This is a genomic window from Mycobacterium sp. NGS69 (genome assembly GCF_059812165.1).
The window spans coordinates 113983-222920 of the sequence record NZ_JCALCD010000007.1 but is presented as its reverse complement, the minus strand read 5'-3'; the positions used below and the strand labels follow the sequence as shown (position 1 = coordinate 222920).

Below are 108938 nucleotides of genomic sequence, written 5' to 3'. Positions count from 1 at the left end.
CCTACGGCTGGGAGCGGGCCGACGTCGGGATCCCGCCCGGTTCAACCACCGTCGAGATCGACCTCATCGCGCAGCCCGATGGCACAACACTTGTCAAGCTGGTGCACCGCGGTCTCGAGGATGGCGCCGCCGACGCCCACGACGGGGGTTGGGCTCACTACTTCGACCGGCTTCGCCGCACTGCCGAGGGGCAAGACGTCGGCGCCGACCCATGGGCCGACCGGCGGGTGCCAAGTCGCGCGGAGCTACGCCGGTGACCGACAACCTAACCGAGGCTGACTTCTGGGCGGTCGCCGAACCGTTGTTGACCGGCGCCACGGTCACGCGGTCGACCATGATGGGCCTCCCCTGCCTGCGGGTCGGCGGGCGATTCTTCGCTTCTTTCGACCGGCGCAGCACTGCGCTCGTCGTGAAGCTGGCCACGGCCAGGGTCGACCAACTCGTCCAATCCGGCGCGGCCGAGTCCTTCGCGCCGTCCGGTCGTCGCTTTCGCGAATGGGCCTCAATCGGCGCGGACTCCTGGGAAGCCTGGCCGTCGCTGCTCCGCGAGGCGCTGGCATTCGTTGCAGCCCAGCGGGTTTCAGGTGTCGATAAACAGACGCCGGACGGGCGCTCACGCGCGGGCGGTGGCGACAAGGACCTGGGAGGGAACGCCCCAGGACTCGATGACGACGTCCTCTTCGACATTCCAGCTGGCCGAATCGAAGAGGCGTCGCAAATCGATGGGGCGGCATCCGCCAACGAGCCGGGGGGCGACTCGCGAAATTCCGTGCCAGCCGCGCGATATCAGTCGTGAACGGGTCGACCGTCCATTCGTCAGGCTCGTCAGACAGGCCAGTCCGCCGGGGACAAGCAGACGGTGGGCCTCATCGATGACCTGTGCTGCGTAGTCGCGTCGGAGCAAATCGAAGACGTAGGCAGCGATGAACCTGTCGGCCGAGCGGTCAGGCGCGGGCAGCGGCAGGGTTCCGTCGCTGTGAATGACCTTGGCCCGATGGGTGAAGGCGGCGAGGCGGTGGCGGGCGAGTTCGACCATCCGCGAGCTGACGTCCACGCCGAGGTATGCGCACGTTGGCGTGAGGTGGTCGTTGAGCAGCCGCCGGGCCAAACTTCCGGTCCCAGGGCCCAACTCGAAGACCGAGGTCGCGGTCTCGAAACGCGCAGTGGCTATCAGCCGGTCAAGCGCGGATCGTTCGAACGCGTTTTGGGTGTCTTGGAGCCGTCCGATTCTGTCGTAGACTCGCGCTGCGATTTGCGGCGAAAGCCCGCCGCGGTGATGATTCGCTGGCTCCCAGTTCATCAACTCAACCCCGATCGGGTGTTGCGGGTTCACGCGATCGGCTGTGATCGAGCCAGTAATAAGCAGCGAGCTTGATCCGGTCATTTAATAGGAACCATGCCACCGCGTACGCCCACACCAGGCCGGCCCACCGCCACCCGAGTGGGGTCATCGCCACCCCGTAAACGGCGATCAGGGTCGCGATGACTTGCGCTACCGCGACCGCGCCGAGCATCAGCGGTGCGGGTGCGGGCCGCGACCAGAACGGGCCCCGGGTGCGGGTCAGGAAGATGGTCAGCTGGCCGGCGACCGACAGTTTGAGGTAGATCAGGGTGCGGATCATGTCGTGGCTCAGCCCAAATACCTTGTCGGCGAGGAAGAAAAGCACGAAAGTCGCAACGACGCCGATGAGGCCCAGCACGGTGGCGATGGTGAGCACGCTGCGCATGTCCCACTTCACCGGCTTGGGCGATCCGCGCACATGGTCGTAGGCGATGGACAGGATCGCGCCGTCGTTGAGTACCGCTAGAAACACGATCATCGCGGCGGTGACCGGGAAGAAGTTCATCAACACCGCCGCCACGGTGATCAGCAGCAGCACCCGGATGGTTTCTGCGATGCGGTAGGTGGCATAGCTGGTCAGCCGGGCGAAGATTTCACGGGCCTGGCCGATCGCGGCCACGATCACCGACAACCCCGGCGCCATCAACACCACGTCGGCGGCGGCACGGGCCGCGTCGGTGGCTCCGGCCACCGCGATGCCGGCGTCGGCCTGCTTGAGCGCAGGCGCGTCGTTGACACCGTCACCGGTCATCCCGACGATGTGCCCGCGCGCCTGCAACAGCCGCACGATGCGGTATTTGTGTTCGGGAAACACCTGCGCGAACCCGTCGGTGGCCTCCACCCGGGCGCCCAAATCGCCGTCGTCAGCGCCGTCGTCGAGCACAGCGGCGTCGAGTATCTGCTCACCCAGGCCGACCTGGCGGGCGATCTCGCGACCGATGGCGACCTGGTCACCGGTGACCATCTTGACGTCGATGCCGAGGTCTTTCGCAGCGGTGATGGTGGCCGCGGAGTCCTCGCGAGGCGGGTCGGCCAAGGCGAGCACACCCATCAGCCGCCAGGAACCGTCGCCGTCGGTCCTGGCCACACCCAGGGACCGGTGCCCGTGGCCGGCGAACCGTTCGACGACGTCAGCGACCTGGGAGGCCGCGACGTCGTCGCACAATGCGGCGATGACCTGCGGGGCGCCCTTGCTGACCCTAAACGTCTGATCGTCGGCGTCGCGCACGAGCGCTTCGGTTCGTTTGCTTACCGGGTCGAAGGGAATGAATTCCTCCACCTGCACCGGCGGTCGTCGGCCCGCGGCCGCTATCACGGCCAGGTCGATGAGGTCGTTGTCTTCGGCGCGCGAGGCCAATGCGGCGACCGTCAGCAGCTCGTCGTCGGAGGAACCGTGGACGGCCCAGCGGGCGGCCACCGCCAAACGGTTTTGGGTCAGGGTGCCGGTTTTGTCCGAGCACAACAGGTCGATGCCGCCGAGTTCCTCGACCGCGGGCAGGTGGCTGACCACGGCCTGTTGGCGCGCCAGCTGGCGCGCGCCGATGGCCATGGTCACCGACAGCACCGCCGGCAACGCCACCGGGATCGACGCGATCGTGACCACCAGAGCGAACTCGAGGGTCTGCAGCACGGGATTGCCCCGGACCAGCGAGACCGCAACCACCAACGTCACCAACGAAACCGCGATCACGATCAGATAATTGGCAATGCGCAATACCGCGCGCTGAAAATGGCTGACCGTCCCCGCGGTCTCCACCAGCGCGGTGGTCTTTCCCATGTACGAGGCCGCGCCGGTGGTACACACCAGCGCGTCGGCCTCACCGCGCACCAGCACTGAGCCGGAATACAGGCTCTCCCCCAGCGCGCGACTCACAGCCAGCGACTCGCCGGTCAGCGCTGACTGATCCACCTCGAGCGTGACGTCGTCGAGCACCCGCAGATCGGCGGGCACCACATCACCGAGCCGCACTCGCACCACGTCGCCGGGCACCAACTCGCGTGCCGCGACCGTCACCCACGCGCCGTCGCGCAACACCCGCGCCGAGGTAGCCAGCCGCTGCTTGAGCGCGGCGATCGCGTTGGCCGCCTGGTGCTCCTCGGAGAAAGCCACCAGCCCGTTCATCGCCAAGAGCACCCCGATGATCACCGCGTCGGTCCAATGCCGAGCGGCCACCGACAATGCCAGCGCGACCTCGATCATCCACGGGATCGGCGCCCAGAAATAACCCAAGAACTCCAGCACCGGATTGCGGTGGCGCTCAACGATCTCATTGGGCCCGTAGCGTTGCAGCCGCGACCGCGCCTGCGCCGACGTCAATCCCTGCGCCGAGCTGCCCAGTTCACCCAACGCCTGCGGCAGCGGCATGCTCGCCAAATCCTCATTGGTCTGCACGGCGAACTCCTTCGGCTCCGGTACGCCGATTCCACTCTGGTACCAAGCGCGGAAGTTGGCGAGCCGGATCGTCGCCCGATGTGTGAAAGCCGTTCGAGGCCATGCTGATTACCGCCGCTTGATCGCTACGTCGCCGCGACCGTCCTGGCGACGTCGCGATTCACCTCAAACTTCTGCCCGAGGGACGAACCGGACGAAGGGCAGGTTCTCGCCGACGGCGCGGAAGTCCGCGTCCGATCCGTCGACGGAGAATCCGAGCACGCGCGGGAGCACGAACTTGGCCGCCGCGCGATGCCGGGACGCATAGCGGACAAAGACTCGCGCCCCTTCCTCCGTGTCGAGCGGTGTGGCGGTGACGGGTATCGTTCGCGTCCCCACTTGGATGCTGACGTCGGGGTTGCGCAGGATGTTGCGGTACCACGCGGCCCCAGGCCCCCAGCCCGAGGCGACGACATAGTTGTCGCCCTCGCGCTCGGCGACCTCGAGGACGGTCTGGCGGGGCTTGCCCGAGACGCGCCCGGTGTGGTTGAGCAGCAGCAGGCGGCTGCCGAACAGCCACCCGAACCCGAGCCGATAAAGGTGGATCGGCACCCGGAAAAGGAACCGGGTCAGTCCCGTCGGTGACTGAATGTTCTTGACGATCTTCATGATTGGCCACCTCCACGGCGCGCACTACAATAGATAACTGCAATTATTGCATATTGCAATTGTCGTGAGTAGGTGCGTCTCGCGCTACGCGTTGGGCTGCAGGAACTCCGTGGAGGCCAGCTGACCGCCGGCCTGCAGCCACGCCCCCACCACGCCGGGGGCATCGCGGTTGGGGTTGTAGATGTCTTCCTCGCTGGAGAACAGGCCGTTGCCGGCGTACACGAGCCGAGTCCAGTTGGGGAACCAGAACGGCTCGCCGTCCGGGTCGGTCGGGTGGTCGAGCAGGTTCTTGATCATGATGACAACGGCGTCGTTGTCGTCGTCGTAGGCGATCCAGTCGCTGGGAAAGCGCATGTGCGGGAACGGGGCCATCACCGCGACGATCCAGTCGCGCACCGCCTCGCGGCCGTGAAAGACGCCGTAGTGATGCTCGGTGTAGACGACGTCCTCGGTGAAGAGATCGGCGAACGGCCGCCAGTCGCCCGAGGCGCTGCAACCCTCGGCGACTTTCGTGTAGTTGTCGACGGCTCGCTCGATTTCTGCCCTGGTGAATTTGCCCATGTCGGACACACTAGAACGTGTTTTTGTTGAAGGCGACGCTTTGAATGGGGATATGCGATGAGTGTGCTGGACCTGTTTGACTTGCGCGGCAAGAGAGCTCTGGTGACCGGGGGGTCCAGCGGCATCGGCAAGGAGGTGGCGCTTGCCTACGTTCAGGCCGGGGCCGAAGTGGCAATCGCGGCAAGGCATTCCGACGTCTTGACCGAGGTCGCCCAAGAGCTCACCGCGGGGGGCGGCCGGGTCGTGCCCATCGGTTGCGACGTGACGCGGCCCGAGCAGGTCGACGCGATGCTGGACCGGGCGACCGCGGAGTTGGGCGGCCTCGACATAGCTGTCTGCAACGCCGGAATCGTCTCCGACACCCCGATGCTCGAGATGCCGCCGGAAGAATTCCAGCGCATCCAGGACACCAATGTGACCGGCGTCTTCCTCACCGCCCAGGCGGCGGCCCGGGCGATGGTGCGGCAAGGGCAGGGCGGGTCCATCATCACCACCGCGTCGATGTCGGGCCACATCATCAACATCCCGCAGCGGGTGGGCCACTACTGCGCCTCCAAGGCGGCGGTCATTCACCTGACCAAGGCCATGGCCGTCGAGTTCGCGCCGCACAAGATCCGGGTCAACAGCGTCAGCCCGGGCTACATCCTCACCGAGCTTGTCGAACCGCTCGCGCACTATCACGCGCAGTGGGAACCGAAAATACCGCTGGGCCGCTTGGGCCGGCCCGAAGAACTCGCCGGCCTGTACCTGTACCTGGCCAGCGAGGCGTCCAGCTACATGACCGGTTCGGACGTCGTGATCGACGGCGGCTACTGCTGCCCCTGAGGCGGGCTCAACCGACGGCGAACGGGCGACCGAACCGGGTCCGCACACCGGGCGAAAACAGTGGGCGCAGGCGCTCGCCGGCGGGGCGCACCCCGCTCGCGCCGAGCAGGTCGTCGCTGAGCTCGACGATCTCGGCGCGGCGAAACGGCCACGGCTCGTGCTCGTTCGGCACCCACCAGGTCCGGCCGGCCTTGCGGGTATGCGCGCCCCAGCGGGCGGTCAGCCACACCTCCAGCGGCGTCGGCTCGACCGCCTCCCCGACGGCGACCGTCAGCCGGCTGCGCAGGCCGCGCCGCGGCCGGCGGCGCACGCTGTCGTAGGTGATCTGCTCGCCACGCCGCGTCACCCGCATCCGCGACCAGACGTAGGGCACGCCGAGCGCCATCCGGATTACCGGCACGACGGCCAGGCGGGACGTTTCCAGCGACCGGAACAAAACGCCGTGCCGCCCGGCGTCGTCGATCGAGTACAGCCGGACGTTAGTTTCTGCGAAGCCGCCGAAATACGGCAACGGGAACGCGGTGCCGATCTTGGTGCTGGTCAACACGAACGGGATCAGCCCGACGTAGGTCATCCCGTCGGCGAACACGTCCGGCCTGGTTCCGGGCGGGTAGAAGCGTTCGACGCTCCCGGGGCGCACCGGCCAATGGACGAACGTCAGGTCGTCCCAGCGCTGCTCGAACGTGACGGGGCCGGGCAACGGGGGCGGCGCGATCGGGTACCCGACGAGACCTGATTGCGCGTCCGGCAGGTCCGGTATGGCGGCCATTCGATCATCGTTGCATGGGTTCGCCGACAGCAATGCCCGAATCGGCGACGACGGGTCCGCCGACCAATTTTCTGGAAACATTTTGTCATTTGCGGCCTAAAGTGTCCATTACGCGGCCGACTTCATATGGCCGGTCGCCCAAATGGGTAATGGAGCGCAAATGAAGATCACCACGTTGATAACGACCGCAGTGGCGATCGTTGGGATGGCGACGATCGCTTTCATCAGTGCACCGATTGCGAAGTCGGCCTACCCCGTCACCGGCAAACTCGGTAGCGAATTGACGATGACCGACTCCGTGGGTCAGGTGCAGCTCGGCTGGACGGTCGGCGACCTAAAATCCAGCACCGACACCATTCCGAGCTATCCGGTGGCGGGCCAGCTCTGGGAAGCCACCGCGACCGTCAAGGCGATCAGCGGCCCGGTCACCCCCGCCATTTCGCAGTTCAATGCGCGGACCGCCAGCGGCGTTAACTACCGGGTCCTGTGGCAAGCCGCCGGTCCGAATACCATCAGCGGAGCGACTATCCCGCAGGGCGCACAAGCGACCGGCAAAATCTATTTCGACGTCACGGGCCCGTCGCCGACCATAGTCGCGATGAACAATGGCATGGAAGATCTGCTGGTCTGGGGTCCGTAATAGATTAGACCGGCGGCCTACGAGCCGCTGATAATCCACTGTCGGGCTTGCTCGACCTGCCCGGCGGGGAAATGCCGGATCTCGGCCGAGACGAAGTGTGAGCCGAGGTGCTCGGCAACGTCCGCGACGTGCGAGTCGGTGACGACCGCGACCTTCTTGATGTGCTTTTGGTGATCCCGCACGAAGCGGAAGTGGGTGACCATCGCCCCGAAACTGTTCCAGCCCGGGAACGACGGCGCGCTGATGATGAGACCGGAAAGGTCGCCGTTGGCCTCGATCTGGGGGTCGACGGCCTGGGCGAGCTCGACGAAGTCGTCCTTGTCGAGCGCGGATTCCGGGTGCACCAGCAGGATGTTGTGCTCGCTGTCCAACTCGTGATCGATCATGCAGTCATGATCGCCTCGGCGGCGCGCATCGATAAGAGCAGAAAGTCATCCCTCCAGCTGACCGGAGATCCCGCGCTCGATGCTGGCCCGCGTCGTGGACGGCAAGACGAGGAGACCGTCGAGCTCTTTGCCGGCCAGGTCGAACGCCTTCTGGCGTTCCTGCGGCGACGCGGCGGGGTCCGACGCCACCCGTAACAGGCTCTGGGCGCGCGCGATCCGCTGCTGGGCTTCCCGGGAGAAGTCGCTGCGGCGTTTGCGGATCGCCTCGGCCTCGGCGACGTTGAACGCGGTCACGTAGTCCTCGACCGCGGTTTGATACTGCGTCGCCGCCTCCCGGTCATCCAGGAGGTCTTCGGCTTTGACGGGGCGTAAGAAGTCCGCCCGCAGCTTGGCTTTGTGGAAGCCGACCGTGAGCGGGTCGCGCATGTCGGTCATCAGCGGGAAGTCGAGGAGCTTGGCGACGTCGAGTTCGTACTCGAGCCATCGGGCGTCGGTGCGGCCGTGCTCCTCAATGATGCGTCGTAGCGAACGCCATTGCGCCGCTTGGTTATTGACGATGCGGTCGGCCGGCATGCTCGCGGCCTCGGCCGGTCGATCGAGTTCGTGGCGCTGTTCGGCGCGGCGCCTGTTGGCGCCGAACGCCCGCACCGCCGCGATGACCATGCCCGTCAGCGGCAGGATCACGATCAGGAGCTCGGCCAGGCGGATTAGCAAACCCACACCGCCAGGATGCCAGCTAGCGCACGCCTAGTGTGCCGCCGAGGTATTCGGCGCGGCAGGCCCGCCGGGCCAGTTTTCCGCTGGTGGTGCGCGGGATGGCGCCGGCCGGCAGGAAACGCACGTCGGAGACCGCCACGCCATGACGACGTGCCACCGCGTCCTGGATCGCCTCGATCGCCGGCTGCGGATCGTCGCGGCTGGTGCCGGCGGCGCGTTCGGCGATCAGGACGAGGCGTTCGTCGCCGTCCGCCGGGACGGCGAACGCGGCGACGTATCCGCGCCGCACCATCGGCGAGGTTTCGGCGGCGGTGGCCTCGATGTCTTGCGGATAGTGGTTGCGCCCCGCGATGGTGATCAGGTCCGCGATGCGGCCGGTCACGTAGATCTCGCCGTCGAGGTAGACGGCCAGATCCCCCGTCCGCAACCAGGTTCGTTCGGCCGACGAGCCCTCCGCGTGGCTGCCCTCGGCCAGCCGCGATTGCAGCTTGGCGCCAAAGGCCAGCTGGGTTTCCTCGGGCTGCCCCCAGTAGCCGCGACCGACGTTGTCGCCCTGCAGCCAGACCTCGCCGACCTCACCGTCGGGCAGCTCGGATCCGCTGTCGGGGTCGACGATCACCGCCCACAGGCTGCGGGCGACCCGGCCGCAGGACACCTGCGCCACGGCGTTCGGGGCGTCCGCGTCGACGCGCACCGCGTGACCGGCGCTCAATTGTTCGCGGTCGAGATACGCGACGGATGCCTCGGCGGAGGCATCGATGGTGGCGATGAGCAGCGTCGCCTCCGCGATGCCGTAGGAGGGCTTGAACGCCGTGCGCGGCAATCCGTACGGGGCGAAGGCCTTGTTGAACGTCCGGATCGCGTCGATGCTGACCGGTTCGGAACCGATGATCATCACCACGTTGCGCAGGTCGACGTCGTCGCCGGGCGCGGGCAGGCCGCGCTGCGCGGTCCACTCGTAGGCGAAGTTCGGCGCCGCGGTCACCACCCGGCCCTGCTTCGACCCGGCGGACAGGGCGTGGATCCAGCGCAGCGGCCTGCGGACGAAGGCGGTCGGCGCCATCAGCGTCGAGTGCCCGCCGTACACCGCGGGAAAGCCGATCATCGACAGACCCATGTCGTGGTAGAGGGGTAACCAACTGACGCCGTGGGTGTTTCGGTCCAGCAGGTCGATCGAGAGGATCATCTGCACGAGGTTGGTGCCGACCGCCCGGTGGGTGATCTCCACGCCGACCGGTGGCCGCGTCGAACCCGAGGTGTACTGCAGGTGCGACACGCGGTCCGTGTCCAGCTCGACGGGGACGAACAGCTCCCCCGCCGAGTCGGCGATCTCGTCGATGACGATCAGGTGCGGCTTGCGCAGGTCCGGCAGGCTTTCCAGAAATTTCTCGACCGCCTCTTTCGCCGCCGCCGTCGTGAGCACCGCGGCGGGTTGGGAGTCGCGAAGCGCGGTCTGCAGCCGTTCGGCGTGCCCCGGCAGCTCGGGTGCGAACAGCGGCACCGCGATGGCGCCGGCTTTGATCGCGGCGTAGAAGCCGGCGACGTAATCGATGCCCTGCGGCGCCAGAATCGCCACCCGATCGCCCTCGGCGGCGAATTGCTGCACCCGCGCGGCGATGGCCTGCAGCCGGACCCCCAGTTGGGTCCAGGTCACTTCGAAGGTGTGGCCCTCGGAGCGGGCATAGTCCAGGTAGCGATATGCCACGGCGTCACCGACATTGGCGATGTTGCGATCGATGAGCGATATCAGGGTGGTGCCCGGCGGCAACGCGACGCCGCCGTCGGCGTCCAGGCAGTCCTCTATCAGGAGCAGGCCTTTCGGAGCCGCGGCGTCGTGGCGGGTACCGCAATCCATAAGCGCAGTCTAGGGGCCCGGCCGGGCGGACCCGGGATGCCGGGTCGGCCACGGGCGGGGCGCCGCGCGGCGCCGCCGCGAACCCCGTTCGCGTCTAACCGAGGCCGGCTCGGCGGCCGAACAGGGCGAGTAGCTGGTCACTTGGGGTGGCGTTCGGGGGCGCCGCCAGCGGCGCGGCGAACACGCGCCCGGCCAGTCCCGCCTCGGCGAGGGGTGGCGAAACCCACAGCAGCGCCGAGGCGACTTCCGGGGGAATGGGCCGATCGGTGTTGCACGCCTGGGCGATATCCCACGCGTGCAGCACCATCTCGATCGCCCCCACGTAGACAACGACTTTGGCGGGAATCGCGCGGCCGCGGATTACGCACGGCCGGCCCGCGGTCCGTGTCGTGGTGCACGCGAGCAGAAGGTCGACGATGCCGACCCGCAACGCGGCGACGGGGTCGGACGCATCCGCGTCGGCGGCCGCCCGCTCGGACCCCCGGTCGGGGTCGCGCGCCGCCAGCACGTCGGCGACGTCGGCCAGCGAGGTGCGCACGTGCCAGAGCAGGCGACGCAGGTCCCAGTCCGCGCAGGGCGTCGGCGCCGACAGGTCGGCGTCGCGAACCAAGAGGAGGTTGCCGAACAGATACCGGGTCGCCTCGGCCAGGACGGGCAGTTCATCGGACACGGCCCGGGCCCTCACCCCGCGAGCGTCTCGGGCAGCCCGAACTTGGCGACCAGCGTTGCGTCGTTGAAGGCGACGATGCGTGAGATGCGACCGTCGACCAGCGACAGCACGTCCAGGCCGTGAGCCTGGAAGGAACCGTCCGGCCCCCGCCGGTACATGGCGAATGCCGGGGCGCCGTTGGCGCGGGTGTAGGTCAGCCGCCACTGATCCGGCGTGTGCAGCACCACCCGGGCCAGGAAGTCGCGCACCACATCCCGCCCGCTGAACCACGTTGGGATGGGCGGCATTTCGAGCTCGACGTCGGCGCGGAGCAGTTCGGCCAGCCCGTCGACGTCGGCGTGCTCGAAGGCGGCCATGTAGCGGTTGAGCACGCCGCGCAGCTCGGGTTCGGCGGGTTCGCCGAGCTCGTCCAGCGTCGGGCCGGCCTCGGCCAGGCGAGCACGGGCGCGTTGCAGGGCGCTGTTGACCGCCGCCGTGGACGTCTCCAATATCTCGGCGACTTCGCTGGCCTGCCAACCCAATACGTCGCGCAGCACCAGAACGGCGCGCTGCAACGACGACAGATGTTGCAGCGCGGCGACGAACGCCAACCGGACGCTGCTGCGCAACGACACGACCGCGGCGGGATCGTCGGTGGCGCCGTACAGCAGGCTATCCGGCGCGGGTTGCAACCATGGGATGTCCGATTTCGCCGGGGCCAGCACGGTCGTCGCACTGTCGGCCGGGGCGCCCAGCCCGGACGGCAGCGGACGCCGCTGGCGCGTCTGCAACGCGTTCAGGTAGGTGTTCGTCGCAATCTTGTAGAGCCACAACCGAACCGACGAGCGGCCCTCGAACCTCTCGTAGGCCTGCCACGCGCGAAGGTAGGTGTCCTGCACCAGATCCTCGCACTCGTCGACGGATCCGATCATGCGATAGCAATACGCCCGCAACTCAGGCCGATACTGTTCGGCGACTTGCGCGAAATCGTCGACGCTGGCGTCCGGCACGGCCGACAGCCTTTCAGGACTCCCGGCGCGACGGCCGGGGATCGCTGGGATCGTGCTCGCCCGGCTCGGGGTCTTCCCACCATTGGGCCGGCTGATCGCCGTACGCGTCGTGCCAGTTCCACCACGCGTACGCGGGTCCCTGCGGATAGCCTTCCGGGGAGTCCTCCCAATCCTCCTGGCGCCCAAGGGCGGTCATGTCCAGATAACTCCAGGTAGTACCCAGCGCCTCGTCGCCGCGGTTGTTGATGAAGTACGTGCGGAACACCCGCTCGCCGTCGCGGATGAACGCGTTGGTGCCGTGCCACTCGTCGACCCCGAAGTCGCGGTCGAAGTCGTCGGTGATCGTGTACCACGGCATCCGCCACCCCATCCGAGCCTTCACCCGCTCGATGTCCGGTTGGCCGGCGCGGGAGGCGAACACCAGGGTGGTGCTGCGGGCGTTGAGATGCGCCAGGTTGCCGATGTGATCGGCGATCATCGAACAGCCGCGGCACGCGTGCTCGGGCCAGCCGTCCACCCCCGGCTCCAGGAACGCCCGGTAGACAACCAGCTGCCGCCGGCCCGCGAACAGGTCCAGCAGGCTCACCCTGCCTTCCGGGCCGTCGAACCGGTACGGCTTGTCCACCTCCAGCCACGGCATCCGCCGGCGCTGGGCGGCCAGCGCGTCGCGCGCCCGGACCACCTCTTTCTCCTTGACCAGCAGCCGCTGCCGCGCGGCCTCCCAGTCCTGCGCCGATACGATCGGGGGCGTCTGCATGTTCATGTCCGGCCTTTCGGTTGTCGTTTAACGGTTTTCAGGCGATCTTCTGCAGGCCGGCGCCGGTCAGCAGATAGCCCGCGGCGACGGCGTCGGTGTCGGACTGCACCAGCTCCACGACGGCCGCGCCGGCCGCCTGCGGGCTGACCAGCTCGCCGAGCTGCTTGACGTACTCCTCCTCGGACTGGCCCTCGCGGGCCGCGTACGCCTGAACGGCGGGGCGGCCGAGTCCGGTCAGCGGGGTGATGCGCGGCATCAGTGCGGTGAAGGTGATGCCCAGACCGGCGCGGTTCGCCTCGTCCTGGGCATAGCCGGTGATAAAGCGTTGCGTCGCTTTGGCGCCGGCGTACCCGCCGCTGAGCGGTGATCCCGCCAGGGCGGCACCGCTGCTGAAAACCACCACCCGACTGCCGGGCCGCAGCGGCCGCAACAGGGCCTCGCGCAGCCAATGAAAGGCGATGCGCACGTCGGTGTTCCAATTGGCCGAGAACGTCTCCCAGGTGTGGTGCTGAAGCGGGCGGGGCAACGGGCTTGCCCCGGCCACCAGCACCAGAACCTGTGGGTCGTATCGATCCAGCAGGGTGCCGGCCGCCGACGCATCGGTGCCGTCGGCGACGACCGCTTCGATGCTGCCGGCGCCATTGGCCGGGTTGGGGAACGTCGTTGCGGTGCGGGACACGGCGACGACCGAGGCGCCGGCTTCGGCCGCGGCCGTCGCGATGCCGCGGCCCAGGCCCCGGCTTGCGCCCACGATGAGTGCGGTCTGGCCGGATAGGTTGTTCATCTTGTCCTCCTGGTGATGGTGTTATGCGGGGGTCGCTGTCGCAAGCAGTTGGGCGTACTGGCGTTCCAATTCCTTGGCGGGCGTGCTGTCCCAGCCCCGGGCGATGGATTGCGAGATCGGATCGGGGAAGATGTCCAGTTCGCCGCGGTGCAGCGCGTCGAAGACGGCCGCCGCGACCGAGCGCGGGGTGGCCTTCGGGATGTCGAGTTCGCGACTCATGTCGGTGTCCACCGGGCCGGTGAAGACCGCGAAAACCCGCACGCCCTGGGGGCCCAGGACGGCCCGCAGCGACTGGGTGAGGTTCAACGCGGCCGCCTTGGACACCGAGTACGCCGGAATGATCGGCAACGGCGCCAGCGCGTTGACCGACAGGTTGTTGATCACCGCTCCCCCGGAACGAATCAGCGCCGGCAGGAACGCCCGGGTCACCGCATGGGTGCCGAACAGGTTCACGGCGAGGTGCCGTTCCAGTATCGCGGGATCGGTCAGGTCGTCGTATTGCGCGATGCCGGCGTTGTTGATCAGCACGTCGAGCGATTCCACCGTCGCGGCGGCCGCGCGGATCTGTTCGGCGTCGGTCACGTCGAGCGCGACCGGGACCACCCGCTCGTCGGGAAAGGAGGAACCGTCTCGCGTGCCCGCGTACACCCGGCGGGCCCCCCGGCGGAGGGCCTCCTCCACGAGGGCCCTACCGATGCCGCGGTTGGCGCCCGTGACCAAGACCGATTTGTCCGCGACTGTGTCCTCTGCCGTGTCCACTGCCAACCCCATGACAAACCCCTCTCAAGTGAAAAGCCCCCGCACGAGGTGCGGGGGCGTCGATGGTGAGCCGATCGAATCCGATCGAACTACAGATATAGACAGGTTCCGTCGCCGAAACTCATCGCAATGTCGGACCCAGATTTCGGCGCCGGGCACGCGGGCGGCCGGCGGCTTCTGGCAATCGCGGTTGTCATCGCCGACGGGGTTCGGTTAATTCACCCGGCGGCAACAAAATTGGGGTTGCCTTAGGCGGGGTTTTGCGAACGGGGAGATTTAGGGGAACCAGATGACCACAACACAGCGTCGACCGGTGCAACGACGCGGCTTGATCCAGGGCCTGACGGAGTTGTGCGTCCGTTATGTCGAACGCCTGATGCCCGACCCCTATCTGTTCGCGGTCATCCTCACGCTCATCGTCGTCGCGCTCGTCGCGGTGCTCGTCCGGGGAGCGACGGCCTCCGGCATTCTCAAGGCGTGGTACGGCGGAGTGTGGGGACCGCAGAACATCTTCACCTTCGCGTTCCAGATGGTGCTCGTGCTGGTGACGGGGTACACGCTGGCCGAGGCGCCCGCGCTCAAGCGAGCCATCGTCCGTCTCGCGAGCAAGCCGACCAACCAGGTCCAGGGTGCGCTGCTGTGCTTTGCGGTCAGCACCGTCTTCTCCCTGCTCAACTGGGGACTCGGCCTGGTGGCGGGCGCTCTGGTGGCGCGCCAGGTCGCGAAGCGCCTGCGGGGGGCGCATTTCGGCTACCTGATCGCGACCGGGTTCATGGGCTACCTCGTCTGGACGCAGGGGCTGTCGTCGTCGATCGCGCTCGCCAACACCGACACGACGAGCCCGATCAACGTCATCCACAAGATCACCGGCAGGACCGTGCCGTTGGCGCTGACGGTTTTCCAGCCCTACAACTGGATCGCCGTGATCACCGTGGTCGCGCTGCTCGCCGTCGCGATCTGGCGGATGGAGCCCAGGCAGGGTCTCGAGCCCGATCCGGCGGTCTTCGACGAGGAGCCGGAGCCGCCCGCGCCCAGCGGCAAGCAGACGGTCGCCGAGTGGTTGGAAAACCTGTGGATTCTCAACGTCATCGTCTTCGTCGCGGGCATCGCGTACTTCGTGCTGAGCGGGTTCGCGCTGAACATCTCGTCGATGATCATGCTGTTCACCATCACCAGCGCCCTGCTGCACCGGACGCCGATCCGTTTCATCCGCGCGTTTTCCGGCGCCGCGAAGGTGTCCGGCCCGCTGCTGCTGCAGTATCCCCTGTATGGCGGGATCGTCGGCCTGTTGGGTTATCTGCCCACCGGATCGGGCAAGGCGCTGCAGACGGTGCTGGCCGAGGCGCTGGTGCGCGGCGCCGATCAGTACACGCTGCCGTTCCTGACGTTCGTGGGGTCGGTCATCATCTCGTTGTTCGTGCCGTCCGGCGGCGGGCACTGGGCGGTGCAGGGACCGATCGCCGTCGACTCGGCGTTGGCCATCGGTCAACACTCGCCGGCATACCTCGGGCTGACCTCGATGTCGGTCGCGGTCGGCGAGGGTGTCGCGAACATGATTCAGCCGTTCTGGCTGCTGCCGGTGCTCGCCATCGCCAAGCTGAATGTCCGTCAGGTGATGGGCTTTACGGTGATCGCCTTCCTCGTCGGCTTCGCGGTCGCCAGCGCCATGGTCCTCATCGCGCCATATGTCATCTGACGCGCCCGCCGGATCCCCCACGGCGCGGGTCCGCGCCGCGTATCGGCGCCTAGCACAGGCCGACCGCCCCGAAATCTGGATCACGTTGCGCGAACAGGACGACGTCCTCGCCGACGCCCGCGCGGTCGAGCGACGGCTCGCCGCGGGCGAGAGCCTGGCCCTGGCGGGACTGGTGGTCGCAGTCAAGGACAACATCGACGTGGCGGGCCTGCCGACCACGGCCGCGTGCCCCGGATTCGCCTACCTGCCCGCAGCCACCGCGGCCGCCGTGGATCGGCTCCGCGGCGCCGGGGCTGTCGTGCTGGGCAAGACGAACCTCGACCAATTCGGGACCGGCCTGGTCGGCACCCGGACTCCCCATGGCGCGGTGCGCAATTCGCGCCATCCCCACCTGGTCGCCGGGGGCTCCAGTTCGGGTTCCGCCGTCGCGGTCGCGCTGGGCATCGCCGACGTCGGCATCGGCACCGACACCGCGGGCTCCGTCCGGGTACCGGCCGCGCTCAACGGGATCGTCGGCATCAAACCCACGCTCGGCATCATCCCCACCCACGGGGTCGTTCCGGCCTGCCCGAGCTTCGACGCCGTCTCGGTGCTCGCGGCGGACCTCCACGTGGCGACCGCTGCGGCGGCGGTGATGGCCGGGTCCGACCGCCGCGATCCCCGCAGCCGCGCCTGGCCGCCCGACGTTCGCCTGGCCGCGCCCGACGCACCTCGCGTGGCGATCCCCGAAGTCGCGAACCTCACCGCGCTCAGCGATGCCTACCGAGACGCGTTCGAGCGCAGCGTGATTCGCGCCGCCGAGGCCGGATTGGGCATCGAACCGGTTGACATCTCGGTCCTGCTAAAGGCGGCCCTACTGCTGTATGACGGCGCGTTCGTCGCCGAACGATACGCCGCCGTGGGCGAATTCCTCGACACTGCGCCCGCGGGCGCGGACCCCCACGTCGCCGCGATCATCACCGCGGGGCGCGCGATCACCGGCCCCGCGTTTGCCGCGGACCTCGACGCGCTGGCCCGCGCACGGGTCGCCGCCGCGGAGCTCCTCACCGGATTTGATGCGCTGCTGCTCCCGACCACCACCGAACACCCCGCACTGGCCGACGTTGCCGCCGAACCGTTCTCGATCAACCGGCGAATGGGCACCTACACCAATTTCTGCAACCTGCTCGACATGGCCGCGGTGGCCGTCCCCGGCGTACCGACGGCCACGGGCGGTCCGTTCGGCGTGACGATCGTCGTGCCCGCGTTCCACGACCAAATCGCCGTCGACATCGCCGCCCGCTTCGGCGGAGTGCCACCCCCGCTTCTGATCGAAAGCGGCTGCGAGGTAGCACTGTTCGATTCGGTACCCTTGCGCCGCCAACTCGAACTGCTGGGCGCCCGCCACGTCGGTCATGCCACCCCCAAGCCCGGACGTGGTGCGCCGTCGCGCGCCGAGGTGTGGCGGGCGTCCGAGGCCGGGCTCGGGCGCCTGCTGGCCGACCTTCGGGCACCCGTAATGCTGAGCGCGATCGAACTCGAGGACGGCCGGACGGTCACTGGGCTCACCGAAAGGAGCTGACCGCCGGCTACATCCACAGTTTGGCCAGCGAGTCGGCCAGGGTTTCGGGGTCTTGCCTGTCGGTGTTGCAGCTGATGGCCAGGGACGTGTTTCGGTCCTTGCTCACACGGAATGCCGTCACGAACCCGGCCCATGCGCCGTCATGATCGAGCGTGCCGTTGCCCATCAAGTAGATTCCGGCTCCGTACCGGTCGGCGCCGCCCGGTTCGGTGGGCACCGCGCCGGCGAGCTGCGCATCCAGGAGCGCGGCGCCGCCCACCCGGCCGGTCCGGTAGTTGTCGGCCCACCCGACCAATTGGCCTGGCGTGGTTTGAATTCCGCCGTCACCGACCTGCTCCCAACGGGGGTCGGTCTCCCGGTACCCGTTACCGCTCTTCTCGTATGAGACGGCCTTCTCGGCAATCGGACCGGTGGGGTCGAGGACCATGGCCAGGCCGAGCGGACCGAAGATCTGTTCGGCGAGGAACTGCGGCAGCGGTTCCCGCGCGACGCGGCGGACGATCTCGCCGAGCAGCAGGTAGTTGGAGTTGGAGTACTCGAATTGGGAACCGGGCTGAAATTCCAGCTTCGGCACGGCGACCAGCGCCCGCATGGCCTCGTCCTCGGTGGTGCGGTCGCCGAGCTGATAACCCTGCGCCTCGAGCAGCCCGACATATTCGGGGATTCCGCTCGTCTGGTGCATCAGCTGCCCGACGGTGACGGTGGTGGACCACGTCGGCAGCTCGGGGATGTAGCGGGACACGGGGTCGCCGAGGGCCGGTTTGCCGGCGGCGACGAGCAAGAGGAGCCCGGTCGCGGTGAACTGTTTGGACACCGAGGCGATGTCGAACACCGTGTGCGCGGTGATGGCCGCACCGTTCGACATGTCGGCGACGCCGCGAACGCCCGTCCACACCACCTTTCCCTTGACGCCGACCGCGGCCGAGCACCCCGGCGCGCGGGCCTCGATAGCGTCGTCCAGCACGCTCTGGCTGCGGGCCGCCGCGTCGCCGTGATCGGTTGTCGGCGTGGTGGTGGGCGCGGGTCCGCGTCCCCCGGCGCAGGCACCGACCAGCAGCAACACCGCGAGAAACGCGAACCGCCGAGCCATACCGTGAATGATTGCGCTCGGCGCGAGGCCCCGCAGAGAAACGGCGCTTCGAGGTGGTCGAGGTAGGGCTGTCAGCTGTTGCGGCTTGAGTGGTCATTGGTTTGTCGGTGGTTTGCTGTAGGAACGGTGGTGTGAATCTGGCGGGCAACGCGAGGCGGCGTGATGGCAAAGTTCGAGATCGCTGAGGGTTGCACGCTGCAGGCGTTCCGATTCACGCTGGACCCGACCGATGATCAATCGCGGATGTTGGCGCGACATTTCGGTGCCCGGCGTAAGGCGTACAACTGGACTGTCGCGGCCCTGAAAGCCGACATCGAGGCGTGGCACGCCAGCGGGGTAGAGACGGCGAAACCATCGCTTCGGGTATTGCGGAAGCGCTGGAATTCAGTCAAGAACGAGGTGTGCGTCGACGCCGACACTGGCACGGTGTGGTGGAGCGAATGTTCCAAAGAGGCCTATGCCGACGGTATCGGTGGGGCGGTCGACGCCTACTGGAACTGGCAGAGCTCCCGATCAGGCAAACGCGACGGCAAAACAATGGGGTTTCCCCGGTTCAAGAAGAAGGGATGCGACGAGGACCGCGTGACGTTCACGACCGGAGCGATGCGCGTCGAACTTGATCGCCGCCACCTGACGCTTCCGGTAATCGGGACCGTCCGTACGCACGAGAACACGCGCCGGATTGAGCGGCTCATCGCCAAAGGTCGGGCGCGGGTGCTGGCGATCACGGTGCGCCGTAGCGGCACCCGGCTGGACGCGAGTGTTCGGGTCCTCGTGCAGCGTCCGCAGCAACCGAAGGTGGCACACCCCGGTTCACGGGTTGGTGTTGATGTCGGGGTGCGGCGCCTTGCTACGGTAGCCAACGAGGATGGCATGGTGCTTGAACGAGTGCCGAATCCACGGCCACTCGATGCGGCGCTCAAAGAGCTGCGGCACGTCAGCCGTGCCCGTTCGCGCTGCACGAAAGGCTCGCGGCGCTACCGTGAGCGCACCGCGAGGATTTCTCGGCTGCATCGCCGGGTGCATGATGTCCGTACCCACCATCTCCACTGTCTGACAACGCGTTTGGCTAAAACTCACGGCCGCATCGTTGTCGAAGGGCTGGATGCGGCGGGGATGCTGCGGCAGAAGGGATTACCGGGTGCCCGTGCACGTAGGCGGGGCCTGTCAGATGCATCGTTGGGCACACCGCGGCGGCACCTCGCCTATAAGACGGGCTGGTACGGGTCGATACTGCTGGTCGCCGACCGGTGGTTCCCGTCGTCGAAGACGTGTCACTCTTGCGGCCATGTGCAGGACATCGGCTGGGAAGGAAAGTGGCAATGTGGCGGCTGTTCGATGACGCACCAGCGTGATGACAATGCCGCCGTGAACCTTGCACGCTACGAGGAAACACCTAGCGTCGTCGGCCTAGTTGGGGCCGCCGTCAAGCGTGGAGCCGACCATAAGACCGGGCGCCGCCCGGCCGGTGGCCGTGAAGCGCGGAAGGGACGCAGCCGCAAGGCTGCCGAACAACCCCGAGACGGGGTGCAAGTCGCGTGACCACTAAAATCACTGACTTGCAACGGTACGCGGCAGTGCCATCCGGGTCACTCAGCGATCTTCAGGGAGTCGGGATGTCGGGTCGTAAGTTCTCGTTCGAGATCAACCGGACCAGCAGCGCGCCCGCGGCCACCTTGTTCCGGCTGGTGGCCGACGGTGCCAACTGGTCAAAGTGGGCCAAGCCGATCGTCCTTCAGTCGAGTTGGGCGCGTCAGGGGGATCCCGCGCCGGGCGGCGTCGGATCCATCCGCAAGGTGGGCATGTGGCCCTTGCTCGTGCAGGAGGAAACCGTCGCCTACGAGCAGGATCACCGCCACGCCTACAAGCTGGTCGGCCCGCCCAGCCCCGCCAAGGATTACTCCGGTGAGGTCATCTTCACCCCGAATCCTGCCGGTGGCACCGACATTCGCTGGACCGGCGAGTTCGTCGAGGGAGTTCCCGGGACGGGTCCGATGATGCGGGCGGCCATGGGCGGCGCGGTCCGGTTCTTCGCGGGCCGGCTGGTGAAGGCGGCCGAGCGCGAATCGCACGGCGGACGATAGCGATTGCCATGGCGCGCAAGGCCTTTCGATCTGGTTAGGGATTGTTGGCCTGCTGCTCGGTGAGCTGGGCCTGCTGCATGTCCTGTAGGAACTGCTGCTGGGCCGCTTCGTTTTGCTGCTCGGCCTGCTGCATGGACTGTTGCATCTGCTGCAGCGCGAGCTGTTCCTGTTCCTGAGCCCAGTCGTCGTCGCCGTCGGTGGCGAAGCCCCCGAAGGGACCGCTGGCGGGGGCCGGCAGGACCAGGTCCGTCAGGCGCACGGACGCGGGCGCCGTGTGCGTATCGGGGCGCGCGGCGTCGAACAATGCGATCATCGCCAGGATCGCGGCCCCGGCCAATACCAGCCGCACCATTCGTAGTCGCCGGCGCCGATCGGGGGCGGTGGTTGCCATCCCTCAGGTATCTGCCCTGTCGCTAGCCGCAGGCTGAGAAGGGGCTGTCGCTCGCATATGAGATCGAGCTGGACATCGAAAAGGTTTAAAACGAGACACGGGGGGCCAAATACTAAGGGCGTCGTGTTTGGTTTTGCCCTGCACGTCGGTCGCTTCGATGAGGTGAACGAATGAAACGATTCGTTATTTTCGGCATAGCGGCCGCCGCCTGGCTAGTTCTGAGCGTTCCCGTGGCCCAGGCGGATATCGGCGGAAACGTCCCCGGCCCCGGCTTGTGCGACTACCCCGGTGTGGGCGGATCGGGCATGGACATGGGGGCCTATCACTACTGGTGCGACTTCCCGGTGGAGGAGAACGGTAGTCACTGGCACTGCGAGTACGGCGGCGGCGCCGTGCAGGGGGTCGGCGGCGTCAACATCCTCATCTTCAGCGCCTCGGTCATCACTCCGCTGGGCGTTCTGGAGGGTTCGTGTTCGTTCCGCTGCCCGGACGGCGCGCTGTCGGCCGCGCCGAACCCGCCCGGCGCCTGGAAAAACGCGCTTCACCCGAAGAAATGCGTTCCGGTGGAAGTGGCGCCGACGTCCGAACCGAACACCGGGCTGCCGCCCTGGCCGGGCCAGCTTCCCGGGGTAACGAACCCGGCGACCCCCAACCCGGTGACGACGGAAAACCCTTAGCCGCTTTTCTCGCTTTCATACTTCTTGGTCATGTGCTCGACGGCCTGCAGCTGAGACTGCGCGAGGCCCTCGCGCACCTGCCCGGCGCGCGCGGCGGCGTCCAGCGTCGGCTGCGCCTGACCCTGGAAGTGTGGAATCACCTCGGCGGCGAACAGCTCGGCGGACCGCTTGGTGGCGGCGGGGTTGGCCCACTCGTGGCCCATCTGCAGGAAGCAGCCGAATCCACCGGATTGGTCCCAGAGCCGCTGCACCTGGGCCCGCGCCCGTTCGGGCGTGCCGATCACGCCGGCCCCGCTCTCGTTGATGATGTCGATCATCTCGTCGAGCTGCTCCCCCGGCATGGTCATCTGCGGGAAGGCCGCTACCTTCTGGAAGTAGTTGAACCACGACTCGATGCCGAATTTCACGTCGGCGCGGGCCTGCTCGTCCGTCTCGGCGATGTGCATCGGCCCGACCAGGCTCCAGTCCTTGCGGTCGACCTGCGTGCCGAAGGCCGCGGCGCGCTCCTCGACGATGCCCCAGTGGTAGGACAGCGCGTCGAAGCCTTCGACGATCAGCGTCGCCCCGATGGACAGCAGCCCGATGCCGTGCTTGCCGGCCAGCCGCGCCCCGGTCGGCGAGGCGACCGCGGCGACCGCCAGCGGGATCCCGCCGTCGGAGTACGGGGCGAGCTGCAACTTGGCGTCATAGAGCTGGTGCGTAGCGGTTTTCGCGCTCACCGTCTCCCCCGCCAGCAACCGCACGACGATGTCGAGGTTGGTCTCCAGCAGCTCGCGCGTGTCGGTGGGGTTCAGCCCGATCATCCCGGAATCCGTCGGGAGGGAGCCGGGTCCCATCCCGCCGATCACGCGCCCGTGCGTGAGGTGATCCAGCAGCATCAACCGGTCGGCGACCCAGAGCGGGTTGTGATACGCGAGCGAAATGACCCCGGTGCCAAAGCGAATCCGCTTGGCGCGTTCGGCGGCCGCGGCGATGAAGACTTCCGGGGAGCTGATGATCTCGCTGCCCGCCGAGTGATGCTCGCCGATCCAGGCCTCGTCGAAGCCGACCGCGTCGAGGTGCTCGACGAACTCGAGATCGCGCTGCAAAGCCAGCGTCGGATTCGTGCCGGCCCGGTGGAACGGGGCGATGAAATATCCGAACCTGAGCTTGGCCATTGGCGTCCCCTTGCGTCGAGTTGCCCGAACCATAACCCAAGCCGCCGTTGGTTACCGCAAAAGGGCGGACCCCAGATATTGCTCAGCCGGCGGGGCCAGATTCACATGGCCCCACCGGCTTGGGAGCAAGTCCTCGCCGTGGCGATGTTTTAGCCGCCGCCGCAGATGTTGCCGATGCAACCTCCGCCGCCGCCCGGCCCTCCGCCGCCGCCACCGACGCCGGGGATGCTGCCGCTCCCGCCGCCGGGGCCGCCGCCGCCGGTCGGGCCACCGGGAATGCTGCCACCGCCGCCGCCGGGGCCGCCGCCGCCGGTCGGGCCACCGGGGACACCGCCGCCCCCGCCGCCAGGACCACCGCCGCCGGTCGGTCCGCCCGGCGCCGTGGACGGCGCGGGCGCCACGCTGGACGACGGAGTGGTGGTGGTGGATGGCGTCGTGCTGCTGCTGCTCGGCCCCTTACCGCCGCCGCCACATCCGACGGCCAGCACGAGCATCGCCGTGCCGCCGAAAAGCGCGACGGCATTCCTAGCTCCAGATCTCATCGCCAACTCCCCACTCGCGCCACTCTCATGCGGTCCACTTCTCCGTACCCCGGCATTCGCCGTCGCAAACGGGTCGGCCGGCTCAGCAGTCGAGGCCGGACACGCAGGAGGCGAGGGTGGCGGTGTGCACGACGGTGTGGGCCGCGGGCGCGGTTTCGTCGGGTTGTGCCGCCGTCGCAGCGGGCGTACGAATGCGAGCCGAAGCGCATTCCGCGGATGGCGGGCCTGGGCGCCGGGCACGCCGCGACGGCACGGCGCCGCCAGCAAATGCCCGACGGCGCCGCCGCGAGTCGCCCTAGTCTTCCTTGGTGATCAGCTTCCGCAGCGCCACGCGGTCGGCAGCCAGCAGCTCGGCGATGCGTGGGCGGTTCACCTCGGCGACGATGATCTCGCCGACCTCCTGGTAAACCTCGCTGAAGATGCCGTGGGACTTCATCTTCGAGGTCTGATAGAGGTTGTCCTCGGTCGGGGTGACGTAGATGACGGCGTCGGCCTTGAAGCGGTGCACCAGCCAGAGGTGGATCAGGGTCATCAGCCGCTTCTGGCGCAGCTTCTCGGCGAACGTGTTCTGGTCGCGGACCTGAAGGATGCTGCGGCCGTGGCGATCCTTGATGGGGTCGACGACGACGTTGGCCAACTGCTCATCCCCGTTGCCGTAGATGCCGAGTTCCAGCACATCCGAGCCGGCGCGACGCGGCCGCAACTGCACGCGGAGCTTCTCGCCCAGCTGGTAGTGGTCGCTCCAGAGCGTCAACCATTCCTCCAGCAGCTTCTTCGGCACCTCGGTCTGCACCAGGTGCTGATGCTGGGTCGAGCCCTTCCCCATGGCCTTGGTGGTCGCGGTGCGGCCCGAGGAGGCGGCCAGCGCCGCGTCGCTGCGCGGGCCACCCACCAGGGTTTGCGGCGTCCGGTAAGGAGACTCGACCAGGCGCATCTTGCGCTGCAGGCGCGCCAGCGCCAGCATGCCGTCCTGCCGCAGCGCCGTGGCGAACTCCTCGGCGGCGACGCCATCGATCTGGTGGCCGCCGTAGGTGATGAAGTTGAAGACGAAGCCCATCTTGCCGAGCTCGACGGGAAACTGCTTCATCTCCTCATCGGTCATCCCGGTGGTGTCCCAGTTGAACGATGGCGAGAGGTTGTAGGCCAGCATCTGGTCCGGGAACTCGGCGTGGATCGCCTCGGCGAACTGCCGGGCGTCGGCCAGATCCGCTGTCTTGGTTTCCATCCAGAGGATGTCGGCGAACGGCGCCGCCGCGAGCGACTTGGCGATCGCGTACGGAATGCCGCCCCGGACCTGGTAATAGCCCTCGGGAGTCCGCGCAAGCTCTGGGCTCCAGTCGGGCGCGGCGCCCAACTCCCTCGCCTTCTCCCGGGCGGCGTAGTGGGACGTCCGCGCGGCGAACGTCCGCCACTGGTCGGGGGTCATGGTCGCCGGCTCGTCTTCGCGTTCGCCGAAGGCCAGTACTTCGGCAACGGCGTCGCTGTAGGTCATCAGCCCGGCGTCGTCCTCCCAGGCGGCGATGAACCGCGACTCGACCTGATCGAAGAGGTCGTCGATCGAGTCCTTCCCGTTCTCCCGCCAGGTGTTGACGGCGTCGGAGACCACGCCGAGGATCCCTTGCCGTTCCAGCCACGCGTTGGCGATGCCGTACTCGCTGTCGGCGAGGGCATACAAGAGGTGACCGTTCAGCTCCTTGACGCCTAGCTCGTAGAAGCGGCGCATCAGCGCCAGGAAACAGGCCTTGTAGGACGGAATGCCCAGGTTGGTGGCTCCGAGCAGGAACGCCTGGTCGCGCTCGTCGGAGTTGCTGTCGATCAGGTTGGCCGCCTCTGCGTCGGTACGCGCGACGATGATGCCCGGCACCCGCATGACGTCGAGCTGGAAGCGGGCGGCGTTGAGCCGCTTGATCTGTTCGTCGGACGGCACCAGAACCTTGCCGCCCTGATGACCGCACTTCTTGGTGCCCGGACGCTGATCCTCGATGTGGTAACCCGGCACGCCGACCTCGACGAACCGGCGGATCAGGTTGCGCACGTGCGGATCTCCGCCGTGACCGGTGTCGGCGTCGGCAATGATGAACGGCCGGTAGTCATACTGTCTGGCTGTGGCGCGCTGCCGCTTGCTCATCTGTTGCAGCTGGTACTGCTGATTGCGGTCCGCGGTGAGAAGCGCGCGCACCAGGACCGCGGCGTCTTCGGGCACCTGGCTCAGCGGGTAACTGGCGAGGTCCGGCCCGGGGTCTTCGGTGGTGGAGCCCTTGGCCGAGGTCGCCCAGCCGCCGAGGTAGATGCCCTCGATTCCCATCCGTTTCATGCTGACCGCCTGGCCCGGCGAGTACGGGCCGAACGTCGTGATGCTCTTCTTCGCCGCGAAGAGTTCGCGCAGCCGGTCGTAAAACGCCGCCGCCGCTTCCCGGGCCACGGTGTAGTCGGTCGGAATGGTGCCGCGCTGCTCGGCGACTTGGCGGGCCGTGTACAGGCGGGTGATCCTGGCAAAGCGCGAACCCTCGAAGTATCGCTGCGTAGCCTCGACGTCCTGCTCGAACGGCGTGCGGACCTCGGTGTCCGTTTCGATGATGGCCATGGGATGACGCTCCTCTTCAGCGCGAATCGGCTGACCGTGAGTTTATCCCCGGACACGGCGGTTCAATCAGGGGGCAATGGTCCCGAATCGGAACTGTTGCCGGGCCGTACTCCGGCCGACCGGACCCGCCGCGCTCGGCGGCTTCCCCGCGCAATATCCAGCAAAGTGGGTCAGCGATCGGTAGTCTCCGTATCGTGCAGACGAGCTTGCGCTTTGAGCGTTGGTATCTTCCGTTGGCGATTCCGGTCGGACTTGGCCCCCGCCACAGCGAGATCCGGTTGGACGAAGGGGTGCTGCACGTCAAGATGGGCTGGGCTTTCGAGGCCGACATCCCCCTGACATCCATCACCAAGGCCGAAGCGGCCGACGAGCGCGTCTTCACCTGGGGCGTGCATTACTCGGGAGGCCGCTGGTTGGTCAACGGTTCGGGCAAGGGGCTGGTGGCGTTGACGATCGAGCCCCCGGTGCAGGCGAAAGTCTGGATCAGATCGGTGACGCTGCGATCCTTGTGGGTCAGCGTTACCGATCCCGACGCGCTCATCGCGGCCTGCACAACCGCCGGCGCCTAGCCGGGCGCCGAGCGCCCGCGTTTCTTCAGCCAATCCCGCTGCCGGCGGACGAATTCGGCGTCGACGGTCTTCCCGTGGCCCGGGACGTAGACAGCCTGGGGACCACCTATCTCGAGCAATCGATCAAGGGTTGCCGGCCAGGCCGCCAGATCCGAATCGGCGTCGACGTACGGGTCGGCGGACTCCTCGACGAGATCACCGGTGAACACCACGACCGGCTCACCCGCATCGTCGCGGGCGGGCACCACCACGACCAGGTCCGCGTTCGTGTGGCCGCGCCCCGGGTAGGTCACTGTCACCGTGCGGTCGCCGAGGTCGATCTCGGTTTCGTACAGACCGCACCGGGGTGGCCGCAGCGCCGAAATCGCGCGATCGACCTCGGCGGCGTTCGCCCCGTAGCTCAGCGCGTGTTCGCGAAGGTGTCCGGTGCGCGACGTGAGATATTCGACTACCTCAGGCGCGCAATGGATTTCGGCGCCGCCGAACGCCGAGCAACCCAGGACATGGTCGAAGTGCTTGTGCGTCAGCACAACGTGAGTCACGTGGCGCCCGGTGAGCCGTCGCGCATCGGCGTCGATGGCGGCCGCTTCGGCGAGGGTGGTTCCGGTGTCGACGATCAGCGCTCCGCCGGCGCCCTGCACCAGCCCGACCGTGACGTCGCAGAACGCCAGCCGGCAGCGATGCACCGTGTCGGTCAGTCGTTCCCAAGCCAACTGCACAAGGAGGACGGTAGCCCGGTTCGTGCCGCGGCGGCAGGGGCCTGTGATCGCGTCCTTCCCGCCCTGGCGAACCCGCGGCGTGTGCGACCATCACACGATGCGCGCAGTCGTCATCACCAAGCACGGCGACCCGTCTGTGCTGCGGGTGCAGGAGCGGCCGGACCCGCCGCCACCGGGCCCCGGGCAGTTGCGGGTCGCGGTGCGGGCGGCCGGCGTCAACTTCGCCGACCACCTGGCCCGCGTCGGCCTGTATCCCGATGCGCCGAAGCTCCCGGCGGTGGTCGGCTACGAGGTCGCCGGGACGGTCGAGGCCGTCGGCGACGGTGTCGACCCCGACCGCGTCGGCGAACGCGTGTTGGCGGGCACGCGATTCGGCGGCTACTCGGAGGTGGTCAACGTGGCGGCGAACGATTCCGTCGCGCTTCCCGACGCGTTGAGCTTCGAGCAGGGCGCCGCCGTCCCGGTGAACTACGCGACCGCCTGGGCGGCGCTGCACGGTTACGGGTCGCTGCGCGCCGGCGAGCGGGTGCTGGTGCACGCCGCGGCCGGCGGGGTGGGCATCGCCGCCGTCCAATTCGCGAAGGCCGCCGGGGCCGAGGTGCACGGCACCGCGTCGCCCGCAAAGCACGCGAAGCTGGCCGATCTGGGCGTCGACCGGTGCATCGATTACCGCCGCGGCGGCTGGTGGAAGGGCCTGGGACCGTACGATCTGGTGCTCGATGCGCTGGGCGGCACGTCGCTGCGGCGGTCCTATGCCTTGCTCCGTCCGGGCGGAAGGCTTGTGGGCTATGGCATTTCGAACATGCAACATGGTGAGAAGCGGTCGCTGCGTGTGGCCGCGCCGCATGCCTTGGCGATGCTGCGCGGTTTCAACCTGCTCGATCAGCTCTCGGAGTCGAAGGCCGTGATCGGCATCAACATGCTGCGGCTGTGGGACGACCGCGGCACGCTCGAGCCGTGGATCACTCCCCTGGCGGAGGCGCTCGGCGACGGCACGATCGCCCCCGTCGTCCATGCGGCGGTCCCGTTCGCCGAGGCGCCGGAAGCGCACCGGATCCTGGCGGCCCGGGAGAACGTCGGCAAGGTCGTGCTGGTGCCATGAGTTTTAGCGCCGCGACATTGGCTATCTAATCCGTCATGGCTATCACCGATTCCCGCGAAGTTGTCATCGACGCGACGCCCGACGAAATCATGGACGTGCTGTTCGACCTCGAGTCCTTGACCGAGTGGTCCTCGTTTCACAAGAAGGTCGAAATCCTGGAACGCGACGCGGACGGCCATCCGAGCAAATCGCGGCAGACGGTGAAGATCGTGGGCGTCAGCGACGAGCAGGTGCTCGATTATTCGGTTCACGACGACGGCGTGGGCTGGACGCTGGAGAGCTCCAAACAGCAGCGCGCGCAGGAGGGCCGTTACACCCTGACGCCCGACGGCGATTCCACCCGGGTGCGTTTCGACCTGACCGTGGACCTGTCCGTTCCGGTCCCCGGATTTCTGGTCAAAAGGGGGACCAAGGGCCTGATGGAGACCGCGACCGACGGCCTGCGTAAGCGCGTGCTCGAAGTCAAGGCCGGCAGGTAGGTTCCGAAACGGGTCCTTCCCGACCAACCGTCGGCGCGCGACACTATCGGGTATGGAATCACTTCACCGCACCGCGCCGGTCGCCGCCGGGCTGGCGCTCCTCGTCGCGCTTGCCGGCTGCGGCGGCCAGGGTGGCAGCCGGACGACGGGCCCGCAGACACCGAAAGTGACGACCCTGGCCCGGACCGTCGCCCAAGCGCCCGGCACCGGACCGGTGACGTTCAGTAGTCCGGCGTTCGCCGACGGCGCGCCGATCCCCGCGCAGTACACCTGCAAGGGAGCCAACGTCGCGCCGCCCTTGACGTGGTCGGCGCCGTTGGGCGGGGCGCTCGTCGTCGACGACCCCGATGCGCCGCGCGGGCTCTACGTCCACTGGATTGTTGTCGGGATCCCGCCCGGCCCGGGAAGCACCGGCGACGGCCAGAGCCCCGCCGGCGGCAGCAGCCTGCCGAACTCGGCGGGCCAGGCCGGCTACACCGGCCCCTGCCCGCCCGCGGGCACCGGGGTGCACCACTATCGGTTCACCCTCTACCAGCTCCCCGCTAACTACCAACTCCCCGCGGGACTGGCGGGCGTGCAAGCGGCACAGGCGATAACGCAGGCCACCACCGGACACGGACAGGCGCAGTTCACCGGAACCTTCGAAGGCTGATGATCCGAGCGGGGGCGCCATGCCGGCACAACCGACCTTAGATGCAACGCGGGCAATACAATTCGGCCAGCTCGTCAACGCCACCTACGCGACACCGCCCGGCGATTTGACGAACCGGGCCGGTCACGCGTTGAGCGCCGGCGGCGTCGACTACACGATCGTCACGACGATCTACGCGAACGACCTGGCGACCGACATGAACCCGGCCCGGGCCGACGACGAGGTCTCCATCGGGCTGATCTGCCAGGAGACCAAGACCGGCGACGTGGCGATCGCGATCCGTGGCACCGAAGGGTGGCTGGAATGGATTCACGACGCCGAGTTCGGCCTGGTGCCATGCCCGTTCCTGGTCGGCGCCGGCAACACCGAGGACGGCTTCACCGACATGTACGAATCCCTGCGGACGGGACCCACGCAGGATTCGCCGAAGGTGGTCGACGCGCTCGCAAAGCTTACTTTCCCGAAAGCCGTTGGCGCACTGACGATCTGCGGCCACAGCCTGGGCGGGGCCCTGGCGACGCTGCTGGCCCTCGATGTGGCGGCGAACACGGCGTTCACCACGCCGGCCGTCTACACCTATGGCAGCCCGCGTACCGGCGATTCGCTGTTCGCCGCCACCTTCGACCAGGTGGTGAAGGACTCGTCCCGCATCGCGAACCGCCTGGACATCGTCACCGCGTTGCCTCCCCCGGTGGACTACGAACACGTGCTGAACCCGTACTGGTTCAACCCGGTTCGGCTGTTGCCGCTTCCGCCGAAGGTTCTGGTCAAATACTCGGTGTCCTGCGAACATTCGCTCGCGACCTACCTGTACCTGGTGTCCCTGCAGTCCGGCGGCGCGGTGCTGCCCCTGGAACCCGCCTGCAAACCCTGAACCCAGCGGCCCCCTAGTCCGCGGGTGTCCGGGTGGCGAGCCGAAGCAAACCCCGGCGCAGCTGCTTGTCGCGCTTACCGGCGGCGAGCTCTATCAGGGCGATTTCCGCGACCGCCGCAACGAGCAGCGCCGCGACCGGTTCCGGGTTCGACCATCCGAGCGCGACCAGGTCGGGCACGATCTGCGCGGCCGCGCTCTCGTTGCGCGCGGCGACCAAGTCGGTCAGCCCGGCTTCGGTGCGCGACTGGACGAGCAGCGCCTTGGTGGCCGGCTCGGCCAGGCAGCCGTCGAGGTAGGCGTTCATCCCCGCCTCCAGTCGCTCGCGGCCGGGCGGCAGGTCGCCGCCGGCGGCGGCGATCGAGTCCTGCAGGTCGTCATGGAACCGGGCGTGCAAGGCCCGCACGTATTCCGCGCGGCTGGGCCAATGCTGGTAGAAGCTGCCTTTCGCCATGCCGGCCTCGGCGACGATCGCGTTGACCGAGATCCGCGCCAGGTCGGCCGATCCCAGCAGCCGCTGCCCCGCGTCCAGCAGCGCATTTCGTCCCGGCTCGGGCGGCCTCACCGCGCGTCCGCCCTGCGCTGGCTTCGCCGGGCCAGCATGTCGCCGTACTGTTCGCACACGTCGATTACCCCAGTGAGCTGGTAAGTGAGCCACCCTTTGTGGGTCGACGGGAGGTTCTTCTCGAATACTCGGTGACCGAGGATGTTCATGGCCCAGCCACCGACGAACATGGTGGCACCGACCTTCGGCCTGGCGAACAACAGCGGCAGTCCGGCCGCGATGATCGGGATGCCGACGCGGTGCACCGCCCGTACCCCCTTCGAGGTGTGCTGCGTTCGGTAATAGGTCATCTTCTCCGCGAACGGTGCTTCGGGAGGCGGGGCTTGTTCCATCTCGATTCCCTCCTTGTCAAGGCGTTCCTCTCGTTGTAGCGTACGCCATGACCGACCAGTCGGTCAATCGTACGAGAGGACTCTCCATGCCAACCATCCAAACCCGGGCGGGACGCGTTGCCTACCACGAATCCGGAAGTGGCCCAACTCTTTTGCTGCTCCACGCCTCACTGCATGACCGGCACGACTTCGACCCGATCGTCGACGCGCTCGCCCGGAACTACCGCACCATCGCGCTGGACTGGCCCGGGCACGGCGAATCCGATCCGGTCAGCCCCCCCATGGAGGCCAGCGCACCGCTCTTCGCAGACGTGCTCGAAGACGTCGTCGACGCCTTGGACCTGTCCGGGGTCGTGGTGATCGGGAACTCGGTCGGCGGGTTCGCGGCCGCGCGGCTGGCGATCACCCGCCCCGGCTGCGTCGCGGGTCTGGTGCTGGTCAACACGGGCGGGTTCGTGCCGTTGACCCCCGCGGTCCGGGGCTTTTGCCGAATGCTCGGCACGCCGGCGGTCTTCCGCCGGGCCGCTCCCCTATTTGTCCGCGGTTACATGAAGGCCAGGACCGACAACGACCGGCGGATCGTCGAGCGTGCGACCGCGGTGGCGAAAACTCCCGAGGGCATCCGCACCGGAGCGGCGCTGTGGCGAAGCTTCGCCACGCCCGAGCACGACCTGCGCGACCGCGCCGCCGAGCTGTCCGTGCCCACCCTCATCGTGTGGGGCAAGAAGGACATCGCGATACCGCTGCGGGCCGGCCGCGCGACGCACGACGCCATCGCCGGCTCCCGCCTGGAGATCCTCGACACCGGTCACGTGGTGTTCTCGTCGGATCCCGCCGGCTTTCTCGCCGTCGCCGAGCCGTTCCTGGAATCGGTCAGCCTGCGGCGGTGATTGTTGCGTGGTGGCGCCGCGACACCGCAATGGCTGCCACGACACGCCGAAAAGCGTCGCACCCGTTTAAGTTTCGCGAAGAAGGCCCATCATGACCCTTGCGCGCTCTCGACGGCCGCCTCGACGAAGCGGCGCAGCACGGCGTTGCGGCCGCGCGGCAGAAACGCCAGCGCGACGGGGCTCTGCGGCGCTCCGTGCAGCGGGATGAACCGCACCCCGGGGTGGATGTTGCGCCTGACGGCGACGTCGGGGATCACGCCGATGCCGCGGTCGGCGGCGACGGACTCGATCCATTCGTCGAAATTCGCTGTCTCCACGATCGTTTCCGGTCCGGCGCCCGCGGGCCAGGACCACGGGCCGGTGGTGCCGCTGGCGGTGTTGACGACCAGCGGCCAGCGCGGCACCTCGGCCCAATCCAGCTCCGATCGCCCCGCCAGCGCCGAGTGCACAGCACACACCGCCACACGAGATTCGTCGAACAGGTGGACGACCCGCACGGCCGTCGCGGTCACCTGTCCGCGCACGACGGCGACGTCAACCTTCCCCTGCTGCACCGCGTTGAGCGCATCGTCGGTGCGAATCAGCCTGACCGTCGTCCCGGTGGCAAGTTCGAAGCGGGCGACGGTGTCCTGCGCCCACGGGTCGGGCAGCAACCAGCTGAACCCGAGGCGGATGCTTGCCTGCCGGCGAACGGCTGCGAGGCCGCGTTCCAGCTCGGCGAGGACCCGTTCGACGTGGTCGAGGAATGTCCGGCCGGCCTGCGTCGTCTCGACGTGCCGCGAACTGCGGTCCAGCAGCGTCACGCCAAGCGCGTCTTCCAGCTGTTGAATGGTGCGGCTCAGGGCGGGCTGGGTGATGCTGAGCTCCTCCGCGGCCTGCGTGTATGACTTCATTCGCGCCACCGCCTCGAACGCCCTCAGGTGGCGCAGCTCGACCCGGCCGCTATCCAGACCGCCCATGTCTGACAAGCATAGATCGATTACAGCAGGCATTTCACAGCGGACGTCGGTGGACCTAGCGTCGTACGCAGGAGACAAACCCAAGGAGACAAAATGCCGTTGCTGTACATCGACGTCATCGAGGGCCGCACGCCGTCGGAGGCGCGGGCGCTGCTGGACGCCGTCCACGAGGCCGTGGTCGAAGCGTTCGGGGTGCCGCCGCGCGACCGCTACCAGGTGGTGCGCACCCACCCCGCCCACGAGATCGTCGCGTGGGACACCGGCCTCGGGATCACGCGTTCGGACCGGCAGGTGATCGTGCACGTGGTGAGCCGGCGGCGCACGCGGGCGATGAAGGAGAAGTTCTATGAACTGCTGGCGACTATTCTGTCCGAGCGGTGCGGGATCGACCCGGCCGATCTGATCGTCTCGATCACCGAAAACGGCGACGAGGACTGGTCTTTCGGACATGGCCGGGCCCAGTTCCTAACCGGAGAACTGAAATGAACCTCAGCACCCGCCTAACCGAATACTTCGGGATCCGATACCCGATCCTGCTCGCGCCGATGGCGGGAGTCGCAGGCGGTCGGCTCGCGGCGGCGGTTACATCGGCCGGCGGCCTGGGCCTCATCGGCGGCGGCTACGGCGACGCGGCGTGGCTGCGGCGCGAACTCGACCAGGCCGGCGGGGCGCGGGTCGGAACCGGGTTCATCACGTGGAGCCTGGCCCGCACCCCCGAGTTGCTCGACGAGGTCCTGGCGCGGCGACCGGCCACGATCATGTTGTCGTTCGGTGAACTGCAGCCGTTCGCCGACCGCATCCACGCGGCCGGCATACCGCTCACCGCCCAGGTGCAGACCCTCGACCACGCGCGCCGGGCGCTCGACGGCGGCGCCGAGATCGTCGTGGCCCAGGGCGGCGAGGCGGGCGGGCACGGAATGACCGTCCGCTCCACCTTCACGCTGGTGCCCGACGTCGTCGACCTGGTAGCCGAGCGTTCGCCCGGAACGCTTGTGGTGGCCGCGGGCGGTGTCGCCGACGGTCGGGGGCTGGCCGCAGCGCTGGCGCTCGGCGCCGACGGCGCCCTGGTGGGCACCAGGTTCTGGGCGACCCCGGAGGCGCTGATATCGCCGCGCGCCCAGCGGCGCGCCATCGGCGCAAGCGGGGACGAAACCGTTCGCACCCGGGTCTATGACGTTGTGCGGCGGTTGGATTGGCCCGCCGAATACACCGTGCGGGCGCTGGGCAATTCCTTTCTCGACGCCTGGCATGGCAACGAGGACCAATTGTCGGGTTGGGTCGCCGAGGCGGTGGAAGCATTCGAAACGGCAACGGCTGAAGAGGATTTCGACACGGCGGCCATAATCATCGGCGAGGCGATCGGGCGCATTCGACACGTCCAGCCCGCCGCCGACGTCGTCGCCGGCATGGTCGGTGACGCCGCCAGGATCCTGAATCGGACGCGGGCGCCAAGCTCAGTACAGGGGTGACCACTCCGACGTGCGCAGCAGGCGGCTCTCCCACTGATCGCGGAACTTCAGGGCCTCCACCATGTAGCTGCCCGGCCTCCGGTGCTCGGCCGGGACCTCCTTGGTGAGCAGGTGAACCAGGGCCGCGTAGTTGTTGGCGTCGTCAATCTTCTGCCACAGCATGGCTTCTCGCCGCCGATAGCTGCCATGGGCGACCTGGAAGCACGCCTGGATGTCGAGGATCCGCATACCGGCCGGCGCCTTGGACAGCGGCCGGTAGTAGATCTCGTCCCAGGACCGGATGTAGTCGTCCAGCGGCGCGTGGGGCCAGCCGGTGTCCTCCATGAACATGGTCGGCGGGTGGGTCTCGCCGCTGGTGGGCACGCTCGCCAGGTCGACCGTCTGCAGCGGTGACCAGTAGACGGGCAGCAGCAGCTTGCCCGTCACGTCGTGGCGCAGGTTGTCCAGCTCGCGCATCCACGGGCGAAGGTCCCCGGTCTGGGCGCGGTGGACCAGGCTTTCCCACGCCGCGCCGTCGCTGATCGCGGTGATGGTGACGACGTTGTAGGACACCCCGGACCCGTGGGCGTGGTTGGTGTACCAGAGCAGCCGGGCGTTGTCTTCGTTGGCCAGCGTGGGCATCCAGCCTTCGCGGTAGGCGGCCTCGAATTCCTCCTCCCGCGCGCCCACCACCTTGTGGGTCTCGTGAAGAAACAGCACTGGCACTCCCTGATTTCAGGCGCTATCCGCGATGAGCGCGGCGATCTGGCGGCGGCTGACCTTGCCGGTCGCGTTGTACGGGATCTGATCGACGACCGCCAAGCGCTCGGGCAGCTTGAAGTACGCGATCAAGTCGCTGCAGTGCGATCGCAACTGCTCGAGTGTCACTGGGGCGCAAGCCACTACGGCGGCCCCGACCCGCTGGCCGAGCTCGTCGTCGGCCACGCCGGCGACCGCGACGTCGCTCACCGCCGGATGCGAACGCAATGCCTCCTCGATTTCGACCGGTCCGAATTTTTCTCCCCCGCGGTTGATCGTGTCACTCAGCCGGCCGCACGGGAAGATGTAGCCGTCGGGATCCCGGCGGGCGAGATCACCGGTGCGCAGCCAGCCTTCGGTGACGTTCTGGGTGGTGTTCACCCACAGCTCCCCGACGGTTCCGGGCGCGACGTCCTCGCCGCTGGCTGGGTCCACCACCCGCACGTCCACCCCGGGTAGCGGCCGGCCGACCGAACCGGCACGGGCCGGATCGCGGTGATCCTGAGGCAGCAGCGTCGTGTACGCCCCGAGCGTCTCCGTCTGACCGAACACGTTGGCGAACGCGACGTGCGGAAGCGCGGCCGTTGCCCTGCGCACCAACGCAATTGGCGCGGCGGCGGCCCCGTACGCGATGGCGACCAGGGACGTCAGGTCGCTGGTCGCAAAGTCGGGGTGATCGAGGATGCGCTGCAGCATCGTCGGCACCATGAAGGTGGCCGTCACCCGATGCTCCGCCACCAGCCGCAGCCACTCGCCGGCATCGAAGCGCGGCTGCACCACCGAGGTGTTTCCCGAGTACAAACTGCCGAGCGTGCCGAGCGAGCCGCCGACGTGAAAGAACGGGACACACATCATGCCCACCGCGGGCGCGGCGTCCGCCCGGAACGGCGCGGCCATCCCGGTGATCCGCGCGGTGAGCTGCCGGGCGGAGATGCCGACGGCCTTGGGGAGTCCGGTCGTGCCGCTGGTGAACAGGACCAGGGCTTCCCCGTCGTCGACGGGCGGCGCGGGCTCGGGCCCGTCATCGGTGAGATCGGCGAGCGTCAAGACCGTCGATGCGCCCGCGTCGCGCACCCGCCCGACGTACTGCTCCCCCGCGACCGCCACGTCCGCACAGCCGGCGTTTTTGAGGAGTCCCTGCAGCTCCGAGGGAGTCAGCGCGGGATTCATCAGCGCGGCGGCAGCGCCGATTCGCGCCGCCCCGAGCAAGGTCGCGATCGACAACAGGCTGCCGTTGTCGACGACCGCGACCCGCCGCCCGGCCACCACGCCCCGGGCGGCCAGGGCCGTGGCGCACCGTCGCACCGTCGCCGCGAGTTCGCCGTAGCTGATGGTGCGCCCGTCGATGATCAGGGCGGCGCGGGTGGGATCGCCGGTCGCGGCGGCCTCGTGGATCGTCCCGGTGTTCATCCGCGGTCCTAATAAAGCGGCGACCACTCGGAGGTGCGCAGCAACCGGCTGGTCCACTGGTCGCGCAGGTCCAGAGCGTCGTACATCCACGTCCCGGGGGCGCGGTACTCGGCGGGAATGTGGGTGCGGAGCAGATCGAGCAACGCCTCCGGCCGACTGATGCGTTGCATGAGGATCACTTCACGGCGCAGATGGCTGCCGAGCGCGGGCTGGAAGGCCGCGTGCATCGTCAGCATGGACGAAGGCTGGCCGAGGCTCTTCGCGTAGACCTCGCCGCATCTGACGATGTATTCCTCGAACTTGTCCTCGTAAGGCCACATCGTGTCTTCCATGTAGAGGCTCATCTCGTGCTCTCGCCCGTCGACCGGCACCTCGTCGAGGGCCACCTCCTGCAGCGGCGACCACGGCAGCGGGACCAGCAGCTTGGCGTCGACCTCGTGGCGGAGCTCGTCGAGGTGGCGCATCCAGTCCTGCAGATCGCCCTTCTGGACCCGCGTGGTCAGGCGCTCCCACGCCGCGCCGTCGCGGACGGCGGTCACGGTGACCACCGTGTAGGCCGGTCCACTGCCATGGGCCTGGTTCGCGTACCAGAGCAATCGCGCGTCGCTCCCGGCGCCGAGTATGGGCATCCAGCCCTGTCGAAACGCTGCCTCGAAGTCATCCTCGCTGCGGCCCCGCACCTTGTGCACTTCGTGCATGAACAGCACGCACAGACCTCCACATTCGGGACGCCCGCCCGATGAGCGCCCTCAATCAACGGACCGTAGCCAACCAGATTTTCGGGTCCGCGCCGGGTATACGTATGCACAATTGCATGCGAGCGCCGACCTAGACAGCCGAGTTGAGAATCTGGTTTGCTCCACTAGGTAACGATCTTTCCCGGGCAGGAGTTCACGGATGGCCCGAGTCAATGTCCCGGATGGCCCCGGTGGCGAAGCCGCCATGATCTGGTCGCTACGGCCGCCGCTCGGCTCCATGGTCGAGCGGATGATTCGGGGCGCATACCAGCAGAGCATCCTGCCGGCCGAGGAGCGCGAGCTGGCCCGGATGCGAATCGCCCAGATCAACGACTGCGTCGCCTGCTCGGACTTCCGGGCGCAGTCGGTGCTGGACGCCGGGGTAGCTCCCGAGCTGTACGACAATGTCGCGGCGTACGCCAGCTACCCGGGATACACCACGCGCCAGCGCCTGGCCATCGAGTATGCGGACCGCTTCGCCACGGACCACGCGTCGATGGGCGACGCGTTCTTCGATCGGCTGCGGGAGTCGTTCTCCGACGAGGAGATCCTCGATCTCACGCTGTGCGTCGCGGTATTCCTGGGCCTGGGGCGTTCGCTGACCGTCCTGGGTGTCGACCAGTCCTGTGCGATCGACCTCTGATGGACCTCGCCTCGGTCGACGAATTGCTGACCACCACCCGGGCGGTGCGCAGACGCCTTGACCTGAGCAGGCCGGTCGGTCGCGATGTGATCCTCGAGTGCATCCGGCTGGCGATGCAGGCGCCGACCGCGAGCAACGCGCAGGACTGGCGATGGCTGGTGGTCACCGATCCCGACAAGCGCGCCGCGATCGGCGACATTTACCGCGGCGTCGGCGCCGAGTACCTCGCGTACGCGGCCAAGGAGGCTTCCGATCCGCAGACCCAGCGCGTGTACGCCGGCGCGCTGGCCCTGACCGACACGCTGGCCCGGGTGCCCGTCCACGTCATCCCCTGTCTGGACAACCGCATCGACAACTCGAATCTGCTGACCGCGGCGTCGGCCTGGGCGTCGATCATCCCGGCGGGCTGGAGCTTCCTGCTGGCCCTGCGGTCGCGTGGGCTGGGATCGGTGTGGACGACGATGCACCTGGCCAAGGAAAAGGAGGTGGCCGAGTTGCTCGGCATTCCGCCGACGGCCACCCAGGCCGCGCTGTTCCCGGTCGCCTACACCATCGGTACCGATTTCCGGCCGGCCGCGCGGCCGCCCGCGGAGACGATCACCTATTGGGATAGCTGGGGGGAGAGCTGATGCAGTCCTACACCGTGCGATTCCACGTCGACGCGCCGCCGCGGAAGGTGTGGCGGGTGCTGCACCCACCTGTGCCGCCGAACGCGCCGCGGCCGCGGGTGCTCACGTGGCCCACCGGCAGCATGGAAATCCTCAACGAAGGCAATGAGGCCGGCGAGGGCCTGGTGCGCACCTGCATCTTCCCGGTACCCAAGTACCTGCTCTCCGGCGGCAAGGGGCGGTCGTGGGAGAGCGTGACCGAGGCCGAGATCAATAAGTTGTCGCGGTATGTGGCGGTCGGTGCGCCGCTGTGGTCCCGCGCGGAGGGCTATCACGAACTCGAGGAGCAGCCCGACGGCACCACCGTGCTGACGTTCCACGAGACCTACCACGCCTACAACCCGGTGCTGCGCTTCTTCCTGGAGCGCCCCGTGCACGCGAGGATTTCTCGCGACAACCTCGACACGTACGAGCACGCGCTGGGCTACGCGGGCAAGGTGCGCCGGCTGACGTAAATCCGTTCTCGCGGCGGGTCTCGCTACGCATTTCGGCGTGCACCGGGCCGTTCGTCGTGCCAAACATGTCAGACCTCGGGTGCATCGTGGCGGCAACCGCGAATCACACGGTCGCTGGCCGTGGGCTGCAAGCTTCAACCAATTGTCGAGGCATTCAACCGGTGCTGGGTGTGCGGACAGTACCCGGTGCCACCGAAGCGTCATAGCCGCCCTGCAAACCGGAAGGCAAATGACCGGCGGTACGTTCCGGGCGTAAGTTACGGTCTACTGGAATGCCTTTGCGTCCAGGGGAATACACGCGTCGCCGACGGTCAGCACCCATGTTAAAAACCCGGAACGATTTGTGCGAAAACGCACAATCTGAGGCGCAAGCCACCTAGCCTTGGCCCCGCCGTGAAAAGATCGTTCCCATGCGGTCGTCACGGGCGGCGTAACAGCGGAGAGTTTCCCGGCGCGACGGAAGGGGGCAGAGGCTTGATCGATTCCACGAAAAACAACAGTTCCAGAAATGGTTTGCATTTCGTGCAGGTGTCCCTGTTGGCGAGTTACACCGAACGCCTGCGCAACGCCGACCTCCGCGTGACCCGCCCGCGGATCGCGGTGCTCCATTCCGTGCAACTCAATCCGCACGCCGACACGGAAACCATCATCGGGGCGGTGCGCGCCAGCCTCCCCGATGTGTCGCGGCAGGCCGTGTACGACATCCTGCACGCACTGACCGACGTGGGTCTGTTGCGACGGGTTCAGCCGCCGGGCTCGGTCGCCCGCTACGAAACCCGAGTGGGCGACAACCACCATCACACGGTCTGCAGGACCTGCGGGGCGATCGAAGACGTCGACTGCGTGACCGGTGCGGCGCCCTGCTTATCCGTTCCGGACCCCAACGGCTTCCACCTCGACGGGGCCGAGATCATCTATTGGGGCTTTTGTCCCGGCTGTTGGGCTTCGGACGGATCGCCAGCCAACGACGCCCACCACCCCACCACCCACATCCCGGATCAAACGCCGTGCCCGAGCGACGACCGTCCAGTGCCGAACGACCGTCCAGTGCCCAACGACATCGGCCAACCGGTGCTGGCGCCATCCACGCCGGCTGCGGGGTGGCTTGGCCCCGGCCCGCTCACGCCGATTACCGTCTTGAAGGCGGCCGGAATTGGAACAGGCGGGCTGGGAGCCAACGCCGGGTGGGCTCGCTACGACATCGCTGATGCCACGGTGGCCAGCAACGGGCCGCGCGAGGAGACTTCCTCTCCGCGCTCGGTCAACATCGATGTGAAATGAGTTGCTCACGCCGGTAAGCTGCTGGTTCATGGGGTCCAAGGTGAAAGCATCCGTGGTGGGGCTGCTCCTCGCGTGCTGGGCCGTGTCCGCGGGAGTCGCCGGCGCCGATCCGGAGCCGACGCCGCCGCCCTCACCCGCACCCTCACCCGGGCCGTCACCTTCACCGGGCGCCTCACCTGCATCGGCACCGAAGACGGCGATCGACCACGACGGCACGTATGCGGTCGGCACCGACATCGCGCCGGGCATCTACAGCTCGGCGGGTCCCGTCGGCGACGGCACCTGCTACTGGAAGCGGTCGGGCAACCCCGACGGCAACCTCATCGACAACGCCCTGAGCAAGAAGCCACAGGTCGTGCAGATCGATCCGACCGACAAGTCCTTCAAGACAACGGGCTGCCAGCCGTGGCAGCTGACCCCGGACGCCGCCGTGCCGCCCAGTGCGCCGCCCGCGGGTGTGCAAGGCACCCTCGGCATTCTCAACGGGCTGCTCGGCGGCCAGAACGGCCAGCAACCCCCCCATTCCTGACGGGAGCTTGCTGCCATTGGCAAGTGACGCGGGTGACCAGCAGCACATCGTCGTCGTCGGCGCCGGCGTCAGCGGTTTGACGTCGGCCGTGTGCCTGGCCGAAGCGGGTTGGCCGGTGCGGGTGTGGGCGGCCGAGCTGCCGCAACAGACGACCTCGGCGGTAGCGGGCGCGGTATGGGCTCCCCCGCGACCCGCCGAACGCGCCGCGGCGACCCTGCGTTGGAGCGAGCACTCCCTGGAAGTGTTCACCAAGCTGGCCGACGAGCCCGGCACCGGCGTTCGCATGGCACCGGCGCTGGCGGTCGGGGAATTCGTCGAAGCGCAGGCGGCCTCGCCCGCCGCCGAGCTCATCCCAGACCTGCGCCGAGCCGACCCGGGCGACGTCCCGGAGGGCTTCGGCGCCGGGTTCCGCGCCACCATGCCGATGATCGACATGCCGCACTACCTCGACTACCTGACCCGGCGCCTCGCCGCGGCCGGCTGCGAAATCGAGGCGCGCCCGGTCGGGTCGTTGGCCGAGGTCGCCGACGCCGCACCGATCGTCGTCAACTGCGCCGGGCTCGGCGCGGGGACGTTGGTAGGCGATGACACCGTGCGGCCGCTGTTCGGCCAGCACGTCGTCCTGGCCAATCCCGGCCTGCGGCAACTGTTTATCGAGCTGAACGAGGGTCCGGAATGGACCTGCTTCTTCCCGCACCCCCAGCGCGTGGTGTGCGGCGGCATCAGCATCCCCGACCGCTGGGACACCACCCCGGATCCCGAGGTGACCGACCGCATCCTGCAACGGTGCCGCCGGATCGAGCCACGACTCGGCGAGGCCGAGGTGCTCGAGACGATCACCGCACTCCGTCCGGACCGGCCGTCGGTGCGGGTGGAAGCCGAGCCGCTCGGGCGGGCCCGGTGCGTCCACAACTACGGCCACGGCGGCAACGGTGTGACCTTGTCGTGGGGGTGCGCGCGCGACGTGGTGCGTCTGGTCGACGGAGTTGCACGGTGAGCATCGACTACCGGCTGGACGATCACGTCGCCACTATCACGATCAACCGTCCCGAGACGCGAAACTCGTTGGACATGGCCCACTTTCGCGACTTGGCCCACACCTGGGCGGCGTTCCGCGACGACGAACGGGCCTGGGTCGTGGTGATCACCGGCGTCGGCCGGGACTTCTGCACGGGCGCCGACCTCAAGAAGTTCATCCCCGAGCTCACCGGCGACCTGCCCAGGCCCGAGGGGTGGAACAAGGACGACGCCATCCACGCGGTGCTGCACCGGTTCCCGGTTTACAAGCCGATCGTCGCCGCGGTGAACGGGACGTGCGTCGCGGGCGGCTTCGAGATGCTGACCTCCACCGACATCCGGATCGCCGTCCCCGAGGCGCGCTTCGCGGTGATGGAGCCCAAGCGCGGCCTCTTCGCCGGCGGCGGGAGCACCGTGCGGCTGCCGCGTCAGATGCCCTACCCGTTGGCGATGGAGCTGCTGTTGACGGCCGACATGGTGGACGCGGAACGGGCCCTGGCCATGGGACTGATCAACCGGGTGGTCCCGGCGGATCGGCTGATGGACACCGCCTACGACTTCGCCGAGCGCATCGTTGCCAACGCCCCCTTGGCGGTCTTCGCGACGAAGCAGTCCGCCGTCGAAGGTTTGGCCCTCGACCTCAAGGCTGCCTACGACAACGAAACCCGGCACAGCGACCGCGTTTTCGAGACCGAGGACGCCAGGGAGGGGCCGCGCGCGTTCGCCGAGAAGCGACCGCCGCGTTGGCGGGCACGCTGAGCCTCAGGCGCGCGTGACGTCCCGAATGACCAGCGACAGCACCCAGCTCACGATGGACAGCATGATCGCGGCCCAGATCGCCGTCCACCAGAAGTGATCGATCTCCAGTCCCCAGTGGGTGGTGTGCACCGTGATCCACGAGGTGATCCACAACATCAACGCGTTGATGACGATATGGAAGAGGCCGAGCGTCACGATGTACAGCGGGATCGACAGGATCTGAACGACGGGCTTGATGAACGCGTTGACCAGACCGAAGATCACGGCGACGACGAAGATGATGCCGATCGTCTGCAACGTGGTGTTGCCGCCGACGAATCTCATGCCGTGCACGAAAAGGGTGACGATCCACATGGCGAGTCCGCTCAATGTGGCGCGAAGCAGAAAAGGGCCCATGCGGGAAATCCTCCCACTCGCCGGGGCGGTTTAGTTGAGGTTGTAGAAACGCTGCGCGTTCAGTGCGCCGATCTTCTCGCGTGCCTCCTCGCTGATGTCGGCGCGGGTCCGCAGGTGCTTGGTGCTCTCCGGCCATTCGCCGTCCCAGTGCGGGTAATCGCTGGCGAACATGATGAAGTCGGCGCCCAGCACGTCGATCACTCCGGGGAGGATCGGTTCCTCCGGCTCGCACGTCACGAAGATGTTGCCCGCGGCCAGGTACTCGTGCGGATCGCGGCGCCAGCCACGCTCGACCCAGTCGCCCCGCTTCTCGTAATGCTCGTGCAGGCGATCGATGAAGAACGGGACCCACCCCGCGCCCGCCTCGAGGAACGCGACCCGCAACTGGGGATGCCGCTCGAAGACGCCGCCGGAGACCATCGCGGTCATCGCCGTCATCTGGTCGAAGGGAAAGCTGATGCAGTGCACCTGAATGTAATTGGTGAATCGGTCCACGCCGATCTTCGGAAGGTGGATGCCGGGCGCGCCGTGCACGCCCAGCGGCATCTGAAGCTCGACGGCGGCGGCGTAGAACGGATCGAGGTCGGGGTGGTCGAGGTTGCGGGTCTTGAGCGCCGGCGGGATCAGCGTCGCCACCAGCCCCAGCTCTTTGGCCTCGGTCATCACGTCGACGGCCGCCTGGCCGTGTTCGATCGGGGTGACCGCCACGCCGCGCAGCCGGCCCCCCGAGGAGGCGCAGTAATCCGCGATCCACTGGTTGTAGAGCCGCGAGAACCCCGCGGCGAATTCCGGGTCCTCCAGGCTGGGCGCGCACAGTCCCATGCTCGGATACAGCACCATGGTGTCGATGTGATCGCGGTCGGCGTCGCCCAGCACGCCCTCGGGTGAGCGGCAATTGATGTCGGGTGCCTTGCTGATCCCGTGCTCGGGTGGGCAACCGGCGCCGGGCCCCTGGTCCTCCGGATAATTGCGGCCTTCCAGGGTCAACCGCAGCCGCCCGTCGGTGCTTGGCCTGACGTGATCCGGCCAGCGCTTGATCGCTTCGATCGCCAGCGAAGAGTTCTCGGCAACGTGTCCATCCGCGTCGATGATTCGCATGTATCCGGAACTTACTCTCGCGCATCGCCGCCCGGTACTGCACGATGCTGAAGTGACCACACAAAGCCCTCGAAAGAAGTTGACCGCCGACCAGCGAAACTCGTTCGTCGCGGCGCTGCTGGGCTGGACGATGGACGCGTTCGACTACTTCATCGTCGTGCTCGTCTACGCCGACATCGCCAAGACGTTCCATATCAGCAAGGCGGAGGTCGCGTTCGTCACGACGGCAACCCTGATCATGCGCCCCGTCGGCGCGCTGCTGTTCGGGCTGTGGGCCGACCGCGTCGGGCGGCGGCTCCCCCTGATGGTCGACGTGATGTTCTACTCGGTGGTGGGGTTCCTGTGCGCGTTCGCGCCCAATTTCACCGTTCTGGTGGTGCTGCGGCTGCTGTATGGCATCGGCATGGGCGGTGAGTGGGGGTTGGGGGCCGCGCTGGCCATGGAGAAGGTTCCGGTGGAGCGGCGCGGGTTCTTCTCGGGGCTACTGCAGGAGGGTTACGCGTTCGGCTATCTGCTGGCGAGCGTCGCGTCGCTGGTGGTGATGAACTGGCTGGGGTTGTCGTGGCGCTGGCTGTTCGCCCTGAGCATCATCCCGGCACTGATCAGCCTCATCATCCGGTACCGCGTGGAGGAGTCCGAGGTGTGGGAGGCCGCGCAGGACCGGATGCGGCTCACCAGCACCAGGATCCGCGACGTGCTGCGCGACGCGGCGATCATCCGCCGATTCTTCTACCTGGTGCTGCTGATGACCGCCTTCAACTGGATGAGCCACGGCACCCAGGACGTCTACCCCACGTTTTTGGGGGCCACGGGCAATCACGGCGCCGGCCTGCCTAGCGCGACCGTCAAGGTGATCGTCATCGTCTACAACATCGGCGCCATCATCGGCGGCCTGTTCTTCGGCACGATGTCGCAGCGGTTCGGCCGCCGCTACACGATCATCTTCTGCGCGTTGTTGGGCCTGCCGATCGTGCCGCTGTTCGCCTACTCGCACAGCGCGGCGATGCTGTGCCTCGGCTCGTTTCTGATGCAGCTCTGCGTGCAGGGCGCGTGGGGCGTCATCCCCGCGCATCTCACCGAGATGTCCCCGGACGCCATCCGCGGCCTCTACCCCGGCGTGACCTACCAGCTCGGCAACCTGTTGGCCGCGTTCAACCTGCCCATCCAGGAGCGCCTGGCCGAGTCGCACGGCTACCCCTTCGCGCTGGCGGCGACGATTGTACCGGTGTTGATCGCCGTGGCGTTCCTCACGCTGATCGGCAAGGATGCCACGGGGATTCGCTTCGGCACCTCCGAAAGCGCTTTCTTGCCAACCGAAATGACGTGAGGCTATTCGGGGGCGCCGAGCATGCGCAGCAGCAGGTGCATCGCGACCGTCGTCGACCGCTCGCGGACGTCGGAGCGGTTCCCGGGCAGCCGCAGCGTTCGGGTATCGGTGCGGCCGTCACCCAGCATCACGGTGAAACACACTGTGCCGACAGGCTTTTCCGGGGTGCCTCCACCCGGGCCGGCGATCCCGGTGATCGCGACGGCGGTGTCGGCGCCGAAGCGCTTCAGCGCGCCGACCGCCATGGCCTCGGCCACCGGCTCGGACACCGCGCCGTGGTTTTCGATCAGCGCCGGGTCGACACCCAGTAGTTGGGCCTTCGCCTCGTTGGAATAGGACACGACGCCGCCCGCCACGTAGTCCGAGGACCCGGCCCGATCGGTCAGCCGCGCCGCCAGCAGGCCCGCGGTGCAGGACTCCGCGGTCGCGATCCAGCGGCCTTGCAGCAACCGCGCAACCAGGTCGTCCACCTTCGAGCCGTCTTCGGAGTAGATCTGGTTTCCGTGGCGCTCGCGCAGCACCTCGGTCAGGCGCGCGTAGGCGTCCGCGGCGTCGGGTTCGTAGCGCGTGACCATTTCGATCTCCCCGCGGCGCAGGCAGGTGGTGATCTCCAGGCGCTCAAAGCCGGGGACGGATTTCTCGGCGTCCCGCAGCGTCTCGGCCAGCCCCGACTCGGGCAGGCCGAACATCCGGATCGTGTCCTGCCGGTAGGACGTTCGGCCGGCTATCGCCTCCTGCGCGGCGGGCGTCTCAATTGCCGTGTGCCACATGGGTTGTAGCTCGCGCGGCGGTCCCGGAAGCACAATCACCGTGGGCTTGCCGGGCACCACCACGCCCGGTGCGGTGCCGACGGGGTCGAGCACCTGCGCGCCTTCGGGGACCATCGCCTGTTTGCGGTTGGCGGCCCTGATCGACTCGAAAGCGCCGGGGTCAAGAGCGGATTGGAACGCCGGATTGCGGCTCATCAATCTCTTGAGGATCTCGGCGATCTTGTGCTCGGTTTTCTCGTCGAGGACGAGCTCGCGGCCGCAGAAGCGCGCCACCACCTCGACGGTCATGTCGTCGGCCGTCGGGCCGAGCCCACCGCTGGTCACGATCAGGTCGACGCCCTGCTCCGCCATGAAACGCAGCTGCGCCTCGATGTCGGCCGGCCGGTCACCGCAGATGGTGATGTGCGCCAGCTCGACGCCCAGCTCCAGCAGGCGGTCGGCGATCCAGGGACCGTTCGCGTCTTGAACGCGCCCGGTGAGGACTTCGGTTCCGGTGACGACGATGCCTGCGCGTGCGCTCACCGGCATGAGCCTACTGGCGTGTCTTGTGTCGGTTGACTGCACTAGCCTGAGGCGGTGGCCGGGACGTCTGCGCCGCGGATTCGCTACGCCAAATGCGGTGATATCGACATCGCCTACCAGGTCTTCGGCGAAGGCCCGGTCGACCTGGTCTTGCTGGCGGGACCGTCGATACCGATCGACTCGATCGACTCCGAGCCCTCCCTGTACCGCTTCTACCGGCGCCTGGCGTCGTTCAGCCGCGTGATCCGCTTCGATTTTCGCGGAATGGGCCTGTCGTCGCGGGTGGCCTCGCTGAAGATGATCGGGCCGAAGTTCTGGGCGGAGGACGCGATCGCCGTGATGGATGCGGTCGGCAGCGAGCAGGCGGCCATCCTCGCGACGAGCTACAACGCGATGAGTGGGCTGGTGCTTGCCGCCGACTACGCCGAACGGGTGCGCAGCCTGGTGATCGTCAATGGCACGGCGCGGGTGCTGTGGGCGCCCGACTACCCCGTCGGCGCCCAGCCCAGCGCCACCGACCCGTTCACGTCCGTCGCGATCGAGCCCGATGCGGTTGAACAGGGGTTCGACGTGCTGGGAATCATCGCGCCCAGCGTCGCCCGCGACGACGCGTTTCGGGCGTGGTGGGACATCGCCGGCAACCGCGCGGCGTCACCGAGCATGGCGCGCGCCGTGAGCAAAGTCGTAACCGAGAGCGACGTGCGCGACACACTCCCCCGCATCGGCGTGAAAACACTTGTCCTGCATCGTGATAACGTCAAGTTCATCTTGGTGGACAATGGTCGTTACCTGGCGCAGCACATCGCCGGCGCACGCTATGTCGAACTGCCGGGCGAAGATTCGCTGTACTGGGTCGGCGATGCCGGGCCGATGCTCGGGGAAATCGAGGAGTTCATCACCGGCGTTCGCGGGGGCTCCGACAGCGAGCGCGTGCTCACCACGATCGTGTTCACCGACATCGTCGGCGGTACCCAGCGCGCCGCCGAACTCGGCGACCTACGTTGGCGAGATCTGCTCGACCGGCACGACAACGCGGTCCGCCGGGAGATCAGGCGATTCGGTGGGACCGAAAGAAACAGGGCCGGTGACGGATTCCTCGCGACGTTTGTGAGTCCCAGCGCCGCAATTTCGTTCGCCGACGCCGTCGTCGAGGCGGTGCGTGTGCTCGGCGTCGAGGTGCGGGTCGGCGTTCACGCGGGCGAGATCGAGGTTCGCGGCAACGACGTTGCCGGGCTGTCGGTACACATCGGTGCGCGCGTTTCGGCGCTGGCCGGGCCGAGCGAGGTGCTGGTGTCCTCGACCTTGCGCGACATCGTTGCCGGCTCCGGGCGCGACTTCGCGCCACGCGGTGAGTACGAGCTCAAAGGCGTGCCGGACATGTGGCGGCTCTACGCGCTGGTCCGCGAGACGGCGAGCGTCAGGCCTTAGCCGCCGGGTGCGCCGGGCTGACCGGGCTGGCCGGGTTGTCCGGGTTGGCCAGGCTGGCCACCGGGGCCGGGCGCCCCGCCTGCGCCGCCGTCGCCGCCGCGGCCGCCGTCGCCGCCCCGGCCGCCGTCGCCGCCCCGGCCACCGTCGCCGCCTCGGCCGCCATCGCCGCCTCGGCCGCCGTCGCCACCGGCACCTCCAGCTCCGCCGGCGCCGCCGGCACCTCCAGCTCCGCCGGCGCCGCCGGCCCCGCCGCGTCCGCCGTTCGCGGGTGTTTCGCTAGTCATGGCTTCACCTGCCTCCCTGGAAGCCAGACCAGCCTATTTCGCCACGCGTTGCGCGACAATGAGCCGATGATCGAGCTCGAGGTTTTGCAGGCGGACGTGACGAAGCTCGACGTCGAGGCGATCACCAACGCGGCCAACACCCAGCTGCGGCACGCTGGCGGCGTCGCCGCGGCCATCGCCCGCGCCGGCGGGCCCGAGGTGCAACGTGAGTCCACGGAGAAAGCGCCGATCGGGCTCGGGGATGCGGTCGAAACCACAGCCGGCGACATGCCGTCGCGCTACGTGATCCACGCGGCGACGATGGAGCTGGGCGGCCCGACATCCGCCGAGATCATCACGCGCGCAACGGCGTCCACGTTACGGAAGGCCGACGAACTCGGCTGCCGCTCGCTCGCGCTGGTGGCGTTCGGCACCGGCGTCGGCGGCTTCCCGCTCGAAGATGCGGCACGGCTGATGGTCGACGTCGTCCGGCAACACCCCCCGAGCTCGCTGGAAAAGGTCGTGTTCGCGGTCCACGGCGACGCGGCCGAGCGGGCGTTCCGGGACGCGGTACGCGGCTAACCGCCGGCCAGATAACGCTCGACGGTGGCGACCTTCTGCGTCATCGCGTCGTGGGCCCCGGCTCGCCAGTCCACCTTGATCACCGTGCTGACCCGGGGCGCCCGGGCGGCCACCGCCTCGACGGCGCGCTGGACGACGCCCATCACCTGCTCCCAGCTGTCGCCCTCGATCACGGTGAACATGGAATCCGTCTTGTTGGGCAGGCCGGACTCGCGCACCACGCGAACCGCGTCGGCAACGATCTCGCCGACGCCCTCGCCGACGCCCAGCGGGGTGACCGAAAACGCGACGAGCACCGACACGTGACGAGCCTACCCAACCTTCTCCCGGCGAACCTGGCAGCATCGAGGGCCATGCGGGTTCTGGTGCAACGGGTCTCGTCGGCGTCGGTGTCGGTCGACGGCCAGGTGGTGGGCGCCATCCGGCCGGACCCCCAGGGCTTGTTGGCGTTCGTCGGTGTCACCCACGGTGACGATCCCGACAAGGCGCGGCGGCTGGCCGAAAAGCTGTGGACTCTGCGCATTCTCACCGACGAACGGTCCGCGTCCGATGTCAACGCGCCCATCCTGGTGGTCAGCCAGTTCACCCTCTACGCCGACACCGCCAAGGGCCGGCGTCCGTCCTGGAACGCCGCCGCGCCGGGTGCGGTCGCCGAACCGCTGGTCACCGCGTTCGCGGAGGCGCTGCGGGGCCTGGGCGCCGAGGTGCAGACCGGAGTGTTCGGTGCGCACATGGACGTGGAATTGGTGAACGACGGCCCGGTGACGGTGCTGCTGGAGCTGTGACGGCAGCGGCGCGGGTACGTTGGTTTTTCATGAGCGGTTTTTCATGAGCACCACGCCGGAATTCGGTTCGCTTCGTTCCGACGACGACCAGTGGGACATCGTCAGTGGTGTGGGCTACACCGCGCTGCTGGTGGCGGGATGGCGGGCGCTGCACGCGGTGGGCCCGCAACCGCTGGTCCGCGACGATTACGCGAAGCTCTTCATCGCCGCCTCGCAGGACCCGTACCTGGCCGGTGCGCTCGCCAATCCCGGAACCTCCGAGGACGAGACGGCCTTTCCGCGCCTCTACGGCGTGCAAACCCGGTTCTTCGACGACTTCTTCACGTCCGCCGGCGCCACGGGCATCCGGCAAGCGGTGATCGTCGCCGCCGGATTGGATTCGAGGGCCTATCGCCTCGAATGGCCCGCCGGCACAACGATTTTCGAGGTCGATTTGCCCAAAGTCCTGGAATTCAAGGCCCGCGTGCTGCGTGAGCACGGCGCGACGCCCAAGGCCCGCCGCGTCGAGGTCGGAGCCGATCTGCGCACCGAGTGGTCGCGCGCGTTGGAAGCGGCCGGCTTCGACACGGAAGCGCCCAGCGCCTGGTCGGTGGAGGGGGTGCTGCCCTATCTGACCGACGAAGCCCAAAACGCGCTCTTGACCCGCATCAGCGGGCTCAGCGCGCCCGGCAGCCGAATCGCCATCGGCGCGCTGGGCTCGCGGTTGGACCGCCAGCAGCTCGCCGCCCTCGAAGCCGACCACCCCGGGGTCAACATGTCCGGCGACGTGGACTTCTCCGCCCTCACCTACGAACCCAGGTCCGACCCGGCGGAGTCGCTCGCCGCGCACGGCTGGGCGGTCGAACCGGTCCGTAACACGCTGGACCTGCAGGCCGGCTACGGGATGACTCCGCCGGAGGTCGACGTCAAGATCGATGCTTTCATGCACTCGCAATACATCACGGCGACGCGCTCGGGCTGAGCCGAGTTAAGGCGTCAGCAGGACCTTCACCTGGTCGCCGGAGCGCGCCTCGGCGGTCGCGTAGCCTTTGGCCGCCTCGTCCAGCGGCAGTGTGGTGGTGAAGATTCCGTCGACGTCGAGGCGGCCGGAGCGTAGCAGCGGGATCAACTCCGGCCACGTCCGCTGGACCGGCGCCGTGGTCATCCGCAGTGTGATGCTGCGAATCAGGCAGCCCAGGGCGTTGAGCGGATACGGATTCATATCGTGCACACCCACCACCGAAACGGTGCCTCCCGCCCGCACCGCATTGAGAGCGTCGGTCAGGGACGCGTCCGTTGCCACGGCGTCGATCACGGCGTCGGCGCCACGGCCCCCCGTCGCCGCGAGGATGGCCTCGACCGCCGGCGCCTTGATCGGCGTGGCTCCCCACCGGGCGGCGCGGTCCAGCCGGCCATCGACCTGATCAACGGCGAAAACCGTTGCGGCGCCCTGGAAAAGCGCGCTGCGCAGCGAGCACAGCCCGACGGCGCCCAGTCCGATCACGGCCACCGTGCCGCCGAGCGGAATATCGGCGCGCTGCGCGGCGGCCCAGCCGGTGGCCAGGTTGTCGGTCAACAGCAGCGCCTGCTCGGTGCTGATCCCCTCGGGGGTCTTCAGCAGCTGAAAATCGGCGGCGGGCACGGCGAGCAGATCGGCCTGCGCACCGCCGAGCAGACCCCCGCCGAAGATCTGAAACCCGGAGTAACACTGGACCGGATCGCGGGTGGCACACCCCGGACAGTGGCCGCAGCCGGTCACCGAGGACACCATGACCTGGTCGCCGGCCTTGACTGTGCGCACCTCGGGTCCGACTTCCACGACGGTGCCGACGGCTTCGTGGCCCAGCGCGATCGGATCGGGCATCGGGAAATCGGCCTCGTAGAAGTGCAGATCGGATCCGCAGATGCCCGCGGCGGTGACTTCGACGATTGCCCCGTCCGGGCCGGGCAGCGCGGGATCCGGGCGGGTCTCGACTCGAATGTTGCGGGGTCCGTCGACGACTACCGTGCGCATGCTGATGTGCTCACTTTCGCTCTCGCACTCACTCTTTTTGTCGCACAAGAAATTGCGACCAGTCGGGCTCGCGCACCGCGGCCCAGTACTCGTTGAGGCGCCACGGGCTGACGGTGTGGATCTCGCCGTCGGCGTTCTTGAAGTACGAATGTTTGACGGCCGGGTGCGACCAGACCATCTTCTTTATCTGCGTTTGTGTCCGTTCGTGCCATGCGGTGGCGGCCTCGGCCTTGGGCTCGATCGAATGCAACTTCTCCTCCGCAAGCCGCCGCAGGCACTGGTCGACATAGCGCATCTGCAGTTCGGATTGAAAGATCAGGCTGCCGCCGTGGGCGAGGTGGGTTCCGGGTCCGTAGATGATGAAGAAGTTCGGGAATCCCGGCACGGTGATGCCCAGGTGGGCGTACGGGCGACTCCCCCACATCTCGTGCAGGTCAATCCCGTTGCGGCCCCGCACTTTCAGCGGCCACAGCACATCGGTGTGCCGGAAACCGGTGGCGTAGACAATGACGTCCACGTCGTGCGTAACGCCGTCCTCGGTAACGACGCCGTGGGGCGTGATCTTTTGGATCGGCGTGCGCACCAGCTCGACGTTGTCCCGTTGCAGCGTCCGCAACCAGCTGCCGTTGTCCTGCAAGGTCCGCTTGCCCGTGGCGGGGTAGTCGGGCAGCACCTTGTCCAACAGCTCTTGGGAGTCCGGGCCCTCGCCGACCTGGCTGGTGATCCACTGCGAGAACATCATTCGCGCGGCCGCGTTGATGTCGCTGACGGCGTAGTCCTGATCGGCGTAATTCGGGTCGCCCTCCGCCGCGTCGAGGCCCTTGTCGGCGCCGGGCCACAGCACGAGGAACCGATACCACCGCCCGTAGAACGGCAGGTGGCGCATCGCCCAGCGCACGCCGTCGCCGACCTCGTCGTGGTACATGGCGTTCGGAAACATCCATTGCGCGGTCCGCTGGAACACCGTCAGCCGCTCGACTTGGTCGGCGATCGCGGGCGCGATCTGAAATCCGCTGGCGCCGGCACCGATCAGCGCGACCCGCTTGCCCGTCAGGTCGACCGAGTGATCCCAGGCGGCGGAGTGAAACGACGGTCCTTCGAAACTGTCGGCCCCGTCGAATTCGGGGATATTCGGCCGGTTCAGCTGCCCGACCGCGGTGACGACGGCACGCGCGGTGATCGTGCTCGTCTCACCGTCGGCGCTGCGCAGGGAGACCGTCCACGCCCCATCTGGGTCGTTCCACTCGGCCGCGACCACCTCGGTGTTCCACCGGACGTGCTGGGCCAGGTCGTGCTTGTTCATCACCTCGGTGAAATAGTCCTGCAGCTCGTGCTGCTCGGCGAAGAAGTGAGTCCATTTGTTGTTGGGTTCGAAGCTGTAGCAGTAGAAATGGTTCGCGACATCGACACGGGCGCCGGGATAGCTGTTCTCCCACCACGTTCCGCCGGGCCCGGCGTTCTTTTCGACGATGGTGAACGGGATGTTGGCTTGCGTGAGGCGGATTCCGGCCAGAATGCCCGATTCGCCGCACCCGACCACCAGGACCGGTAGCTCGGCGACGGCTTCGGCCGGCAGCGCGGCCGGGCGACGGGGGTCGACGCCCTCGAGATCCATCTCCTCGAGGACCAGCGGCAGGTAATCGTCGGTCACGTGTTCGCAGGCGGCCCAGTCCATCATCTCGCGGATGAGTTCTGCGCTCAGCGGCTCGGGTTCGGGACAACCGCGATCCCGGTAGTCGGTGATCACCGGCAGCGCCGCCGCGCGGGCCCGGGCCTTGTCCTCCTCGGACATGAACCCCTGGACCTCGTTGAGGAAGATCCCCATGGGCTTGAAGTCCCGGATGAACCGCGGGTCGCCGGTGATATGGACGAGCGACAGCAGCAGGGTCGGGATGCTGACATCCTCGAGCGCGGCAGCGATTTCGGCGGTCGGGGTGGTGAACGGATGGCCGGCATAGCGGCTGCGCATCAAACCGATCCTTCTGGTAGGCGGGGCTCTCCAATTACGCTACGCATGGTTTCGTAATTGGCAGGACCACGCTACCGCGTGACGGCGGAGCCGATCAAGAGCCGCTACGGGTCGTCATCGTCATCGTCATCGTCGTCGTCGTCGGCGTTGCGGTGGAACCGTTCGGGGTGGTGGAAGGGGTTGGTTCGTGGTTGTCCGCGATCGAGGTGTGGGGGTGGTATCCATTCCGTCTCGCCGCGGGCGTTGGTGCGGGTGGTCCAGCCGTGTTCCGCGAGGCGGTTGTCGGGGCCGCAGGCCAGGGTCAGGTCGTCGATGTCGGTGCGGCGCGTCGCCGCCCAGCCCCGAACGTGGTGGACCTGGCTGTGATAAGCGGGGGCATCGCAGCCGGGTTTGGTGCAGCCACGATCCTTCGCGTGCAGCACGATTCGTTGTGCGGGTGAGGCCAGCCGCTTCGTGTGATGCAGCGCCAGCGCCTTACTGCCTTCGAAGATCGCTAGGTAGTGGTGCGCGTGGCTGGCCCAGCGGATCACATCCGACATCGGCACCAGGGTGCCGCCGCCGGTCAACGCTTTGCCGGTGGCGGCCTCGAGGTCTTTGAGTGTGGTGGTCACGATGATCGAGACGGGCAGCCCATTGTGCTGGCCCAGCTCGCCTGAGGCGAACAGGGCGCGCAGCCCGGCGAGCAATCCGTCGTGGTTGCGTTGGGCTTGAGATCGGCTGTCGCGGCGCACCGCATCTTCGTCGGGTGTCTGATCGACGGACGGGGTTTCGTCGTCGGGGTTGCACGCGCCGGGGGCGGCCAGCTTAGCCAGTATGGCTTCGATCGCGGCCCGCAATTCGGGAGTGATCAACCCGGTGAGGCGCGACATCCCGTCGAGTTCCTGGGCGCCCAGCGTGATGCCGCGCCGGCGGGCCCGCTGCGTGTCGCTGTATTCGCCGTCCGGGTGCAGCCAGTCCATGATCCGCTGGGCGTATTTGGCGAGCTCATCAGGCCGATAGCCGCGGGCCTTGCCGGCCAGATCGGCCTCGGCGGCCTCCCGGGTGTCCGGGTCGACGTCGTCTGTCAGGTGGGCGAAAAAGCTGCGGATGACCTTCACGTGCCCGTCGCCGATGCAGCCGTCGCGTTGGGCGGCCGCGGTCGCGGCCAACTGTGGTGCCAGCGGCTCCCCGGTCAGCGCCCGGCGCTCTCCCAGATCCTCGGCCTCGGCGATACGCCGGCCGGCCTCGGCCTTGGTGATACGCAATCGATCCGCCACCGCCCACCCCAGGCTGCCACCCAATTCCTCCGGAGTGGCCTGGGCGTCGAGCTGATTGATCAACGTGTGCTGCGGGGCGCGCAGCCGACGCGCCGCGGCTTCCATGCGCTCGAGAGCCCGCAACCGTTCCGGGGTGGTGAGCATGTCAAAAGACAAGTCGCACAGGCGCTTCAGGTCGTGATCGAGCGCGTCGAAAACGTCGACGATCTCCTCACGACTGCTCGCATCCATACCCCGAATCGTACGAACGGTCACCGACAACAAACGCCGATATGTGACCCCTGAAGCCAAAGTGACACAAGGGATTTCAGCGACTAGGGAGTTCCGTGCTTGCCGGGCGCGCCGAAGTGACCGCCGAGGCCACCGGTGCCGCCGTGCCCGGTGCCGAAACCGTTGCCGCCGTTGCCGCCGACGCCGAAGATCGATGGGTTGTAGGTGCCCATGTCGATGATCCCGGCGTTGCCCCCGTTGCCGCCGTTGGCCGGGCCGCCGCCGGTGCCGGCGTCGCCGCCGACGCCGCCGGCACCGAAGAACCCAAGGCCCGCGCCGCCGTCGCCGCCGTTGTTGCCGCCGGTACCGGCCGGAGCGGCGCCGCCGTGCCCGCCGGCTCCGCCAATGGCGCCGCCCAGCGCGGCGGCCAGGCCACCGGCCCCGCCTGTGCCGCCGTTGCCGCCGGCCGAGGCGCCGCCGGCCCCGCCCGCACCGCCACCGGCGATGCCATTCACAGTGGCGGCTTCGCCGCCGGCCCCGCCGGCGCCGCCGGTCGCGATGCCACTGGCGGCCCCGCCGGCCCCACCGTTGCCGCCGACGGAAGCGCCCCACCCGAAGAAGTCGGGGGCGGCGGCGGCGCCGCCGGCCCCGCCGGCCCCGGCGGTGCTCCCGAGGCCGGCAGCGGCGCCGCCGGCTCCGCCAAGGCCGCCCTGGGCCAGGTCGATTCCGAAGAAGCCGGACGAACCGCTGTTCCCGCCGGCGCCGCCTGCGCCGCCGGTGCCGCCGAGGCCGGTGGCGTCGCCGCCGATTCCGCCGTTCCCGCCGAGGCTCAAGTCAATCCCGAAGGGGAGGCGGGCGAAGCCCTGGCCGCCGTTGCCGCCGGCCCCGCCAATACCGACGGTGGCGGCGCCGCCGTGCCCGCCGGCGCCACCGAAGCCAAGGAAGAGGCCGGTCTGGTTGCCGCCATCCCCGCCGGCCCCACCGTTCCCGGTGCCGGTGGCGTCGCCGCCGGTCCCGCCGGCCCCGCCGATGCCTGAGAAGAAGCCGGCGTTGCCGCCGGCACCGCCGGCCCCGCCGTTCAAGGCGCCGCCCGCGGACGCGCCGGGCCCGCCGGCGCCGCCAAAGCCGAACAGCAGCGCGTTGCCGCCTGCCCCGCCGGCCCCGCCGCCGGTTCCGCCGGCACCGCCGATACCGCCACTGCCCACGAGCCACCCGCCGGTGCCGCCACGACCGCCCGCCATGCCGGCACCCCCCGTGCCGCCTGTTCCGCCGGCGCCGATGAGGCCGGCGGGTCCGCCGGCACCGCCGTTCATACCGGCGCCACCTGAGCCGCCGTTGCCGCCGTTACCCCAGATGAGCCCGCCCGGCCCGCCGGCCGCCCCGGTGCCGGCCGCGCCGTCGGTGCCGTTGCCGATCAGCGGGCGCCCCAACAGCAGTTCGGTGGGGGTGTTGATCGCGCCCAGCGCGTCCTGCGCAGCGGTCTGCAGTGGGTTCGCGCTGGCCGCCTCGGTCGCCGCGTAGGCGCTGCCGGCACCCTGCAGAAGCTGGACGAATTGGGCGTGAAAGGCCGCCGCCTGGGCGCTGACGTACTGGTATTGGGCGGCGTGGCTGGAGAATAATGAAGCGATCGTCGTCGACACCTCATCGCTTGCCGCGGCCAGAACGCCGGTGGTGTTGGCCGCCGCGGCCGAATGGGCCGCGTTCAGCGTCGAACCGATATTCGCCACATTCTCTGCCGCCGCCGCCACTGCCTCCGGCACCGCAACCACAAACGACATCCGACAACCTCCAGATCACCCGCCCTGAGCGGATGTTAGGCATCCCCGGCCGCTAATTCGACATGTTCACAACAATTCAAAGCTGGTTCCCAGCGGCGGCTAAGCGCAGAACAATAAACCGATCTCGCATTTGTGGCGCCTAGGCGAACCGGAGGCAACGAACGTCATGGCCCCTTTACTCACGGCGTGCGGCGGATTTCTGCTCGCCGTTCTATGGATGGACCTGATTTTCGACGTTCAGGTTCTCCAAAACCGAAGCGCGGGTGAGGAATTGCCCGAGCCCGTGCTTGCTTCGATCGCGGGCTATTACCACCGCGCGACGACAACGTCGCGACCGATGAGCCGGCTGATCGCCCTGGTCATGCTGATCTTGTTGGCCGCGTTGGGGATTCAGGCCGCTAAAGGCCGCGACCCCGGGTGGCTGCTGGCGACATCGGCGGCACTCGCGGGTGTCCCGATGGCGCTGGCGCTGACGCGCACGGTGCCCGCCGCGGTTCGGCTCGGGCACCGGACGGACGGGCCGGCCGAACAAACCCGGCTGGCGCGGGCGATCTGCCGCGACCACCTGGTCTGCTTCGGCGGCATGCTGGCGTTCGTGGTCCTATGGACCACCTGATGCGCCGCGACACGTCCGCGACACGTCGTAGTGGCTGAGCGCTGGTCGGGGGCGGCTGGCCACGTCAGCCGGGTCCGTACTAAACTAGAACACGTTTCAGTTCTTTTCGCATCTCTTTACAACAGGGTCAAGCTTCCAGGAGTAGGCATGCACACCGCGATCTGCGACGAACTCGGCATCGAGTTCCCGATCTTCGCCTTTACCCACTGCCGCGATGTCGTGGTGGCTGTCAGCAAGGCCGGGGGTTTCGGCGTGCTGGGCGCCGTCGGCTTCACGCCCGAGCAGCTGGAGATCGAGCTCAACTGGATCGACGAGAACATCGGCGACCACCCCTACGGCGTCGACATCGTGATCCCGAACAAATACGAGGGCATGGACTCGCACCTGTCGGCCGAGGAGCTGGCCGAGACGCTGCGCAAGATGGTGCCGCAGGAGCACCTCGACTTCGGCAAGAAGATCCTCGCGGACCACGGGGTGCCGGTGGAAGACAGTGACGGGGACACCCTGCAGTTGCTGGGTTGGACGGAGGCGACAGCCACCCCGCAGGTCGAGGTGGCGTTGAAGCACCCCAAGGTGAAGATGATCGCCAACGCGCTGGGCACCCCGCCGGCCGACATGATCAAGCACATTCATGAGGCCGGGCTCAAGGTGGCCGCGCTGTGCGGCTCGCCGTCGCAGGCGCGCAAGCACGCCGATGCGGGCGTCGACATCATCATCGCCCAGGGCGGCGAGGCCGGCGGGCACTGCGGCGAGGTGGGCTCAATCGTGTTGTGGCCTCAGGTCGTTAAGGAGGTCGCGCCCGTGCCGGTGCTGGCGGCCGGAGGCATCGGGAGCGGCCAGCAGATCGCGGCCGCCCTGGCGCTGGGCGCCCAGGGCGCCTGGACCGGCTCGCAGTGGCTGATGGTCGAGGAGTCCTCGAACACGCCGGTGCAGCAGCAGGCGTACGTCAAGGCGGGCAGCCGCGACACCGTCCGGAGCCGTTCGTTCACGGGCAAGCCGGCCCGGATGCTGCGCAACGACTGGACCGAGGCGTGGGAGCAGCCCGATAACCCCAAGCCGCTCGGAATGCCGTTGCAGTACATGGTTTCCGGCATGGCGGTGCGGGCCACGAACAGGTACCCCAACGAGTCCGTGGACGTGGCGTTCAACCCCGTCGGTCAGGTGGTCGGGCAGTTCACCAAGGTGGAGAAGACGGCGACGGTCATCGAGCGGTGGGTGCAGGAGTACCTGGAAGCGACCAACCGGCTGGACGAGCTGAACGAGGCCGCCACCGTCTGACGACGGCTATTCGTCGGCTTCGTCCACTCCGTCGACTTCGACTTCGTCCGCGGGGCCGGTGAAGACCTCCTTCGTCCGGTCCACCGCGTACGTGCCGATGTCGATCGAGTTCTGCACGATGCCGCTGGCGCCACCGGCGATGTCGCCCCGGATGATGTCGCTGGCGTGCTCGACGATGTCCGACGCCTTCTCGACGGCGTTGGTGGCGATGTCGCGGGCCGCGTCGACGGCGTCTTTCGGATTGAAGCCCATCGGAATCTCCTTTTGTCGCAGGACCTTTGGTACGACTCTAGTGGCTCTAGTAGTTCACCAGGGTGCGCCGGTAATCCTCGGGGATCTCGGCGCCGGACCGCAATATCCGGGCCAGCCCGACGGCCATCGCGATACCGAGTAGGCCCAACCACAGTCCGGTGACCGCGATGAACCCCCAGAGCACGGCGGTGACCGCCGGCCACGGCGACAGCACGGCGAGCACCGGAGCGAAGAAGAAGCCGGTCCCGACGTACCAGGCCGAGCCCGCGCGATCCGACGCGAGCACGAACCGCAGCCAACGCGGCACGGGCGCTTCGCGGGGCTGGGCCTGGCTCATCGCGTCAGCCGGTCATCCCGACGGGGGGAAGAACCCCGCACCGGTGAACCATCCCTCTTGCCACCCCTTGTCTCCCAGGCAAAGCATGGGCAGGCCCCGCTCGGACTGCGCCGCCGCCTGCGGGCCCGGGCACTTCGCGCCGGCCTGCTGCACGCCGTACAGCGGATAGGAGATGACCCAGTAGCCGGTGGTGGCGGCGGGGAACTGGTTCGGCGGCGGGAAGTGGCACGCCTCCGCCTGGCCGCTGGGGCCCCGTCCGAAAATGAAGCTCTCGTAGTTGTCGCAGGGCGCGCCCAGCGACGCCTGATAGTTCATCCCCGGCACGTCGCCGTCGTAATGCGGATCGGCGGCGGCGCACGGCGCCACACCGATCGTGATGCCCGCTATGGAAGCGGCGCTGAGCAGTTCGCGAATCATGTTCCACCCCGCCTGTCGCCTGTGACCTGCATCAGAGCATATGGGACCGTCAACGGCGCCGGTAGGTGCAGATCAGTACCCCGGTGCCCGTTGGCGTCGCGGACACCAGCTCCAGCGCGCGGGCCCGGCCGTCGTCGGGGAACACCCGCTTGCCGCCGCCGAGCAGGATCGGCTCGAGCATCAGCCGGTATTCGTCGACCAGGTCGTGCTCGATCAGCTGCGCGGACAGCGACGCGCTGCCCATCACCTGTAGCGCCTGACCGTCGCGTGCGCGCAGCTCGCGTATCGCGCCGATCGCGTCGTCGGCGGGCAGCAGGGTCGAGCCGGGCCAATCGAGATCGTCCTGGCCGAGCGTCCGGGAAGCCACGTACTTGGGGATCTCGTTCATCCGGTCCGCGAACGCGTCGCCGGCGCGATCCGGCCAGGCCGCCGCCATCGACTGCCAGGTGCGGCGGCCGAACAGCAGCGCCTCGGTCCCGGCCAACAACTCGGAGACCGCGGGTCCCATGGTCTCGGGTTCGAAGTACGGCATCGACCAGCCGCCGTGTGCGAATCCCCCGTCGGTGTCCTCGCCCTGGCCGCCGGGGGCTTGGACGACTCCGTCCAGGCTCATGAAGTGGCTGGCAACGATGCGCATGTGCTTCCTTTCGGTCGGCGGGTCTGTCGTACCGATACAGACCGGCCGCCCACGCGAAACTCATCGCCACATGAACACGTTGCAATTCGGCCCGGCGATCTTGCCGCAATCCTTCCCAACCACGGTGTAGCAGTGGTTTATTTGGCACAAAGAAGACGACTAGACGACTTCGTATGAAGGAGCGGACCTTGTCAGCATCGAAGACGACCACCGAGCCGAATCTGCCGCCCGGATTCGATTTCACCGACCCGGACATCCACGCCGAGCGGCTCCCGGTGGAAGAGCTGGCCGAGTTGCGCCGGACCGCGCCGATCTGGTGGAACGAGCAGCCGATCGGGGCGGGCGGGTTCGACGACGGCGGCTTCTGGGTGGTGTCCAAGCACAAGGACGTCAAAGAGGTTTCGTTGCGCAGCGACGTCTTCTCCAGCCTGCAGAAGACGGCGCTGCCGCGGTACAAGGACGGCACCGTCGGCGAGCAGGTCGAACGGGGCAAGTTCGTGCTGCTCAACATGGACGCGCCGCAACACACCCGGCTGCGCAAGATCATCTCGCGGGCTTTCACTCCCCGATCCATCGAACGACTGCGCGGCGACCTGGCCGAGCGCGCGCGGCACATCGTCGAAGAAGCGGCGGCGGAGGGTCGCGGTGACTTCGTCGAGCAGGTCTCGTGCGAGCTGCCGTTGCAGGCCATCGCGGGGTTGATGGGCGTTCCCCAGGACGAGCGCAAGAAGCTCTTCCACTGGTCGAATGAGATGGTGGGCGATCAGGACCCCGAGTTCGCCAACAACGACGCCATCACCGCGTCCGTCGAACTCATCACGTACGGCATGCAGATGGCCGCCGACCGGGCGAAGAACCCGGGCGACGACCTGGTCACCAAGCTGGTGCAGGCCGACATCGATGGCCACAAGCTCTCCGACGACGAGTTCGGCTTTTTCGTGATCCTGCTGGCGGTGGCCGGCAACGAGACCACCCGTAACTCCATCACCCAGGGCATGATGGCGTTCACCGATTTCCCCGACCAGTGGGAGCTGTTCAAAAAGGAACGCCCCGGTACCGCGGCCGACGAGATCGTGCGGTGGGCCACCCCGGTGACGTCATTCCAGCGCACCGCACTCGAGGACTACGAACTGTCCGGCGTGCAGATCAAGAAGGGCCAGCGGGTGGTAATGGTCTACCGCTCGGCCAATTTCGACGAGGACGTGTTCGACGACCCGTTCACCTTCAACATCCTGCGCGACCCCAACCCGCACGTGGGATTCGGTGGCACCGGCGCGCATTACTGCATCGGGGCCAACCTCGCCCGGATGACGATCGACCTGATGTTCAACGCGATCGCCGACGGCATCCCGAACCTGGAATCGATCGGGAAGCCCGAGCGGCTGCGCTCGGGCTGGCTCAACGGCATCAAGCACTGGCAGGTCGACTACCACACCGACGGCGCGAAAGCACCTGCCGCGCACTAGCCTCAAGCTCATGGCTACCCATCGAGCTGTTCACGTAAGGTCGGCCGGGGCACCGCTGGAACTGGTCGATGTAGAAACCAGGCCGCCGGGCCGGGACGAGGCGCGGCTGACGGTCACCGCCTGTGGGATCTGCGGCACGGACGCACACTTTGTCGCGGGTGGTTTCCCGGGCATGACGTGGCCGTTGACCCCCGGGCACGAAATCGCCGGAACGATCGCCGAACTCGGTGCCGGCGTCGAGGGTTTCGCGGTCGGCGATCGCGTCGCGGTCGGCTGGTTCGGCGGGTGCTGCTACCACTGCGACCAGTGCCGAAGAGGGCACTTCATTCATTGCGAGAACGGGAAGGTGCCCAGTTATCAATATCCGGGCGGGTACGCGGAGTCGGTGACCGTCCCGGCGAGCGCGCTCGCCCGGATACCGGCGGGGCTGTCCGACGCCGAGGCCGCGCCGATGGGCTGCGCCGGCGTCACCACCTACAACGCCTTGCGGCATACGAAGGCGGTGCCGGGCGACCGGGTCGCCGTCCTCGGCGTCGGCGGGCTCGGCCACCTCGGGGTGCAGTTCGCGCGGGCGATGGGTTTCGAGACCATCGCGATCAACCGGGGTAGCGGCAAGGAGGAGGACGCCCGGAAATTGGGCGCCCACCACTACATTGACTCCACCGCCGCCGATCCTGCGGAAGCGCTGAAGGCCCTCGGTGGCGCGGCGGTGGTGCTCGCGACCGCGGGCAACTCGCCGGCGATGGCCGCGACGGTCGGCGGGATATCGCCGCAAGGCGAGCTCGTCACCATCGGCGTGACGCCCGAACCGTTGCCGATCAGCCCCATCCAGCTCATCACCCCGGGGGTCAGCATCGTCGGCCATCCCTCCGGCACGGCCAAAGACGTCGAGGACACCATGCATTTCGCGGTCCTGTCCGGTGTGCGGGCGTGGATCGAGGAGCTGCCGCTGGCGCAGGCGGCCGAGGGCTTTGCGGCGTTGGAGCAGGGCCGAGCGCACTACCGCACCGTTTTGACGATGTGACGACGGCCGCGCTGTGACCGACCTGTGGACCCTGACCGCCTCCGACGGTGAGTTGCTGATCCGCACCGGAGTCGCGGGCCGGGCGGCGCGGATGGGCCATCGGCTCACCATCGCGATGACGCGCTGGGAGGCCACGGTGGCCTGGGCCGCCGCTGAGCCCGTCACCGCGGAGCTGACCGTCGACGTCGAGTCGTTCGAGGTGCTGCGCGGCGAGGGCGGTGTCAAGGCGTTGTCCGGGCCGGAAAAGGCCCTGGTGAAATCGAACGCGCTGAAGTCGTTGGGCGCCAACCGCTATCCCGAGATCCGATTCATGGCGGACACGATCGATAAGACCCGCGACGGGTACCGTCTCGCCGGAAAGCTACACATCAACGGACAGTCCCGAAAGCACGTAATCGACTTGCGCACAGAGGATCTAGGCGACCGGTGGCAAATGACCGCCGAATCGCGGGTTCGCCAAACCGATTTCGGTGTCAAGCCATACTCACTGCTGATGGGCTCGCTGCGGGTCGGCGACGAGGTGACGGTGTCGTTCAGCGCCGCTCACGCCAAGGACGGCTGAGCTCCTGCGCTAGGGCGTCGGCGCGTGGGGCGGCGCGGGTTCACCCGTGTCCCCGGGGATGTGCTCGAGCACCCGGGTCAAGTACGGCTGACGGTCGTTCGAGTCCGGCTGTTGCTCGGCGGCGGCGGCTTGCTGCTCCCCTCCGGACCCCGGTTCCGGGGCCGGTACCCCCGCGGGCGCCTTCGACTGCGCGGCGGGCGGCACCGCTTCCGGCGGCGGTGCGGGAGCGGGCGCGACGGCCTCGGCGATCTGCGGCGGCGGCGCGTGCACGACCCGTTTGCCCGGAGCGGACTCGCTGGCGGGCGCCAGTTGAATGCCCAGGGCGAGTGAGAGCGACGAGACGAAGGTGATCGCACCCGCGGCCAGCGCGGTCACGGCGCCGGCGTAAGACAGCTTGCGGGGGCGCGCCTCGGGCGCGGCGGCGGGCTCACCTAAATGCGACACGAGTTGGTCGTCGGTGAACTCGGTGCTGCGCGCCGCGGCCAGCGCCGCGCCGCGCGCGATCGTCACCTGGGCCATCGTCTGCGCGAAAACCGGTACGGGCAAGGTCTTTTCGAGCTGCCACGAGAATCCATCGACGTCGTTGCCCGCGCCGACGACAACCACCCCGCCGGGCCGCCAGCCCGTCCGTCGTTCGAACATCCCGCTCAGCCAGGACGTCAGCCCGTCGAAGCCGCCGCGCACGTGCTTGACGGCCGTTTGGGTCTGGCCGTCATGGGTGTCGACCATGACGACAGTGGCCCACTCGTGGTCGAGGATGCAGACGGCCGTCTGCTCATATCCGATGACCGGTGCGATCGCGAGTGCCAGGGTCTCGACCGCCTCCAGCAACCGGACGGGCACCACGTTGTCGAAGCCGGCGTCGGTCAAGGCCTCCAACAGCAGCGCCGCCTGCGCAGACGCGTCGTCGTTCCAGGTCAGCCCGATCACGCGCACCCGGCGCTCGCCGGCGGACGCCATCGCATCCACCCGCAACACCTCGTCCGCCACTTGCTCCGCGGTGTTCAGGGCGCGCGCGCCGCGCCCTGCGAGCAGGCTCAGCTCGCGGTGGTCCAGGATCGTGCCGTCTGCGCCGTGCCCTTCAGCCAGGACCCACCCGACCGTGGTCGGCGTCAGCGATAGCCCCAGTACCGTGTCCAAGTCTGCACCTCAATCGGTCCCGGACCTCCTACGCCCTCAGCCGCACTCACGCACCAAAAAAGGCTGGCGCGGCAGTTCTATGAGGGCCGGAACGGACCGGGATTGTGTGGTCTCCATCGGCTTGCTCCGTGAGAGCCTACGCGGTCCGCGCGAGTTCGGCTCCCTCGGTTCCAAATCTCCCCCATACGCGCAGGCGAACGGGTCGAATCCGAGAATCGCTGCCGGACGGTCGACGCAAAACGGCTGGTGAGGCGCTACACGATTTCAACCGGCCGGGCATTTACGGCCGCGAAAAATTGCCGCGCTCGCCGGCGCCAATCGAACGCGTGGGCGACCAACTCCGACACTCCCGGCGGGACCCGACTATGTCGCGCGCCGCGCGATGGAAATCGGCCGCCATTTGGATCGGAAGTGGTCGTCCCCTTAAGTCGGATGCGGCGGGCTCCCCCGGCCTCCCGCGCGCGATACGGCCTGCTGCCTCGTGCTTTCCGGCGGAAAGGTCGCCTGCCCGGGGCCCGCCGCGGTCGCACTCGCGCCGTCGCCATCGACTTAATCCACACTGCGAAATTCGGCCCGAAACCGATATGAAACTGAGACACCAACGCGTCCCGATCGACATTTTGATCAATGACCCGGTAAATTCCTGCCTGAGACCGCGATCACACGGACGGACAAGGGGCAGGTATGACAGACGTGAGCGAGAAGATCCGGGCCTGGGGGCGCCGGCTTTTGGTCGGTGCGGCGGCGGCTGTCACCATGCCGGGCCTGATCGGTCTTGCGGGGGGCGGGCCGACCGCAGGGGCGTTCTCGCGCCCCGGGTTGCCGGTCGAGTACCTGCAAGTTCCGTCCGCTTCGATGGGCCGCGACATCAAGGTCCAGTTCCAAAGCGGCGGAAGCGGCTCCCCGGCGGTGTACCTGCTCGACGGCCTGCGTGCCCAGGACGACTACAACGGCTGGGACATCAACACGCCCGCGTTCGAGTGGTACTACAAGTCGGGCCTGTCCGTCGTCATGCCGGTCGGTGGGCAGTCCAGCTTCTACACCGACTGGTACCGCCCGGCGTGTGGGAAGGCCGGCTGCTCGACCTACAAGTGGGAGACGTTCCTGACCAGCGAGCTGCCGGGCTACCTGTCGTCGCAGCGGAGCGTCAAGCCGAACGGCAGCGCCGCGATCGGCATCTCGATGGCGGGTGCGTCGGCGATGAACCTGGCGAATTACCACCCGGGCCAGTTCGTCTACGCCGGCTCGCTGTCCGGCTACCTCAGCCCGTCCACCGGGCAGGGCTGGATAGGCCTGGCGATGGGCGATGCCGGCGGCTACAAGAAGGAAGACATGTGGGGACCGGACAACGACCCCGCGTGGCAACGTAACGACCCCTTGGTCAACGTCAACCTGCTCGTCGAACACAACACCCGGCTCTGGGTGTACTGCGGCAACGGGACTCCGAACGAACTGGGCGGTGCCAACTTGCCGGCCACGTTCCTGGAGAGCAACTTCATGATCGGCGTCAACAAGAAGTTCCAGGACGCCTACAACGCCGCGGGCGGCCACAACGCCGTGTTCAACTTCCCCGCCTACGGAACCCACAGCTGGGAGTACTGGGGAGCGCAGCTCAACGCCATGAAGGGCGACCTGCAGAGCAGCCTGGGAGCTACCCCCGGCGGCGGTGGATAACACCTGACCTGCCGGAGGTTCCGCTACTGCGCTTGACGACGAGGTCAGGCGCAGTAGCGCGTTAGGGGGCCTTCAACCGATCGGTGACGTCGGTCCACGCGGCCGCGTCGGTGCGGTGGTTGTTCATGTTCCGGCACTGGCCGTAGACGCGCAGGACCCCCACGTTCGGCGCGTCGGTCTCCCGGTACACGATCGCCGTGACGGCGTCCTTGGTGAGGGACCTGGCGAACAGGTGATCGTTGGGCGGCAGGCCCTCGGTCCAGCCGTGGCCGGCGAGCGTCGCGGCGAGGGTCGGGAAGTAGGCCTCGGGCCGCGCATCGGTGGGCAGCGCGAAGGTCAGGTAGATCGCGCCCTGGTAGGGCGGATCTTCGCGGTTTTTACACGACATGAACGTGTAGCCCGCCGACGCCGTCCGCAGCCCGGTCAGGGTGACGATCTGTCGGGCCGACTCGACCGCCTGGGCCTCGGACTGGTCGTCGCTGACCGGGTTGGCGGGATGGTCGAGGACGTCGGAGGTCGTGGTATGCAGCCTGTCCACCAAGACGATGGTTCCGCCCAGGACCAGCGAGGCCGTCAGCGCGGCGGCGATCAGCGCGCGAACCTGCGTCGAGCGCAACCAATCTCCGGAAGACACCTGCGACATCAGTGCCCAGGCTAACTCGGCGGAACGTCGGAGTCGGGCGAGAATCATGGTCATGACCGGCAGTTGCGGGCGGTTCTGCCGCCCGGTGGTGCGCCTCGCGTTGGCCGGGTTGCTTGGGGCCCTGGTGTGTGCGGCACCGCCCACGCCGGCGCGCGGCGACACCGACAGCCCGCTGATCGGGTTGGTCGACGCGGCCGCGCAGCGGCTGCAGGTCGCCGAGCCGGTGGCCGCCTTCAAATGGAACACGCGTGGCGCCATCGAGGACCCGGTCCGGGTCCAGCAGCAGCTCGCCGAACTGGGCGCCGAGGCGAGCGCCGCGCGGGTCGACCCCGATTACGTCACCCGGGTCTTCGGCGATCAGATAAGCGCCACCGAGGCAATCGAATACAGCCGGTTCGCCGACTGGAAGCTGAACCCGGCGGATGCACCAACCGCGGCGCCGGATCTGTCGGAGTCGCGGTCGACGATCGATGGCCTCAACCACACGATGCTGGCCCAGATCGTGGCCGGCTGGGACCTGTTGCACTCGCCGGGCTGCGCCACCGGCCTGGACGCCGCCAGGAGCGACGTCGTACGCGCCCGCCAACTCGACGGCCTTTACCAACAAGCCCTTTCGCGTGCGACCCAGGCGTATTGCCAGGGCTAATTTATCCATTTCTCACGATTCTCTAAGGCTCTGAGTTCGCTGGTCAGCGGTCCAATTTCCCTGCTAGGCGGCTTATCTCGCGACCTTTTCGAATCGGTAACGCTTCGGACACGCCCGTCGAAATGTTTGGCATGAGAAAACTCTGCAAGCCTCTCGTCACGTCCGTCATGATCGGCGGGTTCGTTGCAGCATCGCTGAGTTCCTCCGGCGTCGCAGGCGCCGCTCCCGGCGCCCCCAACTGGGACGCGGTCGCGCAATGCGAGTCCGGCGGCAACTGGCACGCCAACACCGGAAACGGCGAATACGGTGGGCTGCAATTCAAGCCGGGCACCTGGGCCGCCTACGGTGGCGTCGGCAATCCGGCGGCCGCATCCAGGGAAGACCAGATCGCCGTCGCCAACCGGGTTTTCGCGCAAGACGGACTCGACCCGTGGCCGAAGTGTGGCTCGGCGTCCGGCCTCCCGATCGCGATGTACACGCACCCCGCCCAGGGCATCAAACAGATCATCAACGGGCTCATCCAGGCCGCCATCCCGCACTGACAGTTCTCGCGCCCTATGAGCCGGGGCGAAGCTGTGTTTGGATCAGCCCATGGAAGGTTCGGCGACGGTTCACATGGCGGCGCCCGCGGACAAGATCTGGGATCTCATTGCGGACGTTCGCAACACGGGACGGTTCTCCCCGGAGGTGTTCGAGGCGGAGTGGCTGGGCGACGCGACCGGCCCCGCGCTCGGCGCCAAGTTTCGCGGCCACGTACGGCGAAACGAGATGGGACCCGTCTACTGGACGACGTGCAAGGTCACCGCGTGCGAACCCGGCCGCGAATTCGGGTTCGCGGTGATGCTCGGCGACCGGGCGGTGAACAACTGGCACTACCGGTTGGCGCCCAGCGGCGGCGGCACCGACGTGACCGAGTCGTTCCGGCTGAATCCCGCGCCGTGGCTCGGCGTCTATTGGTTGTTGGGCGGATTCCTGCGCAGGCGACGCAACGTCCGCGACATGACCAAGACCCTCAACCGGATCAAAGACGTGGTCGAAGCGGGCTGACGCGACGTGAAATCGGTCTTCATCACCGGCGCGGGCAGTGGCATGGGCCGCGAGGGAGCCAAGCTGTTCCACGCCAACGGTTGGCGCGTCGGCGCGGTCGACCGCAACGAGGACGGGCTGACGACGCTGCGCGCAGAGCTGGGTGACGACCGGCTGTGGACGCGCGCCGTCGACGTGACCGACAAGGCCGCGCTGGAGGGCGCGCTGGCCGACTTCTGCGCCGGCAACGCCGACGGCGGGCTCGACATGATGTGGAACAACGCCGGCATCGGCGAATCGGGCTGGTTCGAGGACGTGCCCTACGAAGCCGCGATGCGCGTCGTGGAGGTGAACTACAAGGCGGTGCTGACCGGCGCCTACGTCGCGCTGCCCTACCTGAAGAAGACCCCCGGCAGCCTGATGTTCTCGACGTCGTCCTCGGCGGGCACCTACGGGATGCCGCGCATCGCGGTGTATTCGTCGACCAAGCACGCGGTCAAGGGGTTGACCGAGGCGCTGAGCGTGGAATGGCAACGCCACGGTGTGCGCGTCGCGGACGTGTTGCCGGGTCTGATCGACACCGCCATCCTCACCACGACGACCAACCACTCGGACGACGGCGGGGCGGCGATGTCCGGCGAGGAGCTCCGCGCGAGCGCGCCGAAGAAGGGCATGATGCGGCTGATGCCCGCGAGCAGCGTCGCGGAGGCCGCCTGGCAGGCTTACCACAATCCGAGGCGGCTGCACTGGTACGTGCCCAAGAGCATTCGCGTGATCGATCTGCTCAAGGGTCTGAGCCCGGAGTTGGTGCGGGGCCGCATCGTCAAGGCCCTGCCCGCGCTGATGCCGAAGCGGCAATAAGGGAGGGTGCCCTGGTGCGAAACCGTTGGATCGTAGCCGTTTTCGTCCTGATCGCCGGGGCCGGCGTCGTGGGGTGTGGTCACGCGCAGACGGTGCCCCGGAAAGCCGCCCGGGTGACCATCGGCGGCGCCACCCAGACGACGCGTCCCGCCGCGTGCAGCCAGAACCAGTCGTATCGGACCCTCGACATCGGCGATCACGATGCGCACGTCGAGGCGGTGGTGATGCTCAGCGGCTACCGTGCCATCCCGCAGTGGGTGAAGATCCGCAACTTCGCCGGCTTCACCGGCAGCTTCTGGCAAGGCGGGGTCGGAGACGCGCGTGTCGAGCTGACCAACAACGCCTACACCATTACCGGCAGCGCATACGGCATCAGTAGCAGCAATCCCAACGAGACGGTGACCACCGACTTCAAGATCACCGCCGAGTGCTGAGCGCTCAGGCGAATTCGGCCTACGCTGGGTCCAGACCACCCGAGCTGATGGAGGCCCCGTGAAGGAGAGATTGCACTGGCTCGTGATGCACGGGTTTATTCGGGGCGTCGCGGCGATCGGCATGCGGCGGGGCGACCTGCAGGCCAGATTGATCGCCGACCCGACGGTGGCCAAGGATCCGGTTCCGTTCTACGAGCGACTGCGCGCCCAGGGACCGCTGGTGAAGGGCCGCGTCAACTACCTGACCACCGACCACGCCCTGGCCCACGAGCTGCTGCGGTCCGACGACTTCCGCGTGGTGAACATGGGCTCGAACCTGCCGGCCCCGCTGCGCTGGCTGGAGCGCCGCACCAACGACGATCTCATGCATCCGCTGCGCGCGCCGTCGCTGCTGGCCGTCGAGCCACCGGACCACACCCGCTACCGCAAGACGGTGTCGGCCGTGTTCACGCCCAGGGCGGTCGCCGCCTTGCGCGACGGCGTTCAGCAGACCGCGACCGACCTGCTGGATCAGCTGACCGGCCAGTCCGGCGTGGTCGATATCGTCGGGAGCTACTGCTCGCAGCTTCCGGTCGCGATCATCAGCGACATCTTGGGAGTCCCCGAGCGGGACCGGCCGCGCGTCCTGGAGTTCGGGGAGCTCGGCGCGCCGAGCCTCGACATCGGCCTGCCCTGGTGGCAATACCGCACGGTGCAGCAAGGGATCGTCGGATTCAACGCCTGGCTCTCTGGTCACCTGCGCGAATTGCGGCGCGCCCCGAGCGACAACCTGATGAGCCAGCTGATCCAAACCGCTGAAAGTGGCTCCGCCGAAACACATCTCAACCCGGACGAACTGCAGGCGATCGCCGGCCTGGTGCTGGCCGCGGGCTTCGAGACCACGGTGAACCTGCTGGGCAACGGGATCCGGATGCTGCTGGACACACCCGAGCATCTGGACACGTTGCGTCGCCGCCCCGAGTTGTGGCCGAACGCCGTCGAGGAGATTTTGCGGCTCGACTCGCCGGTGCAGCTCACCGCGCGGGTGGCGCTGCGGGACGTCGAAGTGGCCGGCATGCGGATCAAACGGGACGACTTGGTGGTGATATATCTGGCGGCCGCCAACCGCGATCCGTCGGTATTCCCGGATCCCAACCGCTTCGACATCGAAAGGCCAAACGCGGGAAGGCATCTCGCGTTCTCCGGGGGACGCCACTTCTGCCTGGGGGCCGCCCTCGCCCGCGCCGAGGGGGAAGTCGGGCTGCGGACGTTCTTCGACCGGTTCCCGCAGGTGCGGGCGGCCGGCACCGGAAGCCGGCGGGACACGCGGGTGCTGCGCGGCTGGTCGACGTTGCCGGTGGTGCTGGGGCCGGCGCGGGCGATGGCTCCCGTCGACGCCTAACGGCGACGCCGCCGCCGCCGGCCGGGCCAGCTTCTGTTGCCGGAACAGGCCGCGACGAGGGTGCTTGGGGCCGCCGTGACGGCGACGAGCGCCAGTCGTCGGATGGCGTCGCGCCGGGTCAGCACGCCGTCGACCGGATCGGCCCCCGTCTCCTCGGAGGTATCGCGATGCGATGTCACGTCGCCAAGTATGCGGCAAAGCCGCACTCGGCGACTGCATTTATGCGCGGTTGGTCGACGCTCAAGGGTCCTGGCCCGAGGCTCCGCTCCGCCAGCGGAGCGCACCCGACGCGACGATGATCACCGCGGGCAACGTGCCGGCCGCGAAAATCCCGAATTGCCAAGCCCATCCGATCGCCGTATCGCGGAATTCCTCGTCGTGATAGAGCTCCGCGCCCGCGGGTGTCCTGGCGACGCAGCCGTGCGTCTTGGCCCACCAGTCGTCGCGCACCAATTGGTAGTCGTGGGTGTTGACCCAGTCGTGGCAATCGTCGCTGGTCCCCCAGAACCCGCGAGCGAGCGCCTCGCCCCGCCGCAGGGTTTCGCGGCGCGTCAGCAGGCCATCGACGTGGTCGGTCGCGATCTCCTCGGCGAGATAGCGCCACAGCGTGGTCACGCTGGCGAGTACGCGCCGAAAGCCGATGGTTGACACGTGTGGGGTAACCCGGTTTATTTGCCGCTATGACACAGGTTTCTGAAGTCGCGGTCGAGGATGTCGTCGTCGGCATGTGGCAGGCGCTCTCGCGACGTGACTGGGATGCGGTCAAGACGTTCCTCCGCGACGACTGCCTCTACGTCGACATGCCCGTCCCCGCCCTGGCCGCGCGCGGCCCCGAAGACATCGTGAAACGGCTCAAGATTGGCCTCGAGCCGTTGGCGGCCTACGAGAACCACGACGGCGTGCTGGTGTCCAACGGCTCCGACGTCATCTACGAGCATTCGGAGACTTGGACTTTCGCGTCGGGCGAGCGGGGCGTGCTCAGGTTCGTAACCGTCCACAAGGTCGAGAACGGCAAGATCACCGTGTGGAAAGACTATTGGGACATGAACAGCCTCGTGGCCTTCGCGCCGCCCAACCACTTCGAGAATCTTGCGAATGCGGACACTAGCTGGGTATTTGATGCCACAGCGTTAGTCTGACACTACCCGCTTTGAGGGCGATGTTCGAGTGATGTTCGACTAGCACAACGCTATATGTCACACGATTGACGTGTCAGACCCTTTGCTAGATCTCGCCGCCGAGGTGCCGTCGTGGAATCGCGCCATGCGCGCGGCCGGTAAATCCGACACGACAATCACCACCTACACGATGGGAGTGTCCCGGTTTCTGCGCTGGTGTGCCGAGACCGGCACGCCCCCGGAGCTGACGGGATTCCGTGGGACCGTGGCGGCATCGCCCGCACGCTGGGGCATGGGTGGGGCCGCAATGGTGACCGCGGGCCTAAGCAATTCTCACAACTAGTTCTGAGAGTCACTGAAGCCAGATCACCGACGAGGCCACGCGGAGGCCAATTTGTGGCTTTCGTGAACGAGAATGCCCGGAGAACGACTCGATCCACGCCTGATCCTAGGGCTCGCCGGGGCGGCCGTGGTACCGCTCGACGGCGGAGGGGCCCGTTCAGGTGCCGGTGGCCGCCAACTCGGCCGGCCCGATGTACCCCGGCGACTCGCTCGTCCCGAACATGTCGTCGAAGACCCGGAACCGATCGAAGGTCAGAGCGTGCTGCCGCGCTCTCATCTCCATCGCGTGTCGCTCGGACTCCGGCAACGAGATCGCCCGGTCGATGGTTTCCGCGAGCGCCGCCCGGTCGCTGTGCGGCACGATGAACGCGGTATCGCCCACCGCTTCCCCGGTCCCACCGGTCAGGCAGGTGATGACGGGGCCACCGCCCGCGAGCATCTTCTCGGTCAGGGCGATCCCGAAGGTCTCGACGAACTCCGGTTCCGGCCGCGTCGGCAGGGCGTAGGCCGCGCAGCCGCGCATCAGCAGCGGCTTCTCGTCGTCGTCCACGTCACTCAGGAAGACGATGCGGTCGTCGCCCGCCGCCAGGTCCTTGTACTCCTGCAGTTGCGGTCCGGTGCCGGCGACGACGAGCTTGACCTTCTCCGCCGCAGCGGAATCGCGGTAGGCGTGGATCAGGTCGTCCACGCCCTTGGCCCGGGCGACCCGGGACAGGAACAGGACGTAGCCGTTGCGCTCGAGCCCTCGACTGGCCAGGGCCGCGTCGACCGCGTCCTCGTCGAGGTCGAGGAACGCCCCGGTGTTGATCGCCGGGTAGCTGATCTCGATCCGATCGCGGCATTCCTGCGCGAACCGGGTCCCGGCGCGTTCGTCGAGTTCGGTTGCCGCGGCGACGATCTCGTCCTTCGTGTATTCCGACACGGCGACGACCCGGTCGCTGCCGAAGTAGCGGGCCATCAACGCGATCGCGGCACCGACCCTCCCGTCGAGCAGGCAGTTACGAATCACATTCGTGACATCCGACCCGACCGCCTTCGCGATCGTGGTGACATCCGTGTCGAAACCTGCTGCGGCGGCGGCGGTCACCGCGTCCCCGACCACCATGGTGTGCGGCATCAGGTACATCGACAGGCAGGTCGTCGGAACACCGTCGGTGAGCAGTTCCACCAGGCGCCCGGTGAGGCCGGCCATGTAGCGACCGTCCGGGACGCGGTAGTCACCGACCGGTTCGGGCCGCTCGACGGTGATGCCGGGACTGTACTCCTGCAGGCGATCCAAGGGTTTCAGCGGGAGTCCCGCACCTTCCAATACGGGAATCGGCCACGTCAACAGTCGAACGTCGTCGAATCCGCGCTTCAGCGCGACCTCGGCGAGGTTACGGGCCTCGCCGCTGTGGCCGCAGATGACCGGGTCGGCTCGGACGACGATGACGAGACGACGAAGAGGACGGTTCATGGTGCACCCTGGGTCGTCGGGACAGGGCCTCGGGCCGACGGCGGTCTCTCCGACCGGCCCCACGAACTGGGTTCCGGACCCAGCTCGATGTGCAGCGTTCCTGCTGCGTGCAACTCCCCGGCAGAGATGTGGGTTCCCTGAAGCGGTGTGCCGTTGAACGTTGCGGCTTGCACGTACTGCACCGACGGAGTCGAGTCGATGCCGTCGGACCCGATCGGCTGCTCGACGAATCCGCTGGTAGTGATGGTCAACTCTTTGCCCCGGATCAGTAAGCGGGAACGCTCGAAAGCCGGAGTGTTCACCAAGAAGAGGCCTTGGCCGGCCACCGGGAAGAGCCCCAGCGACGCCCACACGTACCAGGCGGACAGGCCGCCGCTGTCGTCGTTACCGGGCAGGCCACCGGGGCCAGTGCCGAACTGCCACGTCAGCGCCGCGTGCACCACCTCGGCCGTCCGGTCGGGTCGGCCGGCATAGTGGTAGGCCCACGGGGCCTCCATGTCCGGTTCGTTGTTCAATCCCTCGAACCGGTTGAGCGCGTAGCCGATCTCCATCTCGGCGGGCTTCGGTTCGATGCCCGGCTGGGTCACCGGTTCGGCGCAGTAGCCGAAGAATGCGTCGAGCATGCCGACGAAGGCCTCGTCCCCGCCGGCGAGAGCGATCCGGCCGGCCATGTCGTGCATCAACCGGAACGAGTAGTTCCACTTACCGCCCTCGTAGTACTCCGAGTCCTTCAACAGGCCGTTCGAGGCGTCGAACGCGTTCACCCAACCCGCGCTGCGCTCCTCGGACTCCGCGGCGAGCCGGGTGTCCCCGACCGCGCGGGCGACCTTGGCGGTGCAGTAGTAGGCGTAAGCGAGGTCGAGGGTGTGGGTGATGGGGTGGACGATGCCCTTCTCGATGAAGTCCTCGCCGTACATCCGCCGCAGGTCGTCGACCATGTGGACCAGGGCCCAACTCCAGTCGATCTCCCGCAGGTTCAGTTCCTGCGCGTCGGCAAGGGCGGTGTGGGCCAACGCGCTCGCCTGCCGGAAGAACCGGTCCGCCCCGCGGGCCATCCGGTAGCCGACCGGGAAGTTGCCCTCTTCCTCGCAGACCCGGATCAACGACTCCAGGAGGTCCGCGGCCCGTTCCGGCACGATCGCCATGAGCAGTGGGATCTGGGTCTTGTAGATGTCCCACATGGTGCAGACGTCGAACGCGAACGGCCCGCTGTTGGGCCAGAACGGGGACTCGTCGTCACCGAAACAGGGCTTGATCAGGGAGTGGTAGAGCGCGGTCCCGAAGACCTGACGGCGCGCCTCGGAGCCACCTTCGACCTGGATCAGGTCGAGGTGTTCCTTCCACTTCTTCCGGGTCCGGGCGCGGACGACGTCGAAGGTGTGCTTGCCGCTATCGCACTCGGTGCGCAGGTTGTCGGTTGCCTGCTCGGTGCCGCGCAGGGAGAACCCGATCCGGACCTCGATCACGGTCCCCGCCTGGGCCGGCCCCATGAACAACAGCCCGAACGGCCGCAGGGTGGTCGGGCGGATGTAGTCGAAGTCGAGCCGGGTGCCCCCGTCGATCAGTCGCTTGTCATGCCAGAGCATCTGGCGCCAACCGGGGGCCTCGACCTCGACGGCGACCGAGAGCGGCACCCCCTCCATGACCACGGTGCCCTGCGCCTTGCCGCGGCCGAGGTTCTCGACCTGCGCGCGCAGCGGCACCGTCCGACCGTGCTCGATCACCAGGCCGCCGCACGACAGGTCGAGCACGACGCGGGCGTTGCGGTGCTCGGGGAACGCGTAGCGGTGAACCGCCACCTTGTCCCCCACGGTGATCTCGCACCGGATGCCGTTGTCGAGGGTCGCCGCGTAGTACCCCGGCGACGACGTCTCGGCGTGGAGCGCCCACGCCGTCCCGAGGTTGTCCAGCGGGTCCAGCATCGGCGTCACGCGGGCGTAGTTGTAGTACTTGCGGATCGCCCCGGTGCCGGACTGCTGGAAGTGCGTGAACCCCGACGCCTGGGTCTCCGCGAAGATCTCCGGCGGCAGTCCCTCGGTGATCTTGGGGTACCGGCCGTAACCGGTCGGGTAGGCGCCGGAGTACGCGCAGGCGGACACCATGCCGAAGGGGGAGACCGCTCCGGGGTGGGTGTTGCCCACCTGCGGCTTCGGCCACCACCAGGTCGCGGCGAGGTCCCGCGGCGACGGTAGCTGCGTCGCGGCGGTTCCGATGAAGGGATCAATGTGTTCGAGGATGGAGGCAGGCTACGCAGTCACACGGCGATCATGGGTTTCCGCCGTGTGAACTCCGCGGGTCGGGCGGACCACGTCGCGGCCCGCGGCTCAGGTTTCCTCGGCCAACCACCGGCCACAGACGCGGGTAGAAGATGCCCAGGGAAGCCTCGTGGCCTTCGCGCCGCCCAACCACTTCGAGAACTTGGCGACCGCCGACACCAGCTGGGTTTTCGACGCAACGGCGTTGGTTTGACGACGGTGTCGCCGAGAGTTACTTGAAGAAGTTGCTCAGGCCAAACAAGCCCGATATGAGATTGCCGGCGTTGAGTAAGCCCGAGACCTGACCGGATATGCCGGGATTGGAGGCGCTCGGGACCCCGGTGTTGAAGAAGCCCGAGACCAGGCCGTTCACCGTGCTGCCGTAGGCGTTGTTTCCAAATCCCGACATAAAGCCGTCGGCCGTGGTGCCACCGCTGGCGGTGTTTCCAAAGCCCGAAACGTCGAAGCCGGTATTGCCGAAGCCCGACGTGGTCAGCCCGCTGTCACCGCTCAGGCCCAGGCCCGTGTTCACGTTGCCGGAATTCCAGATGCCGGTGTTGACGTTGCCGGAATTCCCCCAGCCCGTGTTCGTGTTGCCCGAATTCCAGAAGCCCGTGTTGCCGCCGGTATCCAGCGTGCCGCCCGCATTCCCGAAGCCGGTGTCCAACTGCCCCGAGTTGAAGAACCCGGTGTCCAGCACGCCGGAATTGCCGTAGCCGAAGTTGGCCGTGCCGGAGTTCCCGAACCCGATGTTCCCCAGGCCGGAGTTCCCGATGCCGAAGTTGCCATGGCCGCCCGGCGTGTTGATGGCCGCGTTGAGGATGCCGATGTTGCCGTTGCCGGAGTTGAAGAAACCGATGTTGCCGGTGCCGGAGTTGCCGATGCCGATGTTGCCGCTGCCCGAGTTCAGGCCGCCCAAGTGGAATTGGCCGGTTGAGTAGTTGTAGTAGGTCTCACCGATGCCGATCTCGTTGTCGCCGGTGAGCCCGAAGCCGATGTTGGCGTTGCCGTTGTTGCCGGCGCCCGTGTTGCCGAAGCCGTTGTTCCCGCCGCCGACGTTCGAGTCGCCATGGTTTCCGATGCCCCAGTTGGCGTTGCCGGTGTTGCCAAAGCCGATGTTGCTCAAGGGGCTGCCAGGCGGCGTGGTGAAGTCAGAGTTGGTGTTCCCGAAGCCGACATTGAGGCTGCCGGTGTTTCCGCTCCCGAAATTGAGGTTGCCGGTGTTTCCGCTGCCGACGTTTCCGACGCTGGGGTGCAGGGCGTTTCCGTTGCCGGCGCCGATGTTCCGCTCGCCGGTGTTTCCCGTACCGAGGTTGGAGCTGCCGGTGTTTCCGTTACCCACGTTGTTGGTGCCCCGGTTGCCCAGACCCAAGTCGAAGGTCGGGGCCGCGGCCACCAGGCCTTGCCGGACTGCCTGCAACGGCGACGCGTTGGTCGCCTCGGCCATCGCGTAGGTGATCCCGGCCCCGTTCACGGCCTGCGCAAACTCGGCGTGGAACGCCGCCGCCCGAGCGCTCACTGCCTGAAAGCCCTGACCGTGGGCGGAGAACAGCGCCGCGATGGCGGCCGACACCTCATCCTGCGCCGCGGCCAGTACCCCGCTGATGGGGGCGGCGGCCGCCGCACTCGCTGCGGTGACCGCCGAGCCGATGTTGGACAAGTCCGTCGCCGCCGACGCCAAGAATTCCGGGGCCGCCACCAGATACGACATCGCTGTGCTCCTGCTCGATATCCAACCCCCGGCGGACGGTCACTTTATCGCCATCACGCACCGGCAATCGGCGTTTCAACCAAACGTTCACCCGCTCGCCAGGACCTGGAAGGCAGTTGCAGTTGGTGTTGAAGGTCGGATGCGCTCCGCTGCCGCGCACAATCGGGCGGAGGCCGTCGAAAACGGTTACCGCGCAGAATGATTCAGAGTTGCTCCATCAGGCGGGACATCAGCTCGTCCTCGAAAAATCGGGGCTCGTGCAGCGGGTAGGTCCGCGGCTCGGGCAGCCCGATGTGAATGTGCCCGATCGCCGCGATAACCGAGGCGCCGGGCCAGTGGTGGTGGGCCTCGGCGTCGGGCGACACGGAATCGGATGGGGAGTGAGATTTGGGCAGTAAATGCAGCATGGCGGATGCCTTCGGATCGTCGCTGGCCCCTACCAGTAGTCAAGGCTATTAAACACATGTTAGACAGGCATCATGGCGTCGGCAACGCCGACCGTCGAGCTGGAACCAACCCGACCTCGATCGGAAGGGGTGTGCGGATCCGATGATCACCCGGCGATGGAACGAGTCCGACGAGGCCAAGAGCAGCTACGTCAAGGAGCTGTTTTCGGCGCTCGCGACGCGCTACAACGTGATGACCGATCTGTGGACCCTCGGGCTGCATCGCTTGTGGAAGCGCCAGGCCATGGAGCTTTGCGCCCTGCGGCCGGGCGAACGGGTGCTGGACGTGGCGACCGGAACCGGCGACCTCGCGTTCCTGGAACAGGCGGCGGTCGGGCCGAACGGCCGGGTCGTCGGCGTTGACTCCTGTGCGGCGATGCTTGCGGTCGCCCGGGGGCGACAGCGCGGCGGCGTCGAGTTCGAGGAGGGCGACGCCATGGACCTGCGCTTCCCGGATGCGTCGTTCGACGTCGTGACGATCAGCTTCGGGCTGCGCAACGTCGCGGACCGCGGCCGGGCGCTGCGCGAATTCCGGCGCGTCCTGCGGCCGGGCGGCCGGTTGATGGTCCTCGATTTCAGCAAGCCGAACTCGAAGACGCTGACGCTCCTGCACGACGCGCTGTACTTCGTCCTGATGCCGGCGGTGGGCTGGGCCGTGGCCTGGCATCGCGACGCCCACCACTACACCTCCGATTCGATCCGCACCTGGCTGTCGCCGGACGGGCTGACCAAGACGATGCTGGAATCGGGCTTCGTCGACGCCGGCTACGTCTCGTTGAGCAACGGGTTCGCGACCGTTCATTTCGGTTCGCGCGACGCCGCCTGACTGCACTTGGACGGAGCTAATAGCCTCGGCAGCAACGGATTTGGTAGTGCGACCGCCGGGGCGTCGCTCCTTGGCAGCGGAAAGCTGCGGCGGTCCATACCGCTCTAACGCTGCTCCGACCACGGCACCGAAAAGCACTTACCCCAAGGTCGATTGACCGCCACTGGAGCGCAGCTGCGGCTCTTCAGCTGCCTGTTCCCTGGCATAGCCCAGCATCCGCTCGCTCAGGTGGATCAGCGGGTCCTCGTGCCCGCTCGGCATCGTGTAGGCCAACCGGCGCAACTCGATGGCGAACTCACCCAGGCGCTGGCTCAGGGACGCGACAGTCATGAGACGGCTACAACTGGTGTGGTGCGGGACAACATCGCCCCCAAACCTCCCCATTGCTCCTGATCTTGCCTGCGACGCGGCCCGATTCGTCAATGAAAGCGTAGATGCTGCTGCGGCTTATTCACAATAGCAATTGTGAAAATCCCGTTCTCCGGCGAGTCTAGGACTCGGCCAGGCTCTTGAGGCACTTGAGGGTTGCGGACAGGTTGCGGCCCACCTGACGCACCGCGATGCGGTCGGCGATGTAGCCGATCAATCCGCCGGGCGCCTGATACGACAGCCGGAACGTCACCTTGGTCTTGCCGTCGGTGCCGTCGCGCAGCCGGATGCGCCCACGCAGGTTGACCCCGGTGATGCCCACCCACGCCACGTCGCGGCGGTCGTCGAACTCGACCACCTCGATCAGCCCGCCGACCGGCACCGAGCCGATCTTCCAGTGCACGGTGTAGCGGGCCCCGAGGCCGCGGTCGATGTCGTTGGACGACTCCCACCGCTCGAGGCTGGTCATGAAGGACGGGTAGCAGTCCGGGTCGCTGACGATCTTCCAGACCGCGTCGCGGTCGGAGTTGATGACACAGCGGCGTTCGACGCGCATCAGCCGATCACCGGGAATCGACGCTCGGCGGCCAGGCGGTCGACGCCGCCCTGCAGGCTGGCCATCACCTTGTCGTGCACGGCTTGGTCTTCGAATTCCGAGCCGTCGACGTCGATCGGGTGCTGCACCTCGATGACGATCTTCGTCGGCAGCGGGATGTGGCCCGCGAGGTCGCTGATGTTGAGGCCCCAGGGCAGCGCCAGCGATATCGGGATGCTCTTGAGCCGCAGCAACTTGTCCGCCATCAGCAGCTTGGCCAGCCACTGTCCGCGGTTGAGGAACAGCGCGCTCTCCTGGCCGCCCACGCTGGCGACGGGGACGATCGGCACGCCCGTTTCGCGCGCCAGCCGCACGTAGCCCATGCGGCCGCCGAAGTCGACCTTGTGGCGTTCCCACGACGGGCGGAAGACCTCGTAGTCGCCGCCGGGATAGACCAGCAGCGCCGCGCCGGATTCCAGTGCCAGGCGGGCGTTTTCGGGGTTGGCGGCGACGGTGCCGAACTTGCGCAGCCAGCCCAGCGGCGGCGCCGACACGACGAGGTTGTGGGCCAGCTGATAGAAGGGCCGCTCGACGCCGAAGTAGGAGCAGAACGCGAGCGTGAACACGAACGTGTCCGGGGGCACGTTGCCGCCGCTGTGGTTACCGACCAACAGCACCGGCCCGTCGACCGGAATCCGGTCCAGGCCGCGCACGTCCGCCCGGAAGTACAGCGACGCCAGCAGCCAGGTGCCCGGAAGCTGGTCGCGGATGTAGTCGGGGTCGCGCTGGTCCAGGTCGGCTTTCGGGACCCGCGACACCACCTGGTTGCGGGCCCATTCCAAGACGCCCCCCACGGTCGCCATCACGGCGGGGTACCCCGGTGCTACAGGGCGTCAAACGCGGTAGATGCGGGCGGCGTTGTCACGGGCGATGAGGTCGACCACCCGGATCGCGTCGTCCCGGCTCCACTCTTCGTCGGCGACGAATCCGCTCAACACGCGATGAATACCCTTGCGCCACAACGTCGCACCGAGAAAGTGCAACTCCGCGGGGCCGTACCCGTCCGATGAGTACAGGATCCTGCGGAAGGGCGCCATTTCCAGCAGCCGCGCGATGAACCACGGGGCGCGCGCCCCCAGATAATTGACGCTCAGCCCCCCGTCGACGTAGACGTTGTCGAACGCCTGCGCCAGGTAGCCGGCCTCGCGCTCGTAGGGATAGCAGTGCAACAGCACGATCGGCGTGCCCCCAGACTGGCGCAGGAAATCGAGTAGCAGCAGCGGGTTGGCCCGGTGCAGATCGCAGTCCCGGTCGCCGAAGCCGACGTGGAATTGCAGGGGCTTGCCCAGCCGCAGCGCCTGGTGCAGCCCGAACCGCAGCAGCACCCGATCCCGTAGCCGGGTGCCGCCGTCGTCGCGCCACCGGCCCGCGGCCTCGGCGATCTGGGGCGCCGACGGTTCGCTCAGGTCACCGTCGAACCCGCCGCGGTAGGCCAGGATCGACTTGGTGCCGACCGCGGTGGCCGCGCGCCGGTGCAGGATCTGCTCGAAGGCCGACGCGTAGTCACCCGGCGCCTGCGCGGCCTGCTCCGCCACCTGCTCGAGCCGGATGACCTCGTGGGTGCGGTTGCCCGACCACTCGCGAAGCTCGGCGACGCCGGCGACCCCGTCGATACCGGTGTCCACCAGCCAGTCGCTGACCCGGGCGGCCGGCAGGAACAGGCGCGCCAGCTCCGCCTCGGTGTGCTGGCTGCGGCGTTCCCAGTAGGCTTGCGGTTCAACGTGTTTGGGCAGCCCGAGGAGGGGTGCGCAATGGGCGCGCACGGCGAAGCCGAGCTGGGAGTCGAAGCCCGAATCGGTGAGCGGCTCGGTGTTGGCCTCGTTGAGGGCGTTCTCGAACCGCGCCCTATCCCCCGCCGCCAACCAGGACCCGTGCACGTGCTGGTCGATCAGCGCCACCTGATCGATGTGTTCGGCCAGGGCGTTCACAGGCTCCAGGCCATCCGGAACTTGTCCGCCAGCTGCTCCGGATCGAGGTCGCCGTAGCGCTCATGCTCCAGGCGGCGGACCGCGACGACCATGTCGACCGCGGCGTCGCCCAGGATGCCCCGCAGCAAGGCCGAACCATCAAGCGCAGCAAGGGCTTCCGACTGGGCTTCGGGCAGGAGCACGATGCCGGCCTCGGCGCGTTCCGACTCGGACAGCTTGGCCGGGTCCACGGTGATCTCCGGCGGCAGCGGCGCCTGGTGCTTGATCCCGTCGAGCGCCAGGCCGAGGATCGCCGCGGTCGCCAGGTAGGGGTTGGCCGACGGATCGACGATCTTGACTTCGACATTGGCGCCGCGCGGGCTCGCGGGGCCGCCCTTGACGAACCGCACCGCCGCCTCCCGGTTCTCGGTCCCCCAGCACGCGTAGGCGCCGGCCCAGTTCCCGGGCCGCATCCGTAGACCCGACACTATGGATCCGCAGAGAATGCCCTGGGCTTCGGGCAGGCCACCGATCACTCCGGCGACGGCGCTCTCCCCCGCCGCGGTCATGCCCGCTCGTCCGGGCCCGTCGGAAAACAGCGGCCCGTCGGCGCTCGCCAGCGAAAAGTGTTGGTGCGCGCCGGATCCGACGCTACCGGCGAACGGCGCCGGCGACATGCTGACGCGCAGCCCTTGACGGCGGGCGGCGCGGCCGATGATGAGCCGGGTCACCGCCAGCTGGTCGGCGGCGGCGACCGGAGCCAGCGGCGCCAGCGAGATCTCGAACTGGTTGGCCCCGTACTCGGGGTGGAACTGCTCGATCGCCACACCGGCCGTCGTGGCCGCGGCGTTGACGTCGCGAATGAAGGCCTCGTGTTCGAGCACGCCGGCGAGGCCGTACTGCGCCCACAGCGTTGCCGGCAGCCGGCCGCCGTCGGCGGCGACGAGGAGGAACTCGATCTCGTGCCCGATGACCGCCTCGAGGCCCGCTTCCTCGAGTGCCGCCTCGATCCGGCCCAGCGTTCCCCGGGCGCACGCCGGAACGGGCGTGCCGTCCTGCTCGAAAAACGAGGCGGGCGCCCAGGCCAGCCCGTCGCCGACGATCCGCATCGCCGACAGGTCGATGCGCAGCCGCTGGTCGCCGACCACCCCGACGTCGTCGCTGAAGGCGATGCCGCTCTGGTCGATGGCGAATCCGTGCCAGGACGGGCTGGCGCCCAGGCCGGGATCGGCGAAGGTGTTGGTGCGCCGGATGGGCACGGTCTTGGCGTGTGTGAGACCGGCGGGGTTCACCACGGAGCCGATGACGGTGTCGACGCCTTCGCCCTCCAGCTGGGCGATCGCGGCGGCGGCAAGGGGCGGGGCTGTCATGGCAGCCATTGTGGCAAGTCGGTCAGTTCTGGCGGGGGACCAACTCGGCCGCGAACCGGTCGAGGAAACCGTCCAGCGGCGCTTTGCCCGCGGGCCGGATGACGAACTTCGTCAGCCCCGCCTCGAGGTAGGCGTCGAGTTGGCGGTGCAACTGATCCCAATCGGCGGCGATCAGCTCGCCAGGGTCGAGTCCGGGGCGACGAAGCCGGGCCGCCGCCACCAGCTGCGGGGACAGCTCGCCGTCGGCGACGGCCAGCGAGATGCCGTAGTGGTCGGGCTCGATTCGCCGTCCGGCCCGCTGTGCGGCCCGTTCGATCGCCTCGCGCCCCGCGCGCGCCTCGGCCGGGGTGAGGAAGCTGCCGAGCCAGCCGTCGGCCAGCGCGCCGATGCGCCGAAACGCCGCCGGTGCCGAGCCGCCCAACCAGATGTCCAGCGGCGGCATCGGCCGCGGCGCGACCGCCGCCCCGCTCACCGTGAAATACCGGCCTTTAAACGGCTTGAAGCTGGCCGAATCGTCGACAAGCGCCGCGCGCAGCACCCGCAGCGCCTCGTCGAACACCGCCGCGCGTTCCCCGTCGGGGACCACGAACACCTCACGCTCGGCCGGGATCGCCGAACGCAGACCGAAGACGGGCAGGACCCGCTTGGGGGCGACGGCCGCCAGCGACGCCAGCTGCTTAGCCACCAGCACCGGGTGGCGTCCGGGCAGCACGGCCACCGACGTGCCCACCTTCAACCGGGTCGTCCGGGCCAGCGCGTAGGCCATGCCGACCACCGGATCGACCGCCGGGGAGTAGACCAGCTCGGAGAACCACAGCGAGTCAACCCCGCTGCTCTCCAGGTGGTCGACGATGCCGGCGAGCCGGTCCGGCGCGGTGTCCGCGCCCAGCCCGACGCCGAAGCGAATCTTCACAGGTATCGCAACGCCGGCGGTGTGCCCGTTGTGCCCGCGAGGCTCAAATGGCTGCGACGTTTTCCGGCGCGCCGCCGCAGCCGTTGCAGTGTCGCGACGCCTACGCCCGGCTGGGCAACGTGAGCTTGCAGGCCTGGCCGATGTCGAGGGTGCGCAGCATCCGCCCCATCCCGACCCACAGGGCGCAGGACATGGCGAGGTCGGCGAGCAGCTCCTCGGAGAAGTGCTCGTTGGCGCGGGCCCAGAAGTCCTCGTCGTCGCGCAGCTTGGTGTGTTCCGTGCCGAAGCGGTGCGCGAACTCGGCCGCCAGGCGCTCCTGTTCGCTGTACCCCGGCCAGGTGCGCCACTCGAGTGCGTGCTCGTAGAGTTCCTCGTCCACGCCCGCCGCGGGTCCGTCGGCGTCGCGGGTGTTCATGCACACCGTGCATTCGTTGTCGTGGGCGATGACCGTGCGCGCCAGTTCTCGGGTGCGCATGGGCAGCCGGTTCTTGGTGTAGACCGCCTGGCTGAAGTTGGCGATCGCGCCGCCGAGGTCGGGAGACTTCGCGGCCCAGCCATAGATGTCGTCGTCAGCGAACGTTCCGATTCGGCTCATGGCGTGATGGTACGCCCGGCCCCCGCACCTATCGCCTTGATGGCCACCGTCGGCGTCTCGTCGTCCCAATCACGTTGGGCCAGCACGCGATGCGCGACGCGTTCGAGCGCGGCCTGCACCTGCCTGCGGTCGGGGCGCCCCTCGAAGCCGGGCGAGCGTTCCAGCTTGTCGACGAGCCAGGCCACGAGCAGCGCCTGGACATAGTCGACCTGCTGGGCCCCGGCGGGTGTCAGCCACAATTCGTCGCCGTCGCCCCGCGCGTAACCGGCGGCGACGAGGCGGGAGAAGGTGGGCTCCAGCACCTCGAACGGGATGTGCAGGTATTCGCCCATGTCGGTGAGCCGCGCCGTGCCGTACATCTGGCGGTAGCGGTTGATGCGCAGGACGCCCCACAGCCCGGCCACGTCGAGGCGGCAGTCGGGTCGCATCGCGATGCTGCGTAGCCGGATGCCGGGCTCGCCGCGCAACATGCGCGCGATGGCGACCTCCAGCATCTCGTCGGGCGACTGGCTGCTGGGCATGGCGAACGCCTCACCGATGTCGCCGCGGTTGTTGCCGATGCCCCGCAGCGGCACCTCGCGCAGAAACAGCGCCAACACGAACCCGACCAGCGCGACCGGAACCGCCCACAGGAATACCTGGGTGAGCGAGTCGGCGTAGGCCCGCACGATCGGCGCGGCCATGTCGCGAGGCAGCCGGTGCAGCGTCTCGGGTGACGCGGCCGCCGCGGCCGGCGCGCGGCCGGCGGCCAGGGCCGGACCGATCCGGCTGTGCAGGAAATTGGTGAACAGCGAACCGAATATCGCTGCGCCGAAAGAGCTTCCGATGGTGCGGAAGAACGTCACGCCCGAGGTGGCGACGCCGAGGTCGTCGAAGCTCGAGGTGTTCTGCACGATGAGGATCAGCGTCTGCATACACATCCCGATCCCGGCGCCGAGGATGACCAGGAAGAGCGACTGCACCAACGCCGACGTCGACGGGTCCATCCGCGACATCAGGAAAAACGCCACCGCCATCACCGCGGTGCCGGCGACGGGAAAGACTTTGTATCGGCCCGTGCGGCCGACGAGCACACCGCTGCCCATCGACGTGGTCAGCATCCCCACCACCATCGGCAGCGTGCGCAGGCCCGACGTGGTGGCCGAGACGCCGTCGACGAACTGCATGTAGGTGGGCAGGAACGTCAGGGCGCCCAGCATCGCGAACCCCACCACGAAGGACAGCACGCAGCACACCGTGAAAACCGGGCTGCCGAACAACCGGGTCGGCAGAATCGGTGCGGCCGTGCGGCTTTCGACCCAGACGAAGATCCCGAGGGCCACCGCGGAACCGATGAACAGCCCGACGATCGTCGCCGAGCCCCACGGATACGTGGTGCCGCCCCAGCTGGTGGCCAGCGTCAGGCCCGAGGCACCCAGCCCGACGAACAGGATCCCGACGTAGTCGATGACCGGTTTGCTGCGGTCGGACAGCGCCGGGATGGCGGCGGCCGCCACGAAGAAGACCACGACGGAAATCGGCACGTTGATCCAAAACGCCCAGCGCCAGGTGAAGTGGTCCGTGAAGTACCCGCCGAGCAGCGGCCCGATCACCGTGGTGACGCCGAATACCGCGCCCATCGCGCCCTGGTAGCGGCCGCGGTCCCGTAGCGGAATCACCTCGCCGATCAGCGCCATGGCGGTCACCATCAGCCCGCCGCCGCCGATGCCCTGCAGCGCGCGCGCCGCCACCAGCATGCCCATCGACGTCGAAAGCCCGCACAGCACTGACCCGCCGACGAAAAACACCACCGCCGCTTGGAACACCCGCTTGCGGCCGAACAGGTCACCGAACTTGCCGACGAGGGCGGTCATGATGGTCGACGCCAGCAGGTAGCTGGTGACCACCCACGATTGATGGCCCGCCCCGCCGAGGTTGGCGACGATGGTCGGCAGCGCGGTGGCAACGATCGTCTGGTCCAGTGCCGCCATGAGCATGCCGAGCAGGACCGCCACGAAGATGAAATTCCGTCGCTGCGGGTTGACCGCGGCTTCGCCGTGCGGGGACTCGTCGGCCTGGCGGGTCGGAACCGCAGCCGGTGTCGTGCTCGTCATGCCTGCCCTTCCGTCGGCGCCCGATGCATACGGGTGCCCAGCGTCAGGCGGCGGCAATCAACTCGTCAGCTCGGCGGCCGAGACACGCACTGCGCCGAGTACAGCTCCTCCCCGAGCTTTTCCATCAACTCCAGCTGCGTCTCGAGGTAGTCGACGTGCTTTTCCTCGTCGGCCACGATCTTTTCCAGGATGTTCGCGCTGGTGCTGTCCTGCTTCTCGCGGCACATGATGATCCCCGGCTTGAGCCGATCCAGCACCTCGTATTCGATGGCCAGGTCGGCCTCGAACTGCTCGCGCAGCGTCTGGCCGACGCGCAACGAGAAGAGGCGCTGGTAGTTCGGCAACCCGTCCAGCAGCAGGATGCGGTCGGTGATCTCCTCGGCGTGCCGCATCTCGTCGAACGACTCTTCCCGCGTCTTCTCGGCCAGCTCGGTGAAGCCCCAGTTGTCCTGCATCTTGGAGTGCAGGAAGTACTGGTTGATCGCGGTGAGCTCGCTGGTCAGCTGCTCGTTGAGCAGACGCAGAACGTCCGGATCACCTTGCATCGTCACTCCTATCTGAGGGCTGTCACGTCTCGCGCCGGCGGCGGGCTGGGCTGAAACACCGGGCGCTACCAGCACTTTGCCATGCCCGATGGGAATCTTCCAGGAAGGTATGGCTGTGCTCAGTGTGTCGCGCGAGTCACTTTTTTGGGGTTAGGCGTCGCTAACCTACTTAGGGTAGACTTCGCTAACATGCGGCTGGTTCGCTCGGCTTACGCCCGCACCCGAGGGGTGCGCTGATGTACGTATGCCTGTGCGTCGGGGCCACCAATCAAACCGTGTCGGACGTCGTGGCGCAGGGAGCGTCGACGTCCAAGGAGGTCGCCGAGGCGTGCGGGGCCGGCGGCGACTGCGGGCGCTGCAGGCGCACCCTGCGCGCGATCATCGCCGCCTCGCGCCAATTCGAGCCCGCCAAATAGCTAGCGCTTGTTGAAGTCCGCCAGGGCCGCGGCGTTGGCCTGTGCGCCCATCAATTCGGCGAAGTGAGCGCCCTCGCGTGCGCTGGCCGCGGCGATCTCGGGACGCACCGGTTCCATCATCGTGTGCTTGACGGCCATCAGGCTCGAAATCGGCCGGGCCGCAAGGACTTCCGCGTGGCGGCGTGCCTCGGGTAGCAGGTCCTCCGGGTCGCAGACCCGCCAGACCAGACCCATCCGCAGCGCCTCGTCGGCGTCGACCCATTCCGAGGACATCAACAGCCAGGCGGCGTTTTGCCGGCCCACCAGCTGCGGCAGCAGGTACGACGAGGCCGCCTCGGGGGCCACGCCCAGGCTGGTGAAGGGGCACTTCAGCCGCGCCGTCGACGACATGAACGCCAGGTCGGCGTACCCGAGGATGGTCGCGCCGATCCCCACGCCGACGCCGTTGACCGCGCAGATCAGCGGCTTCGGGAACGCGGCGAGCGCGTCGATCAGGCCGGGGAAGCCGTGCTTTCCGGGCGCGAAGCCCGGGTCGGTGATCCGCGCCTGCATCTCGGCGAGGTCGGTGCCTGCGCTGAACCCGCGGCCCGCGCCGGTCAGCAGGACGACGGCGACCTCGGGATCGTCGGCGGCGGCGAGGAGCGCGTCCGCCGTGGCGTCATACAACGCTTCGTTGAACGCGTTGAGCGCCTCGGGCCGGTTGAGCGTGAGGGTGCGTACCCGGTTCTTGTCGTCGATCTGCAGCGTCACCGCTGCAGCCTAACGGTCAGCCGTTGCTGTAGACGCGGGTCGGCGCGATCAACACCACCGCGCGACGCTCCTTGGCCATGACGCGGTCGTATTCGTCCCAGTCGTCGTGGGTGCCGCCGGCAGAGGTGAACACCTCGCGCAGCAGCAGCCGCAACTGGTCGGCGTCTTTCAGCCAACCGGGCGCGTCATCCGGGCCGGCCAGCTCCGCACGGCCCTCGACCGTCGCCCACTGCCAGCCGTTCTTGAACGTGACGGCCAGTTGCGGGCGTGCTCGCAGGTTGGCGAGCTTGACCTTGCCGTAGGTGGTGAAGGCCAAGCTGGGCTCACCGGTGGCCGGGTTCGGCAGGAGCCCGACGTTGACCAGCGAGGCCTGCACGGTTTCGTCGGCGCGAATCGTCGAGACCACGGCTAGACCGCTTTCTTCCTTGGCCAGCGCCACTGCCTCGTCGAGCGTTGTCATGAGCGATCCTCAATCCCGGAATGGTGTCCTGAACACGTAGCGGCTGGTCGGCACCGTGTCGATGTTCTCGTTGGCGCCGAATGCAGTTGTGCTGGCGACCATCCGGCCGAGCCGGTATTGCAGGTCGTCGTCGTCGGCGGCACCGAAGAACGCCTTCAGATCGGTGATCGCCTCCTCGGGGAACAACTCCTCGACGATGCCCGCGATTCCCGGCGCGTCCTGGGTGAGAGCTCGCACCACCCAGTTCTGGGTATAGCCGAACGTCGACTGCGTCTCGATGGCCACCGAGGTGTGGTCGCCCTGCCACCGGGCCAGCCAGGTCGCCTGGTCCAGATCCGCGGGCCGGCGCAGCAACGCGATGTTGGCCAGACCCGTTGTCCGACAACCGGGTTCGCTCGGCGGCGCGGCAAGCGGGACCGACTCCGTCACCAGGTACGCGGCCAGCTGCTCGCATTCCTGGCCGAGGAACTTCAGCGCCGCCTGCATCTGGTCGCCATAGCACTGCTGGGTCCACATGCTCACCACCGCGGCCGCCGGCGGGTCCATCGTCGTCAGCGTCATGAGCGAATGACGCACCGCGCTGTCACGGACGTTCACCTGCAGCCCGAACAGGCCCAGTTCCAACAGCGCGTCGGCGACCTGACCCCGTTGGCGGGCGCACCAGTCGTCGTCCGGCTCCGGGCGCATCAGTACCGCGATTACCTTTTCCATGCGCCGAACTTACCGCCGGCAATCGGTCATTTGACCGGGCGTACCTCGTGTTCCTGGCCAATCAATTTGCCGATCGTCGCCGCCAGTCGCCGGTAGGACTCGTCGCGGCCGCTCGAGGAGCGAAACACCAGCCCGATCCGCCGCCCCGGGCGCGGCGCGGCGAACTGCGCGAGCCCGAGCCGGCTGCGGGCGGCCTCGACCGGCACCGCGCTCTGCGGAATGAGCGTCACCCCCAGCCCGCCGGTCACGCACTGCACCGCGGTGGCCAGCGACGCGGCGCGGGTATTGGCCAGCTCCGCCCGCACGCCCGCCTTCTGGCAGACGTCCAGCGCCTGGTCGCGCAGGCAGTGCCCCTCGTCCAGCAGCAGCAGCGGCAGCTCGGCCAGCGCGGTCGCGGGCACGCGGCGCTTGCCCGCCAGCGGATGCCCCGGCGGCAACGCGAGCACGAAGTCCTCGTCATAGATCGGGATCGCCGTCATTCCCGCACCCGGCACGTCGGAGGCGGGCAACGCGATCAGCGCCGCGTCCAGCGCCCCCTCACGCAGCAGCCTGAGCAGCCGCTCGGTTTGATCCTCGATCACCCGCAACGTGAGCGACGGCAGTTGCTCGGCCAGCCCGGCCAGCACCGTCGGCAGCACGTAGGGCGCCACGGTGGGGATCAGTCCCAACCGCACGCCGGCCTGCAGCGGATCGGATGCGCCCACGGCCGCGGCACTGAACGCGTCGACGGCCTCGACCACGGCCTGGGCCCGCGGCAGGAGCTGCGTGCCCTCCGTCGTCAAGAAGACACGCCGGGTCGATCTTTCGATCAGCTGCGTGCCCAGCCCCGCCTCCAGCGCCGCCAACGCCTGGGACAGCGTCGACTGGCTCACGCCGAGAGTTGTTGCGGCGCTGCTGAAATGCTGCTTCTCGGCGACCGCGACGAACGCGCGGAGACCGGCGACGGTGGGCTGATAGGTCTTATCGGTCATACCAATAAGTATAGTGTGATATATCACCTTTACTTCAAATGCGTGGGGCGGCATCATGGTTACAGACGGCTAATCTTGAATAATTCCAGTTAAGGAGCGATATGTCCCTGCTGACAATCGGCGACCAATTCCCCGCCTACCAGCTCACCGCGCTGATCGGCGGTGACCTGTCGAAGGTCGACGCCAAGCAACCCGGCGACTACTTCACCACCATCACCAACGAGGACCACGACGGCAAGTGGCGCGTGATCTTCTTCTGGCCCAAGGACTTCACCTTCGTGTGCCCGACGGAGATTGCGGCGTTCGGCAAGCTCAACGACGAGTTCTCCGACCGCGACGCCCAGGTTCTCGGTGTCTCGATCGACAGCGAGTTCGTGCACTTCCAGTGGCGCGCGCAGCACGAAGACCTCAAGAAGCTGCCCTTCCCGATGCTTTCGGACATCAAGCGGGAGCTTTCGCTGGCCACGGGCGTGCTCAACGCCGACGGCGTCGCCGACCGGGTCACCTTCATCGTCGATCCGAACAACGAAATCCAATTCGTCTCGGCGACCGCGGGATCCGTGGGGCGTAACGTCGACGAGGTGCTGCGAGTCCTGGACGCGTTGCAATCCGACGAGCTGTGCGCCTGCAACTGGCGCAAGGGCGACCCGACCATCGACGCCGGCGAGCTGCTCAAGGCATCGGCATAAGGGGGCGAGATGAGCGTCGAGAACCTCAAGGCCGCGCTGCCCGAATACGCCAAGGACCTCAAGCTCAACCTGGGCTCGATCACGCGCAGCACGGTGCTGAACGAGGAGCAGCTCTGGGGCACCCTGCTGGCCAGCGCCGCGGCCACGCGAAACACCCAGGTGCTGGCCGAGATTGGCGCCGAGGCCGGCGACTACTTGTCGGCCGAGGCGTACCAGGCGGCACTGGGAGCCGCGTCCGTCATGGGCATGAACAACGTGTTCTACCGGGGCCGCGGCTTCCTGGACGGCCAGTATGACGATCTGCGGGCCGGGTTGCGGATGAACATCATCGGCAATCCGGGTGTGGACAAGGCGAATTTCGAGCTCTGGTCCTTCGCGGTGTCGTCGATCAACGGGTGTTCGCATTGCGTCGTCGCCCACGAGCACACGCTGCGCGAGGCGGGCGTGGACCGCGAGGCCATCCTCGAGGCGCTGAAGGCCGCGGCGATCGTCGCCGGTGTGGCGCAAGCGATCGTCGCCGCCCAGACACTGGCCGCCGTCGGCTGATCGCGCCGTTGTGACGAAACCCGCCTGGATCGAGCACGCGATTTGGTGGCAGGTCTATCCGCTGGGATTCGTCGGGGCGTTTCCGGAATCGTCCGAGCCGGAGCCGTCCGAGCCGTCGCAGCCGAGCCAACATCGGCTGCGACGGCTCGTCGACTGGTTCGACCATGCCATCGCGCTGGGGGCGTCGGGAATCGCGCTGGGCCCGATATTCGCCTCCCGCACACACGGTTACGACACCACCGATCACTACCGGATCGATCCGCGGCTCGGGGATGACGCCGACTTCGACTACCTTGTCGCCCAGGCCCACCGTCGCGGCCTGCGCATCCTGCTCGACGGCGTGTTCAATCACGTCGGCCTGGACTTTACGCGCTATCGCGACGAGGTGCCGGGGTGGTTCAGCGGCGGTACCTTTGAGGGCCACTCGGAACTCATCACGCTCAACCATGACAACCCCGAGGTCGTCGACTACGTCGCCGACGTGATGGCCCACTGGCTGCGCCGCGGCGCGGACGGCTGGCGCCTCGACGCGGCCTACATTGTGCCGCAACAATTCTGGGCGTCGACGCTGCCACGGGTGCGCGAACAGCATCCGGATGCCTGGTTCGTCGGCGAGCTCATCCATGGCGACTACGCCGCGGTGGTCGAGGCGGCGAAGTTCGACTCGGCGACCCAGTACGAGCTCTGGAAGGCCATCTGGAGCAGCCTCAACGACGGCAACTTCTTCGAGCTGGACTGGGCGCTGCAGCGGCACAACGAGTTTCTGGCCACCTTCGCCCCGCTGACGTTCATCGGCAATCACGACGTCACCCGCATCGCCAGCCGGCTCGACCGACCCGGGCACGTGGCCCACGCGCTGGCGATCCTGCTGACGGTGGGTGGGGTGCCCAGCGTGTACGCCGGCGACGAGCTGGGGTTCCGCGGCATCAAGGAGGAGCGGTACGGCGGCGACGACGCGGTGCGCCCCGAGTTCGGCACTCCCCCAGTGGAATTGGATGCGTTCGGCGCCGAGATGTGGAGACTGCACCAGTTCCTCGTCGGGTTGCGCCGCCGTCACCCGTGGTTGCACGCGGCCTCGACGACCGCGTTGCGGCTGGAAAATCGGCACTACGTCTACGAGACGCGCGGCGGTGACAACGCGCTGCTGGTCGCGCTCAACATCGGCGACGAGCCGATGCGCGTGCCGCTCTCGGAGCTCGGCACGGCCCACCTGCAGGTGCTCGCCGGCTCCTCGGCGCCGCCACAGGAAGTCGTCGACGCGGTGGTCGTCGAGCCGCACGGCTGGCGGATTCTGGGCCCGGCCTAGGGGCCTGTCAGCCGCGCCAAGGTCAGAGGGTCCTCCTGGCCGTAGAAGTAGTTGTCGAGTAGGGCGACGAAGTCGTGGTTGTCGTCGGTCGCGTGGGCGAACAGCGTCATCGACGAGCGCAGCTTGAGGTCGTCGGGCGAACCGAAGATGTCGATGATCGAGCGGTCCCGCACCTCGTTGACCAGCCGAGTGCACTCGCGTAGTCGCGACCCGAGGAGCTCATGCTGCAGATAGGCGCGGGCTTCCTCGAGCGACGTGATGCCGTAGCGGGCCGCCATCGGACTGCTGCCCAGCCCGCGCAGTTGTGGGAAGACGAACCACATCCAGTGACCACGTTTTCGTCCATTGCGCAGCTCTTCGACGGCGGCGCGGTAGATCCCGGACTGTGCCGACACGAAACGTCTCAGATCGAAAGGGTCGCTTGCCGATGCCACATGACTACGGTTGCATACATGGCCGTCAAGCGACGAATGCCCAAGGTGCGCGACCTGGCGCCGCTGATGCAGTTCAAACGGCCGCAACTCGACGCGACCAAGCGCCGCCTGGCAGCCGCGTACACCATCGAGGACCTGCGCCGCATCGCCAAACGCCGCACCCCCAGGGCGGCGTTCGACTACACCGACGGCGCCGCCGAGGACGAGCTGTCCATCGCGCGGGCCCGACAGGCGTTCCGCGACATCGAGTTTCACCCGACCATCCTGCGTGACGTCTCCAATGTCACCGCCGGATGGAACGTCCTGGGCCAGCCGGTCGTGTTGCCGTTCGGGATCGCGCCCACCGGATTCACCCGGTTGATGCACACCGAGGGCGAGATCGCCGGCGCGCGGGCGGCCGCGCGGGCGGGGATACCGTTCTCGCTCTCCACCCTGGGAACCACGGCGATCGAAGACCTCGTCACGGCGGTTCCCCAGGGCCGCAAGTGGTTCCAGCTCTACATGTGGCGCGACCGGGACCGCTCGATGGCGCTGGTGAAGCGCGCGGCCGACGCGGGATTCGACACGCTGCTGGCCACCGTCGACGTGCCGGTGGCGGGCGTGCGGCTGCGCGACAACCGCAACGGCATGACGATCCCGCCGACGCTGACGCTGCGTACCGTCCTGGACGCGGTGCCGCACCCGAAGTGGTGGTTCGACCTGCTGACCACCGAGCCGCTGGCCTTCGCGTCGCTGGACCGCTGGTCGGGCACGGTCGGCGAGTATCTCAGCACGATGTTCGACCCGAGCCTGACCTTCGATGACTTGGAGTGGATCAAGGCCCAATGGCCCGGCAAGCTGGTGGTCAAGGGGATCCAGACGATCGAGGACGCCCGCGCCGTCGTCGACCGTGGCGTCGACGGGATCGTGTTGTCCAATCACGGTGGGCGCCAGCTGGATCGGGCCCCGGTGCCCTTCCACCTGTTGCCGACGGTCGCGCGTGAGCTGGGCAAGGACACCGAGATCCTGGTGGACACCGGCGTCATGTCCGGAGCCGACATCGTCGCGGCGATCGCGCTCGGGGCCCGGTGCACGCTGGTCGGGCGGGCCTACCTGTACGGGCTGATGGCCGGCGGCGAGGCGGGTGTGGCCCGCGCCATTGAGATCCTGCAGAGCGGGATCATCCGGACGATGGGACTACTGGGCGCCACCTGCCTCGAGGAGCTGTCGCCCAAGCACGTGACGCAACTGCGGCGGCTGGGACCGATTTCGCCGCCAGCGTAACGCCCCTAGCCACCGCGTGAGCCGAGCGTGCGGCTGCCCGCACGCCCGTCGTCCAACGTGCGGCCAGCCTCACGCTCGTGGCGAAACCACGCCTGGGAACAAACCCGTGCCCGGCTGGGTTAAGCGCAGCAGACTCAACTTTTGGAGGATCGAATGGCTGAAGCCAAGTCCGTGCCGGTGTTGTTCACCGGGACGATCGTGTTGCCGGGAATGGTGGTGCCGATTGCGCTGGACGACGCCGCCCGGGCGGCGATCGACGCCGCGCAGGCCAGCGAGTCCGGGCAGCTGCTGATCGCCCCGCGGCTGGACGACCGGTACCCGAGCCACGGCGTGATCGCGAAGATTCTGCAGGTCGGCCGGATCGCCGGCGGTGGCACCGCCGCCGTCGTGCGTGGCGAGCGTCGCGCACACATCGGGGCGGGCGCGTCCGGGCCCGGCGCCGCGCTGTGGGTCGAGGTGACCGAGGCGCCGGAGCCGGAGCCGACCGACGAGATCAAGGCCCTGGCCGCGGAATACAAGAAGCTACTGCTGGCCATGCTGCAGCGCCGCGAGGCCTGGCAGATCGTCGACTACGTCAACAGCCTGACCGACCCGTCGGCGCTGGCGGACACGTCCGGCTACGCGTCGTACCTGACCGACGTGCAGAAGCGCCAGCTGCTGGAGACCGTGGACGTGGCCGAGCGGTTGCGCGTGCTGATCGACTGGACCGGCTCGCATCTGGCCGAGGTCGAGGTCAACGAGAAGATCGCCGAGGACGTCCGCGACGGCATGGAGAAGACGCAGAAGGAGTTCCTGCTGCGCCAGCAGCTGGCCGCGATCCGCAAGGAGCTGGGCGAGGGCGAGCCAGACGGGTCCGACGATTACCGGGCCCGCGTCGAGGCGGCCGACCTGCCCGAGAAGGTGCGCGAGGCCGCGCTGCGCGAGGTCGGCAAGCTGGAACGCTCGAGCGACCAGAGCCCGGAGAGCGGCTGGATTCGCACCTGGCTGGACACCGTGCTCGACCTGCCCTGGAACGTGCGGACCGAGGACTCGACGGACCTGGCCGCGGCGCGGGGCGTCCTGGACGCCGACCACCACGGGCTGGACGACGTCAAGGACCGCATCGTCGAATACCTGGCGGTGCGCACCCGGCGTGCGCAGCGCGGGCTGCAGGTTGTCGGCGGGCGGGGTTCCGGCGCCGTGATGGTGCTGGCCGGTCCCCCCGGCGTCGGGAAGACGTCGCTGGGTGAGAGCGTGGCCCGGGCGCTGGGCCGCAAGTTCGTCCGCGTCGCCCTGGGCGGCGTGCGCGACGAGGCCGAGATCCGCGGGCACCGGCGCACCTACGTGGGCGCGCTGCCGGGCCGGATCGTGCGCGCGATCGGCGAGGCGGGATCGATGAATCCCGTCGTGCTGCTAGACGAAATCGACAAGGTCGGATCCGACTACCGCGGCGACCCGAGCGCGGCGCTGCTCGAGGTGCTCGACCCGGCGCAGAACCACACGTTCCGCGACCACTACCTGGATCTGGACCTGGACCTGTCCGATGTGGTGTTCCTGGCCACCGCCAACGTGATCGAAAACATCCCGTCGGCCTTGCTGGACCGCATGGAGCTGGTCACTATCGACGGCTACACCGAGGACGACAAGGTCGCCATCGCCCGCGACTACCTGCTGCCCCGGCAGCGGGAGCGGGCGGCGCTGAACGACGACGAGGTCACGGTCACCGACGCCGCGCTGCGCAAGATCGCGGCGGATTACACGCGCGAGCCGGGGGTTCGTCAGTTCGAGCGGCTGCTGGCCAAGGCGCTGCGGAAGGTGACGACCAAGATCGCCGACGAACAGGTGACGATCGACGAGCCCGACCTGGTCGGCTACCTGGGCCGTCCGCGGTTCACGCCCGAGTCCGCCGAACGCACGGCGGTGCCCGGTGTGGCCACCGGCCTGGCCGTGACCGGCCTGGGCGGCGACGTCCTCTACATCGAAGCGGGCGCCACCGACGGCGAGCCCGGTTTGCAGTTGACCGGTCAGTTGGGGGACGTGATGAAGGAGTCGGCGCAGATCGCGCTGTCCTACGTGCGTTCGCACGCCGCGGAGCTGGGGGTCGACCCCAAGGCGCTGGACCGGCGCATCCACGTGCACGTGCCCGCGGGCGCGGTGCCCAAGGACGGGCCGTCGGCCGGCGTCACGATGGTGACCGCGCTGGTGTCGATGGCGACCGGACGCCAGGTGCGCTCCGACGTCGGGATGACCGGCGAGGTCACGCTGAACGGGCGGGTGCTGCCGATCGGCGGCGTGAAGCAGAAGCTGCTGGCCGCCCAGCGTGCCGGCCTGTCAACCGTGTTCATCCCGTCGCGCAACGAGCCGGACCTGGACGACGTCCCGGCGGAGGTGCTCGGCGCGCTGGAGGTGAAGCCGATGACGGACGTCGCCGACATCGTCGCGCAAGCGCTCGAACCCGTGCCACAGGCCGCGACCGTCGCCGCCTAGGGGCGCCGGCTGCCAGTCGCTTGTCGAAAGCCTGGGAGTCTGCTGCGAATCAATCGGCCCGAGCGTGTTTTCGGCTCGGCCGACTCGGGTAGCCGAGGGACCAGGGGGTCATCCCCCTTCCCTCGGCCCCAATCCAGGAGCTTGGGGAGACAACTGAACAACACCGTCAACGCTGTTGCGCTGCGTGCGTCGCAGCCAAGCTGGACAAGGAGTTCACATGAACCTCACCAAGATCGCCGCCACCGCCGCGATGGCCGGTGGCCTCGGATCCGCGGCGCTGGGGATCGGCACCGGTTTCGCGCTGGCCGATCCGGGCCCGAACGTGCCGGGACCCGGCCCCAATGTGCCGGGGCCGAACGTCCCGGGCGGCGACCGTGACCTGCCGGGTCCGGGCCAGACCGTGCCCGGTCTGCCGATCTGTAACCCCGGCGCGCCGGGCGTGAACTGCAACGCGCCGGGCAGCCCGCTTCCCCCGGGCCAGAACGGCTTCCCGCCGCCGGGGCACTACAACGACCCGGGCCGTTACGGGCTGCCGGCCACCTGGATTCCGCCCGTCGGTGACCCCGACGGCACCCAGCTTCCGGTTGTGTTCAACCCGGACGTGGGCCAGTGGGGCGTCAACACGTCCACCGGTTTCCAGGCGTACACCCCCGCGGGCAACGCCGGGGGCCAGGTCAACGGCGGCGGCACCATCGGAACGCCCCGCTAACACCGGTCCCTAAAAGCCGGAATGTGGCAGCCGCTCCCGAGAGGGGGCGGCTGTCCGCATTTCTGGGTGTCGGGTGACCGACATATCGCCGAGCGTGTCGGACCTCGGGGCTAGGGTCGGCCCATGGCCTACGACGAAGACCTGGTCAACCGGATCCGCGAACTGCTCGGCTCCGAGCGCGGCATCGAGGAAAAGCGAATGTTCGGTGGTCTGGCGTTCCTGATCAACGGCAACATGTCCGTGGCCGCCAGCGGACAGGGCGGACTGCTGGTGCGGGTACCGCCGGAAGAGACCGACAAACTGCTCAAGCGTGCCCACGTCGGCCCCATGGTGATGGCGGGTCGGGAAGCGCGCGGCTGGTTGCGCGTCGACACCGACGGCGTGGGAACGAAACGCCAGCTGCAGGATTGGGTCACCCGGGGCGTCGGCTACGCCCGCGGCCTGCCCCGGAAGTGACGGCCGGGGTTTGCTCGAGAACGGATCGGGTAGGCGGTGCGGTGTGGACAACGACGAGGTGCACCGGCATTGACCGTGCGGATCGGCACCTCCGGATGGTCCTACAACCATTGGGCGGATGTGCTCTACCCGACCGGCTTGCCGTCGGCGCGCCGGTTGGCCCGCTACGTCGAGGTTTTCGACACCGTCGAGTTGAACGCGAGTTTCTATCGGTGGCCCAAGGATTCGACGTTCGCCGGTTGGCGCGATCAGCTGCCCGACGGGTTCCGGATGTCGGTCAAGGCGCATCGTGGGCTGACCCACTACCGTCGGCTGTCCTCGCCCGAACCATGGATCGAGCGGTTCGAGCGCTGCTGGCAGCTGCTGGGCGACCGCCGCGGGGTGCTGCTCGTCCAACTGCACCCCGAGCAACAGCGTGACGACGCGCGCCTGGACGCCTTCCTGGGCAGCGTGCCCGAATTCATCCGCGTGGCCGTCGAGCTGCGCCACCCGTCCTGGAACGAGCCGGCCGTGTACGAATTGCTGGAGCGCCGCCGCGCCGCGTACGTGGTGATGAGCGGCGCCGGGCTGGCGTGCGTGCCCCGCGCCACCACCGATCTGGTGTACGTCCGGATGCACGGCCCGGATCAGGACGCGATCTACGCCGGCTGCTACTCGCACGACCAGCTGCGACGCTGGGCCGACCAGATCGCCGAATGGGACCGCGACGGCAGGGACGTGTGGATGTATTTCAACAACGATCTGGGCGGCCACGCCGTGCGCAACGCGCTGTTCCTGCGCGGGCTGGTGGGTTGACGGCGCTCAGGCGTCGCCGAGCCGGCCCACGGGGGCCCAGCTGCCGTCGATGACGTCGGGAGGACGCTGCGCCTGCAGCCGCTCCCGCTCGGCCCGGCGGCGCTTGATCCGCAGCCGCGCGTCGGCCGGCATGGTGATCAGCTCGTCACACGTGAGGTAGTAGACGTCGTCAGCGACGTCGATCAGGTCCGCCGCGACCCGCCGGGATCCCAACTCGCGCAACGTCATCCGCAGCCCATGGGTGAACCGCAGGGTGGCGTCGTGGGCCAGCTCGCGCGAGCCGCGGGCGTTGGCGGCCACTCGCCGAACGAGCGTCGGCGGCGGCGCCGGCTCGGTGACCACCGCGGGGTCGGCCAGCTCGGCGGCGGCCGTCAGCAACATCGTCGGGTCGTCGCTGAACACCGGGCTGGCCAGCTCCGCCTCCCCGGGCCCGCGGTGCCCGATCCGAGCGACGGCGGCGTCGAGGGCGGCGGCGGTGTCGGGAGACAGCGCACGGATGCTGCCGATGTTGCCCTCGGCGGCCAGCGCACACAACGGTGGATCGCTGCGCAACGCCGCCGCCAGCTCGGCGGCCTCGGCCGCGATGCGGGTGCTTTCGACGATCGTGCCCAGCCCCGCCACCCGGGACGCGGCCCGCGTCGGCTCCAGGGCCGCCGCGGTGACCCCCGAATCGATCAGCCACAGCGCCGTGAGGGTCCAGCCTTGGTGGATGCGATCCCGCAGCAGCGGCACCCGGACCTCGAGGGCGGCGTCCGGCAGCGCGGCCAGCTGCGCCGCATCGGCGTGTTCGGCCTTCGCGGCCGTGGCGTAGCCCAGCGTGTCGCGTTTGAGGTGGCGCATCACCGCCAGCGAGCGCGCCGTCACGACCGCTTTGGCGAGCGACCCGAGCGCCCCCTCGGCCAGCTTCGGCTCGCCGAACGGCAGGACGTCGCCGACCTGCGGCTGGTCCGCCAGGGCGTTCCGGGTGACGGCGTGCTGGTCCCACCCGGGCAGCTGGGTGGCGGCGACGACGTTGGCCGACACCCCGACGTACGCGCGATGGCCGAAGACCGCGATCGCCCGGCTGCTCCACTCGTCGTCGACCACGCCGCCCAGCGCGAGCACTTGGCCCATCACCCGGCTGGCCGTGCGCAGCCCGCTGAGCTGAACGTCGAGCGTTATCGGGGTGAGCGGGCCGGGCAGCGCCTCGGCCAGCCGGGCAGCGCTGAAGACCGGGAACCGGGGATCGATCCGGTCGTCGAACTCGCCCTCCATCCCGTCGGGGGCCGCGCTGCGCAATTCGTCGGACGGCCGGGGCCGCGGCAGGACCTCGACCGGAAGCGCCACCTGGCCGCCGTGGCTGAGCGCGCCCTCCGGAAGGAGCCGGCGCCCGGCGAGGCCGCGTGCGGTGTCGGCGACCGCCTCGAGCGCTTGCCAGCCGAATTCGAAACCCCAATCCTCTTGCACCGCAGTGATATCCATCTTCGGGATCAACTTCGACCAGCTGCGAACCCCGTTCAGTCGTGAACGCGGGCCAACGGATCGCAGTAACCGCCACGCGGTGACCACGTTGGTGGTGTCAGGGGTGGCGAGGTCGACCGCGCCGGTGCGGTCGGTGTTCAGCGAGAAGACCAGGAACCGGACCAGGTCCTCGACGTGCAGGACGCGCATCGGCCGGGTCGAGGCCGCGGAAATCCTCGTGCGCAGCAACGTCGCCACGGTGCGGCACACCATCCAGTCCAGCTGGCGGCCGACGGGCGGCGCGATCCGGACGACCAGGCTGGGCGCCCAACCGGTGGACACCAGCTCCTCGGCGGGTCGATACAGCTCCGGCCGGCCGGCGGCCTGAGACACGAACAGCAGCCGCGCACCGGCGCGCGCGGCAGCGTCGGTCACGTGGGCGACCCCGTCGATGTCCGTGCCCCCGGGCGCGCTGGTGTCGATCGGGGCCAGGTGGATCACCGCGTCGGCCTCGTCGGCCAGGCCTTGCAGGACGGGGTCGCTCAGCGGCGCGCAAACAAACTCGACGCCCGGATCCAGGCAGGGATGGGGGTGCTCAGCAATCCCGCTGACCGTGTGTCCGGCAGCGATCAGCTGCCGTGCGGCCAGCCGCGCTACTGCGCCGGTGGCGTCGGTAACCAGGACGTGCACCTGGGCTCACCTCCCCAACGTCCAACCCGACCATAGGCAAGTTGGTGTCACTTACGCGACCGCTACCCCCGGATTGGGGACCTTTGACCCGTGGCGATCCGCCCGGCCGGTTACCGCAGCGCCGCGGTGCCGTCCGGGGTGACGGCAACCTTGGCGCCACCGATATCTTCACGCACCGTCGCTTCGGCGGCATCCGGGTCGGCGATGACGGCCAGGGTGCGGGCCCCGTCGGGCGTGCGCACCGCCAAGAACGCCTTCTCGGGTCGCCCCTCGCGGTCGAACGGTGTGGTCCAGGCTTCGACGGTCCCGACGCCGTCCCATTCGACCAGGCCCTCCCGGGTGGGCTCGCGGTCCACCGCCGGCTGCGCATCCTCCCAACGGAATTCGGCCGGCGGCTCGGTGCCGTAGACCCCGAAGCTGTGTTTGGTCAGGTAGCCGCCGTTGCCGGTGATGAGGCCGCGGCGCCCGGGGTTGGCCACCAGCAGTTCGGCCATGGTGGCGATCGAATGCATGACGTAGTTGCTCCACGGGCCGCCCGCGAAGGTCAGCCCGCCGGTGACGGTGAGCGGGCGGGCCGGGTCGTCCGCGCTAAGGCCCAGTTCGGCCGCGGCGACCTGAACGGCGGAGGGGAAGCAGGAGTACAGGTCGACGTAGTCGACGTCGTTGATGCCCAGGCCGGCCAGCTGCAGGGCCCGCGCGCCCGCGATCCGGATGGCCGCCGAGCGGTGCAGCTCGTCGCGCTCGGCGATGGAGGGGGTGTCGTGCGCGTCGGTGCCGGCGTGCGGGAACACCCACCGGTCGGCGGGGACTTGCAGGCGCTGCGCCTGCTCGACCGACGTCAGGACCAGCGCGGCGCCCTGGTCGACCATGTTGTTGGAGTTCATCAGCTTGGTGTAGGGCCAGCTGATCATCCGGTTCTGCGGCCCGGCCCGCCGGATTTCCTCGGCGGTCACCGGCTTGCGGATCCACGCGTGCGGGTTGCCGACCGCGACGGCGTTGAACCGCGCCCACAGTTCGCTGATGCGCGTGAGGTGGCTGTCGACGGATTCGCCGTTGGCGATGCGAAGCGCCTGCTCGAACAGCGGGTAGACGAAGGACGGCAGGTTCAGCCCGATCTTGAGCTCCGCGTCGCCGAACATCGGGACGTCCTCGCCGATCATCTCGGCCATCGGCACGGACTCGTCCTGCGCGGTCCACTCGAGCCGGCCGCCCTTGGCCTTGAGGCCCCGGCGGGTGCGCCAGGTTTCGGCGCCCGCGAGCAGCACGACACCGGCCCGGCCTTGCTGGATGTCCAGGCAGGCGTGGTTGACCAGCGACTGCGGGACGTTGCCCCCGACGGGGCTGTATCGGGTCGTGTATCCGGCGGCGCCGAGCCGCTCGCCCAGCAGCAGCGCGGGGTCGCGGTAGTGCGCCGACAGCACGTTCACCACGCGGATGGAGTCCACGGCCTCGATCACGCGGGCATCCGCGGCCTCCCGGGCCGCTTCGGCCATCAGGTCCACCGGTTCGACCGACCGCGCCGCCGGGTCGATTTCGTCGCGGTGGTTGACCTGGCCGTAGCCGATCAGCACCGGTGTCCTGGGATCGACGCTCATGCGACGAATTTAGCGTGACTATGGATCCGGCCGGCCCGCAGCCCGGGAATGCTAGGCCGGTCCGGCGGTCGCGAACAGCACGCCGTCGCGGATCAGCCGCTCGGTCTCGTCCGCGCCCAACCCGAGCAGGTTCCGGCAGATCTCGCGGGTGTCCTGGCCGGGCAGGGGCGCCGGGCGTTGTGGGGCCGGCGGAATGTGCTGAAACGGTGCCGGGCCCGTCTCCGCGGGCATCGGGCGCTCGATCAGCGGATGAGTCATGTCGCTGAACAGCTTTCGCCCGATCAGCTGGGGGTCTTCGAGGATGTCCGGCGGGCGGTACATCGGACCGGCCGGGACCCCGGCCGCCTGCAGCAGTTCGGCGTTGCGCAGCGGGGTGCGCGTGCGGGTCCAGGCCGACACCAGCTCGACCAACTCGCGGCGGTTGGCCAGCCGCGACTCGCCGGTCGCGAACCGCGGGTCGTCGACCCATTGCGGATGGTCGAGAAGGCCTGCGAGGCAGCGCCATTCGTCGTCGGAGCCGATGGAGATGACGCACCATTCGTCGTCGCCCGCGCACGGGTAGACCGCGTGCAGGCTGGTGTCGTCGCGGATCGGGCCGATGCCCGCGGCCAGCGCGGCCTCGGTGACGTAGAGGGTGTCAAGCTGATTGATCACCACCTCGGCCTGCGAGACGTGGACGTGGGCGCCGGCACCGGTGCGATCGCGACGGATCAGCGCGGCCAGCGCCGCGATGGCGCTGACCCGCCCGACGACATGATCGGGGAAGATCGTCGTCGCATCGTAGAAGGCGTGCCGTGCCGTGCCGGCCTGGCCGTCCGCCCGGTCGTCCGCGTCCTCCGACGTCCACAGCCGGGTGACCCCGGTGGCGGCGCGGACCAAGGGACCGTAGCCCAGCCGGGCGCGCCAGGGGCCGCTGTCGCCGTAGGCGCTGCTGCCCGCGAGCACAATCCGCGGGTTGATGGCGCGCAGCGCGTCATAGTCAAAGCCAAGGGCGGCAAGGGTTCCCGGCTTGAAGTTGGCGAAGACCGCGTCGGCCTCGGCGACCAGCCGGCCGAAGATCGCCTTGCCCTCGGCGCTGCGCAGGTCCAGGCCCAGGCCGAGCTGATTACGGTGGGTCCACGCGAACGACTCGCTCATGGCGTCGCCGGCGCGGGCCTGCCGCAGGCCGTCGGGATAGTCGGCGCTTTCCACCTTGATGACTTCGGCGCCCAGGTCGCCGAACAGCCGGCTCAGCTCGCCGCCCGCGACGATGATGCCCAGGTCCAGAATCCGCAGCCCGGTGAGCGGGTAGTCGCCGACCCTGCCCGACGGCGCGCGCACCAGCACCGGGTTACCGCGCCAATACGGTTCGTCCTGCCCCATCGCCGGGGCCGGCGTGCGGAAACCCGCGCGCTGCCCGTCAACGACGAAATACCCGGTGGGCACGCTCGTCCGCACCCGCGGCAAAAGCTCGGCCTCGGTGATCGCGCCAACCTCTTGAAAATGGTCGGAGCCCAGCACCCAGGACGGCGGCAACACCGCGGCGATCGGCACCCCGTGGGCCTGCCCCGCGGCGACCAGGTCCTTCATCGTCCGCTCGGCGAACAGGGCCTGGGCCAACACGCTGATCTCGGGCCAGGCCGCCATCCGGGCGCCGATCGCGTCGTACTTGGGGTCCTGGAACTCCTCGGGCTCCCCCAGCCAGCGCCGCAACCCCCGCCACTGCCGAGGCGCCATCACACACAACCGGACGTACCCGTCCTTGCACGGGCAGATCGGGTAGGCGTCCTGGTTCTTCGGGCGCCCGCGCCACCGCCCGCTGTGGCGGATGCCGGCGGCGGCCTGTCCGTGCGCGCCGAACGCCGGGTCTAACGCCATCACGACCGCGTCGAACCGCGAGAAGTCGATGTAATCGCCTGTGCCGCAGCGTAACCGGTTGTAGTAGGCGACGAGCGCCGCCCACGCCGCCTGCACGGCGGCGGTGGCCGAGGCGATGCCGTCCGGCGGCAACACCGGGGTGCCGGTGGTGGGACCGGAACGCGACAACGAGCCACACATCGCGAACAACACCGGATCGGTGGCACGCCACGCGGACCGCGGACCCGTCTCGCCGAAGTCGGTGACCGACAGCACCACGAGGTGCGGATAGCGGGCCGCCAACTCCGCGCCGGATATCCCGAAGGCGCCGACGTGCCCGGCCAGGCCGCTGTCCACGACGATGTCGGCCTCGGCGGCCAGGTCGAGGAACCGGCCGCAGTCGCCGTCCTCGAGCGGGTCCAGCACCGCGGCCCGCTTGTTGGCGTTGTGCAGCGCGAACGGGATGCTGGCGCCGGCCAGCGCCGGCAGGGCGTCGCGCCCCAGGCTGCCACCCGGGAACTCGATCTTGAGGACGTCGGCGCCGAGATCGGCGAACAGGCGCGTGACCGCGTCGGCGCTGCCACCCGACAGGTCCAGCACACGCACGGTTTCGAGCAGCCCCTCCGCCATCCGCCCACCGTACCCGCCTGGTCAGGGGCCACCCGCGAGCAGTTGCACGGCGGCCAAATGTCCAGCCGCCCAAGCCGGTTCGCGCGCGAATCCCGACCGGCTACGCTCGGTAGTTCTTGTCTACGATCCCGGATGGAGGCGCCCTACCCAATGTCCGCGCAGTTGAGCTACGTCGAAGCCGTGGTAGTCGGCGCGTTCCAGGGCGTCACCGAGCTGTTCCCGGTCTCCAGCCTCGGGCACTCCGTGTTGGTGCCGGCACTGGTCGGTGGGCGCTGGGCCCGGGACCTCAACGTCTCCACCCACGAATCGCCCTACCTCGCGTTCATCGTCGGCCTGCACGTCGCCACCGCCGCCGCCCTGCTGGTGTTCTTCTGGCGGGACTGGTTGCGGATCGTCGCCGGCTTCTTCTCCTCGCTGCGGTATCGCCGAATCCAGACGCCCGACGAGCGGCTGGCCTGGCTGATCGTCGTCGCCACCATCCCGGTGGGCCTGGCCGGGGTGGCCCTCGAGCACCTGTTCCGGACCACGCTGGGCAAACCCATTCCCGCGGCGGCATTCCTGTTGCTCAACGGCATCGCGCTGTATGCCGGCGAGGTGCTGCGCCGCCGCGTTTCGCCGGCCGCCGACGAAGAGCACGAGGACCACCGCGGCGAGGCGATCGACAACCGGCTGGCCCAGCTGTCGATGGGCCGCGGGTTGGTGATCGGCTCCGCGCAGATCCTGGCGCTGCTGCCCGGCATCAGCCGCTCCGGCATCGCGATGGTGGCCGGCCTGTGGCGCGGGCTCTCACACGAGGACGCCGCCCGCTTCTCGTTCCTGCTTGCCACGCCGATCATCCTGGCGGCCGGGGTGTACAAGATCCCGGACCTGTTCGGCCCGATGGGCGCCGGGATCGGCGGCCAGGTCTTGGCCGGCAGCGTCGCCTCGTTCGTCTGCGCCTACCTGGCCGTGCGGTTTCTGACCCGGTACTTCCAGACCCGCACCCTGACACCGTTCGCCGTCTATTGCGCCCTGGTGGGCGGGGCCAGCCTGGTGTGGCTGGGCCTTCACTAGACGGGTGCGCAACGATAGCGGACCTGTTGCACCGGCGCGCTTCCGAAAGTCGTTGTGCGGCGGGTTCCGTCGAAACGCCACCCGTCGCGTTCGTAGAACCGGCGGGCGTCGGCGTTGCCCTCCAGCACCCAGAGCAACGCGCCCGCGACGCCCACGATGCGGAGCCGCTGGCGCGCGGCGGCCATCAGGAGCCGGCCCACCCCCGTCCGCGCGTGCGCGGGATCGACGTAAATCGCCATCAGCTCACCGAAATTCGGGAACTCCACCGCGCGACACAGGCCCGTGGTCGCCAGGCCGCGGATATCGGAGCCGTCGACCGCGACCAGGGTCGACGGCAACCCGATCCCCACCCGGCCGAACGTGTATCGGTCGGCGAAGAACTCGGGCGTGAGGCCGTCGAGAAAGTCCTGGGCGATCAGGCCCCGATAGGCCGATCGCCACGAGCGCACCTGCACCCGGGCCACCTCGTCGGCGTTCTCCGGGACGGCCGCGCGCACCTCGGTCACGGTTGTGAGTATCGGCTTCCGCGGCGCTATTTGCGTGGGGCCGCGTCGAGTGCTGTGCTTACCCCAGCGCCAACCTGACACCCGTCAACTTTTTGGGAGGACCCGCCATGGCAGATGCGGCATCGATCGGCCTGAAGGTCCGCGACAAGGTCATCGTCATCACCGGCGGCGCCCGCGGGATCGGGCTGGCCACCGCGACCGCGCTGCATAACCTGGGTGCCAAGGTCGCGATCGGGGACATCGACGAGGTGCGGGTCAAGGAATCGGGCGCCGCGCTCGGCGTCGATGTCTACGGGAAACTCGACGTCACCGACGCGCATTCGTTCGCCGACTTCCTCGACGAGGTCGAGCGCCAACTCGGCCCGATCGATGTGCTGATCAACAACGCCGGCATCATGCCCGTCGGGCGGATCCTCGACGAACCGGACGCGGTCACCCGCCGCATCCTCGACATCAACGTCTACGGCGTCATCCTGGGCAGCAAACTGGCGGTGCAGCGCATGGTTCCCCGCGGATCCGGGCACGTCATCAACGTCGCCTCGCTGGCCGGCGAGCTCTACATCGTCGGCTTGGCCAGCTACTGCGCCAGCAAGCACGCGGTCGTCGCGTTCACCGACTCGGCCCGGCTGGAGTACCGCTCGGCCGGTGTGGAGTTCTCCACGGTGTTGCCGACGTTCGTCAACACCGAGCTCGTCGCCGGGACCCCCGGCATGAAGGGGTTCCGCAACGCGGAGCCGACCGAGATCGCCGACGCGATCGTGCGGCTGGTAGCCCACCCCAAGCCGCGGGTGCGGATCACGAAGGCCGCCGGCGCGATGGTCGTCTCCCAGAAATTCTGGCCGCGCAGGATCGCCGAGGGGCTCAACCGCCTGCTCGGCGGCGACCACGTCTTCACCGACGACGTCGACGTCGAGAAGCGCCGGGCGTATGAGGCGCGCGCCCGCGGCGATGAGTAGCTCGGGGACAAGCGCCGTTCACCAAAGGCGCGGACAATCGGCGGGGTGACCGTAGAAACCTCGACCACCAATGCCGCAGCCCTCTCCGACGACGAAGTCGCCCTCATCGACAAGTATTGGCGCGCAGCCAATTACCTCTCGGTCGGGCAGATCTACCTGCTGGACAACCCGCTGCTGACCGAACCGCTGTCGTCCGAGCACGTCAAACCCCGGCTGCTGGGCCACTGG

117 protein-coding genes and 4 pseudogenes (2 of these 121 only partly in view) are annotated in these 108938 nt (G+C 68.3%); 57 read left to right on the top strand and 64 right to left on the bottom strand.

What is annotated here, in order from left to right:
* Positions 1–257: the 3' portion of an SRPBCC family protein gene (locus tag AC5Y2S_RS21550; protein ID WP_499958248.1), read on the top strand. 211 nt of this gene lie to the left of the window's left edge; only the last 257 of its 468 coding nucleotides appear in the window; its start codon lies off the left edge, out of view; it ends in the stop codon at positions 255–257.
* Positions 254–796 (top strand): hypothetical protein, encoded by a 543-nt coding sequence (locus AC5Y2S_RS21545; protein ID WP_499958536.1) that lies wholly within the window; start codon positions 254–256, stop codon positions 794–796. Before AC5Y2S_RS21550 ends, AC5Y2S_RS21545 begins: the two co-directional genes overlap by 4 nt.
* A 33-nt stretch (positions 797–829) precedes the next feature.
* Here the strand turns inward: AC5Y2S_RS21545 and AC5Y2S_RS21540 are convergent.
* The 4 genes and pseudogenes from AC5Y2S_RS21540 to AC5Y2S_RS21525 all read right to left on the bottom strand — a co-directional run.
* A pseudogene (locus tag AC5Y2S_RS21540) lies at positions 830–1300 on the bottom strand (class I SAM-dependent methyltransferase); the annotation flags it as partial.
* 4 nt (positions 1301–1304) lie between these two features.
* Positions 1305–3707, bottom strand: coding sequence for a plasma-membrane proton-efflux P-type ATPase (locus tag AC5Y2S_RS21535; RefSeq protein ID WP_499958513.1), 2403 nt, complete (start codon positions 3705–3707; stop codon positions 1305–1307).
* Between the two features lie 192 nt (positions 3708–3899).
* Positions 3900–4382, bottom strand: a complete 483-nt coding sequence (locus AC5Y2S_RS21530) for a nitroreductase family deazaflavin-dependent oxidoreductase (protein ID WP_499958247.1) — start codon at positions 4380–4382, stop codon at positions 3900–3902.
* Between the two features lie 84 nt (positions 4383–4466).
* The gene (locus tag AC5Y2S_RS21525; RefSeq protein WP_499958246.1) at positions 4467–4943 is read right to left on the bottom strand and encodes a nuclear transport factor 2 family protein; all 477 of its coding nucleotides are present in this window, start codon (positions 4941–4943) and stop codon (positions 4467–4469) included.
* A 57-nt stretch (positions 4944–5000) separates the two neighbouring features.
* Between AC5Y2S_RS21525 and AC5Y2S_RS21520 the strand changes: the two genes are divergently transcribed.
* Positions 5001–5768: an SDR family oxidoreductase gene (locus tag AC5Y2S_RS21520; protein WP_499958245.1), complete on the top strand. Its 768-nt coding sequence runs from the start codon at positions 5001–5003 to the stop codon at positions 5766–5768.
* A gap of 7 nt (positions 5769–5775) precedes the next feature.
* On the opposite strand, the gene AC5Y2S_RS21515 is transcribed toward AC5Y2S_RS21520, so the two are convergent.
* Positions 5776–6537 (bottom strand): YqjF family protein, encoded by a 762-nt coding sequence (locus tag AC5Y2S_RS21515; protein ID WP_499958244.1) that lies wholly within the window; start codon positions 6535–6537, stop codon positions 5776–5778.
* A gap of 160 nt (positions 6538–6697) precedes the next feature.
* Here AC5Y2S_RS21515 and AC5Y2S_RS21510 point away from each other — a divergent pair, with 160 nt between their 5' ends.
* Positions 6698–7177, top strand: coding sequence for an MPT63 family protein (locus AC5Y2S_RS21510; protein ID WP_499958243.1), 480 nt, complete (start codon positions 6698–6700; stop codon positions 7175–7177).
* Between the two features lie 17 nt (positions 7178–7194).
* Here AC5Y2S_RS21510 and AC5Y2S_RS21505 read toward each other — a convergent pair whose 3' ends face one another.
* The 8 genes from AC5Y2S_RS21505 to AC5Y2S_RS21470 all read right to left on the bottom strand — a co-directional run bounded on the left by AC5Y2S_RS21505 (position 7195) and on the right by AC5Y2S_RS21470 (position 14106).
* A complete protein-coding gene (locus AC5Y2S_RS21505) occupies positions 7195–7563 on the bottom strand; it encodes a SpoIIAA family protein (RefSeq protein ID WP_499958242.1) in 369 nt (122 codons plus the stop codon).
* 45 nt (positions 7564–7608) lie between these two features.
* A complete protein-coding gene (locus AC5Y2S_RS21500) occupies positions 7609–8283 on the bottom strand; it encodes a hypothetical protein (protein ID WP_499958241.1) in 675 nt (224 codons plus the stop codon).
* 16 nt (positions 8284–8299) lie between these two features.
* Positions 8300–10135 carry a fatty acyl-AMP ligase gene (locus tag AC5Y2S_RS21495; RefSeq protein WP_499958240.1) on the bottom strand — a complete coding sequence of 612 codons (1836 nt, stop codon included), beginning with the start codon at positions 10133–10135 and terminating at the stop codon, positions 8300–8302.
* Positions 10136–10229: 94 nt separating this feature from the next.
* On the bottom strand, positions 10230–10805 hold the full coding sequence (locus tag AC5Y2S_RS21490; protein ID WP_499958238.1) for a TIGR03086 family metal-binding protein: 576 nt from the start codon (positions 10803–10805) through the stop codon (positions 10230–10232).
* An 11-nt stretch (positions 10806–10816) separates the two neighbouring features.
* Positions 10817–11794, bottom strand: coding sequence for a sigma-70 family RNA polymerase sigma factor (locus AC5Y2S_RS21485; protein ID WP_499958237.1), 978 nt, complete (start codon positions 11792–11794; stop codon positions 10817–10819).
* Positions 11795–11807: 13 nt separating this feature from the next.
* Positions 11808–12551: a DUF899 domain-containing protein gene (locus AC5Y2S_RS21480; protein WP_499958512.1), complete on the bottom strand. Its 744-nt coding sequence runs from the start codon at positions 12549–12551 to the stop codon at positions 11808–11810.
* Positions 12552–12588: 37 nt separating this feature from the next.
* Positions 12589–13335, bottom strand: coding sequence for an SDR family NAD(P)-dependent oxidoreductase (locus AC5Y2S_RS21475; protein WP_499958236.1), 747 nt, complete (start codon positions 13333–13335; stop codon positions 12589–12591).
* A gap of 21 nt (positions 13336–13356) precedes the next feature.
* Complete coding sequence (locus tag AC5Y2S_RS21470) at positions 13357–14106, bottom strand: SDR family NAD(P)-dependent oxidoreductase (protein WP_499958235.1); 750 nt, start codon at positions 14104–14106, stop codon at positions 13357–13359.
* 277 nt (positions 14107–14383) lie between these two features.
* Between AC5Y2S_RS21470 and AC5Y2S_RS21465 the strand changes: the two genes are divergently transcribed.
* Both AC5Y2S_RS21465 and AC5Y2S_RS21460 read left to right on the top strand, forming a co-directional pair.
* On the top strand, positions 14384–15790 hold the full coding sequence (locus AC5Y2S_RS21465) for a TIGR00366 family protein (RefSeq protein WP_499958234.1): 1407 nt from the start codon (positions 14384–14386) through the stop codon (positions 15788–15790).
* Complete coding sequence (locus AC5Y2S_RS21460) at positions 15780–17351, top strand: allophanate hydrolase (RefSeq protein ID WP_499958233.1); 1572 nt, start codon at positions 15780–15782, stop codon at positions 17349–17351. Before AC5Y2S_RS21465 ends, AC5Y2S_RS21460 begins: the two co-directional genes overlap by 11 nt.
* Before the next feature lie 7 nt (positions 17352–17358).
* Here AC5Y2S_RS21460 and AC5Y2S_RS21455 read toward each other — a convergent pair whose 3' ends face one another.
* Positions 17359–18441 carry a serine hydrolase domain-containing protein gene (locus AC5Y2S_RS21455; protein ID WP_499958232.1) on the bottom strand — a complete coding sequence of 361 codons (1083 nt, stop codon included), beginning with the start codon at positions 18439–18441 and terminating at the stop codon, positions 17359–17361.
* 162 nt (positions 18442–18603) lie between these two features.
* Between AC5Y2S_RS21455 and tnpB the strand changes: the two genes are divergently transcribed.
* On the top strand, positions 18604–19983 hold the full coding sequence (gene tnpB / locus AC5Y2S_RS21450; RefSeq protein WP_499958231.1) for an IS607 family element RNA-guided endonuclease TnpB: 1380 nt from the start codon (positions 18604–18606) through the stop codon (positions 19981–19983).
* A gap of 74 nt (positions 19984–20057) precedes the next feature.
* Positions 20058–20525 (top strand): SRPBCC family protein, encoded by a 468-nt coding sequence (locus AC5Y2S_RS21445; protein WP_499958230.1) that lies wholly within the window; start codon positions 20058–20060, stop codon positions 20523–20525.
* Between the two features lie 34 nt (positions 20526–20559).
* On the opposite strand, the gene AC5Y2S_RS21440 is transcribed toward AC5Y2S_RS21445, so the two are convergent.
* Positions 20560–20916 carry a hypothetical protein gene (locus AC5Y2S_RS21440; RefSeq protein ID WP_499958229.1) on the bottom strand — a complete coding sequence of 119 codons (357 nt, stop codon included), beginning with the start codon at positions 20914–20916 and terminating at the stop codon, positions 20560–20562.
* Positions 20917–21086: 170 nt separating this feature from the next.
* Here AC5Y2S_RS21440 and AC5Y2S_RS21435 point away from each other — a divergent pair, with 170 nt between their 5' ends.
* Positions 21087–21593, top strand: coding sequence for a hypothetical protein (locus tag AC5Y2S_RS21435; RefSeq protein WP_499958228.1), 507 nt, complete (start codon positions 21087–21089; stop codon positions 21591–21593).
* Here AC5Y2S_RS21435 and AC5Y2S_RS21430 read toward each other — a convergent pair.
* From AC5Y2S_RS21430 to aceA, 3 genes are all read right to left on the bottom strand, one after another.
* Positions 21590–22750 (bottom strand): LLM class flavin-dependent oxidoreductase, encoded by a 1161-nt coding sequence (locus AC5Y2S_RS21430; RefSeq protein ID WP_499958227.1) that lies wholly within the window; start codon positions 22748–22750, stop codon positions 21590–21592. The genes AC5Y2S_RS21435 and AC5Y2S_RS21430 overlap by 4 nt on opposite strands.
* A gap of 149 nt (positions 22751–22899) precedes the next feature.
* Complete coding sequence (locus AC5Y2S_RS21425; protein ID WP_499958226.1) at positions 22900–23292, bottom strand: hypothetical protein; 393 nt, start codon at positions 23290–23292, stop codon at positions 22900–22902.
* Between the two features lie 295 nt (positions 23293–23587).
* On the bottom strand, positions 23588–25876 hold the full coding sequence (gene aceA / locus AC5Y2S_RS21420) for an isocitrate lyase ICL2 (RefSeq protein ID WP_499958225.1): 2289 nt from the start codon (positions 25874–25876) through the stop codon (positions 23588–23590).
* 194 nt (positions 25877–26070) lie between these two features.
* Here aceA and AC5Y2S_RS21415 point away from each other — a divergent pair, with 194 nt between their 5' ends.
* Positions 26071–26445 carry a hypothetical protein gene (locus AC5Y2S_RS21415; RefSeq protein WP_499958224.1) on the top strand — a complete coding sequence of 125 codons (375 nt, stop codon included), beginning with the start codon at positions 26071–26073 and terminating at the stop codon, positions 26443–26445.
* Here AC5Y2S_RS21415 and AC5Y2S_RS21410 read toward each other — a convergent pair.
* Complete coding sequence (locus tag AC5Y2S_RS21410) at positions 26442–27164, bottom strand: MBL fold metallo-hydrolase (protein WP_499958223.1); 723 nt, start codon at positions 27162–27164, stop codon at positions 26442–26444. The two genes, AC5Y2S_RS21415 and AC5Y2S_RS21410, sit on opposite strands and share 4 nt — an antisense overlap.
* Before the next feature lie 97 nt (positions 27165–27261).
* Here AC5Y2S_RS21410 and AC5Y2S_RS21405 point away from each other — a divergent pair, with 97 nt between their 5' ends.
* Genes AC5Y2S_RS21405 through AC5Y2S_RS21390 form a run of 4 tightly spaced genes read left to right on the top strand, consistent with a single transcriptional unit; the run spans position 27262 to position 30271 of the window.
* Positions 27262–28266: a zinc-binding dehydrogenase gene (locus tag AC5Y2S_RS21405; protein ID WP_499958222.1), complete on the top strand. Its 1005-nt coding sequence runs from the start codon at positions 27262–27264 to the stop codon at positions 28264–28266.
* A 35-nt stretch (positions 28267–28301) separates the two neighbouring features.
* Entirely contained in the window at positions 28302–28745 is a 444-nt protein-coding gene (locus tag AC5Y2S_RS21400; protein WP_499958221.1) for an SRPBCC family protein, read from the top strand.
* 52 nt (positions 28746–28797) lie between these two features.
* Positions 28798–29397, top strand: coding sequence for a YbhB/YbcL family Raf kinase inhibitor-like protein (locus tag AC5Y2S_RS21395; protein ID WP_499958220.1), 600 nt, complete (start codon positions 28798–28800; stop codon positions 29395–29397).
* 19 nt (positions 29398–29416) lie between these two features.
* On the top strand, positions 29417–30271 hold the full coding sequence (locus AC5Y2S_RS21390) for a lipase family protein (protein WP_499958219.1): 855 nt from the start codon (positions 29417–29419) through the stop codon (positions 30269–30271).
* Between the two features lie 13 nt (positions 30272–30284).
* Here AC5Y2S_RS21390 and AC5Y2S_RS21385 read toward each other — a convergent pair whose 3' ends face one another.
* Both AC5Y2S_RS21385 and AC5Y2S_RS21380 read right to left on the bottom strand, forming a co-directional pair.
* Positions 30285–30833, bottom strand: coding sequence for a TetR/AcrR family transcriptional regulator (locus AC5Y2S_RS21385; RefSeq protein WP_499958218.1), 549 nt, complete (start codon positions 30831–30833; stop codon positions 30285–30287).
* Positions 30830–31165 carry a DUF962 domain-containing protein gene (locus AC5Y2S_RS21380; protein WP_499958217.1) on the bottom strand — a complete coding sequence of 112 codons (336 nt, stop codon included), beginning with the start codon at positions 31163–31165 and terminating at the stop codon, positions 30830–30832. Before AC5Y2S_RS21380 ends, AC5Y2S_RS21385 begins: the two co-directional genes overlap by 4 nt.
* Positions 31166–31251: 86 nt before the next feature.
* On the opposite strand from AC5Y2S_RS21380, the gene AC5Y2S_RS21375 reads away from it, so the two are divergent.
* On the top strand, positions 31252–32055 hold the full coding sequence (locus AC5Y2S_RS21375; protein WP_499958216.1) for an alpha/beta fold hydrolase: 804 nt from the start codon (positions 31252–31254) through the stop codon (positions 32053–32055).
* An 89-nt stretch (positions 32056–32144) separates the two neighbouring features.
* On the opposite strand, the gene AC5Y2S_RS21370 is transcribed toward AC5Y2S_RS21375, so the two are convergent.
* Positions 32145–33014 (bottom strand): LysR family transcriptional regulator, encoded by an 870-nt coding sequence (locus tag AC5Y2S_RS21370; RefSeq protein ID WP_499958215.1) that lies wholly within the window; start codon positions 33012–33014, stop codon positions 32145–32147.
* A gap of 93 nt (positions 33015–33107) precedes the next feature.
* On the opposite strand from AC5Y2S_RS21370, the gene AC5Y2S_RS21365 reads away from it, so the two are divergent.
* Together AC5Y2S_RS21365 and AC5Y2S_RS21360 are read left to right on the top strand one after the other, a co-directional pair.
* Positions 33108–33500, top strand: coding sequence for a tautomerase family protein (locus AC5Y2S_RS21365; RefSeq protein WP_499958214.1), 393 nt, complete (start codon positions 33108–33110; stop codon positions 33498–33500).
* On the top strand, positions 33497–34483 hold the full coding sequence (locus tag AC5Y2S_RS21360; protein WP_499958213.1) for an NAD(P)H-dependent flavin oxidoreductase: 987 nt from the start codon (positions 33497–33499) through the stop codon (positions 34481–34483). The genes AC5Y2S_RS21365 and AC5Y2S_RS21360 overlap by 4 nt, the downstream gene beginning before the upstream one ends.
* Here the strand turns inward: AC5Y2S_RS21360 and AC5Y2S_RS21355 are convergent.
* The 3 genes from AC5Y2S_RS21355 to AC5Y2S_RS21345 are packed head-to-tail and all read right to left on the bottom strand — an operon-like array spanning position 34469 to position 37329.
* The gene (locus tag AC5Y2S_RS21355; protein WP_499905949.1) at positions 34469–35182 is read right to left on the bottom strand and encodes a hypothetical protein; all 714 of its coding nucleotides are present in this window, start codon (positions 35180–35182) and stop codon (positions 34469–34471) included. The two genes, AC5Y2S_RS21360 and AC5Y2S_RS21355, sit on opposite strands and share 15 nt — an antisense overlap.
* 15 nt (positions 35183–35197) lie before the next feature.
* Positions 35198–36631 (bottom strand): class I adenylate-forming enzyme family protein, encoded by a 1434-nt coding sequence (locus AC5Y2S_RS21350; RefSeq protein ID WP_499958211.1) that lies wholly within the window; start codon positions 36629–36631, stop codon positions 35198–35200.
* Between the two features lie 8 nt (positions 36632–36639).
* Positions 36640–37329: a hypothetical protein gene (locus AC5Y2S_RS21345; protein WP_499958511.1), complete on the bottom strand. Its 690-nt coding sequence runs from the start codon at positions 37327–37329 to the stop codon at positions 36640–36642.
* Between the two features lie 199 nt (positions 37330–37528).
* Between AC5Y2S_RS21345 and AC5Y2S_RS21340 the strand changes: the two genes are divergently transcribed.
* The 7 genes and pseudogenes from AC5Y2S_RS21340 (at position 37529) to AC5Y2S_RS21310 (ending at position 42720) form a co-directional block, all read left to right on the top strand.
* Complete coding sequence (locus tag AC5Y2S_RS21340; RefSeq protein WP_499958210.1) at positions 37529–38011, top strand: carboxymuconolactone decarboxylase family protein; 483 nt, start codon at positions 37529–37531, stop codon at positions 38009–38011.
* Positions 38011–38640: a nitroreductase family protein gene (locus AC5Y2S_RS21335; RefSeq protein ID WP_499958209.1), complete on the top strand. Its 630-nt coding sequence runs from the start codon at positions 38011–38013 to the stop codon at positions 38638–38640. Before AC5Y2S_RS21340 ends, AC5Y2S_RS21335 begins: the two co-directional genes overlap by 1 nt.
* Positions 38640–39134, top strand: a complete 495-nt coding sequence (locus tag AC5Y2S_RS21330; protein ID WP_499905942.1) for an SRPBCC family protein — start codon at positions 38640–38642, stop codon at positions 39132–39134. Before AC5Y2S_RS21335 ends, AC5Y2S_RS21330 begins: the two co-directional genes overlap by 1 nt.
* A gap of 528 nt (positions 39135–39662) precedes the next feature.
* A pseudogene (locus AC5Y2S_RS21325) lies at positions 39663–40112 on the top strand (Fur family transcriptional regulator); the annotation flags it as partial.
* Positions 40113–40443: 331 nt separating this feature from the next.
* Complete coding sequence (locus tag AC5Y2S_RS21320; protein ID WP_499958207.1) at positions 40444–40944, top strand: Rv1352/Rv1906c domain-containing protein; 501 nt, start codon at positions 40444–40446, stop codon at positions 40942–40944.
* A 16-nt stretch (positions 40945–40960) separates the two neighbouring features.
* Entirely contained in the window at positions 40961–41941 is a 981-nt protein-coding gene (locus AC5Y2S_RS21315; RefSeq protein WP_499958206.1) for an FAD-dependent oxidoreductase, read from the top strand.
* Positions 41938–42720 carry an enoyl-CoA hydratase/isomerase family protein gene (locus AC5Y2S_RS21310; RefSeq protein WP_499958204.1) on the top strand — a complete coding sequence of 261 codons (783 nt, stop codon included), beginning with the start codon at positions 41938–41940 and terminating at the stop codon, positions 42718–42720. The genes AC5Y2S_RS21315 and AC5Y2S_RS21310 overlap by 4 nt, the downstream gene beginning before the upstream one ends.
* Positions 42721–42723: 3 nt before the next feature.
* On the opposite strand, the gene AC5Y2S_RS21305 is transcribed toward AC5Y2S_RS21310, so the two are convergent.
* Together AC5Y2S_RS21305 and AC5Y2S_RS21300 are read right to left on the bottom strand one after the other, a co-directional pair.
* Positions 42724–43116: a phage holin family protein gene (locus tag AC5Y2S_RS21305; protein ID WP_499958202.1), complete on the bottom strand. Its 393-nt coding sequence runs from the start codon at positions 43114–43116 to the stop codon at positions 42724–42726.
* 30 nt (positions 43117–43146) lie between these two features.
* Positions 43147–44214 carry an amidohydrolase family protein gene (locus AC5Y2S_RS21300; protein ID WP_499958200.1) on the bottom strand — a complete coding sequence of 356 codons (1068 nt, stop codon included), beginning with the start codon at positions 44212–44214 and terminating at the stop codon, positions 43147–43149.
* Here AC5Y2S_RS21300 and AC5Y2S_RS21295 point away from each other — a divergent pair.
* Entirely contained in the window at positions 44204–45541 is a 1338-nt protein-coding gene (locus tag AC5Y2S_RS21295; protein ID WP_499958198.1) for an MFS transporter, read from the top strand. The two genes, AC5Y2S_RS21300 and AC5Y2S_RS21295, sit on opposite strands and share 11 nt — an antisense overlap.
* A gap of 2 nt (positions 45542–45543) precedes the next feature.
* Here AC5Y2S_RS21295 and AC5Y2S_RS21290 read toward each other — a convergent pair whose 3' ends face one another.
* Complete coding sequence (locus AC5Y2S_RS21290) at positions 45544–46833, bottom strand: competence/damage-inducible protein A (RefSeq protein WP_499958196.1); 1290 nt, start codon at positions 46831–46833, stop codon at positions 45544–45546.
* A gap of 54 nt (positions 46834–46887) precedes the next feature.
* On the opposite strand from AC5Y2S_RS21290, the gene lipJ reads away from it, so the two are divergent.
* The gene (gene lipJ / locus AC5Y2S_RS21285; RefSeq protein ID WP_499958195.1) at positions 46888–48261 is read left to right on the top strand and encodes a bifunctional lipase/adenylate cyclase LipJ; all 1374 of its coding nucleotides are present in this window, start codon (positions 46888–46890) and stop codon (positions 48259–48261) included.
* Here lipJ and AC5Y2S_RS21280 read toward each other — a convergent pair.
* The gene (locus AC5Y2S_RS21280) at positions 48251–48481 is read right to left on the bottom strand and encodes a hypothetical protein (RefSeq protein ID WP_499958193.1); all 231 of its coding nucleotides are present in this window, start codon (positions 48479–48481) and stop codon (positions 48251–48253) included. The genes lipJ and AC5Y2S_RS21280 overlap by 11 nt on opposite strands.
* Before the next feature lie 130 nt (positions 48482–48611).
* On the opposite strand from AC5Y2S_RS21280, the gene AC5Y2S_RS21275 reads away from it, so the two are divergent.
* Positions 48612–49106, top strand: a complete 495-nt coding sequence (locus AC5Y2S_RS21275) for a macro domain-containing protein (protein WP_499958192.1) — start codon at positions 48612–48614, stop codon at positions 49104–49106.
* Here the strand turns inward: AC5Y2S_RS21275 and AC5Y2S_RS21270 are convergent.
* A complete protein-coding gene (locus tag AC5Y2S_RS21270) occupies positions 49103–49408 on the bottom strand; it encodes an MTH1187 family thiamine-binding protein (protein WP_499958191.1) in 306 nt (101 codons plus the stop codon). The two genes, AC5Y2S_RS21275 and AC5Y2S_RS21270, sit on opposite strands and share 4 nt — an antisense overlap.
* 51 nt (positions 49409–49459) lie before the next feature.
* On the opposite strand from AC5Y2S_RS21270, the gene dtd reads away from it, so the two are divergent.
* Together dtd and AC5Y2S_RS21260 are read left to right on the top strand one after the other, a co-directional pair.
* Entirely contained in the window at positions 49460–49891 is a 432-nt protein-coding gene (gene dtd, locus AC5Y2S_RS21265) for a D-aminoacyl-tRNA deacylase (RefSeq protein WP_499958189.1), read from the top strand.
* 43 nt (positions 49892–49934) lie between these two features.
* A complete protein-coding gene (locus AC5Y2S_RS21260) occupies positions 49935–50852 on the top strand; it encodes a class I SAM-dependent methyltransferase (protein ID WP_499958187.1) in 918 nt (305 codons plus the stop codon).
* A gap of 6 nt (positions 50853–50858) precedes the next feature.
* Here AC5Y2S_RS21260 and AC5Y2S_RS21255 read toward each other — a convergent pair whose 3' ends face one another.
* The 4 genes from AC5Y2S_RS21255 to AC5Y2S_RS21240 form a co-directional block, all read right to left on the bottom strand.
* Positions 50859–51884, bottom strand: a complete 1026-nt coding sequence (locus AC5Y2S_RS21255; RefSeq protein ID WP_499958186.1) for an alcohol dehydrogenase catalytic domain-containing protein — start codon at positions 51882–51884, stop codon at positions 50859–50861.
* 28 nt (positions 51885–51912) lie between these two features.
* Positions 51913–53853 carry a flavin-containing monooxygenase gene (locus AC5Y2S_RS21250; protein ID WP_499958184.1) on the bottom strand — a complete coding sequence of 647 codons (1941 nt, stop codon included), beginning with the start codon at positions 53851–53853 and terminating at the stop codon, positions 51913–51915.
* A 104-nt stretch (positions 53854–53957) separates the two neighbouring features.
* Positions 53958–55340, bottom strand: a complete 1383-nt coding sequence (locus AC5Y2S_RS21245; protein ID WP_499958182.1) for an HNH endonuclease signature motif containing protein — start codon at positions 55338–55340, stop codon at positions 53958–53960.
* 83 nt (positions 55341–55423) lie between these two features.
* A complete protein-coding gene (locus AC5Y2S_RS21240; protein WP_499958180.1) occupies positions 55424–57097 on the bottom strand; it encodes a PE family protein in 1674 nt (557 codons plus the stop codon).
* A gap of 166 nt (positions 57098–57263) precedes the next feature.
* Here AC5Y2S_RS21240 and AC5Y2S_RS21235 point away from each other — a divergent pair, with 166 nt between their 5' ends.
* Both AC5Y2S_RS21235 and AC5Y2S_RS21230 read left to right on the top strand, forming a co-directional pair.
* Complete coding sequence (locus tag AC5Y2S_RS21235) at positions 57264–57713, top strand: hypothetical protein (protein ID WP_499958178.1); 450 nt, start codon at positions 57264–57266, stop codon at positions 57711–57713.
* A gap of 147 nt (positions 57714–57860) precedes the next feature.
* The gene (locus AC5Y2S_RS21230) at positions 57861–58991 is read left to right on the top strand and encodes a nitronate monooxygenase (protein ID WP_499905912.1); all 1131 of its coding nucleotides are present in this window, start codon (positions 57861–57863) and stop codon (positions 58989–58991) included.
* 6 nt (positions 58992–58997) lie between these two features.
* On the opposite strand, the gene AC5Y2S_RS21225 is transcribed toward AC5Y2S_RS21230, so the two are convergent.
* From AC5Y2S_RS21225 to AC5Y2S_RS21210, 4 genes are read right to left on the bottom strand one after another with little or no spacing between them, the layout of a single operon-like run.
* The gene (locus AC5Y2S_RS21225; protein ID WP_499905911.1) at positions 58998–59243 is read right to left on the bottom strand and encodes an Rv1893 family protein; all 246 of its coding nucleotides are present in this window, start codon (positions 59241–59243) and stop codon (positions 58998–59000) included.
* 46 nt (positions 59244–59289) lie between these two features.
* Positions 59290–59580 carry a hypothetical protein gene (locus AC5Y2S_RS21220; protein WP_499958176.1) on the bottom strand — a complete coding sequence of 97 codons (291 nt, stop codon included), beginning with the start codon at positions 59578–59580 and terminating at the stop codon, positions 59290–59292.
* 12 nt (positions 59581–59592) lie between these two features.
* Entirely contained in the window at positions 59593–59997 is a 405-nt protein-coding gene (locus AC5Y2S_RS21215) for a hypothetical protein (protein WP_499958175.1), read from the bottom strand.
* A gap of 49 nt (positions 59998–60046) precedes the next feature.
* Positions 60047–60634: a dihydrofolate reductase family protein gene (locus tag AC5Y2S_RS21210; RefSeq protein WP_499958173.1), complete on the bottom strand. Its 588-nt coding sequence runs from the start codon at positions 60632–60634 to the stop codon at positions 60047–60049.
* Between the two features lie 188 nt (positions 60635–60822).
* On the opposite strand from AC5Y2S_RS21210, the gene AC5Y2S_RS21205 reads away from it, so the two are divergent.
* Genes AC5Y2S_RS21205 through AC5Y2S_RS21195 form a run of 3 tightly spaced genes read left to right on the top strand, consistent with a single transcriptional unit; the run spans position 60823 to position 63686 of the window.
* Positions 60823–62100: a cytochrome P450 gene (locus tag AC5Y2S_RS21205; protein ID WP_499958171.1), complete on the top strand. Its 1278-nt coding sequence runs from the start codon at positions 60823–60825 to the stop codon at positions 62098–62100.
* A gap of 10 nt (positions 62101–62110) precedes the next feature.
* A complete protein-coding gene (locus AC5Y2S_RS21200) occupies positions 62111–63124 on the top strand; it encodes an alcohol dehydrogenase catalytic domain-containing protein (protein WP_499958169.1) in 1014 nt (337 codons plus the stop codon).
* Between the two features lie 22 nt (positions 63125–63146).
* A complete protein-coding gene (locus AC5Y2S_RS21195; RefSeq protein ID WP_499958510.1) occupies positions 63147–63686 on the top strand; it encodes a YceI family protein in 540 nt (179 codons plus the stop codon).
* 9 nt (positions 63687–63695) lie between these two features.
* Here the strand turns inward: AC5Y2S_RS21195 and AC5Y2S_RS21190 are convergent, their stop codons facing one another.
* Positions 63696–64826: a DUF7159 family protein gene (locus AC5Y2S_RS21190; RefSeq protein WP_499958168.1), complete on the bottom strand. Its 1131-nt coding sequence runs from the start codon at positions 64824–64826 to the stop codon at positions 63696–63698.
* Between the two features lie 684 nt (positions 64827–65510).
* Here AC5Y2S_RS21190 and ag85B point away from each other — a divergent pair.
* Positions 65511–66500: a diacylglycerol acyltransferase/mycolyltransferase Ag85B gene (gene ag85B / locus AC5Y2S_RS21185; RefSeq protein WP_499958166.1), complete on the top strand. Its 990-nt coding sequence runs from the start codon at positions 65511–65513 to the stop codon at positions 66498–66500.
* A 61-nt stretch (positions 66501–66561) separates the two neighbouring features.
* Here the strand turns inward: ag85B and AC5Y2S_RS21180 are convergent, their stop codons facing one another.
* Entirely contained in the window at positions 66562–67143 is a 582-nt protein-coding gene (locus tag AC5Y2S_RS21180; protein WP_499958164.1) for a lipoprotein LppJ family protein, read from the bottom strand.
* Between the two features lie 52 nt (positions 67144–67195).
* Here AC5Y2S_RS21180 and AC5Y2S_RS21175 point away from each other — a divergent pair, with 52 nt between their 5' ends.
* From AC5Y2S_RS21175 to AC5Y2S_RS21150, 6 genes are all read left to right on the top strand, one after another.
* Positions 67196–67789, top strand: coding sequence for a chorismate mutase (locus AC5Y2S_RS21175; protein WP_499958162.1), 594 nt, complete (start codon positions 67196–67198; stop codon positions 67787–67789).
* 122 nt (positions 67790–67911) lie between these two features.
* Positions 67912–68331, top strand: a complete 420-nt coding sequence (rpfC, locus tag AC5Y2S_RS21170; RefSeq protein ID WP_499958160.1) for a resuscitation-promoting factor RpfC — start codon at positions 67912–67914, stop codon at positions 68329–68331.
* A gap of 31 nt (positions 68332–68362) precedes the next feature.
* Complete coding sequence (locus AC5Y2S_RS21165) at positions 68363–68836, top strand: SRPBCC family protein (protein WP_499906373.1); 474 nt, start codon at positions 68363–68365, stop codon at positions 68834–68836.
* Between the two features lie 6 nt (positions 68837–68842).
* The gene (locus AC5Y2S_RS21160) at positions 68843–69676 is read left to right on the top strand and encodes an SDR family oxidoreductase (protein WP_499958158.1); all 834 of its coding nucleotides are present in this window, start codon (positions 68843–68845) and stop codon (positions 69674–69676) included.
* Between the two features lie 14 nt (positions 69677–69690).
* Positions 69691–70110 (top strand): lipoprotein LpqH, encoded by a 420-nt coding sequence (locus AC5Y2S_RS21155; protein ID WP_499958157.1) that lies wholly within the window; start codon positions 69691–69693, stop codon positions 70108–70110.
* A gap of 58 nt (positions 70111–70168) precedes the next feature.
* The gene (locus AC5Y2S_RS21150) at positions 70169–71491 is read left to right on the top strand and encodes a cytochrome P450 (RefSeq protein WP_499958155.1); all 1323 of its coding nucleotides are present in this window, start codon (positions 70169–70171) and stop codon (positions 71489–71491) included.
* On the opposite strand, the gene AC5Y2S_RS21145 is transcribed toward AC5Y2S_RS21150, so the two are convergent.
* A complete protein-coding gene (locus AC5Y2S_RS21145; RefSeq protein WP_499958153.1) occupies positions 71488–71670 on the bottom strand; it encodes a hypothetical protein in 183 nt (60 codons plus the stop codon). The genes AC5Y2S_RS21150 and AC5Y2S_RS21145 overlap by 4 nt on opposite strands.
* 328 nt (positions 71671–71998) lie before the next feature.
* A pseudogene (locus AC5Y2S_RS21140) lies at positions 71999–72106 on the bottom strand (dienelactone hydrolase family protein); the annotation flags it as partial.
* 65 nt (positions 72107–72171) lie between these two features.
* Here AC5Y2S_RS21140 and AC5Y2S_RS21135 point away from each other — a divergent pair.
* Positions 72172–72630 carry a nuclear transport factor 2 family protein gene (locus AC5Y2S_RS21135; protein ID WP_499958152.1) on the top strand — a complete coding sequence of 153 codons (459 nt, stop codon included), beginning with the start codon at positions 72172–72174 and terminating at the stop codon, positions 72628–72630.
* A gap of 70 nt (positions 72631–72700) precedes the next feature.
* On the top strand, positions 72701–72952 hold the full coding sequence (locus AC5Y2S_RS21130; protein WP_499958150.1) for a hypothetical protein: 252 nt from the start codon (positions 72701–72703) through the stop codon (positions 72950–72952).
* A 156-nt stretch (positions 72953–73108) separates the two neighbouring features.
* Here AC5Y2S_RS21130 and AC5Y2S_RS21125 read toward each other — a convergent pair whose 3' ends face one another.
* A complete protein-coding gene (locus tag AC5Y2S_RS21125; protein ID WP_499958149.1) occupies positions 73109–74407 on the bottom strand; it encodes a glycosyltransferase in 1299 nt (432 codons plus the stop codon).
* Positions 74404–76632 carry a glycoside hydrolase domain-containing protein gene (locus AC5Y2S_RS21120; protein ID WP_499906372.1) on the bottom strand — a complete coding sequence of 743 codons (2229 nt, stop codon included), beginning with the start codon at positions 76630–76632 and terminating at the stop codon, positions 74404–74406. Before AC5Y2S_RS21120 ends, AC5Y2S_RS21125 begins: the two co-directional genes overlap by 4 nt.
* Positions 76633–76786: 154 nt before the next feature.
* Between AC5Y2S_RS21120 and AC5Y2S_RS21115 the strand changes: the two are divergent.
* Positions 76787–76876, top strand: a pseudogene (locus AC5Y2S_RS21115) (nuclear transport factor 2 family protein); the annotation flags it as partial.
* 18 nt (positions 76877–76894) lie between these two features.
* Here AC5Y2S_RS21115 and AC5Y2S_RS21110 read toward each other — a convergent pair.
* Both AC5Y2S_RS21110 and AC5Y2S_RS21105 read right to left on the bottom strand, forming a co-directional pair.
* Positions 76895–78373 (bottom strand): PE domain-containing protein, encoded by a 1479-nt coding sequence (locus AC5Y2S_RS21110; RefSeq protein WP_499958147.1) that lies wholly within the window; start codon positions 78371–78373, stop codon positions 76895–76897.
* 203 nt (positions 78374–78576) lie between these two features.
* Entirely contained in the window at positions 78577–78780 is a 204-nt protein-coding gene (locus AC5Y2S_RS21105) for a hypothetical protein (RefSeq protein ID WP_499958146.1), read from the bottom strand.
* A gap of 142 nt (positions 78781–78922) precedes the next feature.
* On the opposite strand from AC5Y2S_RS21105, the gene AC5Y2S_RS21100 reads away from it, so the two are divergent.
* Complete coding sequence (locus AC5Y2S_RS21100) at positions 78923–79645, top strand: ubiquinone/menaquinone biosynthesis methyltransferase (protein ID WP_499958144.1); 723 nt, start codon at positions 78923–78925, stop codon at positions 79643–79645.
* Positions 79646–79783: 138 nt separating this feature from the next.
* Here AC5Y2S_RS21100 and AC5Y2S_RS21095 read toward each other — a convergent pair whose 3' ends face one another.
* The 9 genes from AC5Y2S_RS21095 to bfr form a co-directional block, all read right to left on the bottom strand.
* Complete coding sequence (locus AC5Y2S_RS21095; RefSeq protein ID WP_499958142.1) at positions 79784–79975, bottom strand: hypothetical protein; 192 nt, start codon at positions 79973–79975, stop codon at positions 79784–79786.
* Between the two features lie 160 nt (positions 79976–80135).
* A complete protein-coding gene (locus AC5Y2S_RS21090) occupies positions 80136–80570 on the bottom strand; it encodes an SRPBCC family protein (protein WP_499958140.1) in 435 nt (144 codons plus the stop codon).
* On the bottom strand, positions 80570–81412 hold the full coding sequence (locus tag AC5Y2S_RS21085; protein ID WP_499958138.1) for a lysophospholipid acyltransferase family protein: 843 nt from the start codon (positions 81410–81412) through the stop codon (positions 80570–80572). The genes AC5Y2S_RS21090 and AC5Y2S_RS21085 overlap by 1 nt, the downstream gene beginning before the upstream one ends.
* A gap of 30 nt (positions 81413–81442) precedes the next feature.
* Positions 81443–82537, bottom strand: a complete 1095-nt coding sequence (locus AC5Y2S_RS21080; protein ID WP_499958136.1) for an amidohydrolase family protein — start codon at positions 82535–82537, stop codon at positions 81443–81445.
* Positions 82534–83886, bottom strand: coding sequence for a type I glutamate--ammonia ligase (locus AC5Y2S_RS21075; RefSeq protein ID WP_499958134.1), 1353 nt, complete (start codon positions 83884–83886; stop codon positions 82534–82536). Before AC5Y2S_RS21075 ends, AC5Y2S_RS21080 begins: the two co-directional genes overlap by 4 nt.
* Before the next feature lie 22 nt (positions 83887–83908).
* Positions 83909–84799 (bottom strand): TIGR03854 family LLM class F420-dependent oxidoreductase, encoded by an 891-nt coding sequence (locus tag AC5Y2S_RS21070; protein ID WP_499958132.1) that lies wholly within the window; start codon positions 84797–84799, stop codon positions 83909–83911.
* Between the two features lie 100 nt (positions 84800–84899).
* A complete protein-coding gene (locus AC5Y2S_RS21065) occupies positions 84900–85394 on the bottom strand; it encodes a carboxymuconolactone decarboxylase family protein (protein WP_066932920.1) in 495 nt (164 codons plus the stop codon).
* Positions 85391–87487, bottom strand: a complete 2097-nt coding sequence (locus tag AC5Y2S_RS21060; protein ID WP_499958130.1) for an MDR family MFS transporter — start codon at positions 87485–87487, stop codon at positions 85391–85393. The genes AC5Y2S_RS21065 and AC5Y2S_RS21060 overlap by 4 nt, the downstream gene beginning before the upstream one ends.
* Positions 87488–87552: 65 nt before the next feature.
* Positions 87553–88032 (bottom strand): bacterioferritin, encoded by a 480-nt coding sequence (bfr, locus tag AC5Y2S_RS21055; protein ID WP_499958128.1) that lies wholly within the window; start codon positions 88030–88032, stop codon positions 87553–87555.
* Between the two features lie 236 nt (positions 88033–88268).
* Here bfr and AC5Y2S_RS21050 point away from each other — a divergent pair, with 236 nt between their 5' ends.
* Complete coding sequence (locus AC5Y2S_RS21050) at positions 88269–88448, top strand: (2Fe-2S)-binding protein (protein ID WP_499958126.1); 180 nt, start codon at positions 88269–88271, stop codon at positions 88446–88448.
* On the opposite strand, the gene AC5Y2S_RS21045 is transcribed toward AC5Y2S_RS21050, so the two are convergent.
* Genes AC5Y2S_RS21045 through AC5Y2S_RS21030 form a run of 4 tightly spaced genes read right to left on the bottom strand, consistent with a single transcriptional unit; the run spans position 88449 to position 91340 of the window.
* Positions 88449–89198 (bottom strand): enoyl-CoA hydratase/isomerase family protein, encoded by a 750-nt coding sequence (locus AC5Y2S_RS21045; RefSeq protein ID WP_499958124.1) that lies wholly within the window; start codon positions 89196–89198, stop codon positions 88449–88451. It lies immediately after the preceding gene.
* Positions 89199–89214: 16 nt separating this feature from the next.
* The gene (locus AC5Y2S_RS21040) at positions 89215–89658 is read right to left on the bottom strand and encodes a PPOX class F420-dependent oxidoreductase (protein ID WP_499958122.1); all 444 of its coding nucleotides are present in this window, start codon (positions 89656–89658) and stop codon (positions 89215–89217) included.
* A gap of 9 nt (positions 89659–89667) precedes the next feature.
* Complete coding sequence (locus AC5Y2S_RS21035) at positions 89668–90369, bottom strand: EthD domain-containing protein (protein WP_499958120.1); 702 nt, start codon at positions 90367–90369, stop codon at positions 89668–89670.
* A gap of 26 nt (positions 90370–90395) precedes the next feature.
* Complete coding sequence (locus tag AC5Y2S_RS21030) at positions 90396–91340, bottom strand: hydrogen peroxide-inducible genes activator (RefSeq protein ID WP_499958118.1); 945 nt, start codon at positions 91338–91340, stop codon at positions 90396–90398.
* Positions 91341–91441: 101 nt separating this feature from the next.
* On the opposite strand from AC5Y2S_RS21030, the gene AC5Y2S_RS21025 reads away from it, so the two are divergent.
* The 3 genes from AC5Y2S_RS21025 to AC5Y2S_RS21015 are packed head-to-tail and all read left to right on the top strand — an operon-like array spanning position 91442 to position 93881.
* Positions 91442–92029, top strand: a complete 588-nt coding sequence (locus tag AC5Y2S_RS21025; RefSeq protein WP_499905861.1) for a peroxiredoxin — start codon at positions 91442–91444, stop codon at positions 92027–92029.
* Positions 92030–92038: 9 nt separating this feature from the next.
* On the top strand, positions 92039–92575 hold the full coding sequence (locus AC5Y2S_RS21020; protein ID WP_499958117.1) for an alkyl hydroperoxide reductase: 537 nt from the start codon (positions 92039–92041) through the stop codon (positions 92573–92575).
* A 10-nt stretch (positions 92576–92585) separates the two neighbouring features.
* Positions 92586–93881 (top strand): alpha-amylase family protein, encoded by a 1296-nt coding sequence (locus AC5Y2S_RS21015; protein ID WP_499958115.1) that lies wholly within the window; start codon positions 92586–92588, stop codon positions 93879–93881.
* Here AC5Y2S_RS21015 and AC5Y2S_RS21010 read toward each other — a convergent pair.
* Positions 93878–94315 (bottom strand): DUF1810 domain-containing protein, encoded by a 438-nt coding sequence (locus tag AC5Y2S_RS21010; protein WP_499958113.1) that lies wholly within the window; start codon positions 94313–94315, stop codon positions 93878–93880. The genes AC5Y2S_RS21015 and AC5Y2S_RS21010 overlap by 4 nt on opposite strands.
* 18 nt (positions 94316–94333) lie before the next feature.
* Between AC5Y2S_RS21010 and AC5Y2S_RS21005 the strand changes: the two genes are divergently transcribed.
* From AC5Y2S_RS21005 to AC5Y2S_RS20985, 5 genes are all read left to right on the top strand, one after another.
* Entirely contained in the window at positions 94334–95578 is a 1245-nt protein-coding gene (locus tag AC5Y2S_RS21005) for an alpha-hydroxy acid oxidase (RefSeq protein WP_499958111.1), read from the top strand.
* Between the two features lie 153 nt (positions 95579–95731).
* Complete coding sequence (lon, locus tag AC5Y2S_RS21000) at positions 95732–98044, top strand: endopeptidase La (protein WP_499958109.1); 2313 nt, start codon at positions 95732–95734, stop codon at positions 98042–98044.
* A 217-nt stretch (positions 98045–98261) separates the two neighbouring features.
* Positions 98262–98753, top strand: a complete 492-nt coding sequence (locus tag AC5Y2S_RS20995; protein WP_499905851.1) for a hypothetical protein — start codon at positions 98262–98264, stop codon at positions 98751–98753.
* Positions 98754–98876: 123 nt separating this feature from the next.
* Positions 98877–99209 carry a TfoX/Sxy family protein gene (locus tag AC5Y2S_RS20990; RefSeq protein ID WP_499958108.1) on the top strand — a complete coding sequence of 111 codons (333 nt, stop codon included), beginning with the start codon at positions 98877–98879 and terminating at the stop codon, positions 99207–99209.
* Positions 99210–99278: 69 nt separating this feature from the next.
* On the top strand, positions 99279–100004 hold the full coding sequence (locus AC5Y2S_RS20985; protein WP_499958107.1) for a DUF72 domain-containing protein: 726 nt from the start codon (positions 99279–99281) through the stop codon (positions 100002–100004).
* A 6-nt stretch (positions 100005–100010) separates the two neighbouring features.
* Here the strand turns inward: AC5Y2S_RS20985 and AC5Y2S_RS20980 are convergent, their stop codons facing one another.
* The 3 genes from AC5Y2S_RS20980 to AC5Y2S_RS20970 form a co-directional block, all read right to left on the bottom strand.
* A complete protein-coding gene (locus AC5Y2S_RS20980) occupies positions 100011–102134 on the bottom strand; it encodes a Rossmann-fold NAD(P)-binding domain-containing protein (protein WP_499958106.1) in 2124 nt (707 codons plus the stop codon).
* 110 nt (positions 102135–102244) lie between these two features.
* Positions 102245–103729 (bottom strand): acetyl-CoA acetyltransferase, encoded by a 1485-nt coding sequence (locus AC5Y2S_RS20975; protein ID WP_499958104.1) that lies wholly within the window; start codon positions 103727–103729, stop codon positions 102245–102247.
* Between the two features lie 51 nt (positions 103730–103780).
* On the bottom strand, positions 103781–106195 hold the full coding sequence (locus AC5Y2S_RS20970) for a CoA transferase (RefSeq protein WP_499958102.1): 2415 nt from the start codon (positions 106193–106195) through the stop codon (positions 103781–103783).
* A gap of 150 nt (positions 106196–106345) precedes the next feature.
* Here AC5Y2S_RS20970 and AC5Y2S_RS20965 point away from each other — a divergent pair, with 150 nt between their 5' ends.
* Positions 106346–107248, top strand: coding sequence for an undecaprenyl-diphosphate phosphatase (locus tag AC5Y2S_RS20965; RefSeq protein WP_499958100.1), 903 nt, complete (start codon positions 106346–106348; stop codon positions 107246–107248).
* Here the strand turns inward: AC5Y2S_RS20965 and AC5Y2S_RS20960 are convergent.
* Positions 107245–107754 (bottom strand): GNAT family N-acetyltransferase, encoded by a 510-nt coding sequence (locus AC5Y2S_RS20960; protein WP_499958098.1) that lies wholly within the window; start codon positions 107752–107754, stop codon positions 107245–107247. The genes AC5Y2S_RS20965 and AC5Y2S_RS20960 overlap by 4 nt on opposite strands.
* Before the next feature lie 107 nt (positions 107755–107861).
* Between AC5Y2S_RS20960 and AC5Y2S_RS20955 the strand changes: the two genes are divergently transcribed.
* The gene (locus tag AC5Y2S_RS20955) at positions 107862–108710 is read left to right on the top strand and encodes an SDR family oxidoreductase (RefSeq protein WP_499958096.1); all 849 of its coding nucleotides are present in this window, start codon (positions 107862–107864) and stop codon (positions 108708–108710) included.
* A 45-nt stretch (positions 108711–108755) separates the two neighbouring features.
* On the top strand, positions 108756–108938 hold the beginning of the coding sequence (locus tag AC5Y2S_RS20950) for a phosphoketolase family protein (protein WP_499958095.1). The gene runs 2205 nt beyond the window's last position; 183 of the gene's 2388 nt are visible here — the first part of the coding sequence; it begins with the start codon at positions 108756–108758; its stop codon lies beyond the right edge, outside the window.

Excerpts from the sequence above, each read along its gene's own strand:
- AC5Y2S_RS21535 (WP_499958513.1), bottom strand. The coding sequence starts at position 3,707 with ATGCCGCTGCCGCAGGCGTTGGGTGAACTGGGCAGCTCGGCGCAGGGA.
- AC5Y2S_RS21530 (WP_499958247.1), bottom strand. The coding sequence starts at position 4,382 with ATGAAGATCGTCAAGAACATTCAGTCACCGACGGGACTGACCCGGTTC.
- AC5Y2S_RS21525 (WP_499958246.1), bottom strand. The coding sequence starts at position 4,943 with ATGGGCAAATTCACCAGGGCAGAAATCGAGCGAGCCGTCGACAACTAC.
- AC5Y2S_RS21520 (WP_499958245.1), top strand. The coding sequence starts at position 5,001 with ATGAGTGTGCTGGACCTGTTTGACTTGCGCGGCAAGAGAGCTCTGGTG.
- AC5Y2S_RS21515 (WP_499958244.1), bottom strand. The coding sequence starts at position 6,537 with ATGGCCGCCATACCGGACCTGCCGGACGCGCAATCAGGTCTCGTCGGG.
- AC5Y2S_RS21510 (WP_499958243.1), top strand. The coding sequence starts at position 6,698 with ATGAAGATCACCACGTTGATAACGACCGCAGTGGCGATCGTTGGGATG.
- AC5Y2S_RS21505 (WP_499958242.1), bottom strand. The coding sequence starts at position 7,563 with ATGATCGATCACGAGTTGGACAGCGAGCACAACATCCTGCTGGTGCAC.
- AC5Y2S_RS21495 (WP_499958240.1), bottom strand. The coding sequence starts at position 10,135 with ATGGATTGCGGTACCCGCCACGACGCCGCGGCTCCGAAAGGCCTGCTC.
- AC5Y2S_RS21480 (WP_499958512.1), bottom strand. The coding sequence starts at position 12,551 with ATGCAGACGCCCCCGATCGTATCGGCGCAGGACTGGGAGGCCGCGCGG.
- AC5Y2S_RS21475 (WP_499958236.1), bottom strand. The coding sequence starts at position 13,335 with ATGAACAACCTATCCGGCCAGACCGCACTCATCGTGGGCGCAAGCCGG.
- AC5Y2S_RS21470 (WP_499958235.1), bottom strand. The coding sequence starts at position 14,106 with ATGGGGTTGGCAGTGGACACGGCAGAGGACACAGTCGCGGACAAATCG.
- AC5Y2S_RS21465 (WP_499958234.1), top strand. The coding sequence starts at position 14,384 with ATGACCACAACACAGCGTCGACCGGTGCAACGACGCGGCTTGATCCAG.
- AC5Y2S_RS21460 (WP_499958233.1), top strand. The coding sequence starts at position 15,780 with ATGTCATCTGACGCGCCCGCCGGATCCCCCACGGCGCGGGTCCGCGCC.
- AC5Y2S_RS21455 (WP_499958232.1), bottom strand. The coding sequence starts at position 18,441 with ATGGCTCGGCGGTTCGCGTTTCTCGCGGTGTTGCTGCTGGTCGGTGCC.
- tnpB (WP_499958231.1), top strand. The coding sequence starts at position 18,604 with ATGGCAAAGTTCGAGATCGCTGAGGGTTGCACGCTGCAGGCGTTCCGA.
- AC5Y2S_RS21445 (WP_499958230.1), top strand. The coding sequence starts at position 20,058 with ATGTCGGGTCGTAAGTTCTCGTTCGAGATCAACCGGACCAGCAGCGCG.
- AC5Y2S_RS21440 (WP_499958229.1), bottom strand. The coding sequence starts at position 20,916 with ATGGCAACCACCGCCCCCGATCGGCGCCGGCGACTACGAATGGTGCGG.
- AC5Y2S_RS21435 (WP_499958228.1), top strand. The coding sequence starts at position 21,087 with ATGAAACGATTCGTTATTTTCGGCATAGCGGCCGCCGCCTGGCTAGTT.
- AC5Y2S_RS21430 (WP_499958227.1), bottom strand. The coding sequence starts at position 22,750 with ATGGCCAAGCTCAGGTTCGGATATTTCATCGCCCCGTTCCACCGGGCC.
- AC5Y2S_RS21425 (WP_499958226.1), bottom strand. The coding sequence starts at position 23,292 with ATGAGATCTGGAGCTAGGAATGCCGTCGCGCTTTTCGGCGGCACGGCG.
- aceA (WP_499958225.1), bottom strand. The coding sequence starts at position 25,876 with ATGGCCATCATCGAAACGGACACCGAGGTCCGCACGCCGTTCGAGCAG.
- AC5Y2S_RS21405 (WP_499958222.1), top strand. The coding sequence starts at position 27,262 with ATGCGCGCAGTCGTCATCACCAAGCACGGCGACCCGTCTGTGCTGCGG.
- AC5Y2S_RS21400 (WP_499958221.1), top strand. The coding sequence starts at position 28,302 with ATGGCTATCACCGATTCCCGCGAAGTTGTCATCGACGCGACGCCCGAC.
- AC5Y2S_RS21395 (WP_499958220.1), top strand. The coding sequence starts at position 28,798 with ATGGAATCACTTCACCGCACCGCGCCGGTCGCCGCCGGGCTGGCGCTC.
- AC5Y2S_RS21390 (WP_499958219.1), top strand. The coding sequence starts at position 29,417 with ATGCCGGCACAACCGACCTTAGATGCAACGCGGGCAATACAATTCGGC.
- AC5Y2S_RS21380 (WP_499958217.1), bottom strand. The coding sequence starts at position 31,165 with ATGGAACAAGCCCCGCCTCCCGAAGCACCGTTCGCGGAGAAGATGACC.
- AC5Y2S_RS21375 (WP_499958216.1), top strand. The coding sequence starts at position 31,252 with ATGCCAACCATCCAAACCCGGGCGGGACGCGTTGCCTACCACGAATCC.
- AC5Y2S_RS21370 (WP_499958215.1), bottom strand. The coding sequence starts at position 33,014 with ATGGGCGGTCTGGATAGCGGCCGGGTCGAGCTGCGCCACCTGAGGGCG.
- AC5Y2S_RS21365 (WP_499958214.1), top strand. The coding sequence starts at position 33,108 with ATGCCGTTGCTGTACATCGACGTCATCGAGGGCCGCACGCCGTCGGAG.
- AC5Y2S_RS21360 (WP_499958213.1), top strand. The coding sequence starts at position 33,497 with ATGAACCTCAGCACCCGCCTAACCGAATACTTCGGGATCCGATACCCG.
- AC5Y2S_RS21350 (WP_499958211.1), bottom strand. The coding sequence starts at position 36,631 with ATGAACACCGGGACGATCCACGAGGCCGCCGCGACCGGCGATCCCACC.
- AC5Y2S_RS21345 (WP_499958511.1), bottom strand. The coding sequence starts at position 37,329 with ATGCACGAAGTGCACAAGGTGCGGGGCCGCAGCGAGGATGACTTCGAG.
- AC5Y2S_RS21340 (WP_499958210.1), top strand. The coding sequence starts at position 37,529 with ATGGCCCGAGTCAATGTCCCGGATGGCCCCGGTGGCGAAGCCGCCATG.
- AC5Y2S_RS21335 (WP_499958209.1), top strand. The coding sequence starts at position 38,011 with ATGGACCTCGCCTCGGTCGACGAATTGCTGACCACCACCCGGGCGGTG.
- AC5Y2S_RS21330 (WP_499905942.1), top strand. The coding sequence starts at position 38,640 with ATGCAGTCCTACACCGTGCGATTCCACGTCGACGCGCCGCCGCGGAAG.
- AC5Y2S_RS21320 (WP_499958207.1), top strand. The coding sequence starts at position 40,444 with ATGGGGTCCAAGGTGAAAGCATCCGTGGTGGGGCTGCTCCTCGCGTGC.
- AC5Y2S_RS21305 (WP_499958202.1), bottom strand. The coding sequence starts at position 43,116 with ATGGGCCCTTTTCTGCTTCGCGCCACATTGAGCGGACTCGCCATGTGG.
- AC5Y2S_RS21295 (WP_499958198.1), top strand. The coding sequence starts at position 44,204 with ATGATTCGCATGTATCCGGAACTTACTCTCGCGCATCGCCGCCCGGTA.
- AC5Y2S_RS21300 (WP_499958200.1), bottom strand. The coding sequence starts at position 44,214 with ATGCGAATCATCGACGCGGATGGACACGTTGCCGAGAACTCTTCGCTG.
- AC5Y2S_RS21275 (WP_499958192.1), top strand. The coding sequence starts at position 48,612 with ATGATCGAGCTCGAGGTTTTGCAGGCGGACGTGACGAAGCTCGACGTC.
- dtd (WP_499958189.1), top strand. The coding sequence starts at position 49,460 with ATGCGGGTTCTGGTGCAACGGGTCTCGTCGGCGTCGGTGTCGGTCGAC.
- AC5Y2S_RS21260 (WP_499958187.1), top strand. The coding sequence starts at position 49,935 with ATGAGCACCACGCCGGAATTCGGTTCGCTTCGTTCCGACGACGACCAG.
- AC5Y2S_RS21255 (WP_499958186.1), bottom strand. The coding sequence starts at position 51,884 with ATGCGCACGGTAGTCGTCGACGGACCCCGCAACATTCGAGTCGAGACC.
- AC5Y2S_RS21250 (WP_499958184.1), bottom strand. The coding sequence starts at position 53,853 with ATGCGCAGCCGCTATGCCGGCCATCCGTTCACCACCCCGACCGCCGAA.
- AC5Y2S_RS21245 (WP_499958182.1), bottom strand. The coding sequence starts at position 55,340 with ATGGATGCGAGCAGTCGTGAGGAGATCGTCGACGTTTTCGACGCGCTC.
- AC5Y2S_RS21240 (WP_499958180.1), bottom strand. The coding sequence starts at position 57,097 with ATGTCGTTTGTGGTTGCGGTGCCGGAGGCAGTGGCGGCGGCGGCAGAG.
- AC5Y2S_RS21235 (WP_499958178.1), top strand. The coding sequence starts at position 57,264 with ATGGCCCCTTTACTCACGGCGTGCGGCGGATTTCTGCTCGCCGTTCTA.
- AC5Y2S_RS21230 (WP_499905912.1), top strand. The coding sequence starts at position 57,861 with ATGCACACCGCGATCTGCGACGAACTCGGCATCGAGTTCCCGATCTTC.
- AC5Y2S_RS21225 (WP_499905911.1), bottom strand. The coding sequence starts at position 59,243 with ATGGGCTTCAATCCGAAAGACGCCGTCGACGCGGCCCGCGACATCGCC.
- AC5Y2S_RS21220 (WP_499958176.1), bottom strand. The coding sequence starts at position 59,580 with ATGAGCCAGGCCCAGCCCCGCGAAGCGCCCGTGCCGCGTTGGCTGCGG.
- AC5Y2S_RS21215 (WP_499958175.1), bottom strand. The coding sequence starts at position 59,997 with ATGATTCGCGAACTGCTCAGCGCCGCTTCCATAGCGGGCATCACGATC.
- AC5Y2S_RS21210 (WP_499958173.1), bottom strand. The coding sequence starts at position 60,634 with ATGCGCATCGTTGCCAGCCACTTCATGAGCCTGGACGGAGTCGTCCAA.
- AC5Y2S_RS21200 (WP_499958169.1), top strand. The coding sequence starts at position 62,111 with ATGGCTACCCATCGAGCTGTTCACGTAAGGTCGGCCGGGGCACCGCTG.
- ag85B (WP_499958166.1), top strand. The coding sequence starts at position 65,511 with ATGACAGACGTGAGCGAGAAGATCCGGGCCTGGGGGCGCCGGCTTTTG.
- AC5Y2S_RS21180 (WP_499958164.1), bottom strand. The coding sequence starts at position 67,143 with ATGTCGCAGGTGTCTTCCGGAGATTGGTTGCGCTCGACGCAGGTTCGC.
- AC5Y2S_RS21175 (WP_499958162.1), top strand. The coding sequence starts at position 67,196 with ATGACCGGCAGTTGCGGGCGGTTCTGCCGCCCGGTGGTGCGCCTCGCG.
- rpfC (WP_499958160.1), top strand. The coding sequence starts at position 67,912 with ATGTTTGGCATGAGAAAACTCTGCAAGCCTCTCGTCACGTCCGTCATG.
- AC5Y2S_RS21135 (WP_499958152.1), top strand. The coding sequence starts at position 72,172 with ATGACACAGGTTTCTGAAGTCGCGGTCGAGGATGTCGTCGTCGGCATG.
- AC5Y2S_RS21125 (WP_499958149.1), bottom strand. The coding sequence starts at position 74,407 with ATGAACCGTCCTCTTCGTCGTCTCGTCATCGTCGTCCGAGCCGACCCG.
- AC5Y2S_RS21110 (WP_499958147.1), bottom strand. The coding sequence starts at position 78,373 with ATGTCGTATCTGGTGGCGGCCCCGGAATTCTTGGCGTCGGCGGCGACG.
- AC5Y2S_RS21105 (WP_499958146.1), bottom strand. The coding sequence starts at position 78,780 with ATGCTGCATTTACTGCCCAAATCTCACTCCCCATCCGATTCCGTGTCG.
- AC5Y2S_RS21100 (WP_499958144.1), top strand. The coding sequence starts at position 78,923 with ATGATCACCCGGCGATGGAACGAGTCCGACGAGGCCAAGAGCAGCTAC.
- AC5Y2S_RS21095 (WP_499958142.1), bottom strand. The coding sequence starts at position 79,975 with ATGACTGTCGCGTCCCTGAGCCAGCGCCTGGGTGAGTTCGCCATCGAG.
- AC5Y2S_RS21090 (WP_499958140.1), bottom strand. The coding sequence starts at position 80,570 with ATGCGCGTCGAACGCCGCTGTGTCATCAACTCCGACCGCGACGCGGTC.
- AC5Y2S_RS21085 (WP_499958138.1), bottom strand. The coding sequence starts at position 81,412 with ATGGCGACCGTGGGGGGCGTCTTGGAATGGGCCCGCAACCAGGTGGTG.
- AC5Y2S_RS21075 (WP_499958134.1), bottom strand. The coding sequence starts at position 83,886 with ATGACAGCCCCGCCCCTTGCCGCCGCCGCGATCGCCCAGCTGGAGGGC.
- AC5Y2S_RS21065 (WP_066932920.1), bottom strand. The coding sequence starts at position 85,394 with ATGAGCCGAATCGGAACGTTCGCTGACGACGACATCTATGGCTGGGCC.
- AC5Y2S_RS21060 (WP_499958130.1), bottom strand. The coding sequence starts at position 87,487 with ATGACGAGCACGACACCGGCTGCGGTTCCGACCCGCCAGGCCGACGAG.
- bfr (WP_499958128.1), bottom strand. The coding sequence starts at position 88,032 with ATGCAAGGTGATCCGGACGTTCTGCGTCTGCTCAACGAGCAGCTGACC.
- AC5Y2S_RS21050 (WP_499958126.1), top strand. The coding sequence starts at position 88,269 with ATGTACGTATGCCTGTGCGTCGGGGCCACCAATCAAACCGTGTCGGAC.
- AC5Y2S_RS21040 (WP_499958122.1), bottom strand. The coding sequence starts at position 89,658 with ATGACAACGCTCGACGAGGCAGTGGCGCTGGCCAAGGAAGAAAGCGGT.
- AC5Y2S_RS21035 (WP_499958120.1), bottom strand. The coding sequence starts at position 90,369 with ATGGAAAAGGTAATCGCGGTACTGATGCGCCCGGAGCCGGACGACGAC.
- AC5Y2S_RS21030 (WP_499958118.1), bottom strand. The coding sequence starts at position 91,340 with ATGACCGATAAGACCTATCAGCCCACCGTCGCCGGTCTCCGCGCGTTC.
- AC5Y2S_RS21025 (WP_499905861.1), top strand. The coding sequence starts at position 91,442 with ATGTCCCTGCTGACAATCGGCGACCAATTCCCCGCCTACCAGCTCACC.
- AC5Y2S_RS21020 (WP_499958117.1), top strand. The coding sequence starts at position 92,039 with ATGAGCGTCGAGAACCTCAAGGCCGCGCTGCCCGAATACGCCAAGGAC.
- AC5Y2S_RS21005 (WP_499958111.1), top strand. The coding sequence starts at position 94,334 with ATGGCCGTCAAGCGACGAATGCCCAAGGTGCGCGACCTGGCGCCGCTG.
- lon (WP_499958109.1), top strand. The coding sequence starts at position 95,732 with ATGGCTGAAGCCAAGTCCGTGCCGGTGTTGTTCACCGGGACGATCGTG.
- AC5Y2S_RS20995 (WP_499905851.1), top strand. The coding sequence starts at position 98,262 with ATGAACCTCACCAAGATCGCCGCCACCGCCGCGATGGCCGGTGGCCTC.
- AC5Y2S_RS20990 (WP_499958108.1), top strand. The coding sequence starts at position 98,877 with ATGGCCTACGACGAAGACCTGGTCAACCGGATCCGCGAACTGCTCGGC.
- AC5Y2S_RS20975 (WP_499958104.1), bottom strand. The coding sequence starts at position 103,729 with ATGAGCGTCGATCCCAGGACACCGGTGCTGATCGGCTACGGCCAGGTC.
- AC5Y2S_RS20970 (WP_499958102.1), bottom strand. The coding sequence starts at position 106,195 with ATGGCGGAGGGGCTGCTCGAAACCGTGCGTGTGCTGGACCTGTCGGGT.
- AC5Y2S_RS20965 (WP_499958100.1), top strand. The coding sequence starts at position 106,346 with ATGTCCGCGCAGTTGAGCTACGTCGAAGCCGTGGTAGTCGGCGCGTTC.
- AC5Y2S_RS20955 (WP_499958096.1), top strand. The coding sequence starts at position 107,862 with ATGGCAGATGCGGCATCGATCGGCCTGAAGGTCCGCGACAAGGTCATC.